The sequence below is a fragment of the Phaeobacter sp. JH20_37 genome (genome assembly GCF_048056015.1).
Classification (GTDB): domain Bacteria; phylum Pseudomonadota; class Alphaproteobacteria; order Rhodobacterales; family Rhodobacteraceae; genus Phaeobacter; species Phaeobacter bryozoorum.
In genome coordinates this window covers 1-114,633 of record NZ_JAYMWW010000001.1, presented here as the reverse complement: position 1 = coordinate 114,633, position 114,633 = coordinate 1, and the positions used below count along the sequence as shown (strand labels likewise).

General features: G+C 59.0%; 109 protein-coding genes, 1 tRNA gene and 1 pseudogene. 62 read left to right on the top strand and 49 right to left on the bottom strand.

The features are described 5' to 3' along the window. Positions 1–16: 16 nt before the first annotated feature. The 3 genes from VWZ87_RS00555 to VWZ87_RS00545 all read right to left on the bottom strand — a co-directional run bounded on the left by VWZ87_RS00555 (position 17) and on the right by VWZ87_RS00545 (position 4,202). Complete coding sequence (locus VWZ87_RS00555; RefSeq protein ID WP_416535482.1) at positions 17–1,561, bottom strand: BCCT family transporter; 1,545 nt, start codon at positions 1,559–1,561, stop codon at positions 17–19. A gap of 62 nt (positions 1,562–1,623) precedes the next feature. Further along, positions 1,624–2,613, bottom strand: coding sequence for a membrane dipeptidase (locus VWZ87_RS00550; protein WP_416535481.1), 990 nt, complete (start codon positions 2,611–2,613; stop codon positions 1,624–1,626). A 137-nt stretch (positions 2,614–2,750) separates the two neighbouring features. After that, entirely contained in the window at positions 2,751–4,202 is a 1,452-nt protein-coding gene (locus tag VWZ87_RS00545; RefSeq protein ID WP_340547683.1) for an aldehyde dehydrogenase family protein, read from the bottom strand. Between the two features lie 110 nt (positions 4,203–4,312). On the opposite strand from VWZ87_RS00545, the gene VWZ87_RS00540 reads away from it, so the two are divergent. After that, on the top strand, positions 4,313–5,209 hold the full coding sequence (locus VWZ87_RS00540) for a LysR family transcriptional regulator (RefSeq protein ID WP_340547682.1): 897 nt from the start codon (positions 4,313–4,315) through the stop codon (positions 5,207–5,209). Beyond that, positions 5,206–6,213, top strand: coding sequence for a GlxA family transcriptional regulator (locus tag VWZ87_RS00535; protein WP_340547681.1), 1,008 nt, complete (start codon positions 5,206–5,208; stop codon positions 6,211–6,213). Before VWZ87_RS00540 ends, VWZ87_RS00535 begins: the two co-directional genes overlap by 4 nt. A 21-nt stretch (positions 6,214–6,234) precedes the next feature. On the opposite strand, the gene VWZ87_RS00530 is transcribed toward VWZ87_RS00535, so the two are convergent. The 4 genes from VWZ87_RS00530 to VWZ87_RS00515 are packed head-to-tail and all read right to left on the bottom strand — an operon-like array spanning position 6,235 to position 11,325. After that, the gene (locus VWZ87_RS00530; RefSeq protein WP_416535480.1) at positions 6,235–6,798 is read right to left on the bottom strand and encodes a sarcosine oxidase subunit gamma; all 564 of its coding nucleotides are present in this window, start codon (positions 6,796–6,798) and stop codon (positions 6,235–6,237) included. Further along, on the bottom strand, positions 6,791–9,757 hold the full coding sequence (locus tag VWZ87_RS00525) for a sarcosine oxidase subunit alpha family protein (protein WP_416535479.1): 2,967 nt from the start codon (positions 9,755–9,757) through the stop codon (positions 6,791–6,793). Before VWZ87_RS00525 ends, VWZ87_RS00530 begins: the two co-directional genes overlap by 8 nt. After that, positions 9,754–10,062, bottom strand: a complete 309-nt coding sequence (locus VWZ87_RS00520) for a sarcosine oxidase subunit delta (RefSeq protein WP_340547678.1) — start codon at positions 10,060–10,062, stop codon at positions 9,754–9,756. Before VWZ87_RS00520 ends, VWZ87_RS00525 begins: the two co-directional genes overlap by 4 nt. 12 nt (positions 10,063–10,074) lie before the next feature. Then, positions 10,075–11,325 carry a sarcosine oxidase subunit beta family protein gene (locus tag VWZ87_RS00515; protein ID WP_416535478.1) on the bottom strand — a complete coding sequence of 417 codons (1,251 nt, stop codon included), beginning with the start codon at positions 11,323–11,325 and terminating at the stop codon, positions 10,075–10,077. A gap of 314 nt (positions 11,326–11,639) precedes the next feature. Here VWZ87_RS00515 and VWZ87_RS00510 point away from each other — a divergent pair, with 314 nt between their 5' ends. From VWZ87_RS00510 to VWZ87_RS00480, 7 genes are read left to right on the top strand one after another with little or no spacing between them, the layout of a single operon-like run. Further along, positions 11,640–12,587 carry a DUF6282 family protein gene (locus tag VWZ87_RS00510; RefSeq protein ID WP_416535477.1) on the top strand — a complete coding sequence of 316 codons (948 nt, stop codon included), beginning with the start codon at positions 11,640–11,642 and terminating at the stop codon, positions 12,585–12,587. 11 nt (positions 12,588–12,598) lie between these two features. Next, entirely contained in the window at positions 12,599–13,384 is a 786-nt protein-coding gene (locus VWZ87_RS00505) for an HpcH/HpaI aldolase family protein (RefSeq protein ID WP_416535510.1), read from the top strand. Positions 13,385–13,387: 3 nt separating this feature from the next. Further along, positions 13,388–14,287, top strand: coding sequence for a hypothetical protein (locus VWZ87_RS00500; protein ID WP_416535476.1), 900 nt, complete (start codon positions 13,388–13,390; stop codon positions 14,285–14,287). Positions 14,288–14,319: 32 nt separating this feature from the next. Then, positions 14,320–15,195, top strand: coding sequence for an NAD(P)-dependent oxidoreductase (locus VWZ87_RS00495; RefSeq protein WP_416535475.1), 876 nt, complete (start codon positions 14,320–14,322; stop codon positions 15,193–15,195). Then, entirely contained in the window at positions 15,182–15,814 is a 633-nt protein-coding gene (locus VWZ87_RS00490) for a flavin reductase family protein (RefSeq protein ID WP_416547680.1), read from the top strand. The genes VWZ87_RS00495 and VWZ87_RS00490 overlap by 14 nt, the downstream gene beginning before the upstream one ends. A 1-nt stretch (position 15,815) precedes the next feature. Continuing rightward, positions 15,816–16,682 (top strand): fumarate hydratase, encoded by an 867-nt coding sequence (locus VWZ87_RS00485; protein WP_416535473.1) that lies wholly within the window; start codon positions 15,816–15,818, stop codon positions 16,680–16,682. Further along, positions 16,679–17,308, top strand: coding sequence for a fumarate hydratase C-terminal domain-containing protein (locus tag VWZ87_RS00480; protein ID WP_416535472.1), 630 nt, complete (start codon positions 16,679–16,681; stop codon positions 17,306–17,308). Before VWZ87_RS00485 ends, VWZ87_RS00480 begins: the two co-directional genes overlap by 4 nt. A gap of 8 nt (positions 17,309–17,316) precedes the next feature. Here VWZ87_RS00480 and VWZ87_RS00475 read toward each other — a convergent pair whose 3' ends face one another. Then, positions 17,317–18,093, bottom strand: a complete 777-nt coding sequence (locus VWZ87_RS00475) for a DNA-binding transcriptional regulator (protein WP_416536900.1) — start codon at positions 18,091–18,093, stop codon at positions 17,317–17,319. A 245-nt stretch (positions 18,094–18,338) separates the two neighbouring features. Here VWZ87_RS00475 and VWZ87_RS00470 point away from each other — a divergent pair, with 245 nt between their 5' ends. Genes VWZ87_RS00470 through VWZ87_RS00450 form a run of 5 tightly spaced genes read left to right on the top strand, consistent with a single transcriptional unit; the run spans position 18,339 to position 24,614 of the window. Next, positions 18,339–19,478 carry a TAXI family TRAP transporter solute-binding subunit gene (locus VWZ87_RS00470; RefSeq protein ID WP_416535470.1) on the top strand — a complete coding sequence of 380 codons (1,140 nt, stop codon included), beginning with the start codon at positions 18,339–18,341 and terminating at the stop codon, positions 19,476–19,478. Positions 19,479–19,481: 3 nt separating this feature from the next. Further along, positions 19,482–21,455, top strand: coding sequence for a TRAP transporter permease (locus VWZ87_RS00465; protein ID WP_416535469.1), 1,974 nt, complete (start codon positions 19,482–19,484; stop codon positions 21,453–21,455). Further along, complete coding sequence (locus tag VWZ87_RS00460) at positions 21,448–22,650, top strand: pyridoxal-phosphate-dependent aminotransferase family protein (RefSeq protein ID WP_416535468.1); 1,203 nt, start codon at positions 21,448–21,450, stop codon at positions 22,648–22,650. The genes VWZ87_RS00465 and VWZ87_RS00460 overlap by 8 nt, the downstream gene beginning before the upstream one ends. Next, complete coding sequence (locus VWZ87_RS00455; RefSeq protein ID WP_416535467.1) at positions 22,647–23,543, top strand: 3-keto-5-aminohexanoate cleavage protein; 897 nt, start codon at positions 22,647–22,649, stop codon at positions 23,541–23,543. The genes VWZ87_RS00460 and VWZ87_RS00455 overlap by 4 nt, the downstream gene beginning before the upstream one ends. 3 nt (positions 23,544–23,546) lie before the next feature. Next, complete coding sequence (locus tag VWZ87_RS00450; RefSeq protein ID WP_340547664.1) at positions 23,547–24,614, top strand: dihydroorotate dehydrogenase; 1,068 nt, start codon at positions 23,547–23,549, stop codon at positions 24,612–24,614. An 80-nt stretch (positions 24,615–24,694) separates the two neighbouring features. Here the strand turns inward: VWZ87_RS00450 and VWZ87_RS00445 are convergent, their stop codons facing one another. From VWZ87_RS00445 to VWZ87_RS00435, 3 genes are all read right to left on the bottom strand, one after another. Next, complete coding sequence (locus VWZ87_RS00445; protein WP_416535466.1) at positions 24,695–26,188, bottom strand: PLP-dependent aminotransferase family protein; 1,494 nt, start codon at positions 26,186–26,188, stop codon at positions 24,695–24,697. An 83-nt stretch (positions 26,189–26,271) separates the two neighbouring features. Then, the gene (gene dmdD / locus VWZ87_RS00440) at positions 26,272–27,078 is read right to left on the bottom strand and encodes a methylthioacryloyl-CoA hydratase (protein ID WP_416535465.1); all 807 of its coding nucleotides are present in this window, start codon (positions 27,076–27,078) and stop codon (positions 26,272–26,274) included. A gap of 55 nt (positions 27,079–27,133) precedes the next feature. After that, entirely contained in the window at positions 27,134–28,906 is a 1,773-nt protein-coding gene (locus VWZ87_RS00435) for an acyl-CoA dehydrogenase (RefSeq protein ID WP_416535464.1), read from the bottom strand. A 121-nt stretch (positions 28,907–29,027) separates the two neighbouring features. On the opposite strand from VWZ87_RS00435, the gene VWZ87_RS00430 reads away from it, so the two are divergent. The 7 genes from VWZ87_RS00430 (at position 29,028) to VWZ87_RS00400 (ending at position 36,136) form a co-directional block, all read left to right on the top strand. Further along, the gene (locus tag VWZ87_RS00430; protein ID WP_416535463.1) at positions 29,028–30,065 is read left to right on the top strand and encodes an AraC family transcriptional regulator ligand-binding domain-containing protein; all 1,038 of its coding nucleotides are present in this window, start codon (positions 29,028–29,030) and stop codon (positions 30,063–30,065) included. Between the two features lie 153 nt (positions 30,066–30,218). After that, positions 30,219–32,489 (top strand): glycosyltransferase family 2 protein, encoded by a 2,271-nt coding sequence (locus tag VWZ87_RS00425; RefSeq protein WP_416535462.1) that lies wholly within the window; start codon positions 30,219–30,221, stop codon positions 32,487–32,489. Positions 32,490–32,599: 110 nt separating this feature from the next. Continuing rightward, on the top strand, positions 32,600–32,986 hold the full coding sequence (locus tag VWZ87_RS00420; RefSeq protein ID WP_340547659.1) for a Fur family transcriptional regulator: 387 nt from the start codon (positions 32,600–32,602) through the stop codon (positions 32,984–32,986). Between the two features lie 24 nt (positions 32,987–33,010). After that, entirely contained in the window at positions 33,011–33,664 is a 654-nt protein-coding gene (gene zrgA, locus VWZ87_RS00415) for a zinc uptake protein ZrgA (RefSeq protein ID WP_416535461.1), read from the top strand. A 6-nt stretch (positions 33,665–33,670) separates the two neighbouring features. After that, on the top strand, positions 33,671–34,366 hold the full coding sequence (locus tag VWZ87_RS00410; protein WP_416535460.1) for an ABC transporter ATP-binding protein: 696 nt from the start codon (positions 33,671–33,673) through the stop codon (positions 34,364–34,366). Then, the gene (locus VWZ87_RS00405) at positions 34,363–35,613 is read left to right on the top strand and encodes an ABC transporter permease (RefSeq protein ID WP_416535459.1); all 1,251 of its coding nucleotides are present in this window, start codon (positions 34,363–34,365) and stop codon (positions 35,611–35,613) included. The genes VWZ87_RS00410 and VWZ87_RS00405 overlap by 4 nt, the downstream gene beginning before the upstream one ends. A 22-nt stretch (positions 35,614–35,635) precedes the next feature. After that, a complete protein-coding gene (locus VWZ87_RS00400) occupies positions 35,636–36,136 on the top strand; it encodes a DUF3299 domain-containing protein (RefSeq protein WP_416535458.1) in 501 nt (166 codons plus the stop codon). Between the two features lie 177 nt (positions 36,137–36,313). Here the strand turns inward: VWZ87_RS00400 and VWZ87_RS00395 are convergent, their stop codons facing one another. From VWZ87_RS00395 to VWZ87_RS00365, 7 genes are all read right to left on the bottom strand, one after another. After that, positions 36,314–37,426, bottom strand: a complete 1,113-nt coding sequence (locus tag VWZ87_RS00395; RefSeq protein WP_416535457.1) for a class II histone deacetylase — start codon at positions 37,424–37,426, stop codon at positions 36,314–36,316. Between the two features lie 139 nt (positions 37,427–37,565). Further along, positions 37,566–38,501 carry a branched-chain amino acid ABC transporter permease gene (locus tag VWZ87_RS00390; protein WP_416535456.1) on the bottom strand — a complete coding sequence of 312 codons (936 nt, stop codon included), beginning with the start codon at positions 38,499–38,501 and terminating at the stop codon, positions 37,566–37,568. After that, complete coding sequence (locus VWZ87_RS00385; protein WP_416535455.1) at positions 38,498–39,367, bottom strand: branched-chain amino acid ABC transporter permease; 870 nt, start codon at positions 39,365–39,367, stop codon at positions 38,498–38,500. The genes VWZ87_RS00390 and VWZ87_RS00385 overlap by 4 nt, the downstream gene beginning before the upstream one ends. After that, positions 39,364–40,068 carry an ABC transporter ATP-binding protein gene (locus VWZ87_RS00380; RefSeq protein WP_416535454.1) on the bottom strand — a complete coding sequence of 235 codons (705 nt, stop codon included), beginning with the start codon at positions 40,066–40,068 and terminating at the stop codon, positions 39,364–39,366. Before VWZ87_RS00380 ends, VWZ87_RS00385 begins: the two co-directional genes overlap by 4 nt. Then, on the bottom strand, positions 40,065–40,778 hold the full coding sequence (locus VWZ87_RS00375; protein ID WP_416535453.1) for an ABC transporter ATP-binding protein: 714 nt from the start codon (positions 40,776–40,778) through the stop codon (positions 40,065–40,067). The genes VWZ87_RS00380 and VWZ87_RS00375 overlap by 4 nt, the downstream gene beginning before the upstream one ends. Before the next feature lie 3 nt (positions 40,779–40,781). Further along, positions 40,782–42,062 carry an ABC transporter substrate-binding protein gene (locus tag VWZ87_RS00370; RefSeq protein ID WP_416535452.1) on the bottom strand — a complete coding sequence of 427 codons (1,281 nt, stop codon included), beginning with the start codon at positions 42,060–42,062 and terminating at the stop codon, positions 40,782–40,784. 180 nt (positions 42,063–42,242) lie between these two features. Continuing rightward, positions 42,243–43,190 (bottom strand): helix-turn-helix transcriptional regulator, encoded by a 948-nt coding sequence (locus VWZ87_RS00365; RefSeq protein ID WP_416535451.1) that lies wholly within the window; start codon positions 43,188–43,190, stop codon positions 42,243–42,245. A gap of 139 nt (positions 43,191–43,329) precedes the next feature. Here VWZ87_RS00365 and VWZ87_RS00360 point away from each other — a divergent pair, with 139 nt between their 5' ends. Both VWZ87_RS00360 and VWZ87_RS00355 read left to right on the top strand, forming a co-directional pair. Beyond that, positions 43,330–43,707: a nuclear transport factor 2 family protein gene (locus VWZ87_RS00360; RefSeq protein WP_416535450.1), complete on the top strand. Its 378-nt coding sequence runs from the start codon at positions 43,330–43,332 to the stop codon at positions 43,705–43,707. Between the two features lie 23 nt (positions 43,708–43,730). Beyond that, the gene (locus VWZ87_RS00355) at positions 43,731–45,131 is read left to right on the top strand and encodes an aldehyde dehydrogenase family protein (RefSeq protein WP_416535449.1); all 1,401 of its coding nucleotides are present in this window, start codon (positions 43,731–43,733) and stop codon (positions 45,129–45,131) included. Positions 45,132–45,159: 28 nt separating this feature from the next. On the opposite strand, the gene VWZ87_RS00350 is transcribed toward VWZ87_RS00355, so the two are convergent. Further along, complete coding sequence (locus VWZ87_RS00350) at positions 45,160–45,534, bottom strand: winged helix-turn-helix transcriptional regulator (protein ID WP_340547645.1); 375 nt, start codon at positions 45,532–45,534, stop codon at positions 45,160–45,162. A 105-nt stretch (positions 45,535–45,639) separates the two neighbouring features. Between VWZ87_RS00350 and VWZ87_RS00345 the strand changes: the two genes are divergently transcribed. After that, positions 45,640–46,473 carry a nuclear transport factor 2 family protein gene (locus VWZ87_RS00345; protein ID WP_416535448.1) on the top strand — a complete coding sequence of 278 codons (834 nt, stop codon included), beginning with the start codon at positions 45,640–45,642 and terminating at the stop codon, positions 46,471–46,473. A 43-nt stretch (positions 46,474–46,516) separates the two neighbouring features. Continuing rightward, positions 46,517–47,104, top strand: a complete 588-nt coding sequence (locus tag VWZ87_RS00340) for a YceI family protein (protein WP_416535447.1) — start codon at positions 46,517–46,519, stop codon at positions 47,102–47,104. A gap of 388 nt (positions 47,105–47,492) precedes the next feature. On the opposite strand, the pseudogene VWZ87_RS00335 reads toward VWZ87_RS00340, so the two are convergent. The 5 genes and pseudogenes from VWZ87_RS00335 to VWZ87_RS00315 form a co-directional block, all read right to left on the bottom strand. Next, positions 47,493–48,001, bottom strand: a pseudogene (locus VWZ87_RS00335) (IS3 family transposase); the annotation flags it as partial. Between the two features lie 180 nt (positions 48,002–48,181). After that, a complete protein-coding gene (locus VWZ87_RS00330; RefSeq protein ID WP_416535446.1) occupies positions 48,182–48,412 on the bottom strand; it encodes a helix-turn-helix domain-containing protein in 231 nt (76 codons plus the stop codon). Positions 48,413–48,577: 165 nt separating this feature from the next. Continuing rightward, positions 48,578–48,654 (bottom strand) — tRNA-Arg (locus VWZ87_RS00325). A 103-nt stretch (positions 48,655–48,757) separates the two neighbouring features. Further along, positions 48,758–49,246, bottom strand: coding sequence for a DUF995 domain-containing protein (locus tag VWZ87_RS00320; protein WP_416547678.1), 489 nt, complete (start codon positions 49,244–49,246; stop codon positions 48,758–48,760). An 82-nt stretch (positions 49,247–49,328) separates the two neighbouring features. Beyond that, on the bottom strand, positions 49,329–50,252 hold the full coding sequence (locus tag VWZ87_RS00315) for a calcium-binding protein (RefSeq protein ID WP_416535445.1): 924 nt from the start codon (positions 50,250–50,252) through the stop codon (positions 49,329–49,331). 532 nt (positions 50,253–50,784) lie between these two features. Here VWZ87_RS00315 and VWZ87_RS00310 point away from each other — a divergent pair. The 14 genes from VWZ87_RS00310 (at position 50,785) to VWZ87_RS00245 (ending at position 64,225) form a co-directional block, all read left to right on the top strand. Further along, positions 50,785–52,341, top strand: coding sequence for an ABC transporter substrate-binding protein (locus tag VWZ87_RS00310; RefSeq protein ID WP_416535444.1), 1,557 nt, complete (start codon positions 50,785–50,787; stop codon positions 52,339–52,341). 152 nt (positions 52,342–52,493) lie between these two features. Next, the gene (locus VWZ87_RS00305; RefSeq protein WP_340547639.1) at positions 52,494–53,474 is read left to right on the top strand and encodes an ABC transporter permease; all 981 of its coding nucleotides are present in this window, start codon (positions 52,494–52,496) and stop codon (positions 53,472–53,474) included. After that, the gene (locus VWZ87_RS00300) at positions 53,471–54,418 is read left to right on the top strand and encodes an ABC transporter permease (RefSeq protein WP_260102074.1); all 948 of its coding nucleotides are present in this window, start codon (positions 53,471–53,473) and stop codon (positions 54,416–54,418) included. Before VWZ87_RS00305 ends, VWZ87_RS00300 begins: the two co-directional genes overlap by 4 nt. Before the next feature lie 5 nt (positions 54,419–54,423). Continuing rightward, positions 54,424–55,416, top strand: coding sequence for an ABC transporter ATP-binding protein (locus VWZ87_RS00295; protein WP_260102075.1), 993 nt, complete (start codon positions 54,424–54,426; stop codon positions 55,414–55,416). Then, on the top strand, positions 55,413–56,447 hold the full coding sequence (locus VWZ87_RS00290) for an ABC transporter ATP-binding protein (RefSeq protein ID WP_416535443.1): 1,035 nt from the start codon (positions 55,413–55,415) through the stop codon (positions 56,445–56,447). The genes VWZ87_RS00295 and VWZ87_RS00290 overlap by 4 nt, the downstream gene beginning before the upstream one ends. 50 nt (positions 56,448–56,497) lie before the next feature. Continuing rightward, positions 56,498–57,421 carry a LysR family transcriptional regulator gene (locus VWZ87_RS00285; protein ID WP_340547636.1) on the top strand — a complete coding sequence of 308 codons (924 nt, stop codon included), beginning with the start codon at positions 56,498–56,500 and terminating at the stop codon, positions 57,419–57,421. Between the two features lie 283 nt (positions 57,422–57,704). Then, a complete protein-coding gene (locus VWZ87_RS00280; protein ID WP_416535442.1) occupies positions 57,705–58,595 on the top strand; it encodes a LysR family transcriptional regulator in 891 nt (296 codons plus the stop codon). A 186-nt stretch (positions 58,596–58,781) separates the two neighbouring features. After that, positions 58,782–59,474 carry a glutathione S-transferase family protein gene (locus VWZ87_RS00275; RefSeq protein ID WP_416535441.1) on the top strand — a complete coding sequence of 231 codons (693 nt, stop codon included), beginning with the start codon at positions 58,782–58,784 and terminating at the stop codon, positions 59,472–59,474. Between the two features lie 528 nt (positions 59,475–60,002). Further along, a complete protein-coding gene (locus VWZ87_RS00270; protein WP_416535440.1) occupies positions 60,003–60,605 on the top strand; it encodes a prephenate dehydratase in 603 nt (200 codons plus the stop codon). A 36-nt stretch (positions 60,606–60,641) separates the two neighbouring features. Then, a complete protein-coding gene (locus tag VWZ87_RS00265; RefSeq protein ID WP_416535439.1) occupies positions 60,642–61,058 on the top strand; it encodes an acyl-CoA thioesterase in 417 nt (138 codons plus the stop codon). A 23-nt stretch (positions 61,059–61,081) separates the two neighbouring features. Beyond that, on the top strand, positions 61,082–62,275 hold the full coding sequence (locus tag VWZ87_RS00260; protein ID WP_416535438.1) for an acyl-CoA dehydrogenase family protein: 1,194 nt from the start codon (positions 61,082–61,084) through the stop codon (positions 62,273–62,275). A 38-nt stretch (positions 62,276–62,313) separates the two neighbouring features. Next, on the top strand, positions 62,314–62,898 hold the full coding sequence (locus VWZ87_RS00255) for a hypothetical protein (RefSeq protein ID WP_416547676.1): 585 nt from the start codon (positions 62,314–62,316) through the stop codon (positions 62,896–62,898). Beyond that, positions 62,895–63,581 carry a M23 family metallopeptidase gene (locus tag VWZ87_RS00250; protein WP_416535437.1) on the top strand — a complete coding sequence of 229 codons (687 nt, stop codon included), beginning with the start codon at positions 62,895–62,897 and terminating at the stop codon, positions 63,579–63,581. Before VWZ87_RS00255 ends, VWZ87_RS00250 begins: the two co-directional genes overlap by 4 nt. Before the next feature lie 86 nt (positions 63,582–63,667). Then, the gene (locus VWZ87_RS00245) at positions 63,668–64,225 is read left to right on the top strand and encodes a gamma-glutamylcyclotransferase (RefSeq protein WP_340547628.1); all 558 of its coding nucleotides are present in this window, start codon (positions 63,668–63,670) and stop codon (positions 64,223–64,225) included. Here VWZ87_RS00245 and VWZ87_RS00240 read toward each other — a convergent pair. From VWZ87_RS00240 to tsaA, 5 genes are all read right to left on the bottom strand, one after another. Continuing rightward, positions 64,222–65,721, bottom strand: coding sequence for an ABC transporter ATP-binding protein (locus VWZ87_RS00240; RefSeq protein WP_416535436.1), 1,500 nt, complete (start codon positions 65,719–65,721; stop codon positions 64,222–64,224). The two genes, VWZ87_RS00245 and VWZ87_RS00240, sit on opposite strands and share 4 nt — an antisense overlap. Next, entirely contained in the window at positions 65,718–66,527 is an 810-nt protein-coding gene (locus VWZ87_RS00235; RefSeq protein WP_416535435.1) for an ABC transporter permease, read from the bottom strand. The genes VWZ87_RS00240 and VWZ87_RS00235 overlap by 4 nt, the downstream gene beginning before the upstream one ends. Continuing rightward, positions 66,528–67,568 (bottom strand): ABC transporter permease, encoded by a 1,041-nt coding sequence (locus VWZ87_RS00230; RefSeq protein WP_416535434.1) that lies wholly within the window; start codon positions 67,566–67,568, stop codon positions 66,528–66,530. Between the two features lie 4 nt (positions 67,569–67,572). Beyond that, positions 67,573–69,003, bottom strand: coding sequence for an ABC transporter substrate-binding protein (locus VWZ87_RS00225; RefSeq protein WP_416535433.1), 1,431 nt, complete (start codon positions 69,001–69,003; stop codon positions 67,573–67,575). A gap of 207 nt (positions 69,004–69,210) precedes the next feature. After that, positions 69,211–69,669, bottom strand: a complete 459-nt coding sequence (gene tsaA, locus VWZ87_RS00220) for a tRNA (N6-threonylcarbamoyladenosine(37)-N6)-methyltransferase TrmO (protein WP_416535432.1) — start codon at positions 69,667–69,669, stop codon at positions 69,211–69,213. A gap of 297 nt (positions 69,670–69,966) precedes the next feature. Here tsaA and VWZ87_RS00215 point away from each other — a divergent pair, with 297 nt between their 5' ends. The 4 genes from VWZ87_RS00215 to VWZ87_RS00200 all read left to right on the top strand — a co-directional run bounded on the left by VWZ87_RS00215 (position 69,967) and on the right by VWZ87_RS00200 (position 74,482). After that, positions 69,967–71,424, top strand: coding sequence for an SLC13 family permease (locus tag VWZ87_RS00215; RefSeq protein WP_416535431.1), 1,458 nt, complete (start codon positions 69,967–69,969; stop codon positions 71,422–71,424). A 265-nt stretch (positions 71,425–71,689) separates the two neighbouring features. Then, a complete protein-coding gene (locus VWZ87_RS00210; RefSeq protein ID WP_416535430.1) occupies positions 71,690–72,883 on the top strand; it encodes a vanadium-dependent haloperoxidase in 1,194 nt (397 codons plus the stop codon). 48 nt (positions 72,884–72,931) lie between these two features. After that, positions 72,932–74,035 carry a hypothetical protein gene (locus VWZ87_RS00205; protein ID WP_416536897.1) on the top strand — a complete coding sequence of 368 codons (1,104 nt, stop codon included), beginning with the start codon at positions 72,932–72,934 and terminating at the stop codon, positions 74,033–74,035. A 6-nt stretch (positions 74,036–74,041) separates the two neighbouring features. Beyond that, positions 74,042–74,482, top strand: a complete 441-nt coding sequence (locus tag VWZ87_RS00200) for a hypothetical protein (protein WP_416535428.1) — start codon at positions 74,042–74,044, stop codon at positions 74,480–74,482. A gap of 59 nt (positions 74,483–74,541) precedes the next feature. Here the strand turns inward: VWZ87_RS00200 and VWZ87_RS00195 are convergent, their stop codons facing one another. Both VWZ87_RS00195 and paaZ read right to left on the bottom strand, forming a co-directional pair. Continuing rightward, a complete protein-coding gene (locus tag VWZ87_RS00195; protein ID WP_340547617.1) occupies positions 74,542–75,123 on the bottom strand; it encodes a flavoprotein in 582 nt (193 codons plus the stop codon). A gap of 31 nt (positions 75,124–75,154) precedes the next feature. Next, entirely contained in the window at positions 75,155–77,278 is a 2,124-nt protein-coding gene (gene paaZ / locus VWZ87_RS00190) for a phenylacetic acid degradation bifunctional protein PaaZ (protein ID WP_416535427.1), read from the bottom strand. 330 nt (positions 77,279–77,608) lie between these two features. On the opposite strand from paaZ, the gene VWZ87_RS00185 reads away from it, so the two are divergent. Further along, the gene (locus VWZ87_RS00185) at positions 77,609–78,718 is read left to right on the top strand and encodes an NAD-dependent epimerase/dehydratase family protein (protein ID WP_416535426.1); all 1,110 of its coding nucleotides are present in this window, start codon (positions 77,609–77,611) and stop codon (positions 78,716–78,718) included. A 6-nt stretch (positions 78,719–78,724) separates the two neighbouring features. Here VWZ87_RS00185 and VWZ87_RS00180 read toward each other — a convergent pair whose 3' ends face one another. Both VWZ87_RS00180 and VWZ87_RS00175 read right to left on the bottom strand, forming a co-directional pair. Beyond that, on the bottom strand, positions 78,725–79,966 hold the full coding sequence (locus VWZ87_RS00180) for a lytic murein transglycosylase (RefSeq protein WP_416535425.1): 1,242 nt from the start codon (positions 79,964–79,966) through the stop codon (positions 78,725–78,727). A gap of 94 nt (positions 79,967–80,060) precedes the next feature. After that, a complete protein-coding gene (locus VWZ87_RS00175; protein ID WP_340547613.1) occupies positions 80,061–80,534 on the bottom strand; it encodes an Lrp/AsnC family transcriptional regulator in 474 nt (157 codons plus the stop codon). Between the two features lie 84 nt (positions 80,535–80,618). Here VWZ87_RS00175 and VWZ87_RS00170 point away from each other — a divergent pair, with 84 nt between their 5' ends. Continuing rightward, positions 80,619–81,644 carry a pyridoxal-phosphate dependent enzyme gene (locus VWZ87_RS00170; RefSeq protein ID WP_416535424.1) on the top strand — a complete coding sequence of 342 codons (1,026 nt, stop codon included), beginning with the start codon at positions 80,619–80,621 and terminating at the stop codon, positions 81,642–81,644. Next, positions 81,637–82,764, top strand: a complete 1,128-nt coding sequence (locus VWZ87_RS00165) for an amidohydrolase (protein WP_416535423.1) — start codon at positions 81,637–81,639, stop codon at positions 82,762–82,764. The genes VWZ87_RS00170 and VWZ87_RS00165 overlap by 8 nt, the downstream gene beginning before the upstream one ends. On the opposite strand, the gene VWZ87_RS00160 is transcribed toward VWZ87_RS00165, so the two are convergent. The 5 genes from VWZ87_RS00160 to VWZ87_RS00140 are packed head-to-tail and all read right to left on the bottom strand — an operon-like array spanning position 82,756 to position 86,577. Beyond that, complete coding sequence (locus VWZ87_RS00160; RefSeq protein ID WP_416535422.1) at positions 82,756–83,919, bottom strand: sensor histidine kinase; 1,164 nt, start codon at positions 83,917–83,919, stop codon at positions 82,756–82,758. The two genes, VWZ87_RS00165 and VWZ87_RS00160, sit on opposite strands and share 9 nt — an antisense overlap. Positions 83,920–83,923: 4 nt before the next feature. Beyond that, positions 83,924–84,937, bottom strand: a complete 1,014-nt coding sequence (locus VWZ87_RS00155) for an ATP-binding protein (protein ID WP_340547609.1) — start codon at positions 84,935–84,937, stop codon at positions 83,924–83,926. After that, positions 84,934–85,338: an ATP-binding protein gene (locus tag VWZ87_RS00150; protein WP_416539416.1), complete on the bottom strand. Its 405-nt coding sequence runs from the start codon at positions 85,336–85,338 to the stop codon at positions 84,934–84,936. The genes VWZ87_RS00155 and VWZ87_RS00150 overlap by 4 nt, the downstream gene beginning before the upstream one ends. Continuing rightward, on the bottom strand, positions 85,338–85,700 hold the full coding sequence (locus tag VWZ87_RS00145) for an STAS domain-containing protein (protein ID WP_416535420.1): 363 nt from the start codon (positions 85,698–85,700) through the stop codon (positions 85,338–85,340). The genes VWZ87_RS00150 and VWZ87_RS00145 overlap by 1 nt, the downstream gene beginning before the upstream one ends. 1 nt (position 85,701) lies before the next feature. Further along, positions 85,702–86,577 carry an STAS domain-containing protein gene (locus VWZ87_RS00140; RefSeq protein WP_340547606.1) on the bottom strand — a complete coding sequence of 292 codons (876 nt, stop codon included), beginning with the start codon at positions 86,575–86,577 and terminating at the stop codon, positions 85,702–85,704. A 215-nt stretch (positions 86,578–86,792) separates the two neighbouring features. Between VWZ87_RS00140 and VWZ87_RS00135 the strand changes: the two genes are divergently transcribed. From VWZ87_RS00135 to VWZ87_RS00120, 4 genes are all read left to right on the top strand, one after another. Beyond that, positions 86,793–87,290 carry an MgtC/SapB family protein gene (locus VWZ87_RS00135; RefSeq protein ID WP_340547605.1) on the top strand — a complete coding sequence of 166 codons (498 nt, stop codon included), beginning with the start codon at positions 86,793–86,795 and terminating at the stop codon, positions 87,288–87,290. Between the two features lie 115 nt (positions 87,291–87,405). Next, the gene (locus VWZ87_RS00130; RefSeq protein ID WP_416535419.1) at positions 87,406–88,776 is read left to right on the top strand and encodes a hypothetical protein; all 1,371 of its coding nucleotides are present in this window, start codon (positions 87,406–87,408) and stop codon (positions 88,774–88,776) included. 46 nt (positions 88,777–88,822) lie between these two features. Continuing rightward, a complete protein-coding gene (locus VWZ87_RS00125) occupies positions 88,823–89,590 on the top strand; it encodes an ATP-dependent Clp protease proteolytic subunit (RefSeq protein ID WP_416535418.1) in 768 nt (255 codons plus the stop codon). Between the two features lie 108 nt (positions 89,591–89,698). Continuing rightward, a complete protein-coding gene (locus tag VWZ87_RS00120) occupies positions 89,699–90,847 on the top strand; it encodes a lytic murein transglycosylase (protein WP_416535417.1) in 1,149 nt (382 codons plus the stop codon). A gap of 87 nt (positions 90,848–90,934) precedes the next feature. Here the strand turns inward: VWZ87_RS00120 and VWZ87_RS00115 are convergent, their stop codons facing one another. Then, complete coding sequence (locus tag VWZ87_RS00115; RefSeq protein ID WP_416535416.1) at positions 90,935–92,014, bottom strand: calcium-binding protein; 1,080 nt, start codon at positions 92,012–92,014, stop codon at positions 90,935–90,937. Positions 92,015–92,207: 193 nt separating this feature from the next. Between VWZ87_RS00115 and VWZ87_RS00110 the strand changes: the two genes are divergently transcribed. Further along, on the top strand, positions 92,208–93,392 hold the full coding sequence (locus VWZ87_RS00110) for a DUF418 domain-containing protein (RefSeq protein ID WP_416535415.1): 1,185 nt from the start codon (positions 92,208–92,210) through the stop codon (positions 93,390–93,392). Between the two features lie 35 nt (positions 93,393–93,427). Here the strand turns inward: VWZ87_RS00110 and VWZ87_RS00105 are convergent, their stop codons facing one another. From VWZ87_RS00105 to VWZ87_RS00095, 3 genes are all read right to left on the bottom strand, one after another. Beyond that, a complete protein-coding gene (locus VWZ87_RS00105) occupies positions 93,428–94,081 on the bottom strand; it encodes an aspartate-semialdehyde dehydrogenase (RefSeq protein WP_340547599.1) in 654 nt (217 codons plus the stop codon). A gap of 14 nt (positions 94,082–94,095) precedes the next feature. Continuing rightward, positions 94,096–94,443 carry a DUF3140 domain-containing protein gene (locus tag VWZ87_RS00100; protein ID WP_416535414.1) on the bottom strand — a complete coding sequence of 116 codons (348 nt, stop codon included), beginning with the start codon at positions 94,441–94,443 and terminating at the stop codon, positions 94,096–94,098. Positions 94,444–94,518: 75 nt separating this feature from the next. Then, on the bottom strand, positions 94,519–95,280 hold the full coding sequence (locus tag VWZ87_RS00095; protein ID WP_340547597.1) for a metallophosphoesterase: 762 nt from the start codon (positions 95,278–95,280) through the stop codon (positions 94,519–94,521). 94 nt (positions 95,281–95,374) lie between these two features. On the opposite strand from VWZ87_RS00095, the gene VWZ87_RS00090 reads away from it, so the two are divergent. The 4 genes from VWZ87_RS00090 to VWZ87_RS00075 are packed head-to-tail and all read left to right on the top strand — an operon-like array spanning position 95,375 to position 99,876. Next, positions 95,375–97,504 (top strand): YjbH domain-containing protein, encoded by a 2,130-nt coding sequence (locus VWZ87_RS00090; RefSeq protein WP_416535413.1) that lies wholly within the window; start codon positions 95,375–95,377, stop codon positions 97,502–97,504. Further along, positions 97,501–98,160 (top strand): YjbF family lipoprotein, encoded by a 660-nt coding sequence (locus tag VWZ87_RS00085; protein ID WP_416536895.1) that lies wholly within the window; start codon positions 97,501–97,503, stop codon positions 98,158–98,160. Before VWZ87_RS00090 ends, VWZ87_RS00085 begins: the two co-directional genes overlap by 4 nt. A gap of 58 nt (positions 98,161–98,218) precedes the next feature. Then, on the top strand, positions 98,219–99,592 hold the full coding sequence (locus VWZ87_RS00080; RefSeq protein WP_416535411.1) for a polysaccharide biosynthesis/export family protein: 1,374 nt from the start codon (positions 98,219–98,221) through the stop codon (positions 99,590–99,592). Between the two features lie 50 nt (positions 99,593–99,642). Further along, positions 99,643–99,876, top strand: coding sequence for a hypothetical protein (locus tag VWZ87_RS00075; RefSeq protein WP_416544015.1), 234 nt, complete (start codon positions 99,643–99,645; stop codon positions 99,874–99,876). Here the strand turns inward: VWZ87_RS00075 and VWZ87_RS00070 are convergent. Together VWZ87_RS00070 and VWZ87_RS00065 are read right to left on the bottom strand one after the other, a co-directional pair. Beyond that, positions 99,873–101,321 (bottom strand): UdgX family uracil-DNA binding protein, encoded by a 1,449-nt coding sequence (locus tag VWZ87_RS00070; protein ID WP_416535409.1) that lies wholly within the window; start codon positions 101,319–101,321, stop codon positions 99,873–99,875. The two genes, VWZ87_RS00075 and VWZ87_RS00070, sit on opposite strands and share 4 nt — an antisense overlap. Then, positions 101,321–102,556, bottom strand: coding sequence for a putative DNA modification/repair radical SAM protein (locus VWZ87_RS00065; RefSeq protein ID WP_416535408.1), 1,236 nt, complete (start codon positions 102,554–102,556; stop codon positions 101,321–101,323). The genes VWZ87_RS00070 and VWZ87_RS00065 overlap by 1 nt, the downstream gene beginning before the upstream one ends. A 188-nt stretch (positions 102,557–102,744) precedes the next feature. Between VWZ87_RS00065 and VWZ87_RS00060 the strand changes: the two genes are divergently transcribed. Both VWZ87_RS00060 and VWZ87_RS00055 read left to right on the top strand, forming a co-directional pair. Continuing rightward, positions 102,745–104,124, top strand: coding sequence for an NAD-dependent succinate-semialdehyde dehydrogenase (locus tag VWZ87_RS00060; protein ID WP_416535407.1), 1,380 nt, complete (start codon positions 102,745–102,747; stop codon positions 104,122–104,124). Positions 104,125–104,200: 76 nt separating this feature from the next. After that, on the top strand, positions 104,201–105,178 hold the full coding sequence (locus VWZ87_RS00055; RefSeq protein ID WP_416535406.1) for a DNA topoisomerase IB: 978 nt from the start codon (positions 104,201–104,203) through the stop codon (positions 105,176–105,178). A gap of 11 nt (positions 105,179–105,189) precedes the next feature. Here VWZ87_RS00055 and VWZ87_RS00050 read toward each other — a convergent pair whose 3' ends face one another. Further along, complete coding sequence (locus VWZ87_RS00050) at positions 105,190–106,524, bottom strand: MATE family efflux transporter (protein ID WP_416535405.1); 1,335 nt, start codon at positions 106,522–106,524, stop codon at positions 105,190–105,192. Between the two features lie 203 nt (positions 106,525–106,727). Between VWZ87_RS00050 and VWZ87_RS00045 the strand changes: the two genes are divergently transcribed. The 5 genes from VWZ87_RS00045 to VWZ87_RS00025 all read left to right on the top strand — a co-directional run bounded on the left by VWZ87_RS00045 (position 106,728) and on the right by VWZ87_RS00025 (position 110,764). Beyond that, positions 106,728–107,741 (top strand): ligase-associated DNA damage response exonuclease, encoded by a 1,014-nt coding sequence (locus tag VWZ87_RS00045; RefSeq protein ID WP_416535404.1) that lies wholly within the window; start codon positions 106,728–106,730, stop codon positions 107,739–107,741. Next, positions 107,741–109,297 (top strand): cisplatin damage response ATP-dependent DNA ligase, encoded by a 1,557-nt coding sequence (locus VWZ87_RS00040; protein WP_416535403.1) that lies wholly within the window; start codon positions 107,741–107,743, stop codon positions 109,295–109,297. Before VWZ87_RS00045 ends, VWZ87_RS00040 begins: the two co-directional genes overlap by 1 nt. A 76-nt stretch (positions 109,298–109,373) precedes the next feature. Further along, entirely contained in the window at positions 109,374–110,096 is a 723-nt protein-coding gene (locus VWZ87_RS00035; protein WP_416535402.1) for a tryptophan-rich sensory protein, read from the top strand. A gap of 40 nt (positions 110,097–110,136) precedes the next feature. After that, positions 110,137–110,412: a ribbon-helix-helix domain-containing protein gene (locus VWZ87_RS00030; protein WP_416535401.1), complete on the top strand. Its 276-nt coding sequence runs from the start codon at positions 110,137–110,139 to the stop codon at positions 110,410–110,412. Next, entirely contained in the window at positions 110,396–110,764 is a 369-nt protein-coding gene (locus VWZ87_RS00025; protein ID WP_416535400.1) for a type II toxin-antitoxin system RelE/ParE family toxin, read from the top strand. The genes VWZ87_RS00030 and VWZ87_RS00025 overlap by 17 nt, the downstream gene beginning before the upstream one ends. Here VWZ87_RS00025 and VWZ87_RS00020 read toward each other — a convergent pair whose 3' ends face one another. The 4 genes from VWZ87_RS00020 to xylF all read right to left on the bottom strand — a co-directional run bounded on the left by VWZ87_RS00020 (position 110,765) and on the right by xylF (position 114,540). Continuing rightward, positions 110,765–111,193, bottom strand: coding sequence for a MerR family transcriptional regulator (locus tag VWZ87_RS00020; RefSeq protein ID WP_416535399.1), 429 nt, complete (start codon positions 111,191–111,193; stop codon positions 110,765–110,767). It lies immediately after the preceding gene. Positions 111,194–111,316: 123 nt separating this feature from the next. After that, complete coding sequence (locus VWZ87_RS00015) at positions 111,317–112,099, bottom strand: ATP-binding cassette domain-containing protein (RefSeq protein ID WP_416535398.1); 783 nt, start codon at positions 112,097–112,099, stop codon at positions 111,317–111,319. Then, positions 112,096–113,397: a sugar ABC transporter permease gene (locus tag VWZ87_RS00010; RefSeq protein WP_416535397.1), complete on the bottom strand. Its 1,302-nt coding sequence runs from the start codon at positions 113,395–113,397 to the stop codon at positions 112,096–112,098. The genes VWZ87_RS00015 and VWZ87_RS00010 overlap by 4 nt, the downstream gene beginning before the upstream one ends. Positions 113,398–113,514: 117 nt before the next feature. Further along, positions 113,515–114,540 carry a D-xylose ABC transporter substrate-binding protein gene (gene xylF / locus VWZ87_RS00005; protein WP_416535396.1) on the bottom strand — a complete coding sequence of 342 codons (1,026 nt, stop codon included), beginning with the start codon at positions 114,538–114,540 and terminating at the stop codon, positions 113,515–113,517. Between the last annotated feature and the right edge of the window lie 93 nt (positions 114,541–114,633).

The following is a 114,633-nucleotide window of genomic DNA, read 5'->3' as shown; positions in this document are numbered from 1 at the left end:
AGCGCCCGGCAGCTATTCAGTTCTCTTTGCCTTTTGCCAATGTGATGCGCAGAGCATCCCAGAGCGATGGCAGAAGAATAAGCGACACCGGAACCGCGGTGACCACGATGAAGCTCTGTAGTTTTGATACGCCACCGGAACCGACGGAGATCAAAATGACCGCCATCACACCCATGGCGATGCCCCAGAAAACACGTACAGCGATGCTTGGTGTGTCGCCGTTGGTCATTGTAGCGGAAATCACGTAGCTCATCGAATCTCCGGTCGTGGCCACAAAGATCGTGGTCAGGATCAAGAACAGGATTGAGATCAAGAAACCCATCGGCAGATTGTTCGTGATTGCCAGCAGTGCCGCAGGCAGGTTGAAGCCTTCGAAAGCTGCGGAGATGGTGCCGGGCTGAGCCAGTTCCATCGCAATGCCCGTGCCCCCGATGATGGTGAACCAGAAGTTGGTCACGATGGGTGCGATGATCGACAGCATGATGATGATGGACCGGATCGACCGTCCGCGTGACACGCGGGCAATGAACATTGCCATCAGTGGCCCGTAGCCCATGAACCAGCCCCAGAAGAACACGGTCCACCATCCCAGCCAGCCGGGAGCGCCGAATATGCCTGCATCACCGCGATAGAGCGCCATCTGGAAGAAGTTGCCCAGATAGGTCGTAAAACCTGAGAAGAACGATCCGAAGATGAAACCGGTAGGCCCGGCAATGAGCACATAGACCAGCAACACGGCGGCCAGGATCACATTGATCTTGGACAGCATCTGGATGCCGCGCGACAGGCCGGTCATCGCCGAGATCGTGTAGAGTGCCACCAATGCGCCGATCACCACGAACTGAGTGGCAAAAACGTCCGGGATGCCGAAGAGATCGGAGAGACCATAGCTCACCTGAAGCCCAAGAAAGCCGATCGGACCGACGGTACCCGCTACCACGGCGATGATCGATGATGCGTCGGCGATCACCCCGATGGGGCCGTTGATAGCCTTGTCCTTGAACACCGGATAGAGCAGCGTCCGGGGGGCCAGCGGCAGGCCCTTTTCATAGTGATAATGCATCAGCATGACCGTGGAAAGCGAACCGAGGATCGCCCATGCCAGAAATCCCCAATGCATGAAGCTTTGTGCGATAGCGGGGGTAACGGCGGCTTCGCTACCGCCTTCGGCCCCGTAGAGGGGAGGCGAGTAGAGGAAATGCGCAATCGGCTCCCCGGCAGCCCAGAACACGCCACCACCAGCAAGCAGAGTACACATGACCATGGATCCCCACTGGAACGTGGTGAATTCAGGCGCAGCCAGCCCGCCGAGAATAGCGCGCCCACCGGGCAGGACGCAGAGCAGCAAACCGATCAGAAAGGTCGCAAGCAGTAGAATTTGCCAGTACAGGCCAAAATAGGTCGCCGAGATGTTGAACCCCCAGTCGACCAGTGCCGACAGCCCGTCAAGATTGACCAGTGCTGCGGCACAGAATAGCGCGATAAAACCGCCTGAAAGCAGAAATAGCGGCTTGTTGATCCGGCTCTCCTGCGGTGTTGTCTCCATAGATGTCTCTGACATCTTTCCCTCCCATTGGTTGGCCCGCGCACTGGTCGGGCCGATATTTCTGTCTATCCCGGTCTTTAATCCCCCGATTTTGGACCGAAATTCTCTTCAAAGAAGCGATACCAGTTGCCTCCCATGACAGCTGATACCTCGTCGTTGTTCATGCCGACCTTGCGCAGCCCGTCTTCGATATTTCCGAAGTCGCGGTTGTCTTCGAACCAGCTGGGCATTGGCGGGAAACCCGGCGCGGATTTGGAGCCTTCGCCGTAGTCGATCTCCTTGGTCCAACGACCCACACGCATCCATTCGACGACGCTGTCCGGCTGGTCCTGGCAAAGGTCAGTGCCGATCCCGAGATGTTCAACGCCGAATTTCTCGGCGGTTCGGGCAATCATCTCGCAGAAGCTTTGCAGCGTGCAGTTTGACTTGTCCTTCAGGTGATGCGGATAGACCGAGAAGCCCAGCATCCCGCCGTGGCCGGTCACTGCGCGGATGACATCATCCTTCTTATTGCGCAGGGCCGGCGACCATTCATGCGGGTTGGCATGAGTAATGGCGATCGGGCGGCTGGAAATTTCCGCTGCTTCGATGGTGGAGCGGTCGGCGGAATGGCTCATATCCACGACCAGGCCGACCCGGTTCATCTCCTTGATCACCTGCTTGCCCATGCGGGTGATGCCCATGTCCTCGGCCTCATAACACCCCGTCGCCAGCAGCGACTGGTTGTTGTAGGTGAGCTGCATGAAGCGGGCGCCGAGCGTGTGCAGGATCTCCACCAGGCCGATGTCGTCCTCTATCGGCGATGGGTTCTGGAAACCGAAGAACACCGCAGTGCGGCCGGTTTCGCGGGCCTTGTCGATATCAGAGGCCCACTGCCCCTTCATGATCAGGTCGGGGAACTGTTCGAACCAGCGGTTCCATTTTTCGAAGTTCAGGACCGTCTCGCGGAAGTTCTCATGATAGGCAATGGTGACATGGATTGCGTCCACGTTGCCCTCGCGCAGCTGGCGGAAGATTTTTTCCGACCAATTGGCATATTGCAGGCAGTCGATACGATATCCGGTCATTCAAGCACCTCGGTTTTCAAAGTCCACTACCCGGCCTGTAATGCCAGGCAGGATGCGCCCGCCTCGGGGGAAACAAGGAGGGCGGGCGCGTCCGCAAACTGGCAGGCCGGCGATGCGGCACTGCCAAGAATTCAGTCTCAGACCGGCTTGCCGGCGCTGATGTAGGCGGTTTTGACGGTGGTATAGAACTCCGCCGCGGCCTTACCCTGCTCGCGCGGGCCATAGGAACTGTCGCCGCGGCCACCGAATGGCACGTGGTAGTCGGTGCCTGCGGTTGGCAGGTTGACAGTGACCACACCGGTGCGCGCGTTGCGGCGGAAATGGGTGGCGCGCGCCAGCGACTGGGTGACAATGCCCGAGGTCAGGCCGAAGTTGGTGTCATTCACCACCGACAGCGCCTCGTCATAGCTGCCGACCTTGATCACGCTGGTCAGCGGCGCGAACATTTCCTCGCGGTTGATGCGCATGTCGTTGGTGGTGTTGAGGAAAACGCCAGGGGACATGTAGAAGCCCTCGTGCGGCATCTGCAGACGCAGGCCGCCGCAGGCCAGTTCAGCACCTTCAGAAGTGCCAATGTCCACATAGGCCAGGTTCTCGTTCAGCTGCTGCTCGCTGACCACCGGCCCCATCTGCACGCCCGCTTCCAGCGCGTGGCCCACTTTCATGGCCTGTGCCCCGGCGACAAGTTTGTCGACAAAGGCATCATGAATGGCCGCGTGGACCACGAGCCGGGAGGAGGCTGTGCATTTCTGTCCGGTGCCGCCAAAGGCGCCACCGAGGGCCAGCGTGACGGCCAGATCCAGATCTGCGTCGTCCATCACCGCCAGCGCGTTCTTGGAGCCCATCTCCATCTGCACCTTGGTCAGGTTCTGGATGGCGGCGGCAGCAATCCCTTTGCCCACCGGCACCGAGCCGGTGAAGGAGATCGCGTTCACTTTGGGGCTTTCGACCAGACGCTGGCCGATGGAACGGCCGGAGCCCATGACCAGCGAGAACAGGCCCTTGGGGATATCCTGCCGGTTGATGATCTCGGCCAGCGCGACGGCTGATGCCGGGGTGATGTTGGCCGGTTTCCACACCACGGCGTTGCCATAGCAAAGCGCCGGCGCGATTTTCCAGGAGGCGGTAGCGGTCGGGAAGTTCCAAGGGCTGATGATCGCCACCGTACCGACCGCTTCCCGGCGCACATCCACCTCGATGTCGGGACGCACGGAGTCGGCGTTTTCCCCGATCTGGCGGAGGCATTCGGCGGCGTAATAGGTGAAGAACTGGCCGGCGCGGTAAACTTCGCCTTTACCCTCGGCCAGCGGCTTGCCTTCTTCACGGCTCAGGAGCGTGCCGAGTTCTTCGGCGCGGGCCATCATCTCGTTGCCGATTGCGTTCAGCACGGCCTGCTTACGCTCAAGCCCATAGGCCGCCCATTCACGCTGGGCCACCTGCGCCTGGTCCAATGTCGCATCCAGTTGATCGGCGCTGGCCTGCGCGAAGATACCAACGAGGTCGCTCAAATCCGATGGGTTGCGGTTCTCAACTTCGCTCTCACCAGCCAGCCATTCACCGGCAATCAGGTTCTTTTGGATATCAGTCATGGTCGGAGGCCTCACACAGAATTCAGTTTCCATGGGTATGGACATGCGCGGCCACTTCAATCAAACTCAAATTACTGAACATCATTTCAGAAACTCTGAAGTTAGTGCTCATGGCTTTGAAAATTGAATTGCTCCGCGGTTTTGCTGCAGTCGCTCGAAGTGGAAACCTGAGTGATGCTGCCGGTATTCTTGGGCGCACGCCCTCTGCCGTATCGATGATGCTCAAGCAGCTGGAAACCCATCTTGGCGAACCGCTGTTTGAAACCGACCGTAAGAACAGGCTGACCGCCCTTGGGGCCTTTGTGCTGGAACAAGCAGAGCGCGAGTTGCAGCAATACGATACGATGGTTAAAGCCATAGAGGGCTATGCCAAGGCCACCCACGGACATGTCCGCATAGCCACGGTTCCATCGGTCGCCGGCACCGTCATGCCCTTGGTCTTTTCCAGGTACATCAACGATTTCAAGAATGTAGATATTGAGTTGCGAGATATGGATTCGATCTCGGTTCTGCATGAGCTGTCCCGTGAACGCATCGACATCGGCATTGCAACACTGGGCCAGAACAGCTCTGGATTGCACAGCCAGCATCTGCTGTCGGATGCGTTCGGAGTGATCTGCGCACCCAGTCACCCGCTGGCGCAGGAGCAGGGGAAAATCGAATGGGAGATGCTGCGCAACGAAAGGCTGATCGCCAATAGCCTGTCGGCCAGCATCAAGGCGGAGCAATCCAGAGAGCTGCACGACAGGGCGCTGTTGAAGGCACAGAACCTGACCTCCATCATGGCTATGGTGCAGGCTGAAATCGGGGTAACTATTTTGCCGGAGATGGCCGCGCGAGCCGCGAATGCGACGGGGCTGGCGTTCCGACCATTGGCTGATTCGCTTGCGACTCGCCAGATCCACCTGCTTCGCAAAACCGATACGGCGCTGTCTCCTGCAGCCCGTTTGCTGGAAAAACACATCCTGAGCTGTGCTGCCGAATTGACCAAAGGAGGCCTGTCGTGACCCTAACCAAGACGCCGCTTACGCTTGGCATTATGATTTTTCCCGGTTTCCCTATGGCTTGCCTGACGTCTTGCATCGAGCCGCTGAGGGCCGCCAATGAAATCGCGGGGAAGGAGGCGTTTCGCTGGACTGTTGTTGCCGAAACAACGGAGCCGGTCGCGTCCTCGGCAGGGGTGACGTTCAGCCCGGATCGTGTGCTGGCCGATCTTACGGATCACGATTATCTGTTCTTTGCGGCGGGTCCTAATGCGCGCTTTGATCAATCGGCGCGTGCCAATGCCGCGCTCCAGCGGCTTACCCGGAACAAGACCCGACTTGGAGCCTTCAGCGGGGGGGTGTTTCCGCTGGCACGCACCGGTTTGGTCGGGAGCGACCCGCTCTCGGTTCACTGGTGCTATGAGGCTGCTTTTGAAGCGGAATTTCCTGAGATCGAGAGGCTGAGCACAGTGATCTGCGATGAGGGGGCTTTCACCACGATTTCCGGGGCGACGGCGGTTTTCGACTATATGTTGACCTTGATAGAAGACCATCTGGGCGGCGATATCATGGCCGAAGTTGCCTGCTGGTTTCAGCATCCATATGTGCGCAGCGCCACGACGTCGCAAAAGACACCCGCGTTTTCAACAGCCAAGAGCAAGGATCTGCTGCCCAAGAAGGTGACGCAGGCCATTGAACATTTTGCCGAGCATATCGAAGACCCTATTCAAATCAGCGATGTAGCAAATGCCATTGGTGTATCGGCGCGATCCCTCGAACGCAGTTTCAAGGAGGCGACGGGTCAGAGCCCGCTGAAATACTATCGGATGATGCGGATGAATCAGGCGCGTCAACTGGTGCTGTATTCCAGCACCTCGGTCACCGAAATCGCCTATATGGTAGGTTACAGCACGCCGGGCGCGTTCCTGCGGATCTACCGCGAGAGCTTTGGCGTCACGCCGATCAATGATCGTCGTGCGAAAAACTCCCTCCGCGTAAAAAGCGGCGATGCCCTGCCTGCGGGATAGGACACCGCAGACAGGCGGGTTTTATGCGATGGAATGAGCTGCGCTGATAAGCGCGTGGTGAAGGGAGGCCGCGGAGGAGCGCGGTCCCAATACTGCCATGTGATCCTCTGCCCGGCGCCAGAGGAATACGCCGAGATGTTCCAACGTTCCCCGAATAACGCTCCCTGTTGCCATATTGCGCACAGGTGCATTACTGAGCCGTTCGAACAGATCGCAGAGTGTCGGACCGGCGACATCGAAACGGCACCAGCCATCGGTCTGTTCGACCACCGAGGCAGCCGCACCCACCACTTGTTTCAGATCACGCGCCAGCAATTCATGGCGGTCATGCGGGGCCGAGATCATCCATTGAGCGGGTCCGGTCCAAAAAACGGAGATATCCCCCGAGTCTGAAGATGTGCCGACATCTGGAAGCGTCATGCCATGCGCCGAACCAAGAGCCGCCCGCAGTGCCGGTTCCTGATCTTTGCGCGCTGTAACCGAGGCCAGGGCCTGGTCTGTCACCTCTGAGATGGTCAGGTCGCCGACCCGGTCAATCCAGGCCGTATCGCTGCCAAGTGGGCTGATTGGACTGAGCTTATGCACGGAGCTTCTCCCCTTCCGGGTCAACAAAATGTGGGCTGACAATCTCAACCAGGACTGTTTGGTTTTCCAACGGGTTCACAAGGCGCAGCCGTTCTCCTGTGCGGTCCGACCCACCTTTGACAAAAGCCAGGCCAATCGCGCTTTTCAGGATGGGTGAATAGGCCGCGGAGGTGACATATCCCTGATCATGTGCCGCATCCACGGGGCCGTCGGCTGCCATCAGATGCCCCCCGGCGGGCAGGCTGTCGCTGCTGTTGACGGGGCGAAGCCCTACCAGGTGCAGCGCCGCTTCGGTATTCATCCCCTCGCGTCGGCTGAGGACATTGCCAATGCAGTCCTTGCTGGTTGAGACCATGCGCCCGAGTCCGAGGTTTAGTGCGGATGTTGTCCCGTTCAGCTCATTGCCGGCGGCGTGTCCTTTTTCGATCCGCATGACACCCAGAGCTTCTGTGCCATAGGGGGTCACGTCGAATTCCTCACCGGCGGCCATCATTTCCCGCAGCAGCGCGTCGCCATAGCGTGTCGGCACCGCGATTTCATAGGCCAGCTCACCGGAGAAGGAGATCCGGAACAGTCGGGCGCGGCATCCGCCGCAGACGGTGATTTCGCCGCAGCCCATGAAGGGAAACGCTTCGTTTGAGATGTCAAATTCTGGGTCGACAATCTTCTGTAGCAATCTCCGCGCATTTGGCCCGGCGACGGCATATTGTGCCCAGGCCTCGGTTGTCGAAATCAGTTGAACATCCAGATCCGGACACAGGCACTGACGCACGAATTCCATATTGCGATAGACCAGAACCGCATTGGCCGTGGTTGTGGTGACGACAAAATGATCCTCTGCAAGACGGGCCGCAGTACCGTCATCATAGGCGATACCATCCTCACGCAGCATGAGCCCATAGCGCACCTTGCCAACCGGTAATTTGGCAAACCCGTTTGCATAAATCATGTTGAGGAAGGTCGCGGCATCCGTGCCCTGAACGTCGATCTTCCCCAAAGTGGTTACGTCGCAAATGCCCACCGAATTACGCGTTTGCAGCACTTCGCGGTCGACGGATTGGCGCCAATGGGTTTCACCGTCACGCGGGAACCACTGTGCGCGCAGCCAGTTGCCGACCTCAACGAACACCGCGCCTTGTTCCTCGGCCCATTTGTGACTGGGTGTCAGGCGGGTTGGGTGGAAATCCTTACCCACCGCTCGCCCCGCCAGAGCGCCCATCGCCACCGGCGTATAGGGCGGACGAAAGATTGTCGTGCCGGTTTCCGGGATTGACTTGCCGGTGAGCTCGGCCATCACTGCCAACGCGCCAAGGTTCGAGGTTTTGCCCTGGTCGGTGGCCATGCCGAGTGTGGTGTAGCGTTTCAGATGTTCGACTGAGGTGAAGTTTTCCTGATGCGCCAGCTTCACGTCCTTCACCGTCACATCATTCTGGAAATCCAGCCAAGCGCGCTTTGCGCCTTTGACCTGCCAGAACGGGGTCAGCGAGACGGGTGCGTCTTCAGCACGGGGCAGATCGGCTGCACCGGCCGAGATGCCGAGATCGGCAAGCGCCTCGATCGTTTTCTGGACTCCCCCCGCAAGGGCCTGTGCGGTGGTCATATCTCCCATAGCAGCCCCGGCGACCAGCTGACCGGTGGGCAGCCCTGCGGCCGGAACAAAAGACTGGATGGCCTCGTTCCAGACGGGGCGACCACGCTGGTGGCACGTCAGGCCCAGATTGGGATTCCAACCCCCGGACATGGCCAGCGCGTCGCAGGCGATTGTTCGGGTTTGCCCATTTGCCAGGCGCAGGGTGACAGACGTCAGGCCAAGCCGCCCCTTGGTGTCGGTAATCTCGGCACCTGCCAGAACCTCGGTTCCCGGCAGGGCTGGCGCATCCGGTCTCACGTCAATGATCGCGGGGACCTCGACACCCTTTGCCATGAGGTCACGAGCGGTTTGATGTGCATCGTCATTGTTGGCGAACACCACGACCGAATGGCCGGGGGTCGCCGCCCAGCGATTGGCATAGGCACGCACCGCGCCCGCCAGCATAATGCCGGGCCGATCATTATTTTCAAAGGCGATCGGTCGCTCAATGGCTCCCGTGGCGATCAGCGCGCGTTTGGAATAGATCCGCCAAAGGGTCTGACGCGGTTTGCCAGCTGCGGGTTTTGGCAGATGGTCGGCATTGCGCTCAACCGCACCATAGATACCGTGATCATAGGCGCCAAAGACTGTGGTGCGGGGCATCACCCGCACATTCGGGAGCGTCGCAAGCTCTGCCTGTGTCTGGGCCACCCAGTCCGGGCCTGACATATCGGACAAAGCCTGAGTTTCACTTAGCAGACGACCGCCCAGGTGACTATCTTCATCCGCGAGAATGACCTGAGCGCCAGCGCGCCCTGCGGTCAATGCTGCGGCCAGGCCGGCTGGTCCGGCTCCTATGATCAACAGATCACAGTGCAGATATCCCTTGTCGTAGGCGTCGGGATCCGCCTCACCGGTCAGGCTGCCAAGGCCCGCTGCCTTGCGGATGATCGGTTCATAGAGCTTTTCCCAGAATGCTTTGGGCCACATGAAGGTCTTGTAGTAGAACCCTGCGGTCAGGAAGTTCGAGAACCGGTCATTGATCGCCATCACGTCATGTTCGAGCGATGGCCAGCGGTTCTGCGATTGGGCCTCCAATCCTGCGTAGAGTTCGATAACCGTGGCGCGCGTATTCGGTTCCTGACGACCACCGGACCGCAGTTCAACGAGGGCGTTCGGCTCCTCGCTGCCCGCGGTCAGCACGCCCCGCGGGCGGTGGTACTTGAAGGAGCGGCCCATCAGGCGCACGCCATTGGCAAGCAGTGCTGACGCCAGCGTATCTCCCTGATGGCCTTGGTAGTTCTTGCCGTCGAATTGGAACGACAAGCCTGTGTCGTGGTCGATCAGTCCGCCGGACAGACGGTTTTTCAGTGGGGGGTGCGAACTCATTGCAGCGCCTCCTGCGGCGTGTTTGCGGCTCTGTTCGCAAGGGCAACATCCCGCGCCAGTTCAACCTTCAGTATCTCATGCGTGACCGTATTGCGGGTGACGACCAGCCAGGAACGATCGCCCTGTTCATGAAACCACAATTCGCGATGCTCCCCAGCCGGGTTCTGACGCAGATAGAGGTAATCGTGGAATTGCTGCAGCGCGGTCTCCGAAAGCCAATAGGGGCGGTTCATAAGGCCAGCATCGCCCAGATAGGTGAATTCCTGCGCGTCGCGTGGGCCGAGTAGCGGATGGTTGATGATCATCTGGACAAGTCCTCAATGCAGGTTCGGTTGGGCGCCCTGGCCCTTTTCGTCGATCATGCGGCCAGTCATGAAGCGATCCAGCCGGTAGGCGGTTGCCGTCTCATGCGGGCGGTCTGTTTTCAGCAGATGGGCAAAGCAGTAGCCCGCAGCTGGCGTGGCCTTGAAGCCGCCGTAGCACCAGCCCCCGTTGAAATAGAGCCCGTCGATATGGGTCTTGTCGATGAAGGGAGAGCCGTCCATCGACATATCCATGATGCCGCCCCAGCTGCGCAGGAGACGCGCGCGACCAAGAGCCGGGATCAGGGACATGCCGCTTTCCACCACATCCTCGACCACTGGCAAATTCCCACGTTGTGCGTAGGAGTTATACATGTCGATATCGCCGCCAAAGACGAGCCCGCCCTTGTCTGACTGGCTGCAATAAAAATGCCCGGCGCCATAGGTGATCACCCCAGGAATGAAGGGCTTCAGCCCCTCGGAGACGAAGGCCTGCAGAACATGGCTCTCGATGGGCAGGCGCATCCCGGCGAGGGCCATGACCCGGCTGGAATTGCCAGCAACCGACACGCCCACCTTTCCCGCGCCAATGTAGCCGCGAGAGGTTTCGACACCGCGCACCTTGCCTCCGTCGATACGCAGGCCCGTGACCTCGCAATTCTGAATGATATCGACGCCGCGCTGATCCGCGCCCCGGGCATAGCCCCAGGCCACCGCATCGTGGCGCACCGTACCGCCGCGCCGGTGCAGCAACCCGCCCTTGATCGGGAAGCGGGCATCGTCGAAGTTCAGGAAGGGATACATGGCGCGTACACCGGCGGTATCCAGCAGTTCCGCGTCCGAGCCGTTCAGGATCATCGCATTGCCGCGGCGCCGGGCTGCGTCGCGCTGCGCATCGCTGTGGATCAGGTTCAGGATCCCACGCTGGCTGACCATCGCATTGTAGTTCAGATCCTGCTCCAGGTTTTCCCAAAGCTTGAGCGAGAACTCGTAAAAAGGCTCATTGCCATCCAGCAGGTAGTTGGATCGGATGATGGTTGTATTGCGTCCGACGTTGCCGCCACCAATCCAGCCCTTTTCCAGCACCGCGATCCGCGCGCCGCCGAACTCCTTGGCGAGGTAATAGGCAGTGGCCAGACCATGGCCGCCGCCCCCGATGATGACGTAATCGTAGGCGGGCTTTGGCGCTGCATCGCGCCATTGCGGGCGCCAGCCTTTGTGCCCGCTCAGAGCTTCCTTGATCAGTCCAAACGCAGAGTATCGCATGGGGGCTCCTGTTTCTTGCCGCACCAGTTGCCGCGAATTCGAGGGATCTTGCCGATGCGCTTTCGGACAAGATTCAGGTCAGAATCGACATTCGGGGCCTGGGCCCCTTGCCAGTCTTTGCAATCTTCGATCCCGAGTGCTTGGAGGGGTCATCCTACAGGGCCGAAAGTGGCGATGATTCCGGGGCGGGTCCAGTCGGTATTGGCGGGCGAGGCGCATGAATTCCACCATGTGGAATACGGCTCTGGCGTCATGGATGCCGGTCTGGATTTACCCGATCATCGGTCCCGATTACCCACAAAAACGGTACCAAGATGACACAGAGCCAAAATCGAGAAGAGTTCCGCGCGTTGATAGCTGATGTCGATGATGTGGTTGTGGACCGCTTAATGGTCGGTGCCGTTGATCTCCACGTGCATTCAGGACCCTCGATCATGGAACGCCAGATCGACCATATTCAGGCGGTCGAGCAAGCGGCGGCTGCAGGAATGCGTGGCATCCTGTTCAAGGACCACCATTACTCGGTTGCACCGTTTCTGCCGATGATGAAGCGTCTGGTCGGGGATCTGGGCGTAGCGATGTATGGCGGGTTGGTTCTGAACAACACGACCGGGGGATTCGACCCGCATGTGGTTGATTCCCAGTTGAAACATGGCGGTACGATGATCTGGATGCCGACGGCGCAATCGGCCAATCATATCCGTTCGTCCTTTCGGAAATCGCGGTTGGCGATGAATGTGAAGCTCAAGCCTCCACGGCTTTTGACCGTCGTGGACGATCGGGGGGCGATCATTGATCCGGTCAAAGAGATATTGGATTCAATTGCCGAGTTCGATGCGGTTCTGTCCTCAGGGCATCTTCACGTCTGGGAGATATGGAAGCTGTTTGAGGAAGCCAAAACGCGTGGGGTGAAAAAACTGATCGTCAATCACCCAATGTACGGGCTTCACTTTACCTACGACGACATTCGCGAGATCGCCGAATTTGGTGCGCTGGTTGAGCAATCTGCCTGCCTGTATGTTGATAGCCGCTTTAACGTGTTCGAACCGCATCTTCTGGCTGAGCACATCCGCGCTGCCGGTGTCGAACATTCTTCGATCGGATCAGATTTGGGTCAGATCGACAATCCAACTCCGGTCGAAGGAATGCGACAGGCGATCAAGCTGTGCCTCGTCAGCGGCTTCAGCGAGGATGAAATTCGCCTGCTGGTGCGGGATAACCCGTCGCGTCTTGTTGGTCTGCCGCCGGCCTCCGACGTGTGAAAGGGCAGGATATGACCTATGTTAAGGGCGGATTTCGTCAGAGGTTTCTACACGAAACCAATCTGACCGGGAGTTTTCTGAAGATTGCGCATACCATGCCTGCGGAAATCCTCGGGGTGGTCGGTTATGACTTTGTAGTGGTCGACGAGGAGCACGCTCCGATTTCTCGTGAGGCCACGGATCGGATCGTTCTGGCCTGCAAGGCGGCAGATATTGGCTGTCTTGTTCGGGTAAAGAGCGCCGAACCGGCGGACATCCTGTCGGCTTTGGATTGCGGTGCAGACGGGATTCTTGTTCCGCATGTTGACACAGCACAGAAAGCCAGGGCGATCGTCTCCGCCGCGCGCTATCGCGGCGGATCGCGGGGCTATTCGCCGACGACGCGTGCGGGTCGATTCGGGGAGGTCACGCTCGCCGAGCATGTTGAAAAGGAAGACAACAGGGGCCTGGTCATCGCGATGATCGAGGATCCTTTGGCGGTCGAGCAGATTGACGCGATAGTGACGACCGATGGGCTGGATGGTGTGTTTATCGGGCGCGGCGATCTGACCGTTGCCTATGGCGAAACAAAGCCCGGGTCAGAGCCTGTATTGCGGGCGACAAAAACCATCTGCGCAACGGCGCGGGCGCACGGGGTGGCGATCTGCGCCATGGCGGGTTCGGCCAAGGATGCCGGATGGCTCTGCGAACTGGGAGCGACCGCCTTCGTGCTCGCGTCTGATCAGACGTTCATTCGCGATGCGGCCCGCGCGCGGCTTGCCGAGCTTCGCAATGCCCTTCCCTCAGTACAGGAGTGACTGATGGCCTATGACAAGACAGACCCGCGGTCGGCGCTGCGCACAAAAGCCGCGGCCAAGCCCAGAACGGGGCTAGTAGCGATTCCGCAGATTGGTGAGTTCGACAAGATCGACCCCGCTGTTCGCAGCAGCGACGGCCTGACATGGTGCCTGAGAGGCCAAAACTTTGTTGTCATGCGCACCGAAGCGGAACCGGGAGGCAGTTTTACCAGACAAAATCAGTGCGACGAATATGTTGTCCTGCTGCCGGAGAACGGCGCGACGATCACTGTCGGCGGTAATTCCTGCGACGTGCCTGGGAACTCCATTGCCTTCGTGCCACCCGCCGACAGCGCAGTGATCCTTCCCGAAGGGGGGCGTTTTTTCCGGCTGTTCACCAGCCGATCAAAGGATCTGGTGGCGCTTTGCACCAATGGTGACGCTTATCAATCGCTGCGCAGTCATATTCCGCCCTTGCAAGACTGGCCAAAGCCCACCGATGGGTGGCAACTCCGGCATTACTCGTTGGATGTCCCGCCAGAGCCGGGTCGATTTGGCCGGATTTTTCGATGCACCACCTTCATGGTCAATGTGCTTGATCCTTATGACGGGCCACGCGACACAACCAAAATGTCGCCACATCATCATGATGATTTCGAACAATGCTCACTGGTGCTTGAGGGCGCTTTTTCGCATCATTTGCGCTGGCCCTGGACCACGGATATGGCGGATTGGCGCCCTGATCAGGAGGTCAAAGTGGGCGCCCCGTCGGTGACTGTTATTCCTCCGCCCGTCATCCATACCAGTCGGGCGACGGGTGCTGACAGAAACGCAATGGTTGATGTCTTCTGTCCCCCGCGTGAGGATTTCAGTCTGAAACCCGGTTGGGTGTTGAATGCGGCTGACTATCCGATGGCGGGCTGACCGGATCGGAAAAGTCTTTGAAGGAAATGGCGATGAACGAACGAGTTGGCGTTGTTGGGCTTGGCAAGATGGGCGCGGCACTTGCGGCAAGATTGGCTGAACAGGGCTGTTCAGTTTCGGGCTGGACGCGGAGCGGGGTGGACCTGGATTGGGCCGATGCGCGGGGAATTGGTGCCCCTGCCATATTGGACGATCTGGTTGCGGAGGTCGATATTGTCCTATTGTCGCTGTTTGACGACGGGGCGGTCGCGGCAGTGCTGGACCGGCTGATAACCTGTGATTTGCGTGGCAAGCTGGTTGTCGACACCAGCACGGTTAATCCGGCCACGCTGAAAGGATATGCCGACAGGATCACGGCTGCCGGAGCTGGGGTTCTGGACGCGCCTGTTTCGGGCTGGCCCAAGGTTGTCTCGATGGGACAGGCAGGCGTCTTTATCGGCGGTGAGCCTGTTGATGTGGCCCGCTTCGTGCCGGTGGCCGAACTCTTTGCAAACCGGGTTTTTCACGTCGGCCCGTTGGGCCAGGGGTTGGCGGCAAAAATCGTCAATAACATCATGCTGGCCAGCTATTGGCAGTCGCTGCGCGAAGCGCTCGGTGTAGGGCGCAGCCTCGGCCTGCCGGGTGAGTTGATGTTGGACATTCTGATAAGCGGCCCTGCAGCAAATGGTGCTCTTTCCGGGAAGTCCGAGATTATTTTGGGCAAAGAGAGCCCGGCGAGCTTTACAGTCGCCGGCATTGCCAAGGACCTAGGGGTGTTTTGCGAGGTGGCAGCCCAAGGCGGAGTCGCGACGCCAGCCTTGCAGGCTGCGCTTGAAAGCTTCACCCAGTTTCGGGATGCCGGGTATGCAGATCGCGATTTCGCGGCCATGCCGGGTGCAATTCTGAAGGATGGCAATGATGTTCTTTGAACCGTCAAAAGGGCACGGCTTGCCACATAACCCTATCTCTGCCTGCGTTGCGCCACGGCCTATTGGCTGGATTTCGACTGTGAGTGCCGATGGCATCCATAACCTTGCGCCGTTCAGTTACTTTAATCTCGTGCATAATTTTCCGCCCACCGTCATGTTCTCGTGCAATGGGTTGAAGCCGGACGGCACGCCCAAGGACAGTTGGGTCAACGCTGAGAATACGGGTGAATTCGTCTACAATGTCGCCACCTATGATCTGCGCGAGGAGGTCAACCTGTCCTCGACCGCTTGGGGCAGCGAGGTTAGCGAGATCGACGAGGTCGGGCTAGCTTCGGTCCCGTCTAGGCTGGTCCAACCGTTGCGGGTTGCAGCTTCTCCCATTCAGTTTGAGTGCAAGACCATCGAGGTGCTGCATTTGCCAACTGAACGTTCTGAGAACCCCAATACGATCGTGTTTGGCCATGTGGTTGGTGTTCATATTGACGATGCCTGCCTCACCGACGGGATGGTGGACTACAACAAGGTCAGGCACATCAGTCGCCTGGGCTATCTGGATTTCGCCGAAATGGGGCCGCGATTTCAGTTGCCTCGGGTCTACGTCAAGAAAGAACAGGATTGAGATGATCAGATACGATGCGCTGCGGCGGCTGACCGGCGATCTTTATGATTGGTCATTAAAGAAGATCCCCGAGGACACGAAAGCACGGCTTGCCGAAGCCTATGCCGAGGAAACCGGTGAGAACGCTAAGAAGGTGCTGAACTTCATGATCCGCAGTTCGGAGCTGGCCGAAGAACACGACCGGTTTTTGTGCTCGGATGCGGGTGTGCCGGTCTATTCTGTTAAGATCGGCAGTCAGGCACGGTTCGAAGGGGATGTGAAATCTGCCTTCGTCGATGGTTTTGGCGATCTTGTTGAGCGCATCGATCCGCCGCTTTTGAAATTTGTTCAGAACCCTCTGACAAACGAACGCTCCTATCAGGGCAAGGATATGCCCATCATCAACTGGGATATCGTCGATGGCGCGGATTACATTGACATCACATGTTCACCCAAGGCGCTCGGCTCAGGTCGTTGGGCGGCGCTGGAGATCTTTGTTTATCCTAGACTGGCCGATATTGAGGAGTTCATCCTCAAGACGGTGATTAAGGCCGGCTCGCAGCATTGCCCGCCCGTCATGATTGGCGTCGGTATTGGCGGGTCTTTCGATCAGGCTGCAAAAATCGCAAAGAATGCGACCTTGCGACCGATGGGTACGACAAACCCCGAGCCGATCCTGGCAGATATGGAAAAGCGTTTGCTCAAGGCAATCAACAAGCTGGGTTTCGGTCCAATGGGGCAGGGCGGCGATACGACAGCACTGGGCATCCATATCGATTATTCCGCCGGTCATGGGTTTACGCCAGTGGCAGTGTGCTTCAACTGCTGGATCAACCGGAGAACCCGCGCGCGCCTCTATAACTCAGGCAAAATCGAGCGGATCGAATGACCAATACGCAATCCCAGAGCCACGATTTGACCTTGCCGCTGCAACAGGATTGTCTGGACAGGCTTAGGATCGGTGACCTTGTCTATCTCACAGGGGATATCGTTGTAACCGTTGGTCTGCCGACGCATAAGCGGATGAAGGACTATCTGCAATCGGGGGTTGAGCTGCCGATAGACCTCAAAGACGGTATGTTGTGTCAGGTCGGTGCTTATATCGAAGAGAGTGGATCCGACAAAACATGTCGCTACATCAACCCGTCAACCAGCACGCGATTTGAGCCCCATCTGCCAGCGATCATTCGCGCCAGTGGGGTAAAGGCGATCGGTGGAAAAGGCGGTGTCGGTCCGCAGACGGTAGAGGCAATGCGCGAGATGCGCTGTGTTTATCTGTCATTTGTGGGTGGGGCCAGCGCATTGACGTCAGAGGCGGTCGAAGATGTAATCGACGTGGCGTGGACAGATCTCATCCTGCAATTTCGGCTGACGCGCTTGCGCGTGAAGCAATTGGGCCCCTTGACCGTTGGTGTCGATGTGCGTGGCAATTCTCTCTATTCCGAGTTGCAGGCCCAAGCGGATTCCCGCTTCGAGGCGCTGATGAAAGAGTTGAACGAAACCCGAGCACGTTGACACAGCTCTCAGGTCAGATCGCGGACATTGCTGGCGATCTGTTTGGCCGCATCCTGTAGCGGGCGCAGAAAGTCGCGAACGGCATCCGCGCGCCGGACGGCCGAGCGGAAATAGGTAATACCCAAAGTCCCCAGTACGCGGCCTTCGCCAAGGATCGGAACCGCGATCGTGTTGGAGCTTTCGTTGCCGGCGGCGCGCAGCCGCTCCGCAAATCCCTGCTGCTTGATGAGGGCCAGTCGCCCTTGCAACCCGGTTTCTGTGTCGCCTGATTGCGGCGTCTCACTCTTGCCGCGTTCGAATATCGATTTCAACAAAATGCGCTGCTCGTCCTCGGGACAGAAAGCCAGATAGGCAAGTCCCAGCCCATGAAGATCCAATGACAGGCGCATATTCACCGTTGCGTGAAACGGTGAAATCGGGCTGTCGGGAATGGTTGAGAACCGAACCACGACATCGCCCTGATCTGGAATGGCGATTGAGACCGGCCAAGTAACCTGCTTTGTCAGGGCAATGGCATAGGCACGCCCGGCTTCGACAACCAGCGGGTCATTGTGAAACCCGGCACTAAGCGACATGACCTTTGAGGTCAGAACATAGCCCGACTGGCGTTCATCTCTGCTCACATAACCCATGTGTTCCAGCGTCTGGAGCAACCGCACGATTGTCGGCTTTGCGAGTTTGGTGCGGAGATGCAGGTGAGCAACCGTGGAGCTTTTGACGCGGTTCATTTCCTCAAGCACCGCCATCGCCCGCTCGACGGATCTGACCGGAGTATACCGTACCAACAACCTGCTCCCTTATGCGATGTCTGGAACGCTTACCATATTGTTCCACACAGTGGAACAGCCCTGCGCAATCGTTGAGAGGTCGCAGGCAAGACCTGACAGTAAATCACAGGTTAACTCAGACGCTCGTCCAGGTTTTCGACCAAGAGTTTTCAATGGGGCAAAGGCCAGGGCGACTGAGTTCTAACCAGAACAAAGGGCGGAAACCGGACCGCGTAACCGACTAGGAAGTGTGAGAAATAGAAATGACCAAAACGCTTAGAATAATGGGTCCGCTTTTGGCGATGTGCCTGGGCGGTGCCGCCGCGGCGGAAGAGACCAAGCTGCCCGATACGTTGTCGTGGACAGCCTATAATGTCGGAAGCTCGGGCTATAGCCAGTCGGTTGCTATCGGCAAGGCGCTCCAGGACGAATACGGCGTTACGCTGCGCGTTGTTCCGGCTAAAAATGACGTCTCTCGCGTTGTGCCAGTGGTGAGCGGTCAGATCGATTTTGCCGCTGCCGGATCTGGCGTGTTCTATGCAGCTGAGGGCGTCCTCGGGTGGGCGAAACCGGAACTGGGGCCACAACCCCTGCAAATGGTGATGAGCGCATCCGGCAACAACTGTCTCGCGCTTGGAACTGCGGCAGACGCGAATATCGTGACTGCGGCAGATCTCAAGGGCAAGCGGTTGCCTTGGGTTGTCGGTTCACCCGCGCTACAGACCAATGTGACGGCCTTTCTCGCATATGGCGGATTGACTTGGGACGATGTCACCAAAGTCGAGGTAAGCGGGTTTGACGCGGCATGGAAAGCAATCCTGAATGATCAGGCCGACGCGATGACTTCATTTACCACAGGCGGCGGCACCGAAGTTGACGCGTCTCCGCGGGGTTTGCGCTGGCTTGAAACTCCACATGATGAAACCGCAAATTGGGCGAGAATGCAGGCCGTGGCCCCTCATATGGCCAAACGGATCGCAACGGCCGGTACCAACATCTCGGATGCTAACCCGTTGCAATGCAGCGGCTTTCCCTATCCAATTCTCGTGACCGCGCCGGATCGCGATGCTGAGCTTGTGATGAACATGGCAAAGGGCATCGACGAGCAGTTCGAGAGATTTGTCGCCGCCGAGCCCTCCGCCAGTGGCTGGGCCAAGGATCGGCAGAATTTCCAATGGGTCTTGCCGTATCATGAAGGAGCGGTTGCGTATTGGAAGTCGGTTGGCCTGTGGTCTGACGAAAATGAAGCGCACAACCGGTATCTTCTGAGCCGGCAGGCTGTGATCGCAAATGCGTGGCAAGACCTGGAAGACAAAAGCGCCGATGACTTCCAGAAGCGCTGGATGGCCGCGCGTGCAGATGCGCTGCGAGCGGCAAATATGCCGACAGTTTGGGATAACTGATCCATGAGTACGAAGATGGACGACCTAGAAGCGTCGGTCAGCCGTTTCCGACCTGTCGGCAATGCCTGGCTCTGGTTGCTGCGGGCAAGCACCTGCGCCGTAGTGTTTCTTTCGATCAATCAGGCCTTCAATCTGCATTTCTTTGTGGGCCATACACTTCTTGCAAATCAGTATATGTATCTGCTTTTGCTTTTGATCATCCCGTCCGTCTTCATCATCTTGCCCATTGGCAAGGCTGCGACCGGCACCAGGGTGCCGTTTTACGATATCGTCCTGGCGGTCCTGACCGGATCTGTGCTGTGCTGGTTTATCGCAAACTCGCTCAACATGATGCAAAATGGCTGGGAACTCGCGGCACCCGCGCGCGCCACCTATGTTTCGATGGCACTCTGGGTCCTGATCTTTGAGGCCTCGCGCCGCGCCGGCGGCACGGCACTCGCCGTTATTGTGGGCGTCGTGTCCCTCTATCCATTGTTTGCCGATGCCATGCCCGGCCCCATTCGCGGGTTTTCCTACCCGCTGGAGACTGCGGCGGGTTACCATGCCATGAGCAACGAGAGCATTGTGGGCATCCCGATGCGGGCGTTCGCCAATCTGGTCATCGGGTTTCTGATCTTTGGTGCAGCGCTACAGCATACCGGGGCGGGCACATTCTTCATTAATCTTGCCTTTGCTCTGCTGGGACATATTCGTGGCGGGCCAGCGAAGGTTGCGATTGTAGCAAGCGGCCTGATGGGCTCGATGAGCGGCTCGGTTGTGACCAATGTCATGACCACCGGTGTGATGACCATCCCTGCGATGCGCCGTATCAAGCTAAAGGCACCCTTTGCCGCCGGGGTCGAGGCCTGCGCTTCAACGGGTGGTGTGCTAATGCCGCCAGTTATGGGCGCCACAGCCTTCATCATGGCCAATTTTCTCGAGGTCTCTTACGCCAGTGTTGCAATGGCCGCGATTATCCCGTCGTTCTTATATTTCTTCGGGCTTTTCATCCAGATCGACGCGCGCGCGGCGCGCGAAGGTATCAAGGGGCTTGAGGCCGCGGAATTGCCATCGGTGCGACAGACGCTGAAAGAAGGGTGGTTCTATATCTTTGCCTTCGCTCTCCTTGTTTATCTGCTGCTTTTCCTTCGCCGCGAAATGCTGGCGCCGTTCTATGCAACTCCAGTGCTGCTGATCATCAATCAGCTGTTCTCAAAGAACACGCGCTGGGGACGTGACGAGCTGCTTGCCTTTGTTGACACGCTGACGAAGCTTTTTGCCGAACTCGTTAGCGTCTTGGCGGGGATTGGTTTGATTGTGGGTGCCCTCTCGATGACCGGGCTTGCCGGAACGTTGGTGAATGACCTGCTGTCGATCGCTGGCGGCTCGCCTATGGTGCTGTTGATCATCGGGGCGATGACCAGCTTTGTGCTTGGTATCGGTATGACGGTGACGGCGGCCTACATCTTTCTTGCGATTATTCTTGCTCCCGCACTGGTTGCGACCGGGATGAATGCAATGGCCGTCCATATGTTCATTTTTTACTGGGGTATGCTGTCGTTCATCACGCCGCCTGTTGCGCTGGGGGCGTTTGCCGCCGCCTCGGTCGCAAAGGCACCGCCAATGGCCACGGGAGTTGAGGCGATGAGACTTGGCAGCGTCATCTACTTCATCCCCTTCTTCTTCGTGCTGGATCCGGCGTTAATTCTGGTCGGCAGCCCGGGTGAAATCGTGATCGCACTTAGCATCGCGGTATTGGGTGTGATGTGCTTTGCCAGCGGTATGCAGGGCTATCTGGCGGGTGTTGGTCGTCTGAAGCTACACGATCGGCTGCTGCTCATTGCGGGTGCGATCATCATGCCGCTCCCCGGGCACACGGTCATCCCGCTTGAAAAGCATGAAATCCTGGGTTTGGCGGCGCTTGTGATCATCCCGGTGGTGGCCTCTGCCTTTCTGCGGGAGCGGCGGCTTGGCAAGATCGAGCTAAGCCATGATTGATGCTTTCCCAATACTGGCCGCCGGACCGGAAACCATTCTGATCCCGGGGCCGTCGATCCTTCCCGATGCCGTGCGCACGGCGATCCAGCGCCCCTCCATCGACATCTATTCCGGGCCGCTTCTCGACGTGACGGCCCGGTGCGAGGCAGGCTTGCAGAAAGCATTCGGCACATCGCAGCGGGTCTTTCTCTATGCGGCCAACGGTCATGGCGTCTGGGATGCGGCGCTCTGCAATACGTTGTCGCGCGGAGATCGAATTCTGGTCTTGGAATCCGGCCGGTTCGCGCTTGGCTGGGGAGACATGGCAGAGGCGATGGGATTACAGGTCGAGATCCTGCCGGGCGACTGGCACCGACCCATCGACACCGACGCGCTGATACGGCGATTGACAGAAGACAGCGCGAACGAGATTGCCGCCATCCTCTGTGTTCAGGTCGATACCGCCTCAGGCGCCTGCAACAAGATCGGTGCCATCCGGCAGGCCATAGACGTCACTGGTCATTCTGCTCTGCTGATGGTGGATGCCATCGCGTCGCTGGGCACCATGCCATTTGCTTTCGACGAATGGCACGTGGATGTGGCGGTATCAGCGTCACAGAAAGGTCTGATGTGTCCAGCGGGACTGGGTTTCGTGGTGGCAGGACCGCGCGCATTGGCGGCCCATGCCTCAGCGGGTCTGCGGTCCCGCTACTGGGATTGGACCGCGCGAATGACGGGTGATCACTACTCTAAATACTGTGGCACGCCGCCCGAACAGCTCTTGTTCGGGCTCGCGGCAGCACTAGACATAATGGAGCGGGAGGGGCTCGGCGCGGTCTTTACACGTCACGCAGCGCTTAGAGATGCGACACTGGCCGCAATTGGCCAATGGTCGGCGGCGGGCGCGATGGCGAATATTATGGACCCGTCTGCTCGCGCGCCATCGGTATCGGTGCTGAACTTTGCCGATACACACGCGCATAGGATCATCGCTTTCTGCAAGCAACATTGCGGTGTTACGCTGGGCCGGGGACTGGGCGACTGGGCCAACAAGTCGATACGGATCGGGCATATGGGGCACATCAATGCACCGACCATTCTGGGGGCGATATCAAGCATTGATTTGGCTCTGAAGGTGCTCGGCATACAGGCCGATGCAGGCGGAGCAGGGGCGGCGATAGAGGCCTTGGCCAATCTGGAAGAATCCCGCGCATGACCGACCAAGCACCCTGCATAATCTGTGTGGCAATTACCGGGTCACTGCCCCGCAAGTCCGACAATCCGGCGGTTCCAATTTCCGTTGATGAACAGATCGAAAGCACCCAGGCCGCGTTTGAGGCCGGCGCCGCGATTGCGCATTGTCATGTTCGGAACCAGGACGAAACACCCAGTTCGGATCCTGAGAAATTCGCGCGCCTGATGGAAGGAATCCGCAAGCACTGTGATGGCATGATCGTCCAGCTGTCCACAGGTGGCCGGTCCGGGTCTGGCCGGACGCGGGGCGGTATGCTGTCACTGAGGCCCGATATGGCGTCGCTTTCGGTCGGATCAAACAACTTCCCAACACGGGTCTACGAAAACCCGCCCGAGCTGGTTGATTGGCTGGCAAGCGAGATGGCGGCCTACGGTGTGATGCCGGAGATTGAAGCCTTTGATCTTAGCCATATAGTAAATGCGTGCACGATGGCGCAAGAGGGTAAGTTGCATGACCCGCCTTATGTGCAGTTTGTCATGGGGGTGCGCAATGCGATGCCCGCAGACAGAGCCATATTTGATATCTACCGGGCAACGCTGCAACGGCTGTCGCCGACATCGCCGTGGTGCGCTGCCGGCATTGGCGCTGCCCAGTTGGTTGTCAATGAATGGGCAATCTCGACAGGTGGACACACGCGAACGGGTCTTGAGGATAATGTCAGGCTCGACCGCAATACGCTGGCGCCGTCGAACGCTGCACTCGTGGAGCGTGTGACAGCGCTCTGCGAAAAATACGAGCGTCCTGTCGCGACCACAGATGAGGCACGCCGCATTCTGGGATTGCGGGCGTCGACGCCAGGGCCGCAGGTCAAGGAGACTGTGTGCTCAGGGGAACGGCTGGAAGTCGGCGGGTGACGCATGGCCAAGCTTGAGACCCGCATTGGAGATCTTTGCCTGAAGAACCCGGTGATCGCGGCGCCGGGAGAACATCTGATTGATATCGAGGGGGTCCGTGCTGCGATTGAAGCCGGCGCGGGTGCGGTGGTCGGCAAATCTATCAACGAGTCGCAAGCCGCCAGGCACCAGTTGCAGCAGGCTGAATACACTTTGCTGGATCGAGACTGGAACAAGGTGGATTGGTCCGAGGATGCTCCGCGCGGACTGACGGTGTTTACCCGATCTGGGCTACCGTCACTGACCTTTGACGCTTGGCTCTTGCAAGCTGTGAGTATGGACCGTCTGGCAGGTCAACACGACTGTCTGTTCGTACCGTCACTGGTCCTGGCCCAGCCAGCCGCAGCCCTGGACATGGCGCGCGCGATCCAGGCCGCCGGGCTGAAGCTGCTGGAACTGAACATCGGTACGCCCTACGCCAGCCAGGCGGCGCGCTGTGCTGTCAGCACGGAGCTGGTCCCCGAACGGGTGGCAAGGCTCACCGGAATGATGGTTGAAGCATTAGATATTCCGGTCTGGATCAAGATCTCAGGTCAAAGCGAACGCGTAGGCGACCTCGCTGAAGCAGCGTTTTCCGCAGGCGCCCAAAGCGTGGTTATGGCAGGCCGGTCGCTTGGGTTGGTGCCTGATCTTGAAACACAAAAACCTGTGCTGGACACAAGCTGCGGTATCGGGGGGTATTGGAACCTGCCGATCACTTGCCATTGGTTGGCAACAAGCCGACGACGTCTTGGTCCGGGCTGCCCATTGATTGGCACCAACGGCGCGACAAATGGTCGGGACGTTGCCCGGATGATGCTGGCTGGTAGCAGTGCCGTAGGGCTATCCTCCGAGGTGATGCTGCGCGGCTGGAGGGTGATCACGGACGCGGTGGATGAACTGGAAGCCTATTGCGACAAAATGGGCATGTCTGCCGCCGATCTCATCGGTCGCGCCGCCGACGCACGGCGGACCTATACAGAACTGCCCACCGTCGGGGATCACTGGCGCGATTTTATCCCATCAACAGCGGATGCCGCGCCCGAGGGATGAGGAATTGCGCCCACAAGATGATTGATAATGGTAGTTATGTTAAAAATAGGATTGATTGAGTTGACAAGACAGGTCTGGTTTCATGCACGTAAGGCCGCCGCTAGATCCTGAACGCCTTGGTCAAGTGTGTCTTCTGAGAACCCTGCAAAGCCCATGACCAGCCCTTGCATGTTGGGCGTCTGTGCAAAAAATGACGACAGCGGTCTGACGGAAACCCCGGCCAAATCGGCGCGCTGTGCAGCCTCGACATCGCTCATGCGGCTCTCGAGCAAAGATGTGAGCCTTGCCACCAAGTGCATTCCGGCAGGTACCGGATCCACGGCCAGTAGATCGCCTGCATGGACGCAGATCGCCCGCAGCAGCGCCGCATGTCGTTTTGCGTAGAGGCGTCGCATCCGCCGGATATGGGTGGCAAAATCGCCGCTCTGCATGAAACGGGCCAGCACGGGTTGCAGCATGAGTGACGCCTGCGGGTCGGTCTGTTCCAGCACGGCTCTGACCTGCGACAAAAGTGGTTTTGGAAAAACCACAAACCCTAGCCTTAGTGCAGAAAAGACCACCTTGGAGAAGCTGCCGACGTAGATCACCCGATCCTGATTGTTGAGGCTCATCATCGCTGGGAGCGGTCGACCCTGAAATCGATACTCACTGTCAAAGTCGTCCTCGATCACATAGGCCTGTCTCGCGACGGCCCATTCGATCAGTTCCAGTCGGCGGGAAAGCGGCAATGTCACGCCCAGCGGGTACTGACGCGACGGTGTCACAATCGCCGCTTTTGCCCTCGGTGTGGCTAGCAGTGCGCTCTTGATGTCGAAGCCCGACTGATCAACCGGCGACGGCACTGGGATTAGCCGGTTGTGATGCAAAGCGCGATTGAGGATCATATACCCGGGATCTTCGGTCAGGACCTCATCGCCTTCCCTCAACACGGCAGCCGCGATCAGGCCAATCGCTTCGACGACACCGGAGGTGATGAAGATCTGCTCTGGCGTGCAGGGCAAGCCACGCCATTCTCGCAAATGATCGGCAATCGCGCTGCGCAGCGGCGGCCAACCAAAAGGATCGACGCGCGCCAGCAACGCGGCTTCGGGCATACGCCAGGTTTTGTCGTGGTGGCGGCTCCATTGGCGGTATGGAAACAGTGCGATCTCAGATGCGGAGATATCAAAGGTTCGTAACTGTGCGGGCATGTCGGGAGTAGCGTCCGGCATGGCTGCGTCTGTATCCTGCGGGCCTGGTGCTCCTGCCAATCCCGGCAGCTGTTCGGGCAATTCTGCTTCGACGTAAACACCGGATCTGGCGCGCCCTTCCAGATAGCCCTCGCTGATCAACTGATCGATCACGGCGGAGACTGTCACCCGTGAGACCGAGAGTTCATCAGCCAATGTCCGGCTTGACGGGAGCTTTGACCCTGGCGAAAGCACATGCTCGAGAATCAGGCGTCTCAATTGAGACAGCAGCTGTGCCTGCAACGTTTCTGGTCCGTCGCGATCCAGCGAAAGGGAGAGCAGCGCCGCTCCTGTTCTGGCCTTAGTCATAGCGCAACTATTGATAAGTTCGATCAAACCAGTCAAGGCGAGAACTGTCTTTGTGGCCGCTGCCCCCCGAACGGTAGGTCCCCCCGACCCTGATCCGGATGGGCGAGAGGAATGCTGCGTTATTCATTCGGACGAACGCGTGCAGCCGTTTTGTTCGCAAAGGCTTCAAGCCGTGCCCGTGCCGCGGGCTGCGTGTTCACAACACCGGCGACCACCGCTTCGGCATAGGCGGCATCCATACCGGACATATTGTTGAGATGGCTGATTGCGGAACAGATCGCGTAGTTGGTCAACGGCAGGTTTTCCGCCGCGCGATCGGCAAGTTCCAATGCCTTGTCAAAGCTGGATCCTTCAGTGATGTATTGCGCCAGCCCAAGGTCAACGGCTTCCTGCCCCTGATAAACACGTCCCATCAGGATCATGTCGATCATCCGTGATTTGCCAATCAAATCAGAGACACGGATGGTCGCGCCGCCACCGGTGAAAATGCCACGCTGGCCCTCTGGCAGCGCGAAATATGTGCTTTGGTCTATCACCCGGATATGGGCTGCGCTGGCCAGCTCAAGACCGCCGCCAACAACCGCGCCCTGCAGGGCTGCGATGACGGGAACCCCGCCATATTCCATCTTGTTGAATGCTTCGTGCCAGCGCAGGCAGACATGCATGAATTCGTCCGGGCTGCGATCCTCTTTCCAATGTTCGACGAGGTCCAGACCTGCACAGAAATGGTCCCCCGCCCCGGCCAGCACCACTGCCTTTACACCGTTGCGATGTGCACCGCTAAAGAACTGAACCAGCTCTTCAATGGTTGCGGTGTCCAGCGCGTTTCGTTTCGAGGGGCGGTTGAGTTTTACGACACAGACACCGTTGTCGCGCACGTCGATGGCGAGGTTCTGATAGGAGCTGAAGCTGTCTTTTGCCAACATGGGGGGATCCTTTTCGGATTAAATGGGTGCCCTTGGGAGGGTAGGCTGCGGAAGGTCAGAGTCGGCTTGTCTCGTCGAGGAGACTCGATGCACCGTTGATGATCCGGGCCCGGTCGCTTTCGCATTCGACCAGGACATGCCGGGCGAAGATCTGGGCGGTGGTGATTTTTTGTGCCATGAATTCAGGATCGCTGCCCTGTTCCAACTCAATCTCGGCAGCACGCGCCGCGCGTGCCAATTGCCATCCGGCCGCAAGCGTCCCGGTTAGATTGAGGAAAGGGACGCTGCCGGCAAAGACGGACCTGAGATCATCGCTGCCAATGTCCAGCAACCAGTCCAGGCTGGCGTCAAACGCTTCCCGCGCATCGCCAAGACATTTCGCGATGTCCTGCGCTTTCGGGCTCCCAGTTTTCAGGGCGCTTTCGGTCTCTGCAATCATGGCCGAGAACCGGCGCGCTGTCTGTCCGCCGTCTCGCAGCACCTTGCGTCCCAATAGGTCATTCGCCTGAATTGCCGTGGTTCCTTCGTAAATCGGCAAGATCCTGGCATCCCGGTAGAATTGTGCGACGCCGGTCTCTTCGATGAAGCCCATTCCGCCATGGACCTGCACGCCGAGGGAGGCCACTTCGACCGCTCGCTCGGTGCAGAAGGCTTTGACCAGAGGGACGAAGAATTCGGCGATCGGCGTTGCCTCTGCGCGCGTGCTGTCGGTCCCGTTCCGAGACAGGTCCAACCAGCCAGCCGCTGCCATGCTGAGCGACCGGCCACCTTCGACCAGAGCCCGCATCCGCAGCACCAGCCGGCGCACATCGGGATGGCCGATGATGGTCGGAACCTGTTCAGGGTCCAGCCCGATGCCTTGTCCCTGAACCCGCTCCTGGGCGTAGGCAAGCGCGTGCTGATAGGCGCGGTCGGACAAGGCGACCCCCTGAACGCCGACGGCAAAGCGCGCGGCATTCATCATGGTGAACATATATTCCAACCCGCGGTTTTCTGCCCCGATCAGATATCCGGTGGCACCTGCATATTCCAGAACCGCTGTCGGACTTGCCCGCACCCCCAGCTTGTGTTCGATGCTCACACAGTTGACACGGTTGCGGTCGCCGGGGTGGCCATTCTCATCAACGAGGTATTTCGGCACCAGAAACAGGCTCAGCCCCCTGTGCCCCTCCGGGGCGTCGGGAGTGCGCGCGAGAACCAGATGGATAATGTTCTCGGAGAGATCATGTTCGCCATAGGTGATGAAAATCTTGGTGCCACTGATGCTGTAGCTGCCGTCCTCGCGCGGCTCAGCTTTGCAACGCACGCGACCAAGATCACTGCCGGCCTGAGGCTCGGTCAGGTTCATTGTCCCGCTCCACTTGCCGGACACCAGCGGCCGGAGATAAATTTCCTTCTGTTCATCCGTGCCGGAGAGCTCCAGCGCGTCGATGGCACCATCGGTCAGAAGTGGGCACAGGCCAAAGCTCATGTCCGACGCATTCAGGATCTCCGTCGCGGCAGCTCCGACGGCCCGCGGCAAGCCCATTCCGCCATGGTCCGCAGGGTGCGCCAGGCTTTGCCACCCCATGTCGACAAACTGCGCGTAGGCTTTTTCATAGGCTCTTGGGAGAACCACTTTGTTCCCCTCAAGTCGTGCGCCCGCCGTGTCGGCCTCATGTGACAGCGGCGCGATGAGATCCCCGCAGAACCTGCCAAATTCTTCCAATGCAGCCTGAGCGTCAGCGCGTTCAATTTCGCTGTATTTGTCCAAGGACACGATCTGCGGCCATTGGGAAAGATGTTCGAGATTGAACATCAGGTCACGGATTGGAGCTTGATAAGTCATTGGCGCCTCGCTGCTGTGCTACCTGCTGTCGCGTATCTACGGTACGGCCAGTTTGCTGCCCATTCCAGAATTTGACAAACGACTTTCCGAAAGTGACAAAACAACCTAATCTGACGCAGTGATGACACACTCCGATCCAGACACGCTGGCGACCGTATCTCTGCCATTCATTGAAGACTGGCTTCTGGCTTTGCAGACCTGCTGCAACGGAGATCAGATGAGCGCTATTCTGCAACGCTGCGGTCTTGCCCCGCTGGTCAAGCCGGAGACTGTCAAACACATGGGCGCGCAGCGGGTAACCCTTGACCAGATCGTGCAGCTCTATCAGGTTGCCGCCGTTGAAACTGGTGATGAAATGACCGGTTTGTGGGACCGCACTGTCCGGCCTCGCGCGCTGCAACACCTGTTGACCACGGTGCGTGCAGCTGGAACCCTCCCGGCGGCCCTATATCGGTTCTCCACATTCTGGAATTTGATACTTGATGACTATCAAGTTGATTTAAAATCTGAAAATACAGATCTCATTCTCAAGATCGTCCCCCGCGGATCGCCTGAGATCCAACGGTTCGGGCATATGCTTATGCTTAAGCTGGCGCATGGTCTGCTCTCTTGGCTGGCGGGCTACGAGGTGCCGGTGAAGGCCGTGCAATTTGCCTTCGATCGCCCCGAATTCGCGCAGGATTATGGTGTCGTCTTTCCAGCCGCCGTAACATTTTCTCAGGGCTGCTCGGCCATCTCATTCGACGCCCAGCAGCTGGGCGCACCTCAGCCCCGCACTGCTGCGGAGTTGGCGGAATTCCTGGACCGCGCTCCGCGTGACTGGATCTTCACCGGCTTTCGGGAGCACCGGCTTTCGCTTCAGATCCGAGAATTCCTCTACCAATCCAACTGGGAAAACTGCCGACTGAGCGATGCTGCGGCAATGCTAAATGTGACACCTCGAACATTGATGCGGCGATTAGATGCTGAGGGAGCGTCCTTCCAGTCCATCAAGGATGCACTGCGCCGCGATATCGCGATCCGTGATTTGCGAGCCGGGCAGAAGTCGATTGAAGAGATATCGCAGGATCTTGGATTTTCCTCTGCGGCAAACTTTCATCGTGCTTTCCGGCGCTGGACAGGCGGCACAACCAGCTCCTATCGAGCCCTTGATACATAGGCCCGGGCTGCTCGGGTTCAGGATACAGGCGCGACGCATAATCGAGGATCGACCCGAGGGCGGTGAGGCCGTTAATGATTGGTGGCGTTCGGATTTTTCAGGGCAGTACGAAAAAATTCGTGCTATCCAAAGACAAATATCAACGGGCCTTCTATGACGCATTCAGACCTCGGGACAGGATCGGACAAAGTTCTGGAGCGCCAGTTGGGTGTGCAGCAGTTTGGTGAAACCATTCTGCTAGACTGCGTTGTGATCCCCGCAGGCAACAGCCATGCCGCCAGGCTGTTCTTCAAATCAGGGACCCATTGCAACGATGTTTTGGCTTCCGACGAAAACACCACGCTGAGACATCGCCCGGATTGGGTTCAGTCCCTCGATCTCGGGTTGAATAGCCCGATGGACCCGGTCGTTATCGCCGTCAACAGTCAAGAATGCCGTGTTGAGGCCCAAGCTGCTGAGACGGACCTTTTTTCCGGGCTGAACGTGATTATTGCGACGCGCAATGGTGAAAGTGCCGAAACGGCCTTTGACTGGCTGACCTACCATGTGTCTCAGCATGGGATGCAGGCAGCCGTCATCCTAGATCAAGCGCCACCTGATGAAAGTCGGCAGTTTATTGCGGCTTTGCAAGGGTTTGCTAAAGAGATTGAGGGGCTCGTGCGCGTGGTCGTGGTTCATTCTGCCTGCCCGCTTGGCAAAAAAGGCCTGCCAGCTGAAGCTCATCCACTGAATGTGTTGGGTGCACCGAAACGCAGGCAGACGGCGCCGCCGGATGACCCCTGGAGGGCGCCGCTCGGTGAGTTTGTGATCTATGAGATCATTCGGGCGCGTTTTTTGGCCAGCGCCCGTGCAGTGGCCAATCTTGATTTATGCGACCTGCTGGCCTGTAACAAAGGTCCAACGATTTTTGATCGCTCGGTTCAGGTCCCTGGTAGCTACACGTGCCTGCATGGGGTGCAGAGCTATCCTTGGCGGGTGCGTCGCGGCAGAGACGCCTCATTTTCCGATCATATCTGTACGCGGTTTGATAGCGACATACGCCACCTGCGTTGGTGCGTCGCCCCGCAAGACTGCCGCGCTGACAGCATTTGGCATCAGTCACAGATCGTAGGGGCGACGCCCGACACGGATCGCATCGCCAAGTTCTCCCGCAGTATGCTCCTGCGCCATCCAACTGAGAAGCTATCGCAAATTGTCCCGAAGGCTGGCCTCGTTGAGGCGCCGGAACTCCTTGATGTGTCGTTGCAGCATTTCGGCGCAGATCCGGTTCGTATGCCCAAGGCAAAGCTTTTGCCCACTGGCGGCAGTGGAACGCGGACGGTTGTGGTCACAACGATGAAGAATGAAGGGCCTTTCGTGCTGGAGTGGCTGGCCTACCACCGTGCCATCGGCGTCGATGAGGTCCTTGTTTATACAAATGACTGTAGCGATGGCACCGACAGTCTTTTGCGGGTTTTACAGGGCAAGGGCTACGTCCAGCACAGGGATAACCCATATCGCGGAACCGACCTGAAGCCGCAGCACGCCGCGTTTCAAGCGGCGGCAGAAGAACCGGTCGTTCGCACCGCGGATTGGCTTGTCTGTATGGATGTGGATGAATTCATCAATATCAGATGCGGAAATGGGCGGCTCAGCGACCTATATGCTGCGATCGGTGACGCGAATATGATCGCTATGACCTGGCGCTTGTTCGGAAACAATGATGTGTCTAGGTTCTCCGGCGCGTTAGTCACACGAGAGTTTACGCGCTGCGCCCATGAAGTCACGCGCAGGCCGCATCAGGCTTGGGGCTTTAAAACGCTGTTTCGAAATAACGGTGTCTTCAAACGTCTCGGCGTTCACCGGCCAAAGGGGCTGCAATCACAGCACTGGCAGGACATTCGATGGGTCAACGGATCGGGTCGCCCGATGCCACGGGACATATTTCGGAATGGCTGGCGCTCGACCATCGCAACCTATGGATACGATCTGGTCCAGCTCAACCATTACGCGGTGCGCAGTGCAGAGAGTTTTCTGGTTAAACGCGACCGTGGTAGGGTGAATCACGTCGAGCGCGATCAGGGATTGTCCTACTGGTTCAGAATGAACAACAACGCCGAAGACGATCGCTCGATCCAGCGCATGATGCCTGCGCTTGAGGAGGAACTGGCCCGATTGCTGACAGATCCAGACATTGCCGCTGCGCATGAGGACTGCTGCCGAAGGCATCGCGAGAGGATCAGCGAACTCAAGGCGCGCGAGGATATGCTTGCGCTGTTTCAGGACATCACAGGTGAAAAGTTGCGAAAACTCTCGAGGATGCACGCCCATTTCTGCACCAACGTGTTTCTGGGCGGCCCCGAGGTTATACCTGACGAGGTTGCCGAACGCCCCTTAGGGAGCGACTTTTTTTTCACCGTGCGGCGGGGCGAGACCAACCATTAAGGACAGGAGCGATCCGGGATTTGCGTATGGCTGTCCCGGTGTCTGGTGTTTTAAGTCTTGCGGTTTGTTATATTATAAAATAATAACCTGGAGCAACAAAGGGGGCCATCATGCGAAAACGCGCAACGACACGCCAATCAGATGTCCTGACCGTGTTGAAGGCCTGCGACAGGCCGATGACGGCCTATCAAATTCTTGAACAGCTCCAGCTGAGCGAGCCAAGTATTGCGCCGCCGACAGTCTATCGTACGCTGTCGGCTCTGACCGATCAGGGGCGTGCGCATCGCCTTGAGTCAATCAACGCCTTTGTCCCCTGTCGCTGCGACCATGCTGAAAGCGTGCCTGTTCTGGCCATCTGCGAAGACTGCGGATCGGTAGAGGAACACGACGGCAGTGATTTGCTTCCGAAGCTTACAGAACTGACCGATAGAAATGCCTTTAAAGCCCTGCGCCATATCGTCGAAATCCACGGCCTATGTGGCACCTGTGCTGCCTGATCATTTTCCACATTGGACATTGCTATGAAACGAACTCTCTCTCTTCTCGCAATCGTTACTGCCTTGCCTGCGTTGGCCGAGGGCACCCGTCAACTTGGCGCGCATGAACACGGCGTTGGCACGCTGAACATTGCGATCGACGGGAGCACGGTATTGATGGAGTTCCAGGCGCCCGGTGCTGACCTGGTCGGGTTTGAACATGCCGCAAAGAGTGCCGCGGATCGTTCAGCAGTTGATGCTGCAATCGCCCGGCTCAGTGATCCGTTGGCGCTGTTTGTTATGCCGGACGCCGCTCGGTGCAGCGTTGGCGAGGCGAGCGCAAAGCTGGAGACTGCCAGTGGCCACGGTCAAGATGTGCATGAGGATCATGCCGAAGATGCCGGGCATGATAACAACCAACACGGTCATAACGACCACGAAGGCCACGCGAACGACAAGCATGATGACCATGAGCATGAAGGCCATGCTGAGCATCACACCGAAAAAGCAGATCACGCCGAGTTTCATGCAAATTACATGCTAAACTGCGCCGAACCTGCATCCCTGACGAATATCAGCTTCGCTTACTTCGACGCCTTTCCCAGCGCGCAGAAGGTTCAGGTGCAACTGGCCGATGCATCCGGCGCGCACGCATATCAGGTCGAACGTGGCACCCCGATCCTGACGTTGGAGCGTTGAACGTAGGTGACGGATGCAACGCTCGAAATCACTGGACTGGCCTATCGTTGGCGCGGACGAACCGGGTTCTCGCTGAGTGTTCCGCAATTCTCTCTTGCAGCGGGTGAAACAGTCCTGCTTCTGGGCGAAAGCGGGTCGGGAAAATCAACGCTGCTGTCATTGATCTGCGGTACAATCCTGCCGGATCGCGGCGAGATTGCTGTTGCCGACAGAGATATTTCCCGATTGAGCGGAGGCGCGAGAGATACGTTCAGGGCGGAGCATATCGGCGTTATCTTCCAGCAGTTCAACTTGCTCCCATTTGGATCCGTGATCGACAATATCCTGCTGCCCCTCCGCTTTGCCCCCTCACGCCGCAGGCTGGTCAGCCAGCCCGCCGCGGAGGCAGCACGCTTGTGTTCTGCCCTGGGTCTGCCGGAGCATCTTATCAACGCAAAGGCCAGGACGCTCAGCGTCGGTCAGCAACAACGCGTCGCGGTGGCCCGTGCCTTGATTGGCCAGCCCCCCCTGATCATCGCGGATGAGCCGACCTCTGCCCTCGATAGCAACGCCCAGAACGCCTTTCTCGATGTGCTGTTCACACAGACTGAGTCTACGGGCTCTTCACTATTGATGGTGAGTCATGATCCCCGTCTGGGCAAAAGGTTCGACCGGGTCATCACCCTTGAGGACATCGCCGAAGTTCAGAAAGGGGTATCATGATTTTGCGGCTGGCGATTGCGTCGCTGTTTGCGCGTGCGCTGACGGTGGGCATGACAATCCTCGCTATCGCTTTGTCGGTCGCCCTTTTTCTTGGCGTCGAAAAGGTGCGAACCGGGGCCAAGGCGAGCTTTGCCGACACGATTTCCGGGACCGATCTGATTGTCGGCGCCCGCTCGGGATCTGTGCAGTTGTTGCTCTATTCAGTATTTCGTATCGGGAATGCGACAAACAACGTCAGCTGGCAAAGCTATCAGGACATCGCGGGCCGGTCTGATGTGGACTGGATTGTGCCGATCTCCCTTGGCGACAGCCACCGGCAGTTCCGTGTGATGGGCACCACCCAAGAGTTTTTTGAGCATTATAGATATCGGCAAGGCAGGTCGTTGACGCTGGCAAATGGCGCCGTCATGGATGATCTTTTTGATGCGGTGGTTGGGGCCGACGTCGCGTCCGCATTGGGTTACAAGGTCGGCGACCCGATCATCGTGGCGCATGGCCTTGCGTCTTTCACCGAACACAAAGATCAGCCATTCCGGGTCTCTGGAATTCTGGGAAAGACCGGTACGCCGGTTGACCGTACCGTCATCATAAGCATGGAGGCGATAGAAGCCATCCATGTCGACTGGCAGAGTGGCGCACAGATCCCCGGTCAGGCGACGCCGGTGGATGTCATCCGTCAGATGGACCTGACACCGAAAGCGATAACGGCGGCCCTCGTCGGTGTCAAAAGCCCGCTCCAGACATTTTCTCTGCAACGTTCCATCAACGAATATCGCGAAGAGCCGTTGCTGGCGATCCTGCCGGGTGTGGCTTTGCAAGAGCTATGGGGTATTGTTGGCATAGCCGAAACCGCGCTTGTTGCAGTCTCGACTATGGTGGTTGTGACCGCGCTGATCGGAATGATGGCCACGATCTTTTCCAGTCTGAATGAACGGCGCCGCGAAATGGCGATCTTTCGCGCGATGGGTGCAGGTCCGCTAACAATACTTAGCCTGCTGGTGTTGGAGGCGATGATGATGGCCACTCTCGGGGCAACACTTGGATTGGGGTTGGTATATGTAGGGTTGATCATCTCCCAACCCCTTCTCGACAGTGCGCTTGGCTTGTGGTTGCCGATTGATGCGCCAACACTGCGCGAGTTTTGGGTCATTCTGAGCGTTATCTGTGCCGGCATGGTTGTCAGCCTCATACCTGCGATGAGGGCCTACAGAATGTCCGTTGCCGATGGTATGATGGTAAGGACGTAGTGAACTAAGCGAGGTGGACCAAATGATGAACCGCAGAACGGCGTTGATGCTCTTGTCTGGGTCGGTGGTTGCTCCAACGGTGGCCTCTGCAGCGATGCCGCGCGAGATCATGTGGGATGACCTGATCCCGCCGGGAGTTCCCTATTCGGAGATCACCGGCGAAGGCGATATGGACGTTGAGAATGACACCTGGCGGCCGATCTACGACGCAAATGCGACGAAGCTGAATGAAGAGCTGAACGGTGTGTATATCAAGATGCCAGGTTTCATCATCCCCTTTGACGTCGGAGCAAAGGGCGTGACGGAGTTCATGCTGGTGCCCTATGTCGGCGCCTGCATCCATACGCCCCCGCCCCCGGCAAACCAGCTTGTGATGGTCACCGCGACAGAACCATGGCCGGGGGATCAGCTTTGGGATCCGGTTTGGGTTACGGGAACACTGCGGACGCAACTGCAATCTACCGCGCTTGGCCAAACGGGCTATTCCATAGCCGCCGACAAGATGGAGGTCTACGTCTGGTGATGAAGCAGCTCGCCGTTTTTCGAAAGCTCCAAGCGAGGCAAGAATACCCCGCGTGAAGCCCAATCGGTCGCAGTTACTTTTTAACAAACTGTCGCGTGTGATGGCGCGGCAGTCTTGCAATTGAGCGGTGAGACGAAGACAAGGAAACCGGCCGGCGCCGTGAGCCAGAGCTCCTGACTATGTTGATGCAATCTGCTCCGCGAACTTTATCAGCCGGTTCCGCTGAAATTCGACGAAATCGGCTGCGGGCTGGTTGGCCTCGGCAACGCCGCGGAAGGGGTCTTCGACATGGCTCTTGATGCCTGCCATGGTGGCGATCACCTCATGGGCACAGAAAGGCACCACTGCCTCGGCATAGCCGCCTTCATGAACCGCAACCAGTCTGCCACCGCACAGGTCACGCGCGGCCTTCATCACCGCGCGGGTGAGATAGGCGAATGTGCCGCTGTGGGCCGTCATTCGGCTGAGCGGATCGAAGTTATTGGCATCCAGCCCGCAGGCGATGATGATCAGATCCGGTTTGAATTCGTAAAGCGCGGGCAACACCAGCAGCTCCATCGCATCGGCATAGGACTGATGGCCAGCGCCCGGCAGCAGTTCAACATTCAAGTTGCAGCCTGCGCCGGCCCCCGACCCGCGCTCCGCTCCGAGGCCGGAGCCGGGCGGGAAGCAGCTTTGCTGGTGGAGTGAGATCGTCAGAACATCATCACGCTCATAGAAGATGTCCTGCGTGCCGTTGCCGTGATGCACATCCCAATCCAGCACTGCCACCCGGCCCAGCCCCTTTTCAGCCTTCGCAGCCTCGATGGCGATCGGGATATTGGCCAGCAGGCAGAAGCCCATGGAGCCGTCGCGCCCGGCATGGTGGCCCGGCGGGCGCGACAGGGCATAGGCGTTCTGATAGGTCCCGTCCAGCACATCGAAAACCGCCCGCCGCGCCAGCCCTGCCGACAGCGCGGCAATTTCGTAGCTGCCAGCTCCAAATGGCGAGAACAGACCAGCGTTTCCGCCGCCCGCATCGCTGAGCGCCTTGAAACGCTCAATGTAGTCACTGCTGTGGACTCGCGCCATTTCGCATTCGGTGACGGGCCGGGCGGACTGCACGCCCAGTTGGGCGGTCAGTCCGGACACATCCATCAGCGACTTCAGCCGCCGCTTGGATTCTGGCGATTCCGCGTGACCGGCGCCAGCGGGCGGCTGCACCCAGCCCCCGACCGGCATGATCAGCGCGTGTTCACCTGTCGTGTGCCACAGGCAGTGTTCGTCAAAGTAAAATCCTGTATCCGGCATTATCGTCTCTCCTCAATCTTCAGGTTGCAGAAGCGCAGCGGCGCATAGTTGGCGCGGGCTTAGGCATGCAGCCGCGATCCGGCCAGCTAGGCGGCGCGCGTCAAAGTCTTAGTCATCGTCTCGTCGCCGAGGTTCTGGATTATGGGTCTCTGGCAGCCGTTCTGGCTCTGGGGAGCAGGCGGTCCAGCAGGCCGCTCAGCCCCTTCGGCGCGGTCAGCATCACCGCAACCGCAATGGTGCCGAGGGCAATCTGGCTCCAGCCGGGATAGGCGGCGAGCCCCTCCCGCAGGAGAACGAACAGCAGCACGCCCAGCACCGGGCCGCGGATAGTGCCAAGCCCGCCGATAACGCAGATAAAGATCGCGTTCACCGTCCAGTTGATGTCGAAGGCGGCGATTGGCGAGACATAGAGCGTGCCAAGAAAACTGATGGCGCCGGCCATGCCGCACCCCGCCGCCGACAGGACAAAGATGGTCCCTTTGATCCGCCGGGTTTTCACCCCCAGCGAGCGGGCGGCGGTTTCGTCATCGCGCATCGCATGGACATGCAGGCCATAGGGGCTTTGCTGCAGCAGCCACAGCCCCAGGCACAGGCCCGCGGCCAGTGTCAGCGCAAACCAATGCGCCGAGGCGGGCAGCCAGCTGGTATCGATCCGCCGCGCCGCATAAAGCGGCAGGCCGGAGGAGCCTCCGAAGTAGTCCAGCCGACTGACAACGATCTTGATGATCTCTGCAGCCACCCACATACCGATGGCGAAATAGACCTCGCGCAGGCGGAACAGAACCGGGGTCAGGGCAAGCGCCAGCAGCGCTGCCCCGGCCCCGGACAACGGGACCATGATGTAGGGAGAGACAGGCAGGTCCCGTGTGACGGCAAACAAGAGGTACGCCCCGGTGGCGACAAAGGCGTGGTGGCCAAGCGACAGGAGGCCGCCATAGCCCGCCAGCAAGTTCCAGCTTTGGGCGATGGCCAGCAGCACCAGCAATTCGGTCAGCAGTGCCAACCCACCCGCATTCAGCGCGAAAGGCGCGGCAGCAAGTGCAGTGAGCAAAAGGGCGAGAAATGAGCGGGTCATCGTGTCACCACCTTTCCGGCAAGCCCCTGCGGGCGGATGAGAAGAAAGACCAGCAGCATGAGGTGCCCGTAGAGCAGCCCCGACGCCGGATCAAAGTAGAAGCCCGCCACATGCACCAGCGCCAGGGCGATGCCGCCAAGATAGCTGGCCCAGATTGAGCCAAGGCCGCCGATCACGATCACCTCAAAGGCGATGAGCAGCCGCTCCGCACCGGAAAACGGCGTGATCGAACTGCGTGAGGCCAGCAGCATTCCTGCCAGCGCCGCACAGGCGGCGGAGACTGCCATGGCAATGGCAAAGATGCGCCGGCGGCGGATTGCAAACAGCGCCACGGTTTCCGCATCATCAGAGGTTGCGCGCACGGCACGGCCTAGCCGGGTTTTGCTCAGGATCAGATGCAGCCCGCCGAACAACGACAGCGACAGCAGAAAGATGCCCAGCGGCAGCCAGCCGATTGTCTGGCCAGCAATGGTGAGATTTGCTGTTTTGACCGCCCCTAGGTCGATGCTGCGGCTGTTGGCGCCGTATAAGCCGACCATCGCATTCTGCATCACCACCGACAGGCCGAAGGTGACCAGCAGCGCGGGCATCGGATCGGGGCTCAGCACCCGGTTCAGCAGCTGGCTCTGCAGCAGCCAGCCAAAGGCGAAAGCGCCCAGGCAGACCAGCGGCATCAGCAGAAATGGGCTGACCGGCCAGTCCGCGCTGAGGGTAAACAGCGCCAGCGCGCCGGCAATGGCCAGCTCTCCATGAGCAATATTGGCAATCCGCATGACACCGAAGATCAGCGACAGCCCCAGCCCGAACAGCGCATAGAGCCCGCCCAGGAACAGCCCGTTCATCAGGATTTCTATGGCTGTGCTCATTGGTTCTCTCCGAAATAGGCCTGACTCACCTGCTCGAAACAGGCACCATCCGAAGCGCCTGCCAGCGACACTTGCCCTGCCAGCAGGCAGTAGAAACGGTCAGAGGCTGCCAGCGCCCTGCGGATATCCTGTTCGACCAGCACAATTGTGGTGCCGCGCGCCTTGAGGTCGGCCAAAGCCTCATACACCCGATCAACAATCACCGGCGCCAGCCCGAGGGAGGCCTCATCCACCAGCAAAAGCTCCGGATTGGTCATCAGCGCGCGGCCGATGGCCACCATTTGCTGCTGGCCGCCCGACAGCAGACCTGCAGGCCGCTGCGCCATCGGCGCGATTTCGTCGAACAGCTGCAGCACCCGCGGCAGGGTCCAGTGGCCGCGCCGTCCGACATCGCCGCCGATCATCAGGTTTTCCGCCACGGTCAGGCTGGGGAACAGCCGCCGCCCCTCTGGCACCATGGCAATGCCGCGCTGCGCCAGCGCGCCGGGATCCAGCGCCAGAATGTCCTGCCCGGCAAAGGTCAGCTGCGCCGCCTCGCGTGTGCCCAAGCCTGCAATCGCCCGCAGCAGCGTGGTCTTTCCCGCGCCATTGGCACCGATCAGCGCGACGGTCTCCCCCTCGTCCACATGGGCGTCAATCCCGAACAGGGCCTGGAAATCGCCATAGCGCGCGGTTAGGTTCTGCATCTGCAACAGGGTCATGCCGCCGCCCCCAGATACAGCGCGCGGACCTGCGGGTCGGCGGCAACCACCTCCGGGCGGTCCTCGATCAGCTTGCGCCCTAGCGCCAGCATCATGATCCTGTCAGACGCTTCCTGCAGTGCGTGGGCGATATGCTCAATCCACAGGACCGCCAGCCCCGCTTCCTTCAGCCGCTTGACCAGCAGCACCATCTCGGCGGTTTCCTGATCGGTCAGCCCGCCGGACACCTCGTCCAGCAGGATCACTTTGGGGTCGGAGGCCAGTGCCTTTGCCAGTTCGAGCCGTTTGCGGTCCAACAACCGCAGCGCGGTGCCGGTATTGTTGCGGTGCGGTCCCAGGCCGGTGATCTCCAGGATCTCCTCCACCCTTGCCCGTGCGGCCGTGGGCGCGATGCCGTGGCTGGCATGCTGGGCCAGATAGAGTGTCTCTTGAACGCTGAGAGAGGCAAATGCGCGCGGCACCTGAAAGGCACGTGCCAGCCCGGCACGGACCCGCCCGGCTGTGTCCAGCCCGGTTACATCCCGCCCTGCCACATGGACCGATCCGCCATCGGCGCGTGTAACATCGGTCAGGAGATCAAAGAACGTGCTCTTGCCCGCGCCATTGCCCCCCATGATCCCAAGGCAGCTGCCCGGTGCGACGGTGACCGAGACATCCTCGATCACCCGCAGGCCGCCAAACGCCTTGCTGAGATTGCGTGCTTCCAACATGGCTCAGACCTTGGGCAGTGCGATGGTTTCGCTTTCGACGCGAATATCAGGCGCGAGGGTGTTTTCGGTAATCACCAGTTCAAACGCATGCTTGCCCGAGGACTTGCGCCACTGGCCGCCCGCCAGCTGGGTCTTGGCCACATTTCGGATCGGACTGGAGGCAAAATCCACCGGCCCCACAACCGTCTCCAGTTTTGTGGCAGCAAATACGTCGCGGACTGCGGCGCGGTCCTTGGGGGCGCCGGACTGTACCAGCGCATTCAGACCCACCTCGAACAGCGCATGGCTGTAGCCCAGCGTCTGCACCCATTGCGCGTTGCTGTCTGCTTCCCAGGCACCGGCCAGTTCGCGGGCGCTTTGCCCCGTGAAGGAAGAGGCGAAGGGCACATTCGGGGTCCACCAGACCTCAGTCGTCATGCCATCGCCGCGCGCGCCCATCGCCTCGATCGCCTGCGGGAACAGAAAAGCCGCCGCAAAGGTGCAGGCCTTTGGGGTGTAGCCCGCCTGCCCCGCCTGATTCCAGAAGGTGATCCAATGCGGCGGGAAGCCGAAGCCAGTCACAATATCGGCGCTTGCGTCGCGGAAGCGGCTGACCTGGGCGGAATAGTCATCCGCGTCGATCTTGAACATGCCGCCATCGGTACGCGAATAACCGCCCCGCTCGATGAAGCCAGGCAACCCCATCGCCGGATCGGCAAAGGCCTGTCCGACCGGGTTGTCGAGATAGAAATCGCCAACGCTCTTGTTGGTGTCGATCTGATCCCAAAGCCGCACAAAGGTGCTCATGGCGTCATCTGCGCCCCAAAAGAAATGGAAGGTCCAGGGAAAGCCCTGTTCCGGGTTGGAGCCGCGCGGGAACATCCAGGCTTGCCACGGTTGCATGGTGCTCATCGTCGGGATGCCGTGGATATCAGCGATCTCGCCCAAAGCCACCGCTGCATCGCCGTCGTTGATCAGCAGCATATCGACCTGATCGCGCAGGATCAGCTCATTGCCCGCAGAGATCGACCGGTTCATGTTGGACTGATTGTCCTTCACGATGATCTCGACTTCATGGGTGCTGCCGCCAGCGTTCAGCCCGCCCTCCAGCTGCTTGCGGATGCTGTCGACCATCCACTGATCCGACGTCCCGAACGAGGCGCGCGGTCCGCTCAGCGGCGAGATGAATCCGATCCGCACCTTCTTGGAGGCGGCGGTGGCAATGGACGGCATCGCGAGTGCGCCGGTTGCGGCGGCCGTTCCGGCCAGGAAACTGCGACGGCTGAAAGATGTGTTTCTGGTCATGGTGATCCTCCCTTTTCCAAAACGGTACGGAAGGGCGAACGGGCCAGACATAGTGCAGATGCACTATCCGGCTGCGGGCTTTTGTTCGACCCTGCAGCGCTTGCGGATACAGAAAGAAGCTGCAGAAAATCAGCAGCCTAGTCCCGGATTCAACTCAATCGCAAAAGGCCGGGCGCAGCTCTAGCGCAGCTGGCTGCCCGCCAGTCGCAGCAGTTCGACTTTGCTGTGAACGCCGGTTTTCCGATAGATGGAGGCCGCCTGATTCCGCACGGTATTGACCGAAACGCCGACGTCTTCGGCAATCGCCCGCATCGTCGCGCCGGAAATCAGCAGCTCCGCAACATGGCGTTCCTTCGGTGACAGGCGGCTCAGGGGGCTGACCGGCTGTGCCGAAATTAGCCAAAGGTCGTCAGAGTAACGGGAGCGGCCGAAGGTCGTCCCGGAGGGCGCGGTGATCACAGTATGACCCGCCAGTTCCCGCATCATGGCCGTCGGCTTCTGCCCCGGCTCAAGCCCGTCTTTCACCGCCGCATTGAAGCCGGAAGAGCACAAGAACAATTCGCCCTCATGGTCCAGCAGCGCCCATTCGTTGCAGGGGTCCACCCGCAATCCTAGGTCCAGCTGTAAGCACATCGACAACGCCTGCTCCAGATGCCGTAGGATGGCGAGAAAATCCGCAGTCTCTGTGTCGGTAAAGGCTGGCTTCTGGCCTTGCCGGTAAAGCGACATGAAAAAGTTGAACGGCCCTTCGCGCACCTTGCAATGGCCGTTCAGCATCTGGGTCAGATCGAATTCCTCGGCGAAGACCTTAAACCCGGGATCTGTCACAGCATCCTCGACCGACAGCGACCGGGCGTACCGTTTCAGGGAACGGCCGGTGCGCACAAAGGGGTCATTCACCAGATGCGCTTTGACCTTGGGCTCGAACCCCTCCGGCAAACCGCTGACCATCGTATGGACCATGGCGATCTTGCCGCCCCGGAACACCGACCAGCCCCACCAGGCGGAATCAAACACCGTAATGCCGCGCATCAACCCGATCATGTACTGCTGGAAATGCAGCGGCGTGTGGGTGTTGGCCTTGTCCATCAGGCTCAGTACAAATTCACTCAGATCATAGCGGTTCATGGGGTCCGGGTATCCCGCGCCAAGCTGCCAAACACATAGTGCATCTGCACTATACAGCACCTCCCTTTCCCTGGCTAGCGTTGGCGTCAGCGCCCCGGGACTGCCGAGGGCATGCGCAAATCCAAGGGAGGATTACACCATGACTGCAACCCTGAAAGACGTGATCGCCGAGAAGTCGCGCCAGTTCGAGGCGGACTTTGCCGCTGGCGATGTCGCCGCGCTGGTGGAGGGCTACTACACCGCCGACCCGGTGGTGATTGGCCAGGGGATCGGAACCTTTACCGGGCGCGACGGTGCCTCAGCCTACTTCCTGGGTGCGGTGCAAGACATGAAGTTGGCCCAGCTCTCAACAACATCGGTGCAGCAAGAAGGCTGCAGCGCGATTGAGACAGGCCGCGTGGTACTGACGCCGCGGGCCGAGGGCGCAGGCGATATCCATCTGGCCTATGTGGTTGTCTGGCAGAACGGTGACGACGGCTGGAAGGTCCATATGGACTATTTCATGCCCGCCGCCTGACCTGCAGCCAAGGAGGACACCCTATGACATTTGAGATGACAATCGGCGGCGCGCCCGCGCCAGCTGCCGCCAGTTTCGACGTTGCCAACCCGGCAGGCGGGCTGGCAGGCCAAGCACCAAACGGAACGCTTGCGGACCTGGATCGTGCGGTGGCAGCCGCGCAAGCAGCCTTTGCCAGCTGGTCGCAGCTGCCCGACACCGAACTGCGGCGCTATTGCGAAGCCGTCACGGACAAGATCGCGGAGCACGCTGAGGAGCTCGCGCAGCTAATCACCGCCGAACAGGGCAAGCCGCTCAATGGCCTCGGATCACGTTTTGAGATGGGCGGAGCTCAGGCCTGGGCCGGTTACACCGCTCAGCTGTCGCTGCCGGTCAAAGTTCTGCAGGAAGACGCCGAAGGTCGGATTGAGCTGCATCGCAAACCGCTTGGTGTCGTCGGCTCGATCACCCCTTGGAACTACCCGGTGATGATTGCGATTTGGCACATTCTGCCCGCGCTGCGGACCGGCAATACAGTGGTGATAAAACCCTCCCCGCTGACTCCGCTCAGCACCCTGCGGCTTGTGGCTTTGCTGAACGAGGTGCTGCCTGCGGGAGTCCTAAATTGTGTCGCCAGCGACGACCAGGCTGACAATCTGGGGGCAGCAATGTCTGCCCATCCGGGGATCCGCAAAATTGTCTTCACCGGCTCTTGTGCAACGGGCGCGAAGATCATGGCCTCGGCCGCGCCGACGATGAAGCGGCTGACGCTGGAAATGGGCGGCAATGACGCGGGCATCGTGCTGCCGGACGCCGATCCGCAAGCAATCGCCGAGGGGCTGTTCTGGGGCGCCTTCATCAACAACGGCCAGACCTGCGCCGCGCTGAAGCGCCTTTATGTGCATGAAGACATTCACGATGCAGTCTGCGCCGCGCTGGTGGAATTTGCCCGCACCATTCCGGTGGGTCCGGGATCCGACGAGTCCTCCATCCTTGGCCCGCTGCAGAATCCCATGCAGCACGCCAAGGTGTCCCGTCTCGTAGCAGCGGCCCGCGATAAAGGCCAACTGCTGCTGGGCGGCAACCCTGGTGAAGGGCTGTTTTTTGAGCCGACCATCATTGCCGGCCTCGCCAATGGTGATGCGCTGGTGGATGAGGAGCAGTTCGGTCCAGCCCTGCCGGTTATCAAATTCCGTGACGTTGAGGAGGCGATTGCAGCCGCCAATGACAGCCCCAACGGGCTGGGCGGATCGGTCTGGTCCAGCGATATTGCCAAGGCGCGAACAGTGGCGGCACGACTGGAGTGCGGCTCAGTCTGGATCAACAAGCACGGGGCAATCCAGCCCAACGCGCCATTCGGCGGGGTGAAATCCTCCGGCCTCGGCGTGGAATTCGGCGAGGAAGGACTGGCAGAATACACCGATATCCAAGTGGTGTTCACCTGAACGGGCGGCCGGGGTCGCAGCCCCGGCCCTATCCTGCGTTGTCGTAGCGTTCCCTTGCAGTCATGATTTCCGGGTGCTTCTCTACCGCCCAGGCGGCCATCGCGCCGATAGGGTCAAACAAGGATCTGCCCAGCTCGGTAATGGCATAATCAACCCGCGGCGGGATCACCGGTGTGACCTTGCGCGCCACCAGCCCATCGCGTTCTAGCTGCCGCAGGGTCTGGGTCAGCATCCGCTGCGAAACATCGGGGATTGCCCGTTGAATTTCTGAAAACCGGTATTCCCCGTCCCGCAGCAACAGGATCACCAGCAGGCTCCATTTGCCGCTGATCTGCGCCAGCACGGTTCGGATCGGGCAAAGATCCAGCCCCAGCTCTCGTTCGATTTCCTCACGCCGCTTCATGAATTTTCCTTAGTTACTAAAAAGTGCCTTCTTCCACATAGGAACCACACTTCTTAATAGTAACTTATGTGACCGACTCAGGCAACAGCCACGAAGGAGACTTGAATGACCATTTTCGAGAAAGCGGCAACAACAGCGGTGCTGGCCGCAGCCGTAGCAACCTCTGCAGCCGCTGATCCCGCAGAAAACAAGGCCACCGCCCGGGCTCTTCTTGAGCAGGGCCTCGCCAAAGGCGACCGCGAGTTTATCCGCGCGCATGTCGCCGAGAATTACATCCAGCACAACCCGCAGGCCGCCGATGGGCGCGAAGGGCTGTTGGGCTTTGTGGACTTCCTTGAAACGCTGGATCCGCCCGTGCAGGTCAACCCCATCCGGGTGTTCGGTGATGACAGCTTTGTAGTGATCCATCAGACAGCGGAATTCTTCGGCCCCAAGGTGATCATCGACCTGTTCCGCTTTGAAGACAGCAAGCTGGTAGAGCATTGGGATGCGATCCAGGATGAAGTGACTGAAACCGCCAGCGGCCGTTCCATGATTGATGGCACCACCGAAATCACAGATCTGGACAAGACCGAAGCCAACAAGGCACTGGTTACCGGCCTCGTCACCGACGTGCTGATGGGCGGCGACCTTGCCAGGATCGACGACTACATCCGCGCCGACTACATGCAGCACAATCCTTATGTGCCAGACACCCGCGACGGGCTGAAGGGGTTCATCGCCTATTTGGCCGAGAACGAAATCTCCTTCGGCTACACCGAACTGCACAACGTGGTGGCTGAAGGCAATTTCGTAATGACCCAAGCTGCAGGCATCTACGACGGCAAACCCACCGCTTTCTATGACCTCTGGCGCGTCGAGGACGGGCTGATCGCCGAGCATTGGGACGCGGTGCAGGAAATCCCCGCCGAATTCGCCCACGGCAACGGCATGTTTTGATTCACAACCCCTTTAACTTCACGTCCAACGGAAAGGATACGCAATGACCAAAATCCACTTTCTCAGCGCCCTCGCCGCTCTTGCCATCATGACAGGCGCAGCCGCTGCAGCAACTTACAAGACAGATCCTGGCCACACTGAGGTTCGCGTGGGCTGGAACCACGCCGGCGTCTCAATGCAGCACGGCGAATTCACTGCGGTCAGCGGCACGCTGGAACTGGATCCTGCAAACCCGGAGACCGCCAGCGTAACAGCGGCCATCGCAACGGACAGCTTCTTCTCCGGTGTCGAGGCGCTTGATCAACATGCCAAAAGTCCGGATTTCCTGGACGCAGGCACCTATCCGGAGATCACCTTTACCAGCACCGGTGTAAAACTCACCGGTGAGGATACAGCCGAGATTACCGGCGATCTGACCTTGCACGGTGTCACCAAACCGGTGATGCTTGAGGCTCGCCTGACACACCTTGGCGCGCATCCGGTCGGTCAGTTCTTTGATTACTACAAAGGCGACTGGGTGGCTTTCTCCGCGTCGGGCACAATCGACCCGGCAGATTTCGGCGTCGGCAGCAGCATCCCGGTGGGCCAGCTGACCATCGAAATCGACACCGAGCTTAAAGCTGCCGAATAAGCTCAGGTCTCAATATACCAAATGTTCCGACACCGGGGCGCCAGCTTCGGGGTCGGAGTCTACACATCAGACTGGTAGATTCAGCGAGACGGTCCATAATGGAGGATATCCACCATGGAATTGGTCACAGCTTGCGGCTGCGAACCAAGGGTTCGCGAAATGCCTGAAGCCGACATCCAATGTGCTGTTCAGTTGTTGACCATTCAGAACGTAGGTAATCACTTGCGTTTTCATGCGCTGCAGCAAGCTTAGCGAGCGTTCTAAGTCAAAGGAGCCGCACAGCTGCAACGCATTCTAAGGTTCTTCAAGCGACTGGACACCCTAAGCAGAGGTGGTTCAGGTGGTTTGAACAGTTTCCGGCCGTTTCGTAGGTAGATTTCCCGCTCGATTATGCTGCGACCGGGATTTGTCGCAACGGTTTGAGATAGGCCTGATCGGGCGTCTGCCCGTCCAGCGATGAGTGCGGCCTCCTACTGTTATACGGCACAGGCTCTCGCGGGCTGCTGACACGCTTTGATACGCGCGCAGGTAGACCTCCTCGTATTTGATCGTCCGCCACAGCCGTTCGACAAAGACGTTGTCCCGCCACGCACCTTTGCCGTCCATGCTGATCTGGATGCCCGCGTCCTTCAGCGTCTTGATGAAGTCGATGGACGTGAACTGGCTGCCCTGATCCGTGTTCATGATCTCCGGCTTGCCATGACGGCGCATGGCATCTTTCAAAGCCTCGATGCCAGGGCCGGTTTCCAGTGTTGTCGACAATCGCCAGACCAGAATCTTTCGGCTGAACCAGTCCAGCACCGCAACGAGATAAACAAATCCGCGTGCCACGGGGATGTAGGTAATGTCCATCGCCCAGACCTGGTTTGGCCGTGTCACAGCAAGCGTTCTCAGCAGACTGGCCTTGGCGAGCACTTCGCCCAAAAAATCGTTTTCCAGCGTCAACTGGCCTATCGTCGCGTGCAACGATTTCACATCGATCTCGGGCTCCTTCGTCCCGGCACGCTGCCGGATCAGGAGCGGAAAATCCACCTAGCTCAACTGTTCATATTTCTCGGGCCAAATCTAATGGCCGCTCTATCTCTCTTCGCAAAGATCAGGGAAAAGCTGCTCTGGCGTAGTTTGCAAAGCGTCCGCCAAAGCCTGCTCAATCTTCGCAGATCGACACATTCTTTTTCCTACCAAAGTGACAGCAGAGTCAGTCACGCCCAATTCGCGGGCGATCTTTGCGAGAGAGCTTCCCCGGACGCGAAGATCGGCCCTGAGGCGTTCATGTCGATCTAACTGTTGTTTTGTGGGCTGACGCATGTTGGCACAATGACGCAGCGCAAGTTTTAAGACAACACGGAACGCCAGCGAGCAGTGTTCGGATGCTGGGTGAATGTTGCGGCGGAAGAGTTCGGCCGGGACTCTGTTGGGTCAATGATGTGACGGAAAAGTCAAACACCTCTGACGTCATACACATAGGGGAAGTGGCGGACCGAGGAGGATTCGAACCCCCGACCCCTTGATTCGTAGTCAAGTACTCTATCCAGCTGAGCTATCGGTCCACTCCGGCGGGGTTTAAGCGTAGCGGCGCGGGGGTGCAAGTCAAAAGCGAGGGGTCGGCCCTTTTTTTGGCTGACCCCTGAAACGGCTTCTTACCCGGATCAATCAGAACCCCAGTTTGGACCGGGTCTGTTGAACCTGGGCCTGGAATTTATATCCACGGACGAGACCCGCATCTTTCCCCATCGGCCACCATTCGGGATCGTTCGGCCAGCTTCGCCAGATGACACCCCAGGCGTCAACCACATGGCTGATGCAGGATTTGTCGTTCGCGCTGGCTCCGGCACGGCGTCCGCTTGGGTAGTACCAAACGAGATCCTGGCACATCTGCCCGTTTGCATCGACCGCCCAGGTTCCTGCGCCCAGGTTGTCGCTTTGGTCGGCACACCAGGCGCGCGCCTGACCGCCCGGTGCGAAATAGATGCCTCCGCCGCAGTTGTTGGTCCAGAGTTCAGTCTTTCCCGAGTATATTTTTGCAATTTTCTGCGGATTGGCAGTTTTTGCACTGCGCGGCAACGGGTCTGCGGATGTTACCGCAGGTAGAGTGCAAAGCAGCGCCGCAGCAATCAGGTTACGTTTAACACTAGTCATCATTTACCTCCTCGGGTCTACCTGGAATCTGTCATCTTGATCTGCTGAACCGCTCTCCAGGCGCGAAGCTTGGAGCGTCAGTATATCAGAACAAGAAGTGATCGGCGTCCTGCAACTCTGTGTATGTCATGTTTTCGACGATCACGGTGACATCGGCAAAATAGATTGCCGCGTCATCGCCGACCTGACCAAAATCGACATCCTGCATGCTTTCCGCTCCGCGGCCAAGCTTGATGCGGTCCACCCCCGCCTCAAAATCGGTGATGCGATCAGTGTGATCGCCCTCATTGAAGATAAATATATCCGCCCCCGCTCCGCCGGTCATCACGTCATCACCGGCCCCGCCAAATAGCCGGTCCACACCGGCGCCGCCACGAATCGTGTCGTTGCCAGCCCCACCGATCAAACGATCGTTGCCCCGTCCGCCCCCGATGAAATCGTCACCAAGACCGCCAAAGATACGGTCACGGCCGATGCCGCCGCGCAGGATATCGTCGCCGCCGTTCCCGTGGAGCGTATCTGCACCGGAGCCTCCGCGGAGGTTGTCGATCCCTAGACCACCCGTCACGAAATCATTACCCCCGCCGGCAGCGACCGTGTCGTTTCCGGCGCCAAGCGAAATGCGATCGCCGCCGCCATAAGTACGGATGGCCGTGACATTGCTGTTGAGTAGGGCAGTGATCTCGTCGTCACCAGAGAGCAACTCACGGGCCAAATCGTCGGCGGGCAGTGAGGCGAAGCGATCAAAGGTCATCGAGATATTGGAAACTGATACGATTGGGGCGCCGTTCAGGGAGTGGTCCATCGAGTAGATCTGCCAATCCGCCTGGTCCTCGCTGGAAAAATCCCCGCCGAGGCGCAGCACGGATCCATCGGCGCCCGTCTGTTCAAGCTCGGTGGCAGAAACAACGGTACCGAAAGAGTCGCGCGAGGTTTCAAAGCTGTCAAAGGCCAGATAGTTACTCAGTGAAGATGCGCCTGGAAACGACGCAACGAATACATTTGCCATTGTGGGCTCTCTTTCACACTGGTTGGAACGATTTGACTAAAAGCTGATAGGTTTATTCGGCGCTGCGGGCAAATATTTGGCGCCTTAACCATATTAACGGACTGTTAATGGGCGTCTGCGGCGTACAAACGACGAATTTTCGTGCGACTGTTTCCAATGCCACCATGGAACGACCCGCGCTCTCCGCTCCAGAGGGAACTCCGATTCTCTTAGTTCAGGTCGTTTTTCTTATCTCGATTCGGCCGGCGGTCTTCTGCGCCAATGCGTCACCTCGATGCGCTGTTTTTCGCCGCTGGGGTGCTCAGTATAGCAGTCAGAACCGCCGATTCCCGTCCACCCTCTGATAGGTTCTTGCTATGCAGAATGCGCATCCGCCGAGGTGATTGAGCCAACAAATGCCCCATAAGCTTTTGAAATATTTTTGAAAAACAAGCTATACGCATTTTGCATAGCCGCTTTGCAATCGGCATTGGATTGTTCGCGACCCCTGCGATACCGATGAAGTAACAATACAGTAACGGGAGGACGAATAATGAAACATTTTGCGAGTACGCTCGCTGTTGCCACTCTGACGGCAACCCTGAGCACGGCCGCGATGGCCGAGGTGACCATCAAGGTCGCCTATGACGCTGATCCGGTTTCGCTGGATCCGCATGAGCAGCTTTCCGGCGGCACGCTGCAGCTGTCGCATATGGTATTTGATCCGCTGGTCCGCTGGACCAAGGATCTTCAGTTCGCTCCGCGGCTGGCAGAAAGCTGGGAGCAGATCGATGAAACCACCATGCGATTCAAGCTGCGCGACGGTGTCACGTTCCACAGCGGCAACCCGCTGACCTCGGCAGATGTTGACTGGACGTTTGATCGTCTGAAGTCCAGCCCCGATTTCAAGGGTATCTTCGCGTCTTTCACTGACGTCGAAGTCATCGACGAGCTGACTTTCGACCTGAAGACCTCCGAGCCGTATCCGCTGGTCCTGCACACGGCGACCTACATCTTCCCGATGGACAGCCAGTTTTACTCCGGCACCACCGAGGATGGCAAAGAAAAGGCCGAGCTGGTCAAGCACGGCGACAGCTTTGCATCGCGCAACCTGTCCGGCACCGGCCCCTTCACTGTCACCGAGCGTGAACAGGGCGTGAAAGTCGTCTTTGATCGCTTTGATGGCTACTGGGACACCGCTTCCGAAGGCAACGTCGACAAGATTATCCTGACGCCGATCAAGGAAGACCCGACACGTGTCGCAGCCCTGCTGTCTGGTGACGTTGATTTTATCGCACCGGTTCCGCCAACTGATCTGAAGCGTGTCGAAGAACACGAAGGCACCACCCTGATCACCGAACCCGGCACCCGTATCATCACGTTCCAACTGAACCAGAACCGTGTTGAAGCGTTCAAAGACGCACGTGTTCGCAAGGCGATCGACTATGCGGTGAACAACGCCGGCATCGTGGATCGCATTATGCGCGGCTTTGGCACCGTTGGCGCCCAGGCAAGCCCGGCCGGCTATCTCGGCTATGACGAGAACCTGACACCGCGCTTTGACGTTGAAAAAGCCAAGGCTCTGATGGCCGAAGCTGGTTACGCCGATGGTTTCTCGGTCACCATGATGGCGCCGAACAACCGCTATGTGAACGACGATAAAATCGCTCAGGCCGTTGCTTCGATGCTGGCAAAGATCAACATCAAAGTTGACCTGCAGACCATGCCCAAAGCGCAGTACTGGCCGACATTTGACGAACGCGCTGCCGACATGATGATGATCGGCTGGCACTCCGACACCGAAGACTCCGCGAACTTCCACCAGTTCCTGACGCATTGCCCGGACGAAGCCACCGGCAACGGTCAGTACAATTCCGGCAACTACTGCAACCCGGAAGCCGATGCTCTGATGGCTGAAGCCAATGCGACAACCGATCAGGCGAAACGTGGCGAACTGCTGCGCAAGCTGGAAGGCATCCTTTATGAAGACGCGGCCTTCATTCCGCTGCACTGGCAGAACCTGGCCTGGGGTGCTCGTGATGGTGTCCACGCTGAAAAGATCGTGAACGCTCTGAACTTCCCCTACTTCGGCGATCTGAAAGTAGACTGATAACTCTTAGGCCGGGGCGGCGTCGCTGCCCCGGCCGATTTGCCACCAATTCCCAGATTTTCACCACTTCTTTATGGGCATGTCCCTGCCGCCCGTCGGGCGTCAATGGCGTTGTGCCCATCAACAAGTGACTGATACAAGGTAACTCCAACATGCTCGCCTACCTCGTGAAACGCGTGTTTCAGGCTATCGCGGTGATGTTTGCCATCTCGCTGATCGGCTTTGCCATCCAGGACAATCTCGGCGACCCCCTGCGCGAACTGGTCGGTCAGTCCGTTTCGGAAGAGGTCCGCCAGCAACTGCGCGACGAACTGGGTCTGAACGACAGTTTCGTGACACAGTACATCCGATTTCTTGGAAATGCCCTTCAGGGCGACCTCGGCACCAGCTATTTCTTCAAAGAACCCGCGCTCGACGTGATCCTGAAGAAGCTGCCCGCCACTTTGGAACTGGTTATGGGTGCAACCCTGATCATCGTCGGCCTCTCCGTACCCTTGGGCGTTTATACAGCGATCAAACCGAATGCGTTCTTCAGCCGCTTGATCATGGGGGTCTCGATTGTCGGCATCTCGATCCCGGTTTTCCTGACCGCAATCCTGATGATTTTTGTCTTCTCGGTGGAACTCGGATGGTTCCCATCTTACGGGCGGGGCGATGTGGTGCATGTCTTTGGCTATTGGGAAACCAATTTTGCTACCGCAGATGGCTGGGTGCACATCCTGCTGCCTTCGGTCGCGCTGGCATCGATCATGCTGCCGCTGTTCGTACGCCTGATCCGGGCTGAGATGATGGAAGTGCTGCAAAGCGAATACGTGAAATATGCCCGCGCCAAGGGCATCCGCCCCGGACGCATCTATTTTGTGCATGCGCTGAAGAATACCTTGTTGCCGGTGATCACCGTTGGTGGTGTGCAGATCGGAACTATGGTCGCCTACACTATTCTGACGGAGACCGTCTTCCAGTGGCCAGGCATGGGGTTCATGTTCCTTGAGGCGGTGAACCGCGTCGATACCCCGTTGATCGTGGCATATCTCATCATTGTGGGCTTCATCTTTGTGGTGACCAACACAATCGTCGACCTGATCTATGGGCTCGTCAATCCAACAGTCAATATTGCGAGGATGGGCGCATGAGCAGCCTTAGTACAAACCAAACCACCCCGTCGCGGTTTAGTCGCCTGTGGAACTCCAACATGGGCTACAGCTTCCGGCGCAACCCCGTGGCGATGGTATCCTTTGCGGTGTTCATGGTCATCACCCTCGCCTCGATCCTGGCACCGGTGCTGGCACCGTTTGATCCCTATGATCCGGCCCAGATCGACATTATGAACAGCGAATACCCGCCAGCCTGGATTGACGGAGCCGACCCCCAGTTCGTGTTTGGCACCGATGATCAGGGTCGGGATCTATGGTCGACGATCCTCTACGGCACCCGCCTGTCCTTGCTGATCGGTCTTTGCGCCGTCGCCTTGCAAGCCTTCCTCGGGATCTCAATCGGGTTGGTGGCCGGCTATGTCGGTGGGCGGCTCGACAGCCTTCTGATGCGCTTTGCCGATATCCAGCTGTCTTTCTCGACGTTGATGGTCGCTATCATCTTCCTCGCGGTGACGCAGGCGATGTTTGGCAGCGAGACCTTCAACCAATATGCGATCTACTTCCTGATTGCAGTGATCGGCGTCGCCGAATGGCCGCAATATGCCCGAACGGTACGCGCCACTGTTCTTGCTGAGAAAAAGAAGGAATATATCGACAGCGCCCGCGTGCTGGGCTTCGGCCCGATGCGGATTATGGTGCGGCATATTCTGCCGAACTCGCTGTCGCCGATCTTTGTGATTTCGACGGTGCAGGTGGCGAATGCGATTATTTCCGAGGCGTCACTCAGCTTCCTGGGTCTTGGGATGCCCCCCAGTCAGCCCTCGCTCGGATCGCTGATCTCCTCCGGTTTTGACTATATCTTCTCCGGCAGCTGGTGGATCACCGCCATCCCCGGTGTGGTTCTCGTTGTCCTCGTTCTTGTCATCAACCTCTTGGGTGACTGGATGCGTGACGTGCTGAACCCGAAACTCTACAAAGGATAATAGCGATGTCGTTGCTTTCCGTTCGCGACCTCACGGTCAAATTTGCGATGCGTGATCACACCGTCACCGCATTGAACCAGATTTCCTTCGACCTTGGAAAAGGCGAGCGTCTGGGCATCGTAGGTGAATCCGGGGCCGGTAAATCCATCACCGGTTTCTCTCTGATGAACCTTCTCAGCCGGCCCGGATATATCGACAGTGGTGAGATCCTTTTTGGTGGCAAGGATATCGTCAAACTGTCCGACGCCGAGATGCGTACGATCCGTGGCAATCGCATGGCGATGATCTTTCAGGATCCGATGGTCACTCTGAACCCGGTCCTGACGATCGGCCAGCAAATGGTCGAAACGCTCAAGGCGCACCGCTCGCTCAGCCAGTCTGAAGCGGAACAGATCGCTATTCTGAAGTTGCGGGAGGTCTATATCCCCTCGCCCGAAGAAAGGCTGAACCAATATCCCCACGAGCTGTCCGGCGGCATGCGGCAACGGATCATCATCGCGATGGCGCTGCTTCTGGATCCGGAGCTGATCATCGCAGATGAACCGACAACTGCGCTGGATGTGACAATTCAGGCGGACATCATGGAGTTGCTGCTCGAACTCTGCCAGTCCAACAAGGTTGGCCTGATCCTGATCACTCATGATCTTGGCGTGGTCAGTCAGATGACCGAGCGCACCCTCGTCATGTACGCCGGTCGTCTGATCGAGGCAGGTCCGACGCGCGAGATTATCAACGACCCGCAACACCCCTATACCCAAGGGCTGATCAACGCGTTGCCGCAACAGACCCTGCCCGGCCAACGACTGAAACAGATCCCGGGCAACATGCCAGGGCTGACATCCATCCCCCCCGGCTGTCCCTTCAGCCCTCGCTGCGAATATGCTGTCGACCACTGCCGCAAGGTGTTGCCGGAAACAGTAAGCTATCGCCAGGTCGAGGTCGCCTGCCACGAAGTCTCCCGCCTGCAGAATACCAGCCTTGAGGAGGCAAGCGTATGACAATCCAGACACAAGACAACAAACCTTTGCTTGAGCTGAAGAATCTTGAGAAACGCTTTGAATTGGACCGCGGGTTTCTAGAAACCATCAAGCTGCGCGGTGGTCGCATCACCCGTGAGAAACGCGCGGTGCATGCGGTCAACAATGTCTCGCTCACCGCCGACCGTGGCGAAGCGCTGTGTATTGTCGGTGAATCCGGCTGCGGAAAATCTACTGTAGCGCGGCTGGTTGCCGGGCTGCTGACGCCTAGCGGCGGCGAAATCCACTATGATGGTGAACGGATCGACGATCGCTCGCGCGGGGAAATGATGCCCCTGCGCAAGAAGATGCAAATGATCTTTCAGAATCCCTATGCCTCCCTGAACCCGCGCATGACAATCCAGCAGGCGTTGGAAGAACCCGTTCGCCACCACAATCCGTCGCTGTCGCGTGGCGAAGTGCGTGATAAAGTGTCGGAGGTCATGCGGTCTGTTGGTGTGGATCCGAGCTGGTCCAGCCGCTATCCGCATGAATTCTCGGGTGGCCAGCGCCAGCGGATCGCAATCGCCCGGGCATTGACTGTCGACCCCGAGTTCATCATCGCGGATGAACCGATTTCGGCACTGGATGTCTCGATCCAGGCACAGGTTCTGAACCTGATGCTGGAAGCCAAGGACCAGCGGGGACTGACCTATTTCTTCATCACCCACGACCTCAGCGTGGTGGAGCATTTCGGGACGCGCGTTGCGGTGCTCTATCTTGGTACGCTGTGTGAGTTGGCCGATACCCGGACATTGTTTGAAAACCCCAAACACCCCTACACCAAGGCGCTGTTGTCCGCGGTGCCACAACTCAAGGATGAAGGGCCAAGTCACATCCGGCTGCAGGGCGAAATCCCGACACCCATCAACTTGCCTCAAGGTTGCCCCTTTCAAACGCGCTGCGCATTTGCGAATGCTAGATGTCGCGAGTCGCGTCCGCGTCCACTACGGCAAGCAGATGGCAGCACCGTTGCCTGCCACGCGGTCGAAGAGAACCGGCTCGACGGCTAAACACCGGGACCCCCGGCCCACTGGATGACCCCAGAACGGACCTAGGCAAGTTGGATATTATCTGGCTCAGAGACTTTGAAGCGCTGACAACGCACAAGAATTTTTCGCGTGCTGCAGAAGAGCGGAATGTCAGCCAACCCGCATTCTCCAGGCGTATCCGCGCCCTGGAGGATGAGGTTGGTGTGAAGCTGATCAATCGACAAACCTTCCCGCTGTCGCTGACGCCTGCGGGGGATGTGTTTCTATCGCAGGCCAAAATCATCCTACGCACCTACTCCGAGACGCTGGAACGCTGCCAAACGATTGATGCTGCAGGGGAAAATGTCATCCGCTTTGCGTCATCTCAGTCGCTTTACATGACCCATTTCCGGGACCATATCGAACCGTTGATGGAGGCCGGCGGGTTGGATGTCGATCTCAACTCCACCAGTTGGGCGGCAGATCAATTCGTCACTGCCTTGCAGCAGCGCTATTGCGACGTGATCCTGACCTACTGGCATCCCGCAATGGATTTCCTGTCACCGCTGGAGGTCAGCAAATGCGATTACTTGACGCTATCAGAGGATGAATTCATCCCGGTGTCAAAAACGGATGCAGGTGGACACCCGCTTTTCCACCTCGGCCGCGATACCAAACGACAGATTCCGCTGCTGTCTTATGGCAGCGCATCCGCGCTGAGATCGGTTCTGGATCACACCTTGCGCCAGCAAATCTCGCCTCCAAATCTGCTGGTTGTAAACCAGAACTCTCTCGCGAATTCGGTCAAGGCGATGATCCTGGAGGGGTTCGGCCTTGGCTGGCTGCCGCGCAAGCTGTGCGAGGATGAATTGAGCGATGGGCGTCTGGCGCTTGCCGGCGGAGAGTCGTTTGTCACGCCAATTTCGGTCCGTCTGTACCGCGAGACCGAGAATACCAAACCCACATTGAATAGCCTTTGGCGCAAGATGGGCAACAGTGCAGCGATCGTCGGCTGACAGCAACAACGCGCGGACTGTTATCTGACTGTTACGGGTCGGCCTCATGCTAGGAATGTTTTGAACCCCTCGCAATCCAGGGTAGGCAAAAAGGCGCTGGTCATGACGTTTCTCTCCTAACCGGCGAAATACAGCCCAACTCATCCATTGCGGGTGTTTCCGTTTTGACTTCTCGCAAAGAGGGCATAAAAGTTGTCTCGCGCGTGTCAGCCAGGGGTGGTGGCGCGCCATCTAATAGAGGCGCAGGCATTCGATGCGCCCTATGGCATTTGAAGGGGTAACCATGGATATCAGTCAACTCAAGACCTTTGTCACAGTGGCAAGGGAAGGCAGTATCACGCGCGCGTCCGAGCTGTTGTTTCGCAGTCAACCGGCCGTCAGCGCCCATATCAAAACGATGGAAGACACGCTGGGCCTGACACTATTCCAGCGTACACCGCGCGGGATGAGTGTCACCACCGACGGACAGCGGCTTCTGGTAGAGGCCAGGCAGCTGCTTGATAATCATCAGAAATTTCTGGAAGAGGCCTCCCGGTTGCGTGGGCGTTTGGCCGGCCAGCTGCGAGTCGGCGCCGGGCGCAACCTGGGGTCGACCGAGGTGAGCCGCCTGCTCGCTGATCTTTCAAAGAACTTTCCAGATCTCGAAGTTGCCCTGCAACATGGCACATCTTCAAGTGTGTTGGACGATATCCGCAATGGTCGCCTGGATGCAGGTTTCTTTATCGACCCTGACGAAGCCCAGAATGACCTTGAAACCCTCGAAATATCGCGTTTCAGCGTCTACCTTGCGGCCGCTCCTGATCTGGTCCCGCCGGGTCCGGACCTTGACTGGGACAAGCTGGCGGCTATGCCTTGGATCTACCCCACTTATAGTTCGTGTTGTGGACGCATCGCGGAGCGCCTGTTTAAGGAAAACCGCATTCAACCCGCCCGGATCATCAATGTCGATGATGAGACTATTACACGCGCCTTGATCGCAAGCGGTGCTGGCATCGGTCTGGTTCACGTCAGCAGCGCAGGAACCGAACCCCCGAGTGGAGAGATCGCTCTGCTGCGAGAAGTCCGCAAATCGACACGCGTTCTCTTCGCTCATCTCGCCAACCGCACTCAAGACCCCATCATCAGCGCCGTTCGCGATCTGCTGGATACAGATAGGATGGCCATCTCGGCCTGACCAGCTCTATTGCCAGCCAAATGGTTTCACCCGTTGAGCCAGCATCACAAATAGAAGCCACCTTATTTCATCAAAATACTATATTGATGAAACCATAATGAGACGTAAGGTTTCATTATATGTAGCAGCGCGATTCTATATCAGCCGAAAATGTTAGATGCTAACTTCCCAGACAGGAGAACCTCAATGGACCGCAAACTCTATAGCCTTTGTGGCGAAGATCGTAAACGTCACTATTCGCCACATGTCTGGAAAGTCATCATGGCTTTAGAGCACAAGAATTTGAAATATAATCTTGTCCCTGTTTCATTTGGCGACATCACTGCTATTGAGGATGGTCGCTTTACCAGTGTGCCCGTCTTGCGTGATGGAGAAACGGTGCTGGGAGAAAGTTTTGATATCGCTCGGTATCTGGATGAAACCTATACCGATACTCCCAATCTTTTTGATGGCAAGGGAGCGATCGCCTTGACCTGTTTTGTCGAAAGCTACTGCAAAACGGTCCTTCATCCCAGCCTTGCCACGATTGCTGTCATGGATATGCACAACCTGATGTCGCCCGATGACCAAGCCTATTTCCGCGCTGCCCGTGAGCGCAGGTTTGGCATGCCACTGGAAGCCATGGCCGAAGGCGCCGACGGCGAACGCGCAGCGCTGCCAGAGAAACTAGCGCCTGTCCGTGACTTGCTCGGAACGCAGGATTGGTTGTCAGGCACAACGCCTGCCTACGCCGACTACACGCTCTTTGGAACACTGCAATGGTGTAACGTCTGCACATCTAACCCGTTGCTCGAGCGTGATGATATCGTTGGCAGCTGGTTTGAGCGCTGTCTCGACCTCTTCGACGGGATTGGTCGCGACCCGACCCGGTCCAGCTGAGACCGAAACCGGCTGTCGGCTTCCTCTCATCGACGACCGTCACCGCTATGATACCGCCTGCACGTCGGGAAGCTCGCCCGGCGTGCGAGATATGGCGCGCAGCTACAGCCTGTTTCCAGACCGTGGGATGGAGGCGGGCTGCTTCGGTTTTTATGCACCACCTTACTGGTCAGGCCTGTCTGGAAGATTTCCGCCTGTAGGTGATCGAGCCTCAGCTATAACCGCGTGAGCTGAGCGACCAGTTTCCTGCTTTTCATGTCATTATTCGAGTTATGGACTGTTCCTCACCATAGCTGAGGAACAGCATCAGTTTTTTCGAATTGTTCGGCGAAGCCATTGCCGCTTCGATGATGTCAGTGAAATGAGATTCGGCGAGCGCATATGAAGTAGAGTTGCCGCGATAAAAGGCAAAAATCAAAATCACATATAAAATATAGTTCGAGTAGATGTTCAAATACTTATTTGAGCAAATGGATGAAATTTGGTCATTGCAAAGTTAGCATCGACACATAGCGGAAAAGATACGCAATGGATCTCCAAATCGAAAACAGCGTTAACGCTGATTATATTCCGCAATCTGAAACCTTTGGTTGGGTTAAACAGATCCATACGCTTGGCCCTACCGGAACGAATTGTGAGCGAGCAGCTATTTCCTGGGCATTACGTCGGTGTCACGGCGCGTCGGTGAAATTGCACCGGACGATGGAACAGGCCGCTGAGAGTGTAGCCTGCCAGGACGGAGCTGTATTGGTCGGGGTTGTCGCCTACCCCCATCTCCACTCCATCATCTACGCACACATCCAGAAAATGAAATTGCTGGATGTATTTATCATGAATACCGACAACATGGTTCTGGCCTCCCGCACCGGGGCTGAGCCAATGACCTGCGCCACCCATCCTGCGCCCGAAAAACTGCTCCCGGCCACGGTTGAGCGACGCTTTGTCTCCAGCAATGTCATCGCGGCACGCGACTGCGCGGCGGGCAATGTCGACGGCTGCATCACCACGCTTTGCGCGGCCGAGAAATTCGGCCTTTCCATCCTGCGGAAATTCGGCCCCGTCCCGATGGGCTTCACAATCCACGGACCGCTGGAAAAGCGGGCCTGCCAGGATTGCACCCAACACGCCTGAACCCTCGCTACATCGAACCCCAATAGGAGAGACCCCATGTCCAACAAAGCCTTCGAAACACCCGTAGAAATTCGTTACCGCGATACCGACTCGATGGGTCACGTCAGCAGCCCCGTCTATTATGACTACATGCAGTCGGCATATCTGGAATACATGCACGACCTCCTAGAGCTGCCCAAATCCGAAAAGCTGCCGCATATCATGGTCAAGACATCCTGCGATTACATCTCGCAGGCGCTCTACGGTGACAATCTGGTGGTTTGCAGCCGTGTGGTCAGCTTCGGCGGCAAGAGCTTCGAGATGGAGCATGTGATGCACATTGATGATGCAGATCGTCGCGTGGTCGCAAATGCCAAGTCTGTTCATGTCATGTTCGACTACGGCAAGCAGGCCACCTACCCCGTGCCGGATGCTTTCAAAGAAGCTGTTGCTACGTTTCAGGAAAGCGCCTGACCCCCTGTATTGAGGACGATGATATGAATTTGGAATGGACAGCCGAACAGCAGCAGACCCGAACTGCCTTTGCCGCGATCGGCAAAATGGCCGACCGGGACGAACTGCACCTTGGCCGCCGTGCGTTTGACCAGCGGACCTGGGATCGGCTGACCGCCGCAGGTCTGTGGCGGATGATCGTACCACGCGAATATGGTGGCGATGGCCGGGACTGGTGGGGCTTCACCGCTGCGTTGGAGGGGCTTGCCGCCACTCTGCGCACCCCTGGCATGTTGCTTTCGGTGATCGCCCAGGCAGGCATGGTCCGGGCGCTCGATCTTTACGGCAGCGACAGCCAGAAGCGCGAATATCTGGGCCGTATCCTCAATGGAGAGCTGAGCGCTACCGCGATTGCTGATCCGGATACTGGCACCGATGTACGTGCGACTTCCTCCTTGCTGACCCCCGGCCCGAATGAGACATTCCGTCTGAGTGGGGCAAAATACAATATCGCACATGCGCCGGTCGCAAGTTTCATTCTTGTGGTCTGCAAGCTGAGTGATCACGGCCGTGAAGGTATCTCATTGGTCCTGCTGGATGCCGACAGCCCCGGCCTCAAAATTGGCGCACAGGATCGCAAGCTTGGCAATCTGGACCTGCCGACCGGTCAGATGACTTTTGACGATGTTCCGCTGCACTACGGCCATCTTCTGGGAGAACCGGGAGCCGGGCTTCGCAATCTGGTCAATATCGTCTCGATGGGGCGCCTCTACTACGGGTTGGTGGCGGCCTGGCTCATCGAACCAATGCTTGCCGAAGCCTTTGATTTCTCTAAGAAACGCAAGACCTTCGACGTGCCGATTATCGAACATCAATACATCCAGAAGAAGCTGACGGATATCCGTATCGGCACGGAAAGTGCAAAATGGGTGTCCTACGCCGCCCTGCACCAGCTGCTGAGCGGTGCGCCTGAGGCCGCGATGACCTGCTCGATCTCGAAACTGGTCGGTGCAGATACGATCGTGGAAGGCGCAATGGAGTTGATGAAGCTCTATGGCAGCAAAGGCTACCACGAGGGCCAGGTGACCACATTCCTGCGGGACGCACTGGCCTTTTGCAGCGTTGGCGGCACCGAGGAAATGCACCGTCGCAACATATTTGGCCAGATGACGCGGCTGCATGCAAAAGCCCGGAAAGTCGCAGAGGCTGCGACGTCGAAAACTCTAGAGCCCGCATAGCTGCGGGTGACTATTCAATGCACACTACTTGGAGAGAGATGATGCCCTCATCCACCTGCGCGACCGGCCTGCGCGTGTTCCCTTCTGCCGCCCTTGCCCTGGTCCTGATGTCTCTACCAGCCGTAGCGGTTGATAAACCGCAGGAGCAGGCCGTAAACCGCGTCGTCAATACCATTGATTGGGGCGCGGCCAATACCGCGCAAGCGGATGCAAGCAAGAGCGACCAGCGATTGATCGCCGCATTTATCGACACCGCTCCTGCCGGACTGGACGATGTGACCTTGCCCGTCCTTATCCTCGGTACCGATGCAAAGGTTGAACTGCCCGCGTTTCGCGGCCAGGAAAATGCCTATAGCGCCTACTATCGGCTGGATGGCGCCCAGCTCAGTGTGATGGGCGCTCGTACACTTCTGGCAGAGGTTCCGGGCCTGTCATTCAAACATGAGGCCCGTACATATGAGTCCACCGGCGACGGTGCAGATCATATGTTCAGCCGATTTGGCGGTTTCTATACCTTGCGGATCACCTGTGATGCCCCAACCGAAGATGTGCGCTGTATTGAACCCGGTTATCTCGCCGAACTGGCGCAGACCGTCACTGTTGTGAAGGGGGCGGTACAATGATGCTTCGCGCAAATAGGCTGGCGGCTGCCGCCTTCGCCATTGCAATGCTTGCCGCCGTTTCACAGGCACAGGCGGACGATCGGTTCAAGGCGCCGGGCGACCTGATCAAGGATACCGGGGTTGGCCTGTCAATTGGTGCCGTTCTTTATCCAGAGATGCGTTTCCCGCTGGAGGATGGCCCGGCCTATGCCAACTCCCATGTCTACGCACCCGGTGGTTTCAAGGGCAACGGCGGAAGCCAGTGCGACACTGTCAACTACAGCTATCCCTGGCGCGACAATTTCTGTGAACTGCGCCGGTCAAATCTGCCGGTCTGTGCGTCAGGCGGTCATCAGGGCCAGGACATTCGTCCTGCCAGCTGTCAGGCCGACACCCATTGGGCTGTTGCGGTTGAAGATGGTGTGATCGCCCATGTCGGGCGGTTTGCCCTGACCCTGCAAACCCCATCCGGCACTCTCTATCGCTATGTCCACATGAATATGGACGATCTTGCCGTGGCCCCGCTGGACAAAGTTTCCAAGGGGGATCGCCTTGGAAAAGTGTCGAATGCCTGGATTTCGGATCTGCCGATCCACCTGCATTTTGACGTCAAGGACACCGTAAAGATCGGCGATGAAACGCGTTCAGTCTTTGTCCCCCCTTACAGCAGTCTGGTGACCTCGTATCGCCAACTGACAGACTGATCTGCCTGGCGGAAGAGGGGGCCCCTGACCTCTTCCGCCGTTTCCAATTCGGGGGTTTCAGCGCGACCGCTTCAAGGAATAAGAAAATGTCCGATACACTTTGGGTCTTTGCCTATGGATCGCTGATCTGGGACCCCGGATTTGAACCTGCCGAGCAACTGCCGGCACAGCTGGCCGGATATCAAAGACGGTTCTGCCTGAACTCTCTGAGATATCGCGGGACTTTTGCACGACCGGGTCTGGTCCTAGCATTGGACGCCGCGGATGATGCGATCTGCAACGGCGTTGCTCTCGCTGTGCAATCCGGCCAGGAAACCGAGGTTCTGAAGGACCTTCGCGCACGTGAGCTGTTCAACCCCGCGTATCGCGAGATTACGGCCCCGCTGACACTCGTCGACGGCCGCGTGGTTGAAGCGCTCACCTATGTCGTCAATCGTGACCACGAGCAATATGACAATCACAGCCTGGCCCGCCAGGCCGAAATCATTGCTCAGGCAGCCGGGGAACGCGGCCCCAACTGCGACTACCTGTGGAACACTGCCGATCATTTGCGCGCGCTTGGTATTGCCGATGAACACCTCGACTGGCTGTCAGCCGAGGTCAAAACCCTGCAAGCACAGGGCACAGGCAGCCACCTGCCCTAAGCCACCGCTCCCATAGGGCTGAGCCGCAGCTGACCGTCCGATAGAAACCGAATGTCGTGACCTAGGGCTGCTGCCACCTTGGGATCATGCGTAAACACGACCAGCGCAAGCCTTTCGGTCACCATCAGACTTCGAAACAGGCGCAGGATAGTGTCGCGGCTACCGCTGTCCAAGGAGGCAGTGGGTTCATCGGCAATCAGACAGAGCGGCCGCGCCAAAAGCGCGCGTGCAATGACCAGGCGCTGTGCCTCACCTCCGGACAAATCCGCTGCGCGCTGCGACAGAAATCGATCGCTGTGCGGAAGGCCGACCTTATCGAGCAGAGCCTGCACATCGTACCGGTCGCCAACTGGTCTGGTCCGCAGATAGAGCCGGACGGCGTCTTGCATGACCTGATCAACAGTCATGTGGCGGGCCAGCGCCCGATGGGGATGCTGCGACACCAACGCCAGTTCACACATCCGGCACGCTCTGGGCTGCGCGGCGTTTGCCTCGCGCCACATGACGCGACCCGCCTGCAGCGGCTCATAGCCAGAAATCAGACGCGCCAATGTGGATTTGCCACAACCGCTCGGACCTGAGACAGCCAGACAATGACCCGGTCTGACCAGAGTAGAGATGCCGCGCAACAGAGGCGTTCCGTTGCGCCAGTAGGACAGGTCCTGCACGACCAAGCCTGATGGATCCGCTGGAAGCGCCTGAGGACGTGGGACCAACGGAGCAACTCCTCGACCCTCAGGCCGTCGTGGAACAGAGGCCAGATTACGCCGCCCTCCGCCGACCTTGGATCCAATAATCACCCTGTCCTGATCACGCAATTTGCCATTTTGCAGCGTCACCGTCCGGTCTGCCATTCTGTCGGCCAGATACAGGTCATGGGTTATGAGCAATTGGCTTCGTCGCGGTCTGCCCTGCTCCAGCGCGGCTACGGCCAACCCCAGATTGCCATGATCCAAGGCCGCTGTAGGCTCATCGAGGATCAGAACCGATGGATCGCGAGCCAGCGCAAGCACTGTCAGCACGCGCTGAATCTCTCCGCCGCTGAGATTGGCCGGATAACGATGTAAGAGACGCTGAGGAATATTGAAGCGCTTACAAAACCTTATCGCCAGCGATCTCCGATCGCGAGAACGCGGCAGCAGCTCCGCAACATGTTGCAAAACTGTCTGATGAGGGTTCAGCGCGTCAGACAGCGCCTGCACAATGAGGCCTATGTCTGTCTGGCGCAGCCGACGCCGCTCGGCCACCGTCGCCCGCAGCATATCGACGCCCAGGACTTCAGCCCGTCCCGACCAACGAAATCCGTTGCTGTTGCGGACGGCCTGCTCGACGTGACACCCGGGAAGGATCCCCACCAGCAGCCGCGCCAGACAGGTCTTGCCGCTGCCAGAAGCCCCCAGAAGCGCAAGCGTACGTCCGCGTGGCACCTCAAAAGAGACACCCTTGAGGATTTCCCGACCATCGTGCCAGAGGCAGAGATTTTCGACCCGTATCACAAGGAAAACTCCGGCACAGCAGCGGAGCGTAGACTCCGGTCGCCCATGGTCAGCGTGACATGCAGCAGCAGCGACAGGAGTGCGGCCGGCGGCAACAGAAGCCAGACCCAGGCGCCACTATAAAGTTGGTCCATAGCCGATTGCATCATGCTGCCCCAGGTTAACAATCGCGGATCCGTGAGACCGAGGAACGCCAACCCGGACGATTTTAGTGCCGCCTGCCTTATGTTCTGGACCATCAATACCCCGCATAAGGGACGCAGCGCGGCAAACAGATGCCAGCGCCAGCAATAGAGCCACCCTGCCCCCATAGCGCGCGCATATTGAATGTTCTCGCGCTGTCCCTCCCGGCGCAAGACCGCAGCGGCAACACGCACGTCATCGCTCCAGCCCGTTATAACCAAAAGCAAAAAAAGAGATAAAAACCCAGGGTTTATCAAGGCTGCGAAGAGCAGAAGAACCAGCATTGTCGGCACGACCTGCACCGCATCAACGATCCGTAGCACCATTCCAGACAGAAACGGCCCGGAAAACACCACAAGGCTTGCTGCACCAATCGCAAGAGTGGAGGTAGCCATGGCTGTCGCCACAGCTAGAACGAGAGTCGTTGGTGTGGCGAGTATCAGCCCGGTCAGTACATCCTGCCCGAGCTCGTTCGTACCCAGCCAATGCGCTGATCCGGGCGCAATCAGAACATCACGGCTGCTGCGATAATCAAGAAGTCCTGCCTGCCCAGCAAACCAGAGGCCAAGGCAAACCACCATGACGCTGGCGGGTAACCACCATTGCCGAAGGACCAACGGCATTCAGCCACGCCTCGCGAGATGGATCACCAGACCATCGACAATCCAATTCGCCAGAAGCACGAAAGCCGCCATGAAAACGACTGCGCCCTGCAGCAGATCATAGTCACGGTCCAGAATCGCACTGTAGATGAGATAACCTGTACCGGGATAGGAGAAGACGATTTCCACAAAAAACACAGCTGTGATCAACCCGGTCAGCGTGTCGCCCAACCGTGAGAGACACGCAGGTATCAGGCTGAGGCCAATATAGGCCCATCTCAGCCTCCATGGTGAAATGCCCCGCGCACGCGCATTCAGCACGAAATCCCGTTGCGCCAGCGTCAGCGTTTCGGCCCGCGCTAAGAAATAGAACCGCGCCAGTTCATGCAGGGCCAGCGCAAGCGTCGGAAGGATGGCGTGGCGCATAATGTCCAGAGCGTGGCCCACAGGTCCGGCAGCAGGAAGCAGCGGCTCTGCCCCGGCGGTTGGCAGAACCGGCCAGAGGATGCCAAAGGCCAGGAGGAGCAGGACTGCACCGGTGAACGGCGGCAGGCTCGCCAATAACGTGACCACCGGTGTGACCCACCGATCGACAGTACCACCCGGCAACCGACCCGCTTCGATCCCCGTCAGGACGCCCCCGATAACGAAGATCGGAGTTGCTCCGAGGATCAGCAATCCGGTCCAGGGCAGTGCCGTGAGCAGAAGTTGCAGAACCGGAGCCGCATGGGGAATTGAGTAGCCCAGATCACCAGCCCAAAGGCCCTTTGCATAACGCCAGACCTGGGAGGCGATATCTCCGGTCAGGCCCATACGACCCTGCAACCGGTCCAGTTCGCCCGACCCAAGACCGCGTGCCAGATCCGTTGACAGCATGACCTCCAGCGTATCGCCGGGCAACATCCGCGTCAGGATCGCGCATAATATCAAGACAACGCAGAAAATCAGAAATCGCAGCAGAAGCCCGCTCAGAAGCCGCGTGATTATTCCAGCGGCCGACGGTCCGGCATCCAACGACTCTGCCGGTGCCAACTCCAGCGGCGTGGAAAAGACATTGGCCACCTGATCACTCCAGGAATATGGACTTATGTAAAGCCGACGGAACCCCGATTGCCACACCGCCGGGCATGAATGGCGCAGACAGTTTGTCGTTAAAAACAGTTGCCATCAGCGGGTTCACCAGCATGTAAGAGGGAAGATTATCGGCGTAGAGTTGCTGGAACTTAGCCAGCACTTCGCGGCGTTCATCCTGACTCTGTGCTACGGCTTGCGCCTTGATCAATGCCGCCATTTCAGGATCCGCCGCAAAGCGGTCGCTGTTCCAGCCCCGACCAAAGACGCGGCGCTTGATATTGCCCGGATCTCCCAGCGTACTGGACGAGAACACCGTCAGGTCATAGTCCCCGTCAGCAACGAGGCTGTGCAAAGAGGCAACCTCCATAACCCGCAAATCGACTGAAAACCCAAAAGCTTCCAGCTGTTCGGCAATCACTCTGGCCGGTTTCACCTCGCGCCCATCAGTGATCAGTCGCAGGCGAATTTCATCCCCCTGAGCCAGCCACCTGCCTGCACCGTTACGGATCCATCCCGCCGCCGTCAGCATCTTGCGGGCCAGAGCCGGATCATAGGTGTAGGCAGCGGTGGTCTCATCGCTGTGCCATCTGGAGCCGGATTGGAAGTATCCCGTATCAGCAAGTTCCGCGCCGCCCGGATATGCGATGGCGAGCAGCGCGTTACGGTCAAGCGCATAGGCAATCGCCTGACGCAGGTCCTTGGATGCCAACCGGCCGCGATGATTGAAACCCAGCCGCAGCACATGATGGCTGGGGGCTGTTGCGACATGGAAGCCAGCAGTTGTCGCCTCGTCGACCCTCTCGGGAGGCAGGTATGAGATCACGTCAACTTCACCGGCACCCATCGCCTGCAGCGCGGCATCTGGCCCCATTCGGACGATCCGGATCTGCGAAAACCGGGGCTTACCAAGAGGATGCTCTTCGGTCGCCTCAAGCAGGTAACGCCCCTGCGCCTTGTCATAACCTGTCAGGCGATAGGGGCCGCTTCCGATCGCAGCCTCTGGCGCTGCAAATCGGAAAGGATCCGCGACGCCTTCATAGACATGCTTGGGCAGGATCGGCACTGCGGAAAACAGGCCCTCAATCAGACCGTATTCTGCGCGTTTGACGTGCACCCTCAGGTCGTGCGGTCCGCTAACGTCGACCCGGTCAACGGATTTGACCGATCCAAATATATAAGGATGTTCAGCCATATAGCGGAAAGTAAACGCAACATCCTCAGCTGTGACCGTGGTGCCATCGTGCCATGCCGCGTCCCGCTGGAGGTCGAAATGATAGCTTAATCCATCTTCGGATCGGCTCCAGGCTCTGGCGAGGCCCGGAGCCGGATTTCCGTCCGTGTCTTGCCCGATCAGCGTATCGAAGATGTAACTGGTATAGAGATAGCCGATGCCATTTTTGCGATGAACATAAGGCGCCAGCATACCGCGATCACCTTTACTGTCAGTGATGACCAGGTGCCCAAGCCGCTCCGGCTCCGCGGCCTTCAGCTCTCCCGCGACAAGGGTAGACCAACATGCGAGCGCGAGCCCGATCGCGGCAATACGAGCAGGGCAACGATGGCGTACAATTCGGTAGACTGAAAACATGGCATCACTTTCTTCGTTACCGAAACACTCGCAGGAGGGGCGCTACCAGCCGATGGTCGCGTCTGGGCGGGCATCTTCTTCGGGAACAACAGGTTTCAGGTCGATAACCGGGGTTCCGTCGATGCAGTCCAGTCCGCTGATCGTCAGCACGCCATCGGACTGATCCAGAAGTTGCACCGCGCTCAATCCAATGGGATTTGGCCGGTTTGGCGCGCGACTGGCAAAGATCCCCCTTGCGACCTGACTGCCTCGCGCCTGGCGTACCAAAGCGCTGCGGTCGGACTTATGCAGCCAGTAGAGAACCCAAAGATGAGAGGCGAGCTCGATGTTATGCAATGCAGCCTGATACTCGGGCGCCACTTCAATCCGGCTGGTTGCCGGGTTGCGACGTCCTGACATCGGGCATTCTTTGACCTCTGCAAATCCAGTGCGGATCACACCGATCGGTCTGATTTGAAACGTGTCGGATGGCACAGTCAGTAATTGCATCACATCAGTCATGGCGTCTCGCAATCGGTCTTGGGGAGGGAAAGGGCTGGCGGACCTGAAAGCACAGGTCTGGGCGGGCCACCGTCGAACGGTTTCTTTCTGATATGACGCAGTCCGGGCATCGTAAAATCGAAAGACCGGATGCGTGACCTCCATTTTTCTGAGGGCACGCTCTAGTTGTTGTGGAACCTTAAGGTCAGCGGAGCCTTTGGAATTCATGAGACCCCGTCTCCGATAAAACGATTGGCTTCGCACCCTGATCCGGCGGCATATCGTGTCCTGATAAGCGACCAGAGGACCCTCAGACGCATGACCGATCAAAGCCACCCCGCAGCCCCGAAATCCACACCGCCAATGCCGCCGACAAGCCACACGCTACCGCAGCTGCTTCGTACGGGGCGATCACTGTGGACATTGCTGCTGATCTTCGCCTGTGCCGGACTCGCGGCGCTCGCGACCTGGGTCCACCTCGCCCCGGACCTGGCCATCGTCGCGGCACTCGCGGTGAGCGCAATCGGTTTGTGGGCGACTGGCCTCGTCCCTGAATATTGGACCGCTCTGGCGTTCTTTCTCGTCGCCGTCGTATTGGGAGTTGCTGCACCTGAGACGATATTCTCGGGCTTTCACTCTTCTACGTTCTGGTTGCTATTCAGTGGCCTGGTCCTCGGTGCCGCGATCAAGCACACGGCCCTCGACAAGCGGGCCGCCAGCGTGCTGGCCCTGTTGCCCCTGCGCAGCTATGGCGGCCTGCTGAGTGGCATTGTCGTCTTCTCGGTCGCGCTGGCCTTTGTCATGCCATCCTCGATTGGGCGGATCATGATCCTTCTTCCGATAATCTCCGCCTTGGCTGAGCGCGTCGGTTTTGGTCCGGCATCAAATGGCCGGACCGGGATGCTGGCGGTTGCTACATTCGGCACCTTTGCTCCGGCCTTCACCATCCTGCCTGCAAATGCTCCGAACATGATCCTCGTCGGGATGGCGGAAACCATTTACGGACTCAATATCTCCTATTTCGATTATCTCCTGCTGCATTTTCCGGTGCTTGGCGTTGTGAAATCGGCAGTCTTGGTCGGGCTTGCGCTGATGATGTTCCCCGATCGGATACCGCCCCATAGCGTCGCGGCGACAACCACATCTGAACCATTCAGTCGGCAGGAGCGGGCGCTGAGCCTGGTACTGGCGCTTTGCCTGTTGCTGTGGCTCACGGACCAGATCCATATGGTGTCACCCGCATGGGTGGGTATGGCAGCTGCACTGATCTGCCTGCTGCCTGGCGCGAATCTCACACGCAAGGGGTGCATCAACACCGATCTGAGCTATGGGGCCTTGCTGTTTGTCGCCGGCATCATGGGGCTGGGCGCCGTCATTTCGTCGGCGGGGCTGGGCGAAGCCGTGGTTGGTGCGGTCACTGGAACGGTTGCCTTTGCCGCGGATTGGCCGGTCTGGAACACATCTATCCTGATCGGGCTGTCGACACTGGTCGCGATGATTACCAATCTGCCCGGTGTCCCGGCCGTAATGACTCCGCTCGCCGGTGAGCTGTCAGAAGCCACCGGCCTGCCGTTGGAAACCGTTCTGATGACGCAGGTTGTGGCTTTCTCAAATGTCTTCCTACCCTTTCAGGCGCCGCCGCTGGTCGCTGCCATTCAGGCCGGAAACCTTCCAGCCAAAGCAATAATCCGTCTTTGTCTCAGCCTGTTCTTCATCAGCCTTCTGCTGCTTGCCCCGCTGGATCTTCTGTGGTGGCACCTATTGGGCATGCTCTGAGTTGCTGGCCATCTGACCGCGTAGAAGGCGCCCCCTGAAGAAAACCTGAGGGGCGCCTTCGGGACTTTCGATTTGTACGAGCGGCCAAAGCATTTCTACCTATAGCTGCACTTATCACGGACGAGGTACTCCGATGTTGACCCTGACCCCTTGGCGCCACCAGTTGCTCTCTCATGCCTCTATCGCAAGTTTGGCAACAGCCGCTCTTTTCTCTGTTAGCGGACCGGCGCAGGCTGAGCTGGCTGCCGATTGGCAAGAAACCGCGATGCGTTTCGTCGTTGAGGAAAAATGGCCCGGCGCGCAGCGCCAGCGCACGCTGGCGCTGCTGCATGCCGCCATGTTTGACGCTGCAAACGCCGTTGATGGCGCATACCATGCCTATGCCTACGACGGTGCGCAGGATCCGACTGCGGACAGACGCGCAGCGGTAACGCAAGCGGCCCTGACCGTAATGCAGCAGCTGATGCCCGAGCGCGCAGCAGATCTGGCAATGGCGGCTGAGACTGTCCTCGCCGAGGTGACAGATGCAACCGCCCGCGCAGCGGGGATCCGGCTCGGTACCGCAGCTGCGCAGGCGGTGTTGGACAAACGCGCCGCCGACGGCGCTGATTTCGCAAACGACTTCACCCCCGGACCAAGCGAAAATGGCATCTATCAGCCTACCTCCGAACGTCCGATGGTTGCTCCGAAAATTCGACACATGCAGCCCTTTGCACTCACCTCCGCAAAGCAGTTTGATGTCCCGCCACCGCCACAGCTCGACAGCATGCAATTCCAGCGTGATCTGGCAGAAGTCGCGCAACTCGGCGGCTCCACCTCGCAAACCGATCCTGATCTTATCGCAATCGCGAAGCTTCACGCCGGGTCTGGATCAGGCGCCTGGAACCAGATCGCCCGTGACAGCAGCCGCGCCTGCGCCCTGCCACTGGTGGAGGAAGCGCGAACCCTGGCCCTGTTGAATATCGCATTGACCGACGCTCTGGTTGCCGGGTTCGATGCCAAATACACCTACCAGTTCTGGCGGCCGGAAACCGCGCTGGCCGCGGTTGGCAACGGGTACGATCATCCGCAGCTCGACACCATGGACGGCTGGACGCCGCTGGTGGCGGCGCCGATGCACCCGGAATACCCCTGTCAGCATTGCACCAGTGGCAGCGCTGCCCAGCAAGTGATGGAAGCGGTATTCGGCGCCGATGAGTTCACCTTTAGCTTTGAAGGCAAGGATGGCTATAGCCGCAGCTATCAAACCTTTGCCCAATTTGCGGAGGAAGAAGCAGAATCGCGGGTCATCGGAGGGGTTCATTATCGACGCTCCAACACGGTCGGCGACATGCTGGGTTATCAGATCGGCAGCTATATCAGCGCTGAGTTTCTGTCACCCGTAGCCTCCGCACAGGCCGTGAGCAGCGGGGGCGGTGCCGATTGCGCCGGTATCCTCTCAACCAAATTGTCGCAATAATCCCTCCCCCGCAGCAAGTAATCTGACTGCTGCGGGGCTACGGCCGCGGTGCTTGATCCGGTCACCGCACGTATCCAGCCAAGGAGCCAGACCATGGCGCAGCCTAATTCTGCACAGATGGCCGCTTTCTTGAGCCTTGGGCTGGCCCTGATCGGCGATCCAGCCATCGCCCATGAACCCTGGCTGCTTACGCCTGACGAAGTTCTCTCGCTTTCTCAAGCGACGGTACCGGACCTGTTTCGCAGTCCGATCCTGCTGATCGGCTTTGCGTGTCTTGCCGCAACCGCCATCTTTGCGATGGTCCTTGCCGGGCAAATCCTGCGCCCATGGGAGGACCGCATCTGTAAGCCCCTGCAGAAATGCAGCGCCGATTGGGGGACCTTATGTCTGCGGATCGGACTGGGAACGACGGTCGGTCTGAACGCGCTTGGAGGTTTGCCGCGCCACGGAACCGAGATGTGGAGCACGCCAACGCTCTTCGTGCCAGATATGCAGTTGGCTCTGATCCCAGGTTGGGACTGGCTGGCCCTGCCTGCACTGATTTCATCGGTCTTTCTGGTGCTCGGTCTCGGCACACGGTTCGCCGCCTTCGGCATCTTATGTCTTGTCGCCCTTGGCAGTCTCCTCTTCTCGCTCGATTTCATCGCCTACTACGGCTTCCATTTCGCCGCCCCCGCGCTGTTGCTGCTGCATTTTGGCGGCGGGTCACTTAGCGTCGATTATTACTTGCCGCCAGGTTTCCCTGCACTTCTTCCCAATGCCCCCGGTTTGGTCTGGTGTCTGGTTCAAGTCACCATGGGCGGAACTTTTGCAACCATTGCCATCCTAGTGAAATTCCTTCAACCGACGCTGCTGATCGCCATACTCGAGCACGGCAACATGTGGTTCTTTGGACTGCCGCTGCCGTTTGTCGCGCTGATCATGATGGCAATCGAGCTGGTCGCCGGTGTGCTGTTGGCGCTGGGGCAGCTCATCCGGCCAATCGCAGTATTCCTGCTGTTCGCCTTCACCTTCTTTGCCGTCAGCCTGGCAGAATCTCCGCTGCTGCACGGCAATCTTTACGGCGTCTTCCTGTTTTTCCTGCTGCACGGTGGGGCGCCTGTCGACCTATTGAGACGGCCGCATCGCCTTGGTGCACCCCAGACGGTATGAGAATAGATGTTGAAATTCGTCTTCAGCGTCAGCATGCTCGCCTCGGCCCCGCTGATTGCCATTTGCGCCGGTCTGCCTCTTGTGGCGATGATCGACGAGCTGCCGACAGCACTCTTCGCCACCCTGCCAGACGATCACCCGCTACCCGAGCTTGATGTTACAGCGAGCTACACGCCAGTCGAGGGCTGGCATCTGAAAATCGAGGTTGAGAATTTCGTGTTTACCGATCTTTGCATCAGCGAGGCCAAGGCTTTGGCCCGCGGCCATGCCCATGTCCATCTGGGCGCTGAGAAGATCGTAACCGCCCACCAGCCTCATATCGTGATCGGGCATCTGCCAAGCGGGACGCATGAGATCACCGTCTCGCTGCGGGCGCAGGACCATCGCGTTCTGGGGCGACCGGGGGGAGGCATGTTTGTCAAAACGCTGTTGATCAAAGCTCCCTGACAGGCACCAAACGGCGCAGCAGGTGCTGCACCGTATCACCTCAGATTACATGCTGCGGGCTAACCCGCCGAAGGCAAACGGCTTTGCAGAATCTGCACCACTTGCTCCGGATCAGGGAGCGAATGATGCCCATGCTGGATCTTTAGCAAGGGATCGTAGTTCTCGCGCCATACCGGCTCAAAAACCTCATAACCGTCCTCGCGCAATTGCATCACGTTCCGGCGGACCGCAGGTTTTTCCCACATGGGGCCACCCATCACAGGAAAGAGCAGAACCGGGAAAGTCGCCGCAAGGACAACGGTGGTCAGCCGGTTCTGCGAGGACCCGTGCGCAATCGCCGAAAGCGTGTTCGCTGTAGTCGGCAGGATGGCGAGAATGTCATGATCCGCTACAATACGTCCCGGCTTGTCTGTCGGCCAGTCCTTCGGGTTATCGCCGCTGATCACCCGATCAAGGAACAGTGCAACCGCGTCCATGTTTACAAATTTCGTCGCTGTCGGAGTGAACAGCGCGGTCAGTTCACAGTCGATCTCATTTTTGATTGCTCGCAGATAGAGCGGCAGCATTGTGGCATCCAGAGAGCCGGTAACGCCAATCAGAATGCGCGGGCGTGACGGGGTGTCGATCTCGGTGTTCGTCATCGAAAATATCCTATCTCAGTTGAATTTCTGATTATTCAGCGGGCTGTGTGACAGACGCCTCTGGCCTATCCGATGTGACAACAGCCACCGCCGCGGTGCCGGTCCTCCCCTGCGGAACCGGCGGCCAGGTCTTCATCACCAGCGTCAGCAGATCAAAGCGCGCCACGACCGCACCGCAGGCATTCAGCACACAGCAATCCCATCGCACATCGCCAAAAGGCGCAGAGGCACGCGGCGTGATCTCCTTGCAGGTCACGCGAACATGCAGGCAGTCGCCAAAATATACCGGCGCATGAAAGCGCAGATTGTCGGAACCAATATTGGCCAAGACCGGGCCCGGTGCCGGATCGACAAGCAGCCCATTCGCAAAGGAAACGACCAGCTGGCCATGCGCCACACGGTCATCAAAAAACGGATGCGCACGCGCGGCCTCCCGGTCCATATGAGCGTAGAAGACATCACCGGTAAAATGGGCAAACTGCTCAACATCCTGTTCGGTGATCTTTCTTGTCTCGGTGATTAGCTGGTCGCCGATGCGCAGTGTTTCCAGTGACTTGCGGAACGGGTGACCATTGCGTCTGGTTTCAGCGCCCTCGACCCAGCGCCCCGTCAACGCCGTCAGCAACTGCGGCGGTGCGTGAATTTCTGTCCGCATCATATAGGCCGCAACTGTGCGGCGAATATCCTCGGCACCGCAGACCTGACTGTGATGCGTAGCGGAAAAGAGACGCGGAACGGTTGGATCGGTTGACAGCTCCAATGCCTGACGCGCCATTTCGCTGCCGCAAATTCTGACCTGGCCTTCTGCGGAGGTCAGACAGGCGGCAGCCTCCTGCGCCAGCGGACTGTCATTGGTAAAGACGGTCGAGAACCGCGAGCAGGGCGCCAGATTGGCCAGGGCAATCGCATCACATAGGCTGTCATAGGCCATCACGGTTGCAACCGGCCCCTGCACAAAGGTCTCGTGGATGACAGAGGACTGGGCAGGCTGGTGACAATGCAGCAGCACTGGTGCGAGAAATGCCCCCCCTTCCGGTGCCGCCGCGAGGATAGGACCGGATACCACATCGGCGGCGCGGCGCAGCTCGGCAAGCGCGTTCTGAGCCGTCTTCAGATGCGCCCGCGACACCAATGGGCCCATCTGCGTAGCGGGGTCATCCGGCTGTCCAATAGCGATCTCGGATAGGGTTTCGACCAAACGCTCCACCACTTCATCCTCGCGGTAGCGCGGCAGCAGAATGCGACGCACCGCGTGACGCCGTTGACCCGCCCGCAGGATCAATTCGCTGCGGATCTCGCGGAGGAAGAACTCAAATTCCGGGCTCCCGGGTGCGACATCACTGCCTAGAATCGCCGCAGACAGACCTGTCTCACAGGATTGAAAGCGTACCAGACCTGCGGCAATCCCTGGGTGCTGTCGCAACTTCCGGGCGACGTCGCGCCCTCCGGCAAAGCTGACCGCATCACCTGCGGCCAGATACTCCAACACCCCGAGGGGCGGACAATAGAGCAACTGCACTGCGCCAGTTGGCAGCGTTTGGCTCTGATGGATCAGTTTTACCAGACGTTCGCTCACACAGGCGGTGGCGGGATCAGGGCAGATGATGCAGGGCACACCGGCGATCAGCGCGGGCGCGATCTGCTCCAGCAGCCCCGATACGGGGCTATCCAACGCGGTGATATGCACGGCAACGCCAGCAAGCGGGGCCAATATCTGTTGTCGGCCGGTTGCGCCGGCCGGTCCGATAGCATCTTCAAGATGCAGCACAGGGGCATTGGGCAGGGATTTCAGCGCCTGACCTGCCAGCGCCGCAAGACGCGCAATGCCAGCGTCGACGTCCAGCAGGCAATCGTGCCGCGTCGCGCCGATCGTCAGGCTCTCACGATATAGCCCTGCGCGGCTGTCGTTCAGAACCCGTGCTAGCGACCGCAGCCGTTGCGCGCGATCGTGGAATCCCATGGCGCGCAGCGCCGGCCCGCCAATCGCACGTGCATAGTCGACCGCCTCTCGCCCGTCATCAGCACTGAAGGACAGGATCGCATTCGGTCGATCGGTCGCAGCATTGGCAAGGCTCAGTGTCTCACCCGGGCGATGCTCCCATTTATCCGCAACCAGACTTTGAAGAAAACGGGGTCGTTCTACATGATCTGTCAAGTCAAAGCCCTCTTGCTGCTGCATCGCGGGAGTTTCCGGCTACCTGACAGCAGGACGCCACATGGCTCATCCGATCTGCATCAGGAAAGTCCGGTCATTCCGTCCTAAGGTCTCAGCCAAAGCCGGTGCCACATCCAATCGAAAGTTTGAAAACAGCGCCTCAGGATTTCTGAGGCAAACCTGGGCAGCCGGCTTGATCAACGGGGTTCCAAAACGCGCCGAGGGGAAGCCTCAGGATTTTCGATGTGCAATTTCGACCGCCCGCTGCCAGCCTGCGCAGGCTTAAACAAGCGCCGCCATAATCTACCTATTAATCCGAGGGAACAGGCAATGACCGGAACCGGAGCCTCTCGATACACGCAGGAGACAACCATCCCCAGCAGGCCGACAGGTCCCCGGCATATTTGTGTCGCAGGCGCCTCCGGTCTTGCAGGCGCGCATATTACCCGCGCAGCCCTTGCACTCGGTTGGCGCGTGACCGGTACACTGCGAGATGCGACGGACAGCTCAAAAACCATTCACCTGATGGCCCTGCCCGGTGCCAAGGAGCGGCTCCGACTAGTCTCAGCAAATACTGCTGATCCTGAGAGTTTTGCCCCCGCGCTTGATGGTGCCGACGCATTGGTGATCGCCTGCCTGCCCTCCATCCGCAAGGCGCCTGATGGGACTGCTGCGGGTGACCTGGATCGGGAAACGGGCCTGGAGCATTGCGTAATACCCGCACAATCAGCCTGTCACAATCTGATCGAAGCAGCACATCTGAGCGGTATTTCCGATATCGTCCTACTGTCGAGCACGGCATCCGCCGAGCCAGAGAACGCGCCCCGGATCAAAAATGAACTGCGACACCACTCCGATTTCGAGCTTCAAATCCAGCAACGGAAATTCATCGCCGCACAGAAAACGGCAATGGAAGTTGCGGCGGCGCGCCTTGCACAGGACCGGGCTTTGCGTCTGATTATCTTGCTGTCAGGTATGATCGTCGGACCCGGTGTTCTGCCCTGCCATGATCAAGGGCATATTCTGGGGCGCCTCCGTCAGATGGCGTTCGGGGCGCATCCTTGGCATCATCAGACGCCAAAGGGGTCCATGTCGCTGATCCATCCCTCCGATCTGGCGGCGCTCTGTCTGGCCGCCCTGCAAAAACCGGGGTCCGAGGGACGTTATTTCGCAGTCGCCAGAAGTTGGCAATGGACCGAAATCTACAGCGAAATCGCCAAATTTGTTCCAGTTGGTGCCTTGCCAACCGCTGTCCCCAAGGGGACAGATCCCGTGCCGCCGACGCAGTTTGACTTCACCAGACGCGACAGTCTTGCAGTGCCACGGCACGGGTTGGCAGCTATGATCGCCAGCTTCTTTCACTGGTTGGATCGTCATGACCATCCAGACTTCGGCAAGGTTACCGCCGACGCGCATCCGACAGGGGCTACCAACCGGTAGCGGCTATCACCGGGCAAGATCAGACCGCATCGCTGAGGTCGGGAAACATGTGGCCCGCCGCCCAGCCGCCTCTTGCCAGCGGCCGATCGAACGACGGGTCTTGAACCCCGCGAGCCCGTCGGCGCCGCCGACGTCATGGCCAAGTCGCTCCAGCCCGCGCTGCATCGCCGCGACGTCAGATCGCAACATGTTGTCGACCTGTCCCCATTGACCTTGGAAATCTCCGACGCCAAACTGAATGCGGTCACCGACATGCCCCACAAAAAGCGCATAGAGGTCGCTCTTGTTGTAGTCTTTCAGCACATAAAAGTTCGGGGTGACCAGAAACGCGGGACCATTCCGCCCGGCGGGCAGCATCAGATAGGCAACGCCGTCTTGTTCATGCTGCGGAAAAGGCCGTCCAGAACTGCGCCGGACACCCAGCTCTTCCCAGTCACGGATGGTTTGCCCCTGATCCGGGCCTTCTAGGGCACATGAAACCGCATCCGGCAGGGAAACCTCAAACCCCCAGTCTCGCGATTTGTCCCAGCCATGGCGCGCCAGATAACCACCGATAGACGCAATTGTATCTGCCTCGGAACGCCAAATATCAGCACGACCATCGCCGTCGCCGTCTTCGGCAAACTTGAGAAAACTGGAAGGCATGAACTGAGGCTGGCCCAATGCGCCAGCCCAGCTGCTCTTCATCACATTGCCCGGCGCATGCCCGGCCTCGGCGATCTGCAGGGCTGCAATCAATTCCTGGCGAAAATAGGGAGCGCGGCGGCTCATGAAGCCCTTGGTGCCCAACACCTCAAACACATTGTGAGGGATCTTCACCTGACCATAGCCGCTCTCGCGCCCCCAGATCGCCAGAATAATCCGCCCCGGTACCCCGGTACGGCGTTCGGTCTGTTGCAGGGCAGCTGCATGTCGCTTCGCCATCCGGCGTCCGACCGATGTCGCACCGTCAACAGAGCCGCGATTGAAGTAGCGCCCCGGCGCGCCAAATTCCGCCTGACGCTGACGACGAGGAGGGTTGGCCTTAGTGCCCGGGGGGACCAGATCCGGCAGATCCCAGTTCAGTTTCACCCCGGAAAACGCAGTATCGAAGGTCGTCCGTCGAACGTCGGCAGCCTGTGCCTCGGGCCATATCTCCTGAAGCAGCCAGCGCTGAAACTGGCCCTCAACCTCTGCGCGATCCAGAGCCGATGCGGCCCCCAAGGGGAGCACGCAACAAAACAGAAAACACAGTAAACGAGCCACCACGCTCAACCCTCCCGCCAATCGCAAAATGAACGCGCAACAGGCTGCCCTATTGCCGTCGGAACTCGTCAGACGCCCGCAGCCGCCAGTGGTCATTTCATCCGGCGGAGACCGGAACTTCAAGGCTGACTTTCTTGCGCCCCATTACAACCGAGGTCCGGAACCGTCGCACATTTGAGTCTTCGAAAAACAATCGTTTGGTCAGTTCTTCAAAGGCCTCCATATCAGATGCGGTGCAAATCAAACAGAAGTCCGCTTCGCCGGTCAGATAGTAGCACTGCTGGACCATCGGTTCGGATCCGGCCCGGCGGGTGAACGCGTCGATCTGATCGAGGCGCTCACGCTCCAGCTCGACCATCACCACAAATGTCATGGGCATACCAACCTTGGCTGGATCGACAAGCGCGATCTCACCGGTGATCACCCTGCGCTCGCGCAGTGATTTCAGCCGCCGCTGAACCGAGGCCGCAGACAACCCTGCCTGAACCGCAAGTGATTCCAGCCCAAGCCGTGTATTGCGCTGCAGGAGTGTCAGCAGGGTCACATCAGCCTTGTCGAGTCTTTCCCCCATACTTGCCCCTCATGATGCAAGAATTTCTCGTAATGTACCCAAATTTGATCGGAATACAGCAACAACCTTTCCTAGACTGGCCCCATGAACAAGATCAATGTCACGCTCGACCCCGCCCAGCCCCAGCAGATGCTGACCGCCTGCCCGGCCTATCGCCCCTCGCCGCTTGTCCAGCACGAGGTCGACGGTCAGCAGGTGTGGATCAAGGATGAAACCAACAGAATGGGTCTTGGGGCCTTCAAGGCGATGGGCGGTGTCTATGCGGTAGCGCAGCTGCTGATACGCGAAACCGGTCTGACAGCGGCGGATCTGGCCAGTGATCGCGGGCGGGCCGCTGCTTCAGGGGTCACCTTCGTCTGCGCCAGTGCCGGGAACCATGGCATGGCCGTCGCCGCCGGGGCACGTCTTTTTGGCGCTAAATGCCGGATCCACCTGGCCAAGACTGTACCTGAGGATTTCGTGCAGCGGCTCCGAGCAAAAGGGTCTGAGGTGATACGCTCCGGCGCCACCTACGAAGAGAGCATTGCAGCGGCTATCAAGGATGCCGCAGAAAGCGGCGCAGTTCATCTCGCAGATGGTTCCTGGCCCGGCTACACCGAGCCACCCCGACTGGTAATGGAGGGCTATACGGTCATTGCACAGGAAATGCGCGACAGTTTTGCACGCTCTGGTCAATGGCCGACCCATGTCTATTTGCAGGCCGGCGTCGGCGGTCTGGCCGGTGCTATAGCTTATATGATCCGTGCAAACTGGGAAGTTCAGCCTGAAATCATCGTTGTTGAGCCGGATGCCGCGCCCTGTCTTCAGCATAGCGCGGGGGCGGGCGAGATTGTGACGGTTGAGGGTCCGGTCTCCAATATGGGGCGGCTCGACTGCAAGACACCCTCAATGCTTGCCTATGAGATTCTGTCAAAGACCGCTGATCGCTATTCCACTATTTCCGATAGGGCCGCTCTCAGCGGCGTTGATGCCGCCGCAGACCTCGGAATCCCCAGCACCCCGTCGGGAGCAGCAGGCCTAACCGCCCTTTTGCATGACATCAAGGTCGGCACATACCCTGAGATGCGCCCATTGGTGATCCTATCAGAAGGCAGGGTCGAAGATGCCTGATCTGGATCTTGTCGCCTTTCGTCGCGATCTCCATATGCACCCGGAGACCGGGTTTGACCTGAACCGCACCTCCGATGCGATTGCGAAGGTCCTGGAAACGGCAGGATTGCAGGTCACTCGCGGGATCGGCGGGACGGGGGTTGTCGCCACGCTCCGACGCGGCGGGGACACCACGGGGGTTGCACTGCGTGCTGATATGGATGCGCTCCCGATTGAGGAAGCCACGAACCTCTCCTATCGCTCGCGAACGCCCGGGCGATTTCATGGCTGCGGTCATGACGGGCATAGCACGATGCTCCTGGGCGCTGCCCTTCGCCTTGCAGCTGACCCAACATTCGACCGCACCGTCCATTTTCTGTTTCAACCAGATGAGGAGAACGGCACAGGCGCGGCCGCGATGATTGCCGATGGTCTATTCGACCGCTTTGACATCAGCCGGATCTACGGACTGCACAATATGCCGGGGCTGCCAATCGGCCAGTTCGCAACCCAGGCCGGTCCGTTCTGTGCCTTTGAAGATAACTTTGAAATTAGGATTACTGGGCGCGGCGGCCACGCCTCGATGCCTGAAAAAGCGATTGATCCGATTGTGACCGGGGCCGCAATCGTGACCCAGCTGCAGACCATTACTTCGCGCTCCGTTTCTGCCCGGGATCATTGCGTTGTCTCCGTCACGGATTTTGAAACCGATGGTGCGCGTAATATTCTGGCGAGTAACGTCGTAATATCAGGGGATTGTCGTGGTTTTGAGGCAGATGTCTCTGCCAGGATCGAAGAGAGGATGCGGGCCATTGCCAATGGGATCTCCATGGCACATGGGGCCGTCTGCGAAGTGGACTACTCCACGTCGTTTCAGCCTCTGGTCAATGAGCCGGAGGGCACAGCGCGTGCCGTGGCTGCGGCTGGACGGGTCGGCAGCGTTGACCCCGCTTACGGGCGTGTCGGGTTTTCGGAGGATTTCGCCGCGTTCCTGCAACATCGGCCCGGGGCATTTGTCCTGATGGGCAATGGCACAGAGGGTTCGCACGCCATGCCGTTGCACAATCCCGGGTATGATTTCAACGATGATGCCATCGACGGGGGCGTCTCCTATTGGTGCGACTTGGCCCGCTCAGGATAATCCGCTGCTATTGCTCGGCTCAAACGGCAAGGTAAACACAACCCGCATGCCATTGGAGCCATCCACCTCGGTCGTCCCCGCATATTTCCCAACCATGCTGCGGATCATCCGCCAACCGAGCGACCCGGACCGCTCGGGCCTGGCATCACCCTCAGCCAAACCATGCCCATCATCAGCAATCACCAGCCGCAATGCCTCGTTCTGCTCTGTCAGTTCGATCAGGATTTCCCCATGATCCCGCCCGACAAAAGCGTGCTTGTAGGCATTTGTCAGCAACTCGCCCGCCAGAAGGCCCAGGTCAATCGCCATCGAGCTCGGGATTTCGATGTCATCGCCGCGAACTGCGACCGCCACCTTCAGGGCCTCTGAGTTGAACGCCCCTTCGGCATTGGCCGCAACCTCCCGCAGGAAAGGCAATGCCTGCAAGTGATCGACCCGCGCGGAGCGCTGCAACTGCTCATGCACCCGGATGACGGATTGAACACGTGCCTCCAGATCGGACAGCACAGAAATCGTCTCCTCAGACTCGGCCCCACGTCGACTCATTCGGATAAGGGCACCGATCAAGGCCAGATTGTTGCCGGTGCGGTGATGCACTTCCTTCATCAGGAGATCACGCTCCGTCAGTGCCTCAAGCAACATACGGTTCTGCTCCGCCAATTCTGCGGTCGGATCTGCGCCGCGTATCTTGCTGATGGCCTCTGTCGCGGCCTGCGTCGCCTCGCTCATCTCATTGCTTCTCAACGGGCTGAGAAACAGCAGCTCTATCTCCGTACCCTCCGGGTTGCTGCGCACCGAATGATGATCCGCGAGGCGTGACAGACCGCGCAACCCCAGCCCCAGACCCGCCCCGGCTGACGCTGCTGCGGCGCGCCGTCCGCGCATGATATCATCAAGTCCCTCTATCCCCGGCCCCTGATCCGTGATGGTGGCCCGTAGCGCCACCTTGTTGCTTTCGTCCCTCAGGCCGAGCCGAACCCGCCCGCCGCTGGCATGCTGCTGTGCGTTGCGCGCAGCCTCAAGCAGCGCCGTTACCGCCCGCGTTTGGGCAAACGTGCCGAAATGCAGCGCTTTGGTAATCGCCATCGCAATAAACCGCAGCCTCAGAACATCCTGTTCCGTGTCGATTTTCACCGTTATCAATGCCGTAGACACGAGGTTAGCTCTCTTTCGCGATTTTGATGACCGCCAGACCCGCGTCGTCGCGTCCACGGAAGTTCTCAGCCATAAGTTTCCCCGCAATCAGCAAGGCTGAACGCATCAGCAAAGCGGGTTTTTCGTGCAGGTCTCGTAAAGTCAGAAGACCGTCACTGTGCAAGATCACCGTATCACCGGGCAACAGGTCGATCTCGTCCGAAAACGGCGCAACCGGACCGGCACCAAGACGACCGTCACGGGTCGCAAATCGCTTGGTTTCGCCCAGTCGGGCGCGGATTGTCGCGATATTTCCAACGGCGGCGTAGGACATGCGCCGACCGTCCGCAGCCACGGCGACACAGGCCGCAACCGCCCCGCGTGTGGCGGCGATTTCATCTGAAATATCTGTCAGCGTTGTCGCAGGGGTCCGGCCTCGCCTCTGGGCAAACCCATGCACCACGGCATCGGCGGCGTCAGCAGCGCGATGTCCATGGCCTAGACCATCACAGAGGATCAGATCCAGCCGCCCGTCCGACCGCGCATTGTGACGTACACAGGCCAGATCCCAGCCGTCCCCGCAGCGCGTTTCTGCCGGATGTGTCACCAAAAGCCCCGCAACCTCCATCGCGGCAGGTCGATAGGGTGTCTGCCGGAACTCACAGGCGACCACCGTGCCTTCGTCGCGGGTTGAATAGATATCGAAATGGTCCGACAGGCGCTGCATGGCGCCAAGACCAAGCCCCGCCGAATCCTCGCTGCTGATACCGTCCCGCATCATTTTTTCCAGACTGTCGATCCCCGGCCCCTGATCGACAACGATCAGCGCCAGACGCGGGCCCTCGACCCCCGGCATGACCTGCATCAGGCAGCGGCCGCGCTTGGCATAGCGCAAAACATTGGTCGCCGCCTCGCTGGCAACAATTGCGATTTCCTCAATCCGGGCGCGTGAAAACCCGGCCGTCTGCGCCAGCTGACGTGCCGTGCGACGACAGACCGAAACATCGCTTGGATCGGCAAGGGGCAGCCAGTGGGTCATATGCGAGCCATCATTGTCACGCGTGTTCCTCTACCATATTCGGTCACGACGTCGAACACATCAGTCAAACGCTGCGCACCGCCAAGACCGCGCCCCATACTGCCTGCGGTGCTGAACCCGTCCCTGAGCGCCGCGTCCAGATCAGCGATACCAGGTCCATTGTCGATACACACCACGCTGATTGCGGTGGGGTCACTGTGCATATAGATACGCGCTTCGCCGCCGCCACCGTGCATGATAACATTTCTTGCAATCTCGCTGACCGCTGTGACAAATCGGGTTTTCTGACCCGCGCGTGCACCGCGTCGTTCCATCTCTCGGCCAGCCATTCGGCGCACATGAATAACGTCACGGTCCCTAATCAGCGCACATACGCCAACCAGAACACCATCCGTGGGCATCATCCCCGGCTCTGCGCCCGCAGATCACGCAAGGCATGTGTGAGACTCAGCGCGGTCTTGCTTTCAGAAAGATCCATACCCAGCTCAACCAGCGTCATCGCGACCGCCGGGCGCATACCCACGACATAAGTCTGCGCATCCAGCAGCTTGGAGACACCGGCCAGCTGCGCCAGAATACGGCCAACAAATGTATCGACAATCTCCAATGCGCTGATGTCCATCACAACTGCCCGAGCCGCATCAGCCACCACACGTTCGGAGAGCGCTTCCTGCAGATCCAGAATATCGGTATCCGAAATATCTTCCTGGATTGCCACCAGCAGCACACCTTCGACAAAGTAGATGGCCGATGCCGCAGACATGTCAGTGGTCCTTCTTTTTGACGATCGCGTAGCCGACCCGATCCAACGCATCTGCCAACCCGTTGCGAATGGTCGAGCGGGTGGTCACTTCACCGACATCAACGCCCAGCTGCACCATCGTCTGGGCAATGGTCGGGCTGATGCCGCTGATAATACATTGCGCGCCCATCAGCCGCACAGCCGCTGCCATACGCAGCATATGCTGAGCCACCTGGGTATCGACGGTCTGCACGCCGGTCAGATCAACGATCACCACTTCCGCCTCACGACGTAAAATGGTTTCCAGCAGGTTCTCCATCACCTCCTGCGCGCGCGCTGAATCCATCGTCCCGATCAGAGGCAGCGTCAGCACCTTGTCCCATAGTTCGACCACAGGCGTGGACAGCTCCTGCATCTGGTCGCGCTGCTGTTCGATGATACGATCCCGCTCGGCGATGAACACTTCGGCGCAATAGACCGCAAAGGCATCAATCACCCGGCTGATGAACCAGATTTCTTCGACAAGCTGGCTGGGAAAATCGGCGAGTTTATCTTTCAACCGGTAAAAAATCGGCGCTTTGAGCGCCAGCACAAAGGAGGCCATATCACTGGGCGTCACACCCCGTGAACTGCGCTCCTGGGTGACTTCGACCAGCACGCTGCGCAGCTCTGCCCAGGCGTCGCTGGAGAGATCAAATCGATCACCGGTGGCACCGTTTTCGATCCCCGAGATCAACGCGCGCATCAGGCCACTGGTCTGCTCGCGCCCCTCTTTATGGCTGAATAGATCGGTCCGCTGCACACCTTCATCGCTCTGGGTCGTGATCCAGGCGCTGACAATCTCTTCAAAATCATGCTGCAAGATTGTGAGTACAGTTTCAGTAGCGGTTTCGGTCATCTCTACCTCGTTTGGGCTGGGGACCCGGTATCTGACGACCCGGAAGCTCCGCTGAATTGGTCGATTGATAGCGCTCCCTTCCCCGGTCTGTAAACATAGATATTTTACAATAACTGAGACGGCAGTGGAAATTTTCCTTTTTTTCTGTGAGGATAGAAGACTATGATCATATCCCGACACACCCCACGATCTGTCGCTCCACAAAAAGGCAAAACATGTCCGCGCCGCAAACAGCCGCTATGATCGCCTTCGACAGCTTTCTTCTGCGCTGTTGTCTTGCCGTCGCTCTGGGGCTGCTGATCGGACTGGACCGCGAGATAAAGCACAAACCTCTGGGCGCGCGAGCCTATATGCTGATCTGCCTGGGCTGCTGTGCCTTGACCATACTGACGCTTAACCTCGCCGCAGCCGCTGAAGAGGGGACCGCAGCCATTGATCCGTCACGAACCATTCAGGGTATCGTCGGCGGCATCGGGTTTCTTGGTGCTGGTGCCGTTATGTCTACGACAGAAGCGGGCAGACTTCGCGGTGTAGGGAGCGGTGCCGCAATATGGGTTGTCGGCGTGGTGGGGATTGCGGTTGGTTTTGGCTTCCTTGCCGAAGCCACAGCGGTTGCGGTGCTGTCGTTTCTCATCCTGACGATCGTGGATTGGGCGCAACAGCACCGGCCAGATCTCGACAATGCCAAGGATGACTCGCAGGACGACAACTGACCACCGCCGACTGGGCTGGCGCAAATACTGCACCAAATCACCGATCTGACGCGAGCAGCAATTGCATCTTCTCCCCTGCACCATATCTTGAAGCAAGCAAAAGGGAGCACTGCGAATGACCACTCGGCACCCCGGTCAGCCCTCGGACCGCACAAGCGGCCATACCTCCGGGCTGAGCCGCAGCGAGGCACGCGCCGCGCAAAATGCTCGCGATCTCGAAAATCACCTCAGCTGGCTCGACAGCATCACCGGCACCGCTCTTGGCGTGCTGGCTGTCGCCTCGGGGATCTACACCTATCTTGGGGTTTCTTCGTTGCTGGATGATACCGGCGCGTTCTCGGTGATTGCGGCGCTCGCCTATTCGGTTGCGGTCTCGGTCGGGATTTTCGTGTTCTGGTCCTATATGATGCGGCTGGTTCCAACCGTACGCACGGCGGCCGCCCGCATTGGCCTTGTGCTGTCAATGGCGCTCGGTTCGCTCGCGATAATCGCCATGTCGTCCTGGCTCAACGCCGCAGCGCTCGCCGGTGCAGCCGCAGTTGAACAGCATCTGGCAGTGACTGTTCAGGACTACCAGACAGCCCTGGAACGTGCGGATGAAATCACCCAGAGCGGCCAGAGCCTTGCCCGTGACGTCGCGCGGGTGCGCCAGACCTTCGTCGACCTTTCCGAGCAGGAAGCAACCGGTCAATTGTCCGGTTTTGCCGGTCAGGGCGCGGTCTTCCGGTTGCTCCGTCAGAAATCAGATGAGCTTGCAGCGCTAGAAACCCAGATCACCAGCCAGCAACCGCTGGTCGAATCCGCCTTTGATGAAGGCAACGCGATCCTGTCTCGTATGCGCGCACTGACGGTGGAACAAGGGCCGGTCGCGCAACGGTCGGTGCAGTTTTCCGAGGAAGCGGTTCGTCTGGCAAATGTGATCACCCAGTTGCGACAGCTATCGGTTGCCCCTCTGGTGCAGCGCGCGGCGCGGGATCTCTCCGATAGCGTCGTCACCCCCGAGCTGGACGGATCGGATGCCGCCACGCGGCAGGGCCAGCAAGCCACCATCGACAGCGTCCGACGTGTGCTGGCGCAGCGCGCCGACGGGCTGGGCGCGGCTGCTGCCGCCGTATTGGGCATGACGCCCCCGCGCGATACCACATATACTCCGGTCTCCGCAGCTGATGCGGTTATCCTATATGCGGGGAACTTTGTGCCTTCCTGGGCCGGCGCCATCGCGATTGATCTGCTTCCGGCCGTCCTGGTTCTGATTATCGCCATCACACAAGCTGCTATCCGCGCCGGACGCGAAGGCGCAGCAACCGAAGACACCATGACGCTGGCCGAGTTGCGGGCCGCCGTTGCAGCCATCCGCGATATCGACACCTCTCTCGACCGGGCTGCATCAATCACCCCTGCCCACCCCACTCCGACCCCAGATGTGACCTCTGGCAGCTCAGCATCGGATATAGCCAATCTGGACGATAAACGCCGTGCCGACTGACCGGGCAGACCATCGGCAGGACTTGGCAGCGACAAGGCGCAGACGGTTGCCGAAAACCTGGCGTGTGCTGCGCTGGGTGCTGGCGGCGCAATTTGGGTTCGCTGCCGTATTGCTGGGCACAGATCTCGCAAAGATCGTCCCGCAGCTGGCGTGGCCATCATCGGCACCCGCCCTGACAGCACCGATTGGTCCGGGCGATCAAACCCGGCGGTATACGCCCGATCAACTGCCGGATCGCGCCCCAGCGCCGGGCAGCAGACCGCTACCCGACACCCGGGACATGCCGGACCGATTGGACATCGCAACCCCAGAATGGGAGGGTGAGCCGGTATTGACACTTACAGGGCGGATCGCCGAAGGCGACGCCGCACGGGTCGTTGCCTATCTCGACGCTCTGGAACGCCTCCCGACAGAGACGTACCTCAACAGCCCCGGCGGGTCAGTTTACGATGCGCTTGAAATCGGTCGCGCATTGCGTGCGCGCGAGATCGCCACCGTGATGACCGCCAGCGACATATGCCTCTCGGCCTGCCCCTATATTCTGGCCGCAGGTGTCACGCGACATGCTGATCCGGATGCGATGATCGGTGTACATCAGCATTATTTTGGGCAGAATACGGTGCTCCCGGCGTTTGTCGCGGTGGAGCAGATCCAGCGCGGCCAAGGCGAGGTCATGGAGTACCTTCAGGACATGGGGGTGGATCCATTGGTCATGCGCCATGCCCTGGTGACGCCATGGGATGAAATCTATCTGCTGACCCCCGCCGAGCGCGCGACCTACCGGCTCGCGAGCGAGCCTGAAAGCCAAGGGTAGGCATGCCTTTTTCCAGCGGATGGGCTGGCAAATTATCGCCGTCGAAACCTTGCAGGGCGTCGATGATCCGCTAGTGTTGTCCCAAATGAATAACCAGCAGGCAGGCAGATGAGCATTTCACGACGCGGTTTCGGAATTGGACTGATGGCGCTTGGCCTCGGGGCTTGCAGCGGTGGCACGACCAGTAGCGTGACGTCAGGCAGGGCCAGCGGTCTGCCTGACGATCTTCGCCCGGTACCAAACGCAGTCTACGACGCCTGGGTCGCAGAGTTCCGCCAACGCGCTGCGGCTTCAGGGATCAGCAACAGCACGCTCAGCACCGCCTTTCGCAGCGCAGGCTATCTGCCAGGTGTCATCAAACGCGACCGCAACCAGACCGAGTTCAAGCGCAGCCTCGAAGACTATCTCTCGATTGCCGCCTCGGACGAACGGGTGAGCAAAGGACGCGCGGCCTATGCACGCCACCGCAATACGCTCAACGCGCTGGAGCAGACCTATGGCGTCGATGCCGAAATCATTGCCGCAATCTGGGGTCTGGAGAGCTTCTTCGGAGAGCGCCGGGGCGACGTGCCGGTCATCTCAGCAACATCAACCCTGGCATTCGACGGTCGGCGCGGAGCGTTTTTTGAGAAACAGCTGATCGCTGCCCTGAGAATCTTGCAGAATGGTGACATCTCGGCAGCCCGCATGACCGGCAGCTGGGCTGGTGCCATGGGGCATACACAGTTCATTCCCACATCCTATCAGGCCTTTGCCGTCGATTTCACAGGCGACGGCCGCCGCGACATCTGGTCGGATGACCCCAGCGATGCTCTGGCCTCAACAGCGGCCTATCTGGCCCGCAACGGCTGGACACGGGGTCAGCGTTGGGGCCGGGAGGTGGTCGGTTCTGCGCCAACCAGTGGCACTATCATCCAGCCGCAGGCAGGCGGTCCAAGATTTGCCGTCACCAGCAACTTCCGCGCGATCAAGCGTTATAACAACTCTGACGCCTACGCGATTGGCGTCGGCCACCTCGCTGATCGTATCGGCGGTGCGGGGCCGTTGCGCAGCAGCTTTCCGCCCGATGCCAATGGTCTGACCAAGGATGATCGCATCCAGCTGCAGAAGCGCCTCACGGCAAAGGGCTTTGACACAGGCGGTGCAGATGGTGTCATCGGACCGAACAGCGAAGAAGCCATTCGTGCCTACCAACGCAGCCGCGGCCTGCCAGCGGACGGCACCCCATCCCAGGCACTGCTGCGCGATTTGGGTTAGGATATCGCCAGCTCGCAGGCATGTGCGCAGCCAGTCGGGATGTGCTTCGGCGGCAGAACGTAGATGCACCGCCGAAGCCGCATATTGTCAGAATATAAAATCACCGGCATCGAGGTCGCCGATATCGACCCCGAGAAGGGTGATCGTGTTCCCAAGACCATCCGCAATCACGGCGTTATTGCCGTCCTGCGTCAGATGGTTGTCACGAAGATCCGAGAGATCCAAAATTTCGACGACAGCTCGCAGATCAATTTTTTCTGCATCACTTCCCGCAGCAAAATCACGGACCGTATCATCGCCAAAATTACCACGGAAAATGAAGTAATCCGCTTGCGCGCCACCGATCAAAAGATCGTTTCCATTGCCGCCGAACAACCGATCGATACCTGCTCCACCCAATATGGTATCATGGCCAGAACCGCCTACCAGCCGATCGTTACCCGATCCACCATCCAGCCTGTCGGCACCGCCTTCACCGTATATCGTATCATGGCCTTGCGCACCGTTCAGAACATCCGCCTGACGTCCGCCCTTAAGCAGGTCCGACCCCCAACCACCGCGCAGCAGATCTGCTCCGCTACCACCGAATAGAACATCCTGGCCGGACCCTCCGTTGATCGTATCATCACCGGACCCGCCACGGATAGTGTCGTCACCGATATCTCCCTGCCCCGCGATGAAGACATCATCGCCAGCCGACAGAGCGACCTCATCGCTGCCGATAGTACCGGTGAGGATATCATCGGCTTCAGTTCCAACGGGCGTTTCACCGCCCGCGATATTCATAGCATCTACAACAAGAGTCCCGCTATTGATGCCTGCAAACTCGGCGCGCAACAGGTCAAACCCCTCGGTAATATCCGAGGGTTCAATCATCGCCACAGCGTCAAGAATGGCCTGTTTTTCTGCGGCCGTAAGCTGGTCAGAGATAAATGGCGTGTTTAGCAGCTCCGCGATCTGATTGATCAGATCCTGCCAGTTGATCGACAAAATCGCCTGCTCGGCCGCGTCGATGATAATCAGAAATTCTCCAACAGTCAGCTGCGTCACATTGCTTGCGTTGAATGCTGCAAGCAAATCGGCATTACCACTATAGGCGAGCGTACCACCAACGTACTCGAGCCACTCTTCCAGTTCCAGAATATCATTCAATACTGCGTTCGGCATCTTTACTCATCACTCCAGTATCGCAAAAAAACGCGACCCCAACCGGTCAATATATCGCAAACTCAGCATAAGTTCGCGATGGTTCACATGATAAGATGCCTCGAAAATTTTAGTCAAGGATCGATATACGCGCGTTTCACCCGTATCGCGCTTCGTATCCTTTCGGGCATGGCATCTATCCGGCCTTCCGCCTGTGGTGACCGATCCCGGGCGAAGCAATTCTGATACCTCATCTGAGCTAATCAGTGAAGAATTGCCTGCCGGGGTTGAAAGCTTGGCTCGCACGGCCCAGTTAGTGAACGTACGTTCATTCAATTACGGACTTGGAATGCAACCTTCATCCACCGCCCGTCTGCAAGGCCTAGATCTTGCGCGCTATTTTGCCTTTGTCGGAATGGTCATCGTGAATTTCAAGATTGCCATGGGGGCTGAGGGGGGCAGCGGCTTCGTTGCGCTGCTCAGTACGGCGCTTGAAGGGCGCGCGGCGGCCTGCTTTGTCGTTCTTGCCGGTGTCGGGCTTGGTCTGGCGGCAAGGAGAGCAACCGCCAGCATCACTGCGACGACGTTAAAGCGTGCTGCATTTCTGCTTAGCTTGGGGATGGTGAACATGCTGATCTTTGAGGCAGATATCCTGCACTATTATGCGGTATATTTCTTTTTCGGAGCGGTCTTACTCGGTGCGTCCACAGTGCGCCTCGTCTGGCTCATCGTGATGCTGATCCTGATGTTTCCGGCAATGATCCTCGTCCTGGACTACGACACCGGCTGGGACTGGCAGCTCTACTCCTATTCCGATCTCTGGACGATCCGTGGTTTCCTGCGCCATTTGTTTTTCAACGGCTGGCACCCCGTCGTGCCGTGGCTGGCGTTTCTCCTGGCTGGCGTTCTTCTGTCCAGAACGCCGCTGCAAAACCGGCGGTTCCAGATCTATCTGGTCTTCTTCGGAGCCATCACCTACGCCGCAGCTGAAAAGACGAGCGCCATCGCCGTCCAAAGCCTGCGCCAAGTCGACCCTGACCTGGCCGATTTGGCAACGACACTGCCAATTCCTCCTATGCCGCTCTATATGGTTGCTGGTCTTTCCACCGCATGTGTGGTGATCGGTGGCTGTCTCCTGCTTGCACCAATTCTGACCCGCATTGGCGTGATGCAGGCACTTGCGCCAGCTGGGCGCCAGACACTGACGCTCTATCTGGCTCATATTCTGATCGGTATGGGCATCCTGGAAGAGATGGGGCTATTGGGCGGCCAACCCCCCGAAACGGCCGTGTCAGCAGCCCTTGTTTTTTGCGCTGCCGCGACGGTTTACGCTTATCTCTGGTCACGCTACGCCAAACATGGCCCGGTCGAGATGGCTATGCGCAGATTGACCGGGTAGCCGATGATACCAACAACGCCTGCCAGAAGCAGCGCCTACGATTTGGCAAGCGCATCGACCAGATCGGCTTTGGACATGTCGGAGCGCCCCGAGATCCCCTGATCCTGCGCCCGTTCATAAAGCTCCGCCTTCGTATGGGCGTTCAAGGCAGCCTTGCTGCCCTTGGCGCGCCCGTTCTCATCCGTTGCCTTGCGGATCGCCATCATCAAGGCATCCTTGTCCATATCCGAGCGACCTGCGATATCAAGATCCTGTGCCCGCTCATAGAGCATGTCATAGGTTGGGCCACTTTCCTTGATACGCGCTACCTTCTCCTGCACATCCTCTGGTTGGTCGGAGAATTGTTCCTGGCCATCGCGGGTATCGCTCTGCTTCTTTCGGGTCGAGCGCCGGTATTCTTTTTCGGTCAGGATCATCCTCACCTCTTTTGGCAGATACCGCTCTCCGGTCTCGCTGCTATCGGCCCCGGATTTGGTCCCCCAGTCCTCCTCGCTCCATTGATTGAGGTCAGTATCTTCCTGATCGGGACCATCTTCGGCATAGGTACCACCACGGCGCTTGTATTCCTGGACGGCCAGCTGTGCCTTGCGGGCCGACCATTCCCCCGGTTCGCCGCCCTTGCCGCTTTTGGTGAGGTCTTCTTTCACTTCTTCCCAGAGTTCAGGGTCGTTTTTCTTCGCTGTGGTCATTGGCCTCTCCTAGGTCAGGAACACCCATCGGATTTCAACGGATCATGCCCCCAGTTCATCAGCGAGTATCGCCACCGGCTGTTTTCAATGTCGTCCTCGGGTCCGCCCTGGGCGCAATGTCGTCTGACATAGCCAACAACCTTAGCCATGTGTTCATAGTCTTCCTGACTCAGGTCATCCTTGTTCGTGCGTTTGATCTTGACGATCCGACGTCCAGACGCATGTCCCGTCGACTCGCCGTTGTCACTGTCGCCAACCGATTTGCTCTCTTCGGTCTCCAGCCAGCGCTCCAATTCAGCAGGCGCCATATTGACGGCTGTTTTCCACTGGTCCCAGATTTCGGCTTTGCTTTTGGATGACATGACCCATTCTCCCAGATCCGCTCGATGAGAAACGCGCAAGAGCTGGTTTCGTTCCGATGGCCGGTACAGCCCGCCTCAGGTGGAGATAAACCTGACTGTGCCGAGATCGATTTCAGCAGCTGTCAGCCGCCCGGTTGCGAAGGCACCAGTATCCAAGGCGATCCGACCGTCGGCAACAGTAGGCTCAGTGACGATCCAATGGCCATGAACAACCCAAATATCATCCTTGCGGCGTCCCTTGCGGGCATCTGGGCAACCCCATAGCAGCTGTTGCCGGAATTGTTCTGACACCGGAGCGCCCGGATCCGCACCGGCATGGGCCATGAATATATTACCGGATTGGCAACAGGTGGGCAGACCCTCTACCCAAGCGATCATCTCTGGACCCATCGCTGCGCGCAGCGCAGCCGCTCCCTGCTCCAAACTGGCGGCCGATGAATGCTCCGATATGCCGGTGACACCAAAACTCGCAAGCGTTTGCAGCCCGCCATTGCGCAGCCAGATTGCGGCATGTGCAACCGGGTCGATCAGAAAATCCAGCAGCATGGCTTCATGGTTTCCCATCAGGGCAGTTGTATCCGGCCGGTTCATGAGACGGCGCAGAACTGCGGCGCTCTGTTCGCCGCGGTCGATGTAATCGCCCAGGCAGACCAGAGGCAGCGCCGGATCAAGCTGCTCCAGAAGGCGGGCCAGCAGATCGTCGCATCCGTGAACATCGCCGATAACATAAAAACGCAATTCTGGATTGAGAGCTGCAAAATCTTGTGGTTTTCGCCGAATTCCGGTAATTAACCTTTTGAACATAATCGCTGCTCCCTGGGGGCCTGATGCTGTCATAACCGGCAAATCTGCTGGTCTAGTGTTAGGCGGGGTTGGGAGCAGTGTGAAGAAGCACCGCCGAAAAAGGTGGGCACGACGAGGCTGGGTGGGAATGCGGGGACACGCAATTCTTATGATTGGCTGCCTGGGTACGCTCAGCGGCCCGCTGGGTGCCATTCAGGCTCCGGCCCAGACACTATCGACATATGGAACGCCCGGATTGGTCGATATGCCGACCGCAGAGGTTCTGCCCGACGGAACCATCGCGCTGACCACCTCAAACTTCGATAACACCAGCCGCAACACCCTGACGTTTCAGATGTTGCCGAATATCTACGGCAGTTTTCGCTATAGCTTTCTGAGCGGTTTCGACGCCGGCGTCGACCTTAGCCGGTATGACCGCAGCTTTGATATCCATTTTCAACTGCGCGATGAAACAGCGGCGGGACCGGCTATCGCCCTTGGCCTGCGGGATTTCGGTGGGACCGGCGTCTACGCCAGCGAATACCTCGTGGCGACAAAACATGTCACTCCCGATCTGACCGTCACCGGCGGGATTGGCTGGGGTCGGCTTGCCGGGCGCGGCGGGCAGCGCAATCCACTGACGGCACTCGATGGGCGGTTTGATACACGACAAGATTCAAACGCCGGCGGCATATCCACAACCGGACAACTGGACTTTGGCAATTGGTTCCGCGGCGACGCCGCATTGTTTGGCGGTCTGCGCTGGGATGTAACTCCGCATTGGTCGCTTACCGCCGAATATTCCTCCGACACCTATTCAGCCGAAGCTCAGCGTGGGCTGAATGACATCCGTTCACCTGTCAACATCGGCGCATCCTACCGCTTCGGCAACGGAGTCACTTTGGGCGGCTCTTATCTCAACGGATCGGCCCTCGCCGTTCAGCTGAGCTATGCGTTTGATCCGCGCCGCGCCGCTGCTCCCGGCGGTCAGGGAGCCGCCGCGCCTGCGCTGAAACCGGAAGAACAGGTCGCCCTGACCAGCTGGAACCTCGCCCAGGGCGAAACCGGATCCGCCGAGCCTGCCCGGCTCTACGGCGTGCTGCAATCCCAGCTTGAGTCCGAGGGCATCCGGCTGCTCAGCTTCGAACGCGTGGGCAGCCAAGCGCGGATCACGGTGGAGAACATGCGCTACGGCGCCTCCGCGCAGGCTGTCGGTCGGACCAATCGCGTTATGGCAAATACCCTGCCTCCGCATCTGCAACAGTTTGAGGTCACGCTGGCCGAGAACGGCCTGCCTACGACCCGCGTCACCACGCAGCGCAACGACCTCTACGAGCTGGAAGACGATCTGGATGGCGCCTGGCGCAGCCTTGCCCGTGCAGATATCGAAGACGCCCCAGAGCCGATCCCCAACAGCGCTGGCATCGACGCCTTCCCTCGGTTCACCTATCGCTTCGGGCCTTACACGCAGCTGTCTTTCTTTGATCCAGATGAGCCGCTGCGCTACGAAGTCGGGGCGGAACTGCGAGCCGCCTATCAACCTGCGCCCGGCCTGACCTTTGCCGGACAGCTGCGCCAACCGGTGATCGGCAATCTCGACGCCTCCGCCCGCCCGTCAAATTCGGTCTTGCCGCGGGTCCGCTCGGACTGGGCCCGCTATGCGTCGGAATCCGATCTGCGCCTCAGCCATCTGACAGCCGATTACGTCTGGCGCCCGCACCAGGATCTGTTTGCGCGCGTCACTGCAGGCTATCTCGAGCAGATGTTTGGCGGCATATCGGCAGAGGTGTTGTGGTTCCCCGTTGGCAGCAGCCTGGCGTTAGGAGCCGAGCTTAATTATGTCCGGCAACGCGATTTCGACGTCCAGTTCGGATTTCAGGACTACGACGTCGTGACCGGTCATGCCTCGGTCTATTACAAAATGCGCGGCGACTATCATGTTCAGGTCGATATGGGCCGGTATCTGGCTGGTGACTGGGGCACCACCGTCACCATCGACCGTGAATTCAACAACGGTTTCAAGGTTGGGGCCTTTGCAACGCTGACCGATACATCTTCCGAGGATTTCGGCGAAGGCTCCTTTGACAAGGGCATCCGTGTTGAGGTGCCCGTTGCCTGGCTCACCGGCAAACCGTCGCGACAGAGTATCACGCAGGTTATCCGCCCCGTGCTGCGCGATGGCGGCGCGCGGCTCAACCTGCAGACACGTCTCTATGAAAAAGTGCGCGACAGCCGTGGGCGCGCGCTTGCCGCACAATGGGGGCGTTACTCCAGATGACGATCACCCGACAGCTCCACCACCTGGTCATCAGCAGCGCTGCTATTGGCTGCCTGATCCTCGCAGCCTGCACAAATGACGAGCGTGAGATCCTGACCCTTCAGCAGCTGCGGCAGGGCGGTCTCTCCTCTGCCATACCTCACGTCGCGGAGCTGGCCGAGGCTGGCGCAGAACAGATGCAGGTTGGATTTCTCCAGACAGGAAGAAGCGGCGTGATGCTTCGGGAGACGGAGCGGGCGGGTCTGGTGACCTGGCTGTCCTCGGACGGTGCCAGCCTGCAAACCGACCGGGGTCTGCTGCACGCAACCCGTGGCTTCGGTATCGGTCTTATGGCCGTTGAACAGGATCAATCCCGTGGGCGGATTTTTACACATGCAGAAGGCCCGGCGCTGCGCTTTCACAGCTATCTGACCGGAAACGACCAGATTGAGACCCGGACATATCACTGCGAAATCAAGGATCGCGGCCCCCGCACCCTGACCATTGGCGACCAGCAGATCGCGAGCCGTCTGATGGTTGAAAACTGCCAAAACCCTGAGCAGCGGTTCCTGAACCTCTATTGGCTGCGGTCATCAGACAACAGGCTGATCCAAAGCCGCCAGTGGACCGGGCCGTTTATCGGCAATATGACAACGCGACTGCGAGTGACGCCATGATCCGCACACCCCTATCGCATCCGACCAACACTACCCCACCCCGACCGGAGGAAAGACCTTGCGCCTGATTTCTATGATCTGCTGCGCCACAATTGCGCTGGCAGGATGCTCGACCATCTACCGCAGCTCTGACGTCATCCCCGGCGCCGGGGATGGCACGCAGGTGCGTGTGGTTCCGCTGAATGGCGAAACCGTGATCCAGGCCAACCGCGCGCCTTATGCGCCGCAATCCCTTCCGGATGCCTATGCACGATCAGCGGGAACCGGCGCGGGCCTGGTTGGCCGCGGGGCGGGCCGCCTGCCTGAGGCACCCTCAACTCAGGAAGGTGCGCGCAATCAACGCCTCGCCCTGAAGCCCCCCCCTTCCGTACCGCAGATGCCCTATCAGATCGGGGTTGGTGATGTCGTGATGCTGGCGACACCGTCCACGCGCAACACGCTTGAGCAGCTCACCGGCCTGCTTGCCGCGCAAAACAGCCGCAACGGTTATACCGTGCAGGATGATGGCTCTGTCAACATACCCGACGTCGGCCGCATCCGCATCGGCGGGCTGACCATCGAAGATGCCGAAGAGCTGCTGTTTCAGAAACTGGTCGAAGCGCAATTCGATCCGACATTCAGCCTTGAGATCGCCGAGTTCAATTCACGCCGCGTTTCGGTTGGCGGTGCCGTCGGCAAACCTGGCGTGCTGCCGATCACATTGACGCCGCTCTACCTCAGCGAAGCCCTTGCCGCCGCAGGCAGCGTGTCCGTCCCAGATATTGATGTCAGCTCGGTGAGGATTTACCGCGACGGCGACCTCTACCAGATCCCGCTGACGGATTTCTATGCCAGCCCCGACCTGCAGAACATCCGTCTTGTCTCCGGCGATGCGGTATTTGTCGACGCGGACTTCAACCTAAACCGGGCCGAACGCTTCTTTGAACAGCAAATTCGCCTGAAGCAGACAACTCTGGCTGCCCGCGCGCAGGAGCTGAGCGAGCTGAACACCGCGATCACCCTCCGCCGCAGTGATAATACCGAGCAACGCAGCACCTTCGAAGCCCGCGAGGCTCTGGGTGCCAATGGTCGCGATTACGTCTATCTGACCGGGGAGGTCGACAATCAGACACGATACCCCCTGCCGTATGAGCGTCAGGCCACGCTGGCCGATGCACTCTATGATGCGGGCGGTGGAATAGCCCGCGAAACCGGTGACGTCTCGCAGGTCTATGTGCTGCGCGCCTCCAGCGATCCGCGCGAATTCGGCGCGGTTACCGCCTGGCATCTGAATGCCAGCAGCGCCGCCAATCTGACACTCGCGACGAAATTTCAGCTGCGCCCCGATGACGTGATCTTTGTGGCCGAAAACCCGGTCACAAAATGGGGTCGCACCCTGCGCCAGATCACCCCGTCGCTGATCACCACACCTGTTGCGGCAGCAGTCAATTGACCGACCTGACATCGACAGGACCGGTCACCCGCCTTATGATCATCACTTTGATGGTCCTGTCTTTGCTCGGGGCACCCGGTGCTGCTCAGACCGTTAAGCAGGACGATGATCAGCTGAAGTGCGAGGATGAACGGGATGCGGAAGAGGACGAATGTCTGCTGCTCGTTGAGCCGGTCGTGGGCCAGTTTGCCCCAATGATCGCACCTGCTATGGGCCTGCTGGGGCTTGCCTTGGTGGCGGGACTTGCGGCCTCCGGCTCGACCAGCACGACCAGTACGGATTAGTCGCGCCGATGCTTCACCGCATCTATGCGCAACCAATCGGCAGCCAGGCGAAGGTCCGCGCGTAGGCTCTCGGTGTCACGGCTGCGCTGCTCAGGATCTGGGCTCCGCAACAGATACGATGGATGCAAGGTGATCAATACCGGCGTGCCGTCGGTGCGATGTTCGATGGTTCCGCGCCGCCGCCGAATGTCCGCACCTGATCCCAACAGAGCCTGCGTCGCGGTGGCACCAAGCGCGAGGACCAACCGCGGCCGGACCTGTTCCAGCTCGGCCCAGAGCCAGATCTTGCAGTGCTGGATCTCCGATCCATCGGGCCGCTGATGTATCCGCCTGCGCCCTCTTGGCGTGAATTTGAAATGTTTGACCGCATTGGTGACGTAGGCTGCCTGTCGCGGCAGGCCGGCCTCCGCGGCCAATTGGTCGAACAGTTGCCCAGCGGGGCCAACAAATGGACGCCCCGCCAGATCCTCGTGATCACCGGGCTGTTCGCCGACGATCATCAACGCGGCATCTGTCGGCCCTTCACCGGGCACCGCCTGCGTGGCCGATCGGTGGAGCGGGCAGCGCGTGCAGCTGTTGATGGCCTCCGGCAGACCCCCAGCTGCTCCTTGCCAGACAGGGTTGGCCGCAGGTAGTCGGGCCTGTACCCGCACAGCCCGCGACGGTGGCAGAGTTGGCGCCGCCTCAGCCATCGCCCGCGCCCGCGCCGGGGCCGAGGCGATCAGGTCAGGAATAGCGACGGCCTCCGGCATGTTCTGCCAATACTTCTTGGGCATTTCCGATTGCATCGCCTGCACCTTCAACCGTGCCGGATTGAATATATTGCGGAAATAAGTGATCCACAGCGCCTCGCTCGCATCCTCCGGCAGGTCGGGCCTTGGCTGCCCCGGCTCAAACCTGAGTTGCCCACCCTCGAATATGGCCGACACGTCAGGTGTCAGAATGCGCCAGTCCATATCGGCAAAGCGGCGGGCAAAGAATGTAGCGGTCGGCTCCACCGTGTGATGTGTCGGCTCAAACCACGCCGCAAAAGATCGGCGCGGCGCGTCAGCGGCACCCAACTCCCGAAACCGCACAAAGGCCTTCATCTTGTGCTGACAGCGCGACACCGATTTTTCCATCTGGCGCAATCGCGCCAAATCCGCGTCAGCCCGATCGCTCATCAACCCGCGTTCACTGCGCAGGCGCCAGAGAAACCCGTAGAGCCGGGCAAACCGGTTCGGATCACTATGCCAGACGACCTTATCGGCGAGGGTAACAAAGCTGCGCGGGACCTGGACCTCTCCGCCTGGAGCCGATCGCGCCTCTGAGGCGAATAGATCAGGCGCGGCGCATTCATTGTTCCACAGGATGGCGTCAGGTGGGATATTCTGCGCCAGAAACCCTCGCGCCGCCCGACGCCAGGCCACTGCCGTCCCGATCAGGGGCATCTCGGCATGATACATCAAAACAGGGCCAATTGTTCCGGCGGCGGCAGAAACCGGGCCCGCAAATCCGCGCTGTCGGTCAAACCGCCCGGTGTCCACCCGCCAGCAACGACAAAGGCACGCGCCTTCTTCATCGAGGCCCCGATACGAACCAGATCTTCGTATCGCAGCATCCGATGCCGTCGCGTGCTGAGGATCCGCGTGACCGTTTTGACCCCGAACCCCGGAACCCGCAGCAGCAGTTCCCGGCTGGCCCGGTTCACATCCACCGGAAAGATCTCGCGATGTGCCAGCGCCCAGGCCAGCTTGGGATCGACCTGCAAATCCAGATTTCCATCCGGCGTGACCGATGTGATCTCATCGAGCTGAAAATCATAAAACCGCAGCAGCCAATCGGCCTGATACAACCGGTGTTCACGCTGCAACGGTGGCGAGATCAGCGGCAGCTTGGCCGAACTGTCGGGGATGGGCGAAAACGCGGAATAATACACGCGCTTCAATTTGTAGCTTGCATAAAGCCGGGTCGATTGCCCCAGCACCGTCGCATCATTTGACCCATCCGCCCCTATGATCATCTGCGTCGACTGACCTGCGGGCGCAAATCGCGGCGGACGCCTGCCCGTATAGCTCGCCTCCCTGGCTGCATCAGCGCGCATCCGGACGTCTCCCATCGCCTTGCGGATCTGGCCGGGATCTTTCTCCGGCGCATGTTCACGCACGGCGGCATCGCTTGGCATCTCGACATTGATCGACAGCCGATCCGCCAGAAGCCCAGCTTCGGCAATCAATTCAGGGGCAGCATCGGGAATGGTCTTGAGATGAATATATCCGCGAAAATTCTCCTCATGCCGCAGCTTTCGCGCGATCTGCACCATATCTGACATCGTCGCATCCGGGGACCGGATGATACCGGAGGACAGAAACAGACCTTCTATATAGTTGCGTCGGTAGAATTCTATCGTCAGCTTTACAACCTCATCGACAGAAAACCGCGCGCGCGGCACATTGGACGACACCCGGTTCACGCAGTAGGTGCAGTCGTAAATGCAAAAGTTGGTCATCAGGATCTTCAGCAGGCTGATGCAGCGACCATCCGGCGTGTAGGCATGGCAGATGCCCGTACCCTCATTCGAGCCCAAGCCCTTCCCATCGCGGGAGTCACGTTTTGTCGATCCCGAAGACGCACAGGACGCATCATATTTTGCGGCGTCGCTGAGGATAGCGAGCTTTTGATCCAGCGTTTGTCGAGTCATATGTTCTGTATATGTTCCCACCACAAAGAAGGCAATCCAACCAGCAGCGCACCTTAGGTCAAACCAGCAAAAGACAACCGCGACCTCACGTCCTGGCGATTGACGGGAACCCAAACCACCAAGCCACGTTGATCTTGCAAGCCATAGGCAAAGAACTCCCCTCCTGCCGTCAGAGAGAAAGGTCAACCATGTCCGACACCATTCAAACCGTGAACCCAACCACTGGAGAAACCCTCAACAGCTATTCCCTGCTGAGCGACGAGGCGATGGAAACTGCAGTACAAAGCTGCCATGAGGCCTTTCTCAGCTGGCGCCAGACCCCGGTAGAAGAGCGCGCGAAGGTCATCAAAGCCATCGGGGCCGCCCTGCGTGAGCGCAAGGATGAGCTTGCCGAACTGATGACGAAAGAAATGGGCAAGCTGCTGAAACAGAGCCATCAGGAAGTCGAGCTCTGCGCGGCCATCTGCGACTACAGTGCAGGAGAGGCCCCCTCGGCATTCGCCCCTGAAGAGCGCGATATCCAAGGTGGCAAGACAGGGCATATCTTCTATTCCCCCATTGGTGTCGTCTACGGCATCCAGCCCTGGAATTTTCCAGCCTACCAGGTGGTGCGCTACTCAATCGCGAGCTTGATCGCCGGTAACGGCGTACTTCTGAAACACGCCTCCAACGTAACCGGCTCGGGCCAGATGCTGCAGGAGATCTACGAAAGCGCGGGCCTGCCAAAGGGCCTGTTCCAGGCTCTGGTGATTTCCCACGATCAGTCGGACGCGCTGATCAGCCACAACCTGGTGCGCGGCGTAACACTGACCGGCAGCGATGGCGCCGGCCGCAAAGTGGGCGCAAAGGCGGCCGAAGCGGTGAAAAAGACCGTGCTGGAACTGGGATCCAACGATGCCTACATCGTCCTAGAAGATGCGGATATCGACGCAGCTGTCCAGACCTGCGTGCAGGGGCGGACCTATAACAATGGCGAAACCTGTATTGCTGCCAAGCGCTTCGTCGTCGTCGACGCAGTTTACGACGAATTCCGCGACGCCTATGTTGCCGCCATGAAAGACGTGACCCCGGGCGACCCGATGGGTGACGATGCCGACATTGGACCGATGGCACGCAAAGATCTGCGCGATGACCTCCATCAGCAGGTCAAGGACAGTGTCGCAGGCGGTGCCAAGATCCTCTGCGGCGGCGAAATGCCAGAGGGCAGAGGTTTCTACTATCCGGCGACCGTTCTGGAAAACGTGACCCCGGGCCAGCCTGCCTATGACGACGAACTCTTCGGCCCGGTGGCCGCATTAATCCGCGCCAAGGACGCAGAGGATGCGATGCGCATTGCCAACGACAGCCGATTTGGTCTCGGCGGTGGCATCATGACCAAAGATACGGACAAGGCGATTGCCCTCGCCCGCGATCATTTCGACACCGGCATGATCTTCATCAACGGATTTGGCCTGGCAATCCCCAACATGCCTTTCGGCGGCGTCAAGGACTCCGGCTATGGCCGCGAACATGGAGGCTTTGGCATGAAGGAATTTGTGAATGTAAAATCCGTCATGGTGATGAGCTGACGCCACTCGGGCCGCCTGCACGACGGGCGGCCCGCACATTGCGGGTCCGCAGTCCCGCCAAACGTGGATCGACCTGATGAAACTGGTCTATTGCAAGGATGATCAGCCCGGGATCTCGCGCCGACGTCGCGGTCGCGGGTTTTCCTATCATATGCCTGATGGCAGCCACATCGAAGACCGTACCGAAGTGGACCGGCTCAACGGGCTTGGCGTGCCCCCTGCTTATACGGATGTCTGGCTCTGCCCATTGGCAAATGGTCACCTGCAGGCCACCGGGCGCGACGCGCGCAATCGCAAGCAATATCGCTACCATCCCGCGTGGCAGTTGTTGCGGGCAGAACAGAAATTCGACAATTTGGTCAGTTTCGCCGAGAGCCTGCCGCAGTTGCGCAGGTGGATCAGCGACAGGCTAAGCGGCACCATAGGCGAGGAGGAAACGGCGGTCGCTGCTGTCCTTGCCCTGATGGATCGCGGCTCACTCAGGATTGGGAACCCGCAGTACACAGAGGACAACGGCAGTTACGGCGCCACGACCCTGCGCCAACGGCACATCGAGTTCTCCGGTCAGTCGATACATCTGCGCTATACCGCAAAAGGCGGCAAGACAGTTGAGAAGTCGATCCGGGGCGCGGCCCTGCAACGCATATTGGAGCGTTCACAGGACCTGCCCGGACGTGAACTCATCTCTTGGCTCGATGATGGCGGCAGCGTACGCGCCGTCCGGTCAGAGCAGGTACAGGAGGTTCTGACCAGCCTTTGCGGTGACGGCGTCTCCGCCAAAACGCTGCGCACTTGGAACGGGACCCATGCAGCCTTTCGCACGGCGCTGCATGCCCCCAAGCTCACGATTTCAGCCATGGCGGAGGCAGCGGCGGAGCGGCTGCACAATACACCGACAATGGCGCGCAACAGCTACATTCACCCAAAGGTCATCGCATTGGCCGAACTGCCCGACGACACGCGCACCGCACGGCTCAAATCGCTCACCCGGCATAGTATCGACGGACTTCGCATGGGTGAAGGCAGACTACTCGAACTACTGACGACAAACTGATCGGGCTGCCCTCACTGACCCACCAGCCCCGTCTTGCGGCCGACATAATAAGCGCCCGCCACAGCCGCCAGATTCGCAATGACCGCAGCGCCCAGAATTCCGGCATAGCCGAACAGCCAGACCCCCAGCCAAGCCAGCGGCACATAGACCACAAAGATCCGCATCAAGCTCAGCCCCATGGACCAGAGCGCCTTGGACCGGGCATTCATCGCGGCATTTGCTGTCACCAGGACGCCGTAGCCCAGAAAACTCCAGCTGACGACGCGGAGATATTGCGCGGTCTTCTGCGCCGCTCCCTCGTCCGAGGCGATCAGCCCGGCGATTGAAGGCGCCAGAACCGTCAGGAGAAGCGCGACAGCCAAGCCGTAACCGATACAGAATTGCCAGGACCGCCAGACCGCCAGCCGCGCACGATCCCGTTCATCTGCACCCCAGTTCTGACCGACGACCGGTCCGATGCCCGCAGAAAGGGCCAGCAGGGGTACCAGCGCGACCGACTGCACACGCTGAGCCGCCCCCAGCCCAGCCACAACCGTATCGCCCAGCGTGGCAGCAGCTGCGGTGACCATCGCCATACCGGCGGGGTTGATCGCATTGGAGAAGGCCGCCGGCAGTCCGACCCTGACGACTTCCCGTATTGAGCCGACAATGCCATCGGCGAATTCCTGCGGAGGACGAATAACGCCAATCCGCAGCGCATAAGTGAAGGCTCCCACCAAGGTCAGGACGCGCGCCAGAGCCGTCGCAAGCGCCGCGCCCGCCGTGGACATCTCAGGCACAGGACCGAGCCCGTAGATCAGGATCGGGTCCAGCGCGATATTGAGCACCGCAGCAACCAGCATGATCACCGCCGAGGTTGCCCCGTCGCCATGGGCCCGAAACACCGCATTCAACAGCGCCATGCCGACCAGAAAAGGAAACGACAGGGCCCAGAATGGCACATAGGATTGCGCCTCCTCCAGCACGGCGCCCCCTGCTCCCATGAGAGAGAACAGCGAGGCGGCACCTAGATAAAACAGGATGGCGACCAGCACCGCCACAACCATACCCAGAACAATCGCATGCACCGAGAGCCTGTTGGTCTCTGCCTCGCTGTCGCCCCGGCCCAGGCTCTGGGAAATCGCCGCATTGGCTCCAGCGGACAGGCCGATGGACAAAGACGTCACCGCCGTGGTCACCGGGTAAATGAACCCGACGGCCGCCAGCGGAGCCTCCCCCAGCTGCCCGAGGAAATACGCGTCTGCCAGTCCAACGCTCAACACGCCCAAAATCCCCAAGGACATTGGAGCGGAGACCGCAGCAAGAGCGCGCGAAACAGTGCCCTGTGTTAAATCCTTCTGCGCCACGGGCCTTCTCCTCGGGTTGGGTAATAGCGGCAGCGCAGGAAACTGCGCCATAGCAGGCAAAACGCCTGAGCCTCTTGATGGTTCCACACTGGATGGCAAGACGTCGGCTCGCCAGCGTCGGCACGGTCTCCCCTTGCCCAAACCCCTGTTTGGCTTAACTTTCCTGGAACACCGCCTAGAAGTAATATGAAGGATCCTGCGCCGTGAATGCACCACGCCTACCGGAAGAGCTGCTGCATCCGCGCCCCGATGGGCTTTATTGTCCTGCTGGTGATTTCTACATTGATCCGGTCCGCCCGGTGCCCCGCGCGCTGATCACTCACGGCCATGCTGACCATGCCCGCGCGGGGCATGGCACGGTCTGGGCCAGCCCGCAGACATTGGACATCATGGCGATCCGCTATGGCGACGCGTTTTGCGACACATCGGTTCCAGTCGATGATCGCACGACGATCGCGGGTGTCGGCGCGACATTCACACCGGCCGGCCATGTCCTTGGCTCCTGTCAAATTACCGTGGAGGACGGCAACACGGCCATTACCGTCTCCGGCGACTACGCGCGGGTCGATAACCCTGCCTGTGCACCGTTTCAGCTCGCGCCATGCGATGTTTTCGTGACCGAAGCCACCTTTGGGCTGCCAGTGTTCAATCACCCGGACCCCCGGTCCGAGATCGAAAAACTGCTCCGCTCCGTTGCTGCTCAGCCGGAGCGATGCCATCTTGTGGGTGCCTATGCGCTCGGCAAAGCACAGCGTGTCATCGCGTTGTTGCGCCAGGCAGGCTGGGATCGGCCGATCTATATCCATGGCGCACTTCAGCGCCTGTGCAACTACCACATCGCCCAGGGCATTGATCTCGGCGAATTGCGCCCGGCCACCACCAAGGAGGGCAAGGCCGCCTTTAAGGGGCAGATAATCCTCGGCCCTCCTTCGGCCTTTGCCGCGGCCTGGGCGCAGCGGTTTCCTGATCCGGTGATCTGCTTTGCCAGTGGCTGGATGCAGGTCCGCGCCCGCGCGCGGCAGCGCGGCGTGGAGCTGCCATTGATACTGAGCGACCATGTCGACTGGCCGGATCTCACCCGAACCATCAGGGAACTCGCCCCGAAACAGGTCTGGGTGACCCATGGCCGCGAGGATGCTTTGGTTCGCTGGTGTGAGCTGAACCAGATTGCCGCCCGTCCCCTGCGGCTGGTCGGCTATGAGGAGGAGGCAGATTGATGCAAGCCTTCGCAGACCTTCTGGAGCAGCTCGCCTTTACCCCGTCTCGCAACGGTAAGACGGCGCATCTGCTCCATGCCTTTCAAGCCATGCCGGACCCTGAACGCGGATATGCGCTCGCAGCGATTACGGGTGATCTATCACTCCGCAATGTGACGCCTTCGCTTTTGCGCGGTCTGGTGGCGGAAGAGACTGACCCAGAACTGTTCCGCCTCTCCTATGATTTCGTGGGCGATCTGGCGGAGACCGTCGCCCTGATCTGGCCGCGCTCAGACGGCGAGGCATATCTGTCCTTGACCGAGGCTGTGACGGAGCTGTCCGAAACCGCAAAGGCCCAGCTTCCGGCACTGATCATCCGCCGCCTGTCGCAGATGACACCGTCGCAGCGCTATGCCTACCTGAAGCTGACCACCGGCGGGCTGCGCGTTGGCGTGTCCGCCCGACTGGCCCGCAACGCCCTGGCACAATATGGCGAGGTCGATGTCGCGGAAATCGAGGAGCTCTGGCATGGGCTGACGCCGCCCTACCTGCCACTGTTTTCCTGGCTCGAAGGGGGTGACAAACCAAAAAGCCTTGCCGCCGCGCCGTTCCGACCGGTTATGCTGTCCACAGGTACAGATCTGAACGACCTTTCCAGCCTCTCTCCCGGCGACTTCATTGCAGAATGGAAATGGGACGGTATCCGCGTGCAGGCCGTGAATGACGGCGGCACCCGGCGGCTCTATTCACGCACCGGAGAGGATATCTCAGGCGCTTTTCCCGACGTCATTGAGGCGCTGAACTTCAACGGCACGCTCGATGGCGAATTGCTGGTTAAGCGCGACACCATCATCGCGCCCTTTGGTGATTTACAGAAACGGCTTGGTCGCAAGAAGGTGGGCAAAACCATGCTGGCAAGCCATCCCGCCGCGCTGCGCGCCTACGACCTGCTGTTCTGGGAGGGTGAAGATCTGCGATCTTGGACATTGGATGAACGCCAGGCCCGGCTGCATCGCTGTGTTGCGGACCTGAACGATCCGCGTATCGACATCTCTCACCCGCTCACCTTTGGCACATGGGAGGATCTGGCAGTTCTTCGCGCCAACCCACCCGAAGGCGTAATCGAAGGCGTCATGATCAAACGGCGCGACAGCGCCTACATCGCGGGGCGCAAACGCGGAAACTGGTTCAAATGGAAACGCGATCCTATGCTGGTCGATGCCGTCATGCTCTATGCGCAGCGCGGCCACGGCAAACGCTCAGGCTACTATTCCGATTTCACCTTCGGCGTCTGGGACGGCGATAAGCTGGTGCCCGTCGGCAAAGCCTATTTCGGGTTCACCGATTCCGAGCTGAAGGAACTGGACCGCTTCGTGCGCAACAACACGACGGACCGGTTCGGCCCAGTCCGCGCGGTGAAGCCCGAATTGGTCCTGGAAGTGGCCTTTGAAGGTCTGAATGAATCCAGCCGTCACAAAAGTGGTCTGGCCATGCGGTTTCCCCGTATCAATCGCATTCGGACCGATAAACCAGCGTTAGAAGCGGGAACATTGGAGGAGCTTCGGAGCTTTCTTTAAGACTAGATAAGCAAATCGGAATAGCCACAGATGCCGCCCTCAGTTGGCGCCTACATACGAAAGCGAGTTCGATATCATGAGCAAGCAGTCCATGGCCTATCTTACACTGGCCCTTGCCCTAGCCTTTGCCGCCGCGCCGCTGATAACCGACCCGTTTACCGGCTATACAGCTGATCAACTGCCCTATCCACAGCCCGACCCGGTCATTCAACCCATCGGTTCGGCCTTTTCAATCTGGATCGTGATCTACATCTGGCTGATCGTTGGGGTCGGGTTTGGCGCGTTTCGCGCGCCGGAGGGCTCAACATGGCATGAGATGCGAAAACCCCTCTCTATCAGCCTGGCCATCGGGATGTGCTGGCTTTGGGTTGCGAACAGCTCACCCATCCTTGCCACAATCCTGATCATCGCGATGACAGTCACCGCGATCCTGGCTATGCGCCGCGCAGGCCGCAACAAACGGGTCTGGAAACGCGGTCCTGTAGGGCTCTATGCCGGATGGCTGACCGCAGCATCGGCGGTGTCCATCAGTATCATTCTTCCAGGATATGGGTTGATGAACCCGCAATTGGCGGGCGTAATCTGCCTGACGGCGGCGCTGGCGGTCGGGCTTTTGGTCCAGGCAGACAGCCCCTCAGCCTGGACTTACACCGTCGCAATCTGCTGGGCCATCGGCGGGATTATCATTAACCAATGGGGAAGCGATAATTGGCTCATTATTGCTTTGGCAGGTCTCGGCTGGATCGCTCTTGCACTGCGCGGCCTGTCCGGTGCCGGGTTGATAAATACTACTGAGTAGTATAATCTCATAGTCACCCACAAGAGCCTCAGGTGCGCAAATGAGTGTAAAAGCCTCCATCTCCCTGACCGAAGCACAGGACGACTTTGCCCGCACATTGGTGGCAGAAGGGCGATATGCAAGCCTCAGCGCGGTGTTGCAGCAGGGTCTGGAACTGCTGCGCGAAGAAACGGAAGCCCGCCGCGCCGAGACATCCGCCCTGCGTGCATTGATCGCCGAGCGCCGCGGCGGCTCCTTTGTCAGCGGTACTGAGGGGCGTCGAAGGACCGCCGATCTTCTGGCGCGCAAACGGGCAGAACATGGTCTTTCGGGTTGATCGCGCCGAGGCGATTGATCAGGATCTTGACGCCATATTCGACTTTCTCTTTGATGCGGCAATCGGCTTTGGCGAGGATCCGGACACCGCATTCAGCAGGGCAGCGGCCCGCCTGAACGAGATTGACGCGGCCATTGAGGCACTGGGCAACGCTCCGCACCAGGGCACGCTGCGCAGCGATATCGCTCCGGGACTGCGCAGCGTGACAAAGGGGCGCGCCATCCTCTATTTCGACCTGAACGAAGCCGAACAGCAGCTGCGCGTATTGGCGGTGTTCTTTGGGGGTCAGGATCATCAACGCCGGATGTTGCTCCGTGCGCTCGGCCACGAGCAAACGAACCCGATGCCCTGATCAGGCACCAATCTGATCATGATTTGTCAGGCACTCGGAATGATCCCGCAAAACCTCCAGCACCCGGCACTCGGCAACGGTTCCCCCGGCACACTCACGGATCATGCGCTGTAATTCAGTCTGCAAGGCCTCCAGCCGGGCAATCCGATCAGCGACGTCTTTCAGCTGTCTCTGCGCAATGGAATCTGCATGAGAACAGGACTGACCCGGATGATCCGCGAGGTTCAGTAACTCCCGGATTGCCTCCAGACCAAAGCCAAGTTGTCGCGCGTGACGGATGAACGAAAGCCGGTCCAGATCACTCTCGCCATAGCGACGCTGCCCGCCTGCTGTGCGCCCCGCTTCCGGCATAAGGCCAATCTCTTCGTAGTAGCGAATGGTCTGCACCTTCGTGCCTGTCCGCTTGCCCAATGTCCCAATTGTCAGCATCTATCACCTTTCTAAAATCTACATCTTATGTAGGTTTTTGCGATAGGCTGGGCAACCATTCTGAAACGGAAAAGGGGCCACCAATGGCAGCCCCTTCCAGACCGATATTATCGACGTCGCGACTTAGGCCGCAGCTTCGCCGGGCCGCTTGCCCAGAATGATCATGCTCAGCAGGTCATCATCGGTGACATCATCAATATCGACGGTGCCAACCAGCTGGCCGTTCTTCATGACCGAAGCCCGGTCGCAAAGCTCCATCACCGCATTCACATCGTGATCAATGAGGAAAATACCGATACCCTGCGCCTTCAACTGCTGGATCAACTCGGCAACCATCTGCGTTTCATGCGGCCCAAGGGCGGCAGTCGGTTCATCCATGATCAGGATCTTGGCGTTGAAATAGACCGCCCGCGCGATGGCAACCGACTGACGCTGACCGCCCGAGAGAGCCGAAACCGGTTCCGAGAATTTTTGAAAATTCGGGTTCAACCGGTTCATGATCTTGCGACATTCGGCCTCCATGGCGGAATCGTCCACCAGACCAAACGGGGTAACCAGCTCGCGACCCAGGAACAGGTTGGAGGCCGCATCCAGATTATCCGCCAGCGCCAATGTCTGATAGATCGTCTCGATGTTATGCGACCGTGCATCACGCGGATTGGTGATCTCAACCTTATCGCCATTGACCCGGATTTCGCCGGAATCCATCTGGTAGGCACCCGACAGCACTTTGATCAAGGTGGATTTCCCGGCACCATTATGGCCGAGCAATCCAACAACTTCGCCGGGATAGAGATCAACGCTGACGTGATCCACAGCCTTGATCCCGCCAAAGGAGATCGAAATATCTTTCATCTCGACCAGCGGCGTGGCGCCTGCGGCGCGCAACTCTTTTGCAGTGCTCATATCCGGGCCCCCACGCGTTTGCGGTAAAGAATATCGATCCAGACGGCTGCAACCAGCACGGTGCCCACGACGATGTTCTGGAACGGTGCGTCGACACCGACCATGGCCATCCCCGACTGCAGGCTCTGCATAATCAACGCCCCGAGGATGGCGCCATAAATCGTGCCAAACCCACCGGACAGTGCAGTGCCGCCAATCACGGCAGCCGCAATAACGCGCAACTCATCCAAAGTCCCGATATCATTGGAGTGATTGGCAAGACGGGCCGAGGCCACAACCGCTGAAAGCGCACAGAGAAATCCCATCAGGGCAAAGATCTTGACCGTCAGCAGACGGGTGTTGATGCCGGACAGCTCGGCGGCATCCGGGTTGCCACCGGTGGCAAAGATATAGCGGCCAAACCGGGTGCGGCGGGCGATAATCGTCATAATCACGGCAGTTGCAATCAGGATCAGCACCGAGATTGGCAAGCCATAACCGACAACCAGCCCCTCAGGCATGGTTTCGCCTTCTGCTTCCATCATTCGCGCCAGACGGCGCGCCGGGATCTGATAGGCATTCAGCACGGCCACAAAGCCAAGGATCGACGCCGCAATCGCACCTGCGATCACCGCTTCCGCCCAGGCGGGTTTCACCGGGAAACCATGGCCCTGTTTGCCGCGGCGGCTGTTCCACAGGGCAACCAACGCCAGAGCCGTGGCCACGATTCCGAAGGCCCAGCTGAGCGTGGTGCCCAGCGTGCCCGAGGTGCCCCCGAAGATCAGGAACCTGCTGTCAAGCGGGCCAATGGTCTGCCCGTCGGTCAGATACCAGGCAACGTTACGCCAGACCAGAAAACCACCCAGGGTCACGATAAAGGCGGGAATGGTCAGGAAACCTACCATCCATCCCTGAAAAGCCCCGATCAGGGTGCCGATCGTCAGGCCAACCACCACGGTTATGATCCAGGTTGCCGGGTGGTTGAGTCCAAGCCCCAGCATATCCGGTAGCACATCGGTCTGAACGACAGCCATCACGGCCGAGCAGGTCGCCAGCAACGCACCGACGCTCAGGTCGATGTGGCGTGTCACGATCACAAAGACCATGCCCGTGGCCATGATCGCCACAGAGACCGTCTGGATGGTGAGGTTGAAAATATTGCGCGGCGTCAGGAAACGCCCATCCGTCAGGATGTTGAATCCAATGCACAAGATGACAAAGGCACCGATCATTCCCAATAGGCGGACGTCCAGTTCCAATTGCTGGAACAGGCCACGCTTGTTTTGTTCGGGGATCGGCTGAGACGTGGTTTCGGTCATATCCGAACTCCAGTGATCAGCGGTAGTGAAAGGGGGACGCGCGCCCGATCCAATCGGGACCTTCTGAGGGCGCGCGCCGGTTTAGAAAGAAGTAGCCGAGAAACTCTCGGCAGCTGCTTAGTTGCAGGGCGCAGGACCGTTGGTCACACCCTGGCACAGCGCCTCCTTGGTGATCCAGCCGGCATCGACAACAACCGACAGGTTGTCAGCGGTCACCGGGATCGGCTCCAGGAACCGCGCCGTCAGCTCGGTGCCCGCTGGGGACGTCCAGGCGGCACCGCCCGCGACATCACCCATGGCAGCGCCTTCGGCCATTTCGACCGCGATTTCAGCGGCGGCCTTGCCCAGATCACGAGCGTCTTTCCAGACGGAAACGGTCTGCGTGCCTTTGGCAACACGGTTCAGCGCAGCGTGGTCGCCATCCTGGCCGGACACCGCGATACCTTCCATGCCCTGAGCGGTCAGCGCAGCGACAACACCACCAGCGGTGCCGTCATTGGAAGCGACAACGGCATCGACCTTGTTGTCGTTGGCAGTCAGGATCTGTTCCATGTTGCGCTGTGCATTGGCCGGCAGCCAGCCATCAGTGTAGGCCTCACCAACGATTTTGATATCACCACTGTCGATTGCGGCCTGAATGATCTCTTGCTGACCACCGCGCAGGAAATCGGCGTTTGGATCGGTGGGAGAGCCCTTGATCATCACGTAGTTGCCGCTCGGCTGGGCTTCCAGCACCGCGCGCGCCTGCATCCGGCCCACTTCAACGTTATCAAAGGTCAGGTAGAACGCACGGCCGTCTTCGATCAGGCGATCATAGGCAACAACAGGAATGCCTTCGTCAGCTGCTGCCTGCACGGCCGGGCCGATGGCCTGTGCGTCCTGCGCCAGAACGATCAACGCATCGACGCCCTGTGCAATCAGGCTTTCGATGTCGGACAGCTGCTTCGCCGAAGATGACTGCGCATCTGCAGACACATAGGTTGCACCTTTTGCTTCCAGTGCGGCCTTGATCGCGGCTTCGTCGGTTTTCCAGCGTTCTTCCTGAAAGTTCGACCAGCTGACGCCAACGGTCACATCTTCAGCAAGGGCCATGCTCGCGGTGGCGGCAAAGGCAAGTGCGGAGACTCCACTCAAGAATTTCATTGTTTTCCTCCCTCGGGTCGTTGCGGGCTGCTGCGGCAATCGGGTCCCCCCACGCCACATGCCCGTCCTGATATCCCTAACATTATTTTTTTT

Bases quoted from the DNA above. Each gene is read 5' to 3' on its own strand.
- VWZ87_RS00305 (WP_340547639.1), top strand. From the start codon at position 52,494: ATGCTCGCCTACCTCGTGAAACGCGTGTTTCAGGCTATCGCGGTGATG.
- VWZ87_RS00545 (WP_340547683.1), bottom strand. From the start codon at position 4,202: ATGACTGATATCCAAAAGAACCTGATTGCCGGTGAATGGCTGGCTGGT.
- VWZ87_RS00395 (WP_416535457.1), bottom strand. From the start codon at position 37,426: ATGCCGGATACAGGATTTTACTTTGACGAACACTGCCTGTGGCACACG.
- VWZ87_RS00070 (WP_416535409.1), bottom strand. From the start codon at position 101,321: ATGTATCATGCCGAGATGCCCCTGATCGGGACGGCAGTGGCCTGGCGT.
- tsaA (WP_416535432.1), bottom strand. From the start codon at position 69,669: ATGACTGATGTGATGCAATTACTGACTGTGCCATCCGACACGTTTCAA.
- VWZ87_RS00210 (WP_416535430.1), top strand. From the start codon at position 71,690: ATGCGTTTCGTCGTTGAGGAAAAATGGCCCGGCGCGCAGCGCCAGCGC.
- zrgA (WP_416535461.1), top strand. From the start codon at position 33,011: ATGAAACGAACTCTCTCTCTTCTCGCAATCGTTACTGCCTTGCCTGCG.
- VWZ87_RS00505 (WP_416535510.1), top strand. From the start codon at position 12,599: ATGACCTATGTTAAGGGCGGATTTCGTCAGAGGTTTCTACACGAAACC.
- VWZ87_RS00060 (WP_416535407.1), top strand. From the start codon at position 102,745: ATGTCCGACACCATTCAAACCGTGAACCCAACCACTGGAGAAACCCTC.
- VWZ87_RS00260 (WP_416535438.1), top strand. From the start codon at position 61,082: ATGAATTTGGAATGGACAGCCGAACAGCAGCAGACCCGAACTGCCTTT.
- VWZ87_RS00425 (WP_416535462.1), top strand. From the start codon at position 30,219: ATGACGCATTCAGACCTCGGGACAGGATCGGACAAAGTTCTGGAGCGC.
- VWZ87_RS00290 (WP_416535443.1), top strand. From the start codon at position 55,413: ATGACAATCCAGACACAAGACAACAAACCTTTGCTTGAGCTGAAGAAT.
- VWZ87_RS00365 (WP_416535451.1), bottom strand. From the start codon at position 43,190: ATGAACCGCTATGATCTGAGTGAATTTGTACTGAGCCTGATGGACAAG.
- VWZ87_RS00105 (WP_340547599.1), bottom strand. From the start codon at position 94,081: ATGACCACAGCGAAGAAAAACGACCCTGAACTCTGGGAAGAAGTGAAA.
- VWZ87_RS00010 (WP_416535397.1), bottom strand. From the start codon at position 113,397: ATGACCGAAACCACGTCTCAGCCGATCCCCGAACAAAACAAGCGTGGC.
- VWZ87_RS00280 (WP_416535442.1), top strand. From the start codon at position 57,705: ATGGATATCAGTCAACTCAAGACCTTTGTCACAGTGGCAAGGGAAGGC.
- VWZ87_RS00515 (WP_416535478.1), bottom strand. From the start codon at position 11,325: ATGCGATACTCTGCGTTTGGACTGATCAAGGAAGCTCTGAGCGGGCAC.
- VWZ87_RS00035 (WP_416535402.1), top strand. From the start codon at position 109,374: ATGAGCAAGCAGTCCATGGCCTATCTTACACTGGCCCTTGCCCTAGCC.
- VWZ87_RS00235 (WP_416535435.1), bottom strand. From the start codon at position 66,527: ATGCCGTTGGTCCTTCGGCAATGGTGGTTACCCGCCAGCGTCATGGTG.
- VWZ87_RS00310 (WP_416535444.1), top strand. From the start codon at position 50,785: ATGAAACATTTTGCGAGTACGCTCGCTGTTGCCACTCTGACGGCAACC.
- VWZ87_RS00520 (WP_340547678.1), bottom strand. From the start codon at position 10,062: ATGATCATCAACCATCCGCTACTCGGCCCACGCGACGCGCAGGAATTC.
- VWZ87_RS00100 (WP_416535414.1), bottom strand. From the start codon at position 94,443: ATGTCATCCAAAAGCAAAGCCGAAATCTGGGACCAGTGGAAAACAGCC.
- VWZ87_RS00465 (WP_416535469.1), top strand. From the start codon at position 19,482: ATGAGTACGAAGATGGACGACCTAGAAGCGTCGGTCAGCCGTTTCCGA.
- VWZ87_RS00420 (WP_340547659.1), top strand. From the start codon at position 32,600: ATGCGAAAACGCGCAACGACACGCCAATCAGATGTCCTGACCGTGTTG.
- VWZ87_RS00055 (WP_416535406.1), top strand. From the start codon at position 104,201: ATGAAACTGGTCTATTGCAAGGATGATCAGCCCGGGATCTCGCGCCGA.
- VWZ87_RS00525 (WP_416535479.1), bottom strand. From the start codon at position 9,757: ATGAGTTCGCACCCCCCACTGAAAAACCGTCTGTCCGGCGGACTGATC.
- VWZ87_RS00540 (WP_340547682.1), top strand. From the start codon at position 4,313: ATGGCTTTGAAAATTGAATTGCTCCGCGGTTTTGCTGCAGTCGCTCGA.
- VWZ87_RS00135 (WP_340547605.1), top strand. From the start codon at position 86,793: ATGTCCGCGCCGCAAACAGCCGCTATGATCGCCTTCGACAGCTTTCTT.
- VWZ87_RS00085 (WP_416536895.1), top strand. From the start codon at position 97,501: ATGACGATCACCCGACAGCTCCACCACCTGGTCATCAGCAGCGCTGCT.
- VWZ87_RS00370 (WP_416535452.1), bottom strand. From the start codon at position 42,062: ATGACCAGAAACACATCTTTCAGCCGTCGCAGTTTCCTGGCCGGAACG.
- VWZ87_RS00355 (WP_416535449.1), top strand. From the start codon at position 43,731: ATGACATTTGAGATGACAATCGGCGGCGCGCCCGCGCCAGCTGCCGCC.
- VWZ87_RS00090 (WP_416535413.1), top strand. From the start codon at position 95,375: ATGCGGGGACACGCAATTCTTATGATTGGCTGCCTGGGTACGCTCAGC.
- VWZ87_RS00295 (WP_260102075.1), top strand. From the start codon at position 54,424: ATGTCGTTGCTTTCCGTTCGCGACCTCACGGTCAAATTTGCGATGCGT.
- VWZ87_RS00550 (WP_416535481.1), bottom strand. From the start codon at position 2,613: ATGACCGGATATCGTATCGACTGCCTGCAATATGCCAATTGGTCGGAA.
- VWZ87_RS00490 (WP_416547680.1), top strand. From the start codon at position 15,182: ATGATGTTCTTTGAACCGTCAAAAGGGCACGGCTTGCCACATAACCCT.
- VWZ87_RS00130 (WP_416535419.1), top strand. From the start codon at position 87,406: ATGACCACTCGGCACCCCGGTCAGCCCTCGGACCGCACAAGCGGCCAT.
- VWZ87_RS00195 (WP_340547617.1), bottom strand. From the start codon at position 75,123: ATGACGAACACCGAGATCGACACCCCGTCACGCCCGCGCATTCTGATT.
- VWZ87_RS00275 (WP_416535441.1), top strand. From the start codon at position 58,782: ATGGACCGCAAACTCTATAGCCTTTGTGGCGAAGATCGTAAACGTCAC.
- VWZ87_RS00115 (WP_416535416.1), bottom strand. From the start codon at position 92,014: ATGCCGAACGCAGTATTGAATGATATTCTGGAACTGGAAGAGTGGCTC.
- VWZ87_RS00245 (WP_340547628.1), top strand. From the start codon at position 63,668: ATGTCCGATACACTTTGGGTCTTTGCCTATGGATCGCTGATCTGGGAC.
- VWZ87_RS00120 (WP_416535417.1), top strand. From the start codon at position 89,699: ATGAGCATTTCACGACGCGGTTTCGGAATTGGACTGATGGCGCTTGGC.
- VWZ87_RS00170 (WP_416535424.1), top strand. From the start codon at position 80,619: ATGAACAAGATCAATGTCACGCTCGACCCCGCCCAGCCCCAGCAGATG.
- VWZ87_RS00450 (WP_340547664.1), top strand. From the start codon at position 23,547: ATGGCCAAGCTTGAGACCCGCATTGGAGATCTTTGCCTGAAGAACCCG.
- VWZ87_RS00315 (WP_416535445.1), bottom strand. From the start codon at position 50,252: ATGGCAAATGTATTCGTTGCGTCGTTTCCAGGCGCATCTTCACTGAGT.
- VWZ87_RS00165 (WP_416535423.1), top strand. From the start codon at position 81,637: ATGCCTGATCTGGATCTTGTCGCCTTTCGTCGCGATCTCCATATGCAC.
- VWZ87_RS00480 (WP_416535472.1), top strand. From the start codon at position 16,679: ATGACCAATACGCAATCCCAGAGCCACGATTTGACCTTGCCGCTGCAA.
- VWZ87_RS00270 (WP_416535440.1), top strand. From the start codon at position 60,003: ATGGATCTCCAAATCGAAAACAGCGTTAACGCTGATTATATTCCGCAA.
- VWZ87_RS00250 (WP_416535437.1), top strand. From the start codon at position 62,895: ATGATGCTTCGCGCAAATAGGCTGGCGGCTGCCGCCTTCGCCATTGCA.
- VWZ87_RS00385 (WP_416535455.1), bottom strand. From the start codon at position 39,367: ATGAGCACAGCCATAGAAATCCTGATGAACGGGCTGTTCCTGGGCGGG.
- VWZ87_RS00150 (WP_416539416.1), bottom strand. From the start codon at position 85,338: ATGCCCACGGATGGTGTTCTGGTTGGCGTATGTGCGCTGATTAGGGAC.
- VWZ87_RS00320 (WP_416547678.1), bottom strand. From the start codon at position 49,246: ATGATGACTAGTGTTAAACGTAACCTGATTGCTGCGGCGCTGCTTTGC.
- VWZ87_RS00265 (WP_416535439.1), top strand. From the start codon at position 60,642: ATGTCCAACAAAGCCTTCGAAACACCCGTAGAAATTCGTTACCGCGAT.
- VWZ87_RS00030 (WP_416535401.1), top strand. From the start codon at position 110,137: ATGAGTGTAAAAGCCTCCATCTCCCTGACCGAAGCACAGGACGACTTT.
- VWZ87_RS00350 (WP_340547645.1), bottom strand. From the start codon at position 45,534: ATGAAGCGGCGTGAGGAAATCGAACGAGAGCTGGGGCTGGATCTTTGC.
- VWZ87_RS00025 (WP_416535400.1), top strand. From the start codon at position 110,396: ATGGTCTTTCGGGTTGATCGCGCCGAGGCGATTGATCAGGATCTTGAC.
- VWZ87_RS00405 (WP_416535459.1), top strand. From the start codon at position 34,363: ATGATTTTGCGGCTGGCGATTGCGTCGCTGTTTGCGCGTGCGCTGACG.
- VWZ87_RS00215 (WP_416535431.1), top strand. From the start codon at position 69,967: ATGACCGATCAAAGCCACCCCGCAGCCCCGAAATCCACACCGCCAATG.
- VWZ87_RS00400 (WP_416535458.1), top strand. From the start codon at position 35,636: ATGATGAACCGCAGAACGGCGTTGATGCTCTTGTCTGGGTCGGTGGTT.
- VWZ87_RS00095 (WP_340547597.1), bottom strand. From the start codon at position 95,280: ATGACAGCATCAGGCCCCCAGGGAGCAGCGATTATGTTCAAAAGGTTA.
- VWZ87_RS00015 (WP_416535398.1), bottom strand. From the start codon at position 112,099: ATGAGCACTGCAAAAGAGTTGCGCGCCGCAGGCGCCACGCCGCTGGTC.
- VWZ87_RS00225 (WP_416535433.1), bottom strand. From the start codon at position 69,003: ATGCTGGCGCCTTATGTTCATCGCAAAAATGGCATCGGCTATCTCTAT.
- VWZ87_RS00200 (WP_416535428.1), top strand. From the start codon at position 74,042: ATGTTGAAATTCGTCTTCAGCGTCAGCATGCTCGCCTCGGCCCCGCTG.
- VWZ87_RS00175 (WP_340547613.1), bottom strand. From the start codon at position 80,534: ATGGGGGAAAGACTCGACAAGGCTGATGTGACCCTGCTGACACTCCTG.
- VWZ87_RS00430 (WP_416535463.1), top strand. From the start codon at position 29,028: ATGACACACTCCGATCCAGACACGCTGGCGACCGTATCTCTGCCATTC.
- VWZ87_RS00485 (WP_416535473.1), top strand. From the start codon at position 15,816: ATGATCAGATACGATGCGCTGCGGCGGCTGACCGGCGATCTTTATGAT.
- VWZ87_RS00185 (WP_416535426.1), top strand. From the start codon at position 77,609: ATGACCGGAACCGGAGCCTCTCGATACACGCAGGAGACAACCATCCCC.
- VWZ87_RS00255 (WP_416547676.1), top strand. From the start codon at position 62,314: ATGATGCCCTCATCCACCTGCGCGACCGGCCTGCGCGTGTTCCCTTCT.
- VWZ87_RS00155 (WP_340547609.1), bottom strand. From the start codon at position 84,937: ATGACCCACTGGCTGCCCCTTGCCGATCCAAGCGATGTTTCGGTCTGT.
- VWZ87_RS00140 (WP_340547606.1), bottom strand. From the start codon at position 86,577: ATGACCGAAACCGCTACTGAAACTGTACTCACAATCTTGCAGCATGAT.
- VWZ87_RS00345 (WP_416535448.1), top strand. From the start codon at position 45,640: ATGACCATTTTCGAGAAAGCGGCAACAACAGCGGTGCTGGCCGCAGCC.
- VWZ87_RS00075 (WP_416544015.1), top strand. From the start codon at position 99,643: ATGGTCCTGTCTTTGCTCGGGGCACCCGGTGCTGCTCAGACCGTTAAG.
- VWZ87_RS00330 (WP_416535446.1), bottom strand. From the start codon at position 48,412: ATGCGTCAGCCCACAAAACAACAGTTAGATCGACATGAACGCCTCAGG.
- VWZ87_RS00455 (WP_416535467.1), top strand. From the start codon at position 22,647: ATGACCGACCAAGCACCCTGCATAATCTGTGTGGCAATTACCGGGTCA.
- VWZ87_RS00510 (WP_416535477.1), top strand. From the start codon at position 11,640: ATGACACAGAGCCAAAATCGAGAAGAGTTCCGCGCGTTGATAGCTGAT.
- VWZ87_RS00390 (WP_416535456.1), bottom strand. From the start codon at position 38,501: ATGACCCGCTCATTTCTCGCCCTTTTGCTCACTGCACTTGCTGCCGCG.
- dmdD (WP_416535465.1), bottom strand. From the start codon at position 27,078: ATGTTGGCAAAAGACAGCTTCAGCTCCTATCAGAACCTCGCCATCGAC.
- VWZ87_RS00555 (WP_416535482.1), bottom strand. From the start codon at position 1,561: ATGTCAGAGACATCTATGGAGACAACACCGCAGGAGAGCCGGATCAAC.
- VWZ87_RS00500 (WP_416535476.1), top strand. From the start codon at position 13,388: ATGGCCTATGACAAGACAGACCCGCGGTCGGCGCTGCGCACAAAAGCC.
- VWZ87_RS00375 (WP_416535453.1), bottom strand. From the start codon at position 40,778: ATGTTGGAAGCACGCAATCTCAGCAAGGCGTTTGGCGGCCTGCGGGTG.
- VWZ87_RS00300 (WP_260102074.1), top strand. From the start codon at position 53,471: ATGAGCAGCCTTAGTACAAACCAAACCACCCCGTCGCGGTTTAGTCGC.
- VWZ87_RS00360 (WP_416535450.1), top strand. From the start codon at position 43,330: ATGACTGCAACCCTGAAAGACGTGATCGCCGAGAAGTCGCGCCAGTTC.
- VWZ87_RS00340 (WP_416535447.1), top strand. From the start codon at position 46,517: ATGACCAAAATCCACTTTCTCAGCGCCCTCGCCGCTCTTGCCATCATG.
- VWZ87_RS00020 (WP_416535399.1), bottom strand. From the start codon at position 111,193: ATGCTGACAATTGGGACATTGGGCAAGCGGACAGGCACGAAGGTGCAG.
- xylF (WP_416535396.1), bottom strand. From the start codon at position 114,540: ATGAAATTCTTGAGTGGAGTCTCCGCACTTGCCTTTGCCGCCACCGCG.
- VWZ87_RS00065 (WP_416535408.1), bottom strand. From the start codon at position 102,556: ATGACTCGACAAACGCTGGATCAAAAGCTCGCTATCCTCAGCGACGCC.
- VWZ87_RS00040 (WP_416535403.1), top strand. From the start codon at position 107,741: ATGCAAGCCTTCGCAGACCTTCTGGAGCAGCTCGCCTTTACCCCGTCT.
- VWZ87_RS00435 (WP_416535464.1), bottom strand. From the start codon at position 28,906: ATGACTTATCAAGCTCCAATCCGTGACCTGATGTTCAATCTCGAACAT.
- VWZ87_RS00495 (WP_416535475.1), top strand. From the start codon at position 14,320: ATGAACGAACGAGTTGGCGTTGTTGGGCTTGGCAAGATGGGCGCGGCA.
- VWZ87_RS00470 (WP_416535470.1), top strand. From the start codon at position 18,339: ATGACCAAAACGCTTAGAATAATGGGTCCGCTTTTGGCGATGTGCCTG.
- VWZ87_RS00460 (WP_416535468.1), top strand. From the start codon at position 21,448: ATGATTGATGCTTTCCCAATACTGGCCGCCGGACCGGAAACCATTCTG.
- VWZ87_RS00145 (WP_416535420.1), bottom strand. From the start codon at position 85,700: ATGTCTGCGGCATCGGCCATCTACTTTGTCGAAGGTGTGCTGCTGGTG.
- VWZ87_RS00380 (WP_416535454.1), bottom strand. From the start codon at position 40,068: ATGACCCTGTTGCAGATGCAGAACCTAACCGCGCGCTATGGCGATTTC.